The following is a 112,649-nucleotide window of genomic DNA, read 5'->3' on the forward strand; positions in this document are numbered from 1 at the left end:
GGGGGGGCGCCCGCCCCCCCCCCCGGGGTGGGGGGGGGCGGGGGCGCGGGCGGGGCGGGGGGGGGGGGGCCGCCCCCCGCCCCCCCCGCCGGGGCGCGGCCCCCCCCCCCCCCCCCCGCGCCCAACAGCCCGTCCCAGCCGCCCCATTGACGCGAGCACGCCACCCCCAGCAGACTGACAGGAAAGTTTACTGTCAATCACTGGAGGTACCGTGACAGCCCCCCACCGGCGCCCGAACCCCTCACGTCGGACCCTGCTCACCGGAGCCCTCCTGGGCGCCGCCGCCCTCGCCGTACCGGCCACCGCCCTGGCCGCCGGCACGAGCACCCCGCAGGCCGCCGCGCTCGGCCTCGACGACCCGGCGAAGAAGGAGATCGCCATGAAGCTGGTCTCCAGCGCCGAGAACTCCTCGCTCGACTGGAAGGCCCAGTACAAGTACATCGAGGACATCGACGACGGCCGCGGCTACACGGCGGGCATCATCGGCTTCTGTTCCGGCACCGGGGACATGCTGGACCTGGTCGAGCTGTACGACCGCCGCAAGCCCGGCAACGTCCTGTCCCGCTACCTCCCCGCTCTGCGCGAGGTCGACGGCTCCGACTCCCACGACGGCCTGGACCCGAACTTCACGCGCGACTGGCGCACCGCGGCCCAGGACTCCGTCTTCCGCAAGGCCCAGGACGACGAGCGCGACCGCGTCTACTTCAACCCGGCCGTACGGCAGGGCAAATCCGACGGCGTCGGCGTGCTGGGCCAGTTCACGTACTACGACGCCATCGTGATGCACGGCGACGGTACGGACTCCACCAGCTTCCGCAACATCCGCAAGCGGGCGCTGCGTTCGGCCAAGCCGCCGGCCCAGGGCGGCGACGAGGTGACCTGGATCGGCGCGTTCCTCGACGCCCGCGTCTGGGCCATGCGGCAGGAGGAGGCCCACAGCGACACCAGCCGCGTGGACACCGCCCAGCGCGTCTTCCTCCGCAAGCGCAACCTCGAACTGCGCACCCCGCTGGACTGGAAGGTCTACGGGGACAGCTACCACCTCGACTGACCCCGCCCCACCCGCGCCGGCCGCGGGAGCTCCGGCGTCAGCCGGCCGCCTCGGCCTCCGTCAGGAAGGCGTCGAGCACGGCGCGGTAGCGCTCGGGCTCCTCGGCCGTCGCGAGGTGGGCGCTGTGCTCGAACACCTCCCAACGGGCGCCGGGGATCCCCTCGGCCAGCGGCCGCACGGCTTCCGGGGTGACCTCGTCGTACCGTCCCGTGGTGATCAGGACGGGCAGGTGCAGCTCCGGGAGCCGGGCGGTGACGTCCCAGTCCTTCAGGCTGCCGGTGAGGTTCCACTCGGCGCCGACCAGATCCCACAGGTGGCCGTGCGGTACGCCGGGGCCGCCGTGCAGCACCAGCAGCGGCGGCCGGTCCGGGGCCGGCCAGGGCCCGGCGATCCGGTACCGGGTGCGGTGGCTCCGGAGGGGCACGGTTCCCTCGGTGATCTGCACGGCGCCTCCCGGCTGTTCGCGGCATTCCATCCTGGGGACCCGCCGCGCCCGGGCCGGGCCGACGCGCCGCCGCGCCGCCACGGTGCGCCCGGCCGGACGTGTCAGCCGCGGTAGGTCTCCAGGAGGCGGAGCCAGACCTCGCTGACGGTGGGGAAGGCCGGGACCGCGTGCCAGAGGCGGGACAGCGGGACCTCGCCCGCGACCGCGATCGTCGCGGCGTGCAGCAGCTCGCCGGCGCCGGGCCCCACGAAGGTCGCGCCGAGCACCGTCTCGCGGTCCAGGTCCACGACCATCCGGGCCTGCCCGCGGTAGCCGTCGGCGTACAGCCCGGCGCCGGAGACCTTGCCGAGGTCGTAGTCGACCGCCCGCACCCGGCGCCCGGCCTGCTCGGCCGCCGCGAGCGTCAGGCCCACCGAGGCCACCTCGGGGTCGGTGAACACCACCTGCGGCAGCGCCGCGGTGTCCGCGGTGGCCGTGTGCGCGCCCCAGCGGCCGGTCTCCAGGACCGGAGCCCCGGCCGCCCTGGCCGCGATGGCCCCGCCAGCGATCCGGGCCTGGTACTTGCCCTGATGGGTCATCAGGGCCCGGTGGTTCACGTCCCCGACCGCGTAGAGCCAGTCGTGGCCCGGCACCCGGCAGCCGTCGTCCACGGGCAGCCAGTCGCCGGGCGTCAGGCCCACCGTCTCCAGCCCGATGTCCTCGGTGCGCGGGGTGCGCCCGGTCGCGAAGAGGAGTTCGTCCGACTCGACCGTCTCGCCGCCCGCCAGGACCACGGTGACCGGGCCGCTGCTGCCGTCGCGCACCACCGCCTCGACCGTGGTGCCGGTCCGGACCACCACGCCCGCCTCGCGCAGGCCTTCCGCCACCAGGTCGCCCGCGAAGGACTCCATCCGGGGCAGCAGCCCGGCACCGCGGGCGAGCACCGTGACCGCCGAACCCAGCGCCTGCCAGGCGGTGGCCATCTCGACGGCCACCACCGAGCCGCCGACGACCGTCAGGCGCCCCGGCACGTGCGGGGAGGAGGTCGCCTCGCGCCCGGTCCACGGGCGCGCCCCGGTCAGGCCCGGCAGGTCGGGGAGGCGGGCGCGGCTGCCGGTGGCGACGACCACCGCGTGCCGGGCGGAGAGCACGTGGTGCTCGCCCTCCGGGCTGGTGACGGCGACCTTCCTGGTGCCGTGGAGGCGGCCGTGGCCGCGGTAGACGTGGGCGCCGATGGAGTCGAGCCAGTCGACCTGGCCGTCGTCCTTCCAGTGGCCGGTCCAGTAGTCGCGGTGGGCCAGCGCGGCCGCCGCGTCGAGGGGTCCCGCGACCGCGTCCCGCAGCGCCGGCACCCGGCGCGCGTCCGCCCGCGCCAGGGCGGGGCGCAGCAGCGCCTTGCTGGGGACGCACGCCCAGTACGAGCACTCGCCCCCGAGCAGTTCCGCTTCCACCAGTGCGGTGCTGAGCCCGGCGGCGCGGGTCCGGTCCACCACGTTCTCGCCGGCCGGTCCCCCGCCGAGCACCACGACGTCGTACTCCACAGCTTCGGTCATACGGTCAGTCTGGCGGCCGGCGCCGGCGGGGGAGGGCACAACGCGCCGCCGGGGCCGCGGGGCGGGATCCGGCCGGGGCTCGCGCGGGCCCGGGCCCCGGTGGTGCGGCGGGTCAGGCCCGGCGTGCCGGGAACAGGCTGCCGGGGGTCAGGCCTCGGTGGTGCTGCCGGGGGTCAGGCCTCGGTGGTGCTGCCGCCCGCGCCCGCCTGCTCCGCCTCGATCTTCTTGCGGACCTCGTCCATGTCCAGGGCGCGGGCCTGGCCGATCACGTCCTCCAGGGCCGCCTCGGGGAGCGCGCCGGGCTGGGCGAAGATCGCCACGCGGTCCCGGACGATCATGAGGGTGGGGATGGAGGAGATCCCGAAGGCCGCGGCCAGCTCCTGCTGGGCCTCGGTGTCGACCTTGCCGAAGAGCAGGTCGGAGTGGGTGTCGGAGGCCCGCTCGTAAACGGGGGCGAACTGTCGGCACGGGCCGCACCAGGACGCCCAGAAATCGATCAGGACGAAGTCGTTCTCACTCACGACCTGGTCGAAGTTGTCCTTGGTCAGCTCTACGGTGGCCATCGCGTCGTCCCTGCTTTCGTCAACCGCGGGCCCCGTTCCGAGGCCCTGCTCAGGCGTCCCCGTCAACCGCTGCCGGGTGCCGGGTATTCCGCTTCGGGCCGGGGGTCGCCCGGCACGCCCCGTACGGAGGTCCCCTTAGAACGGGTACCCGGCCGGCTCGCGCCTCACCGTGGTCCAGCGCAGTTCCGTGAAGGCGTCCAGGTTGGCCTCGCCGCCGAAGCGTGCCCCGGTGCCGGAGGCGCCGACGCCGCCGAAGGGCGCGACGGCCTCGTCGTTCACCGTCTGGTCGTTGACGTGGGCGATGCCGGTGGGGATGCGGTCGGCCAGCTCCAGGCCGAGGGCAATGTCACGTGTGACGATGCCCAGGGACAGCCCGTACGGGCCCGCCGCGGCCAGCTCCGCCGCCTCGTCCAGGGTCGCGAAGGAGCGTACGGGTGCGACCGGCCCGAACACCTCCTCCCGGTAGGCGGGGGTGTCGTCGGTGACGCCCGCCAGCACGGTCGGCCGGTAGAACAGCCCCCGGTACGTGCCGCCCGCGACCAGCTTGGCGCCCTGGGCGGCGCTCGCCTCGACCAGCGCGTGCACCCGGTCGAGCTGACCGCGGTCGATCAGCGGCCCGAGGTGGACCTGCTCGCGGTACGGGTCGCCGACGGCCAGCGACTCGGCGCGCTCGGCGAGCCGCTCGACGTACTCCGCGTACAGCGACTCGTGGACCAGGTGGCGGCCCGCGGTCATGCAGATCTGGCCCTGGTGGAAGAAGGAGCCCCAGGCCGCCTGGCCCACGGCGGCCTCGACGTCCGCGTCCGCCAGCACGACGAGGGCGGAGTTGCCGCCCAACTCCAGGTGGGCCCGCTTGAGTTCACGTCCGGCGGCCGCGCCGACCGCGCGCCCGGACTCGGTGGAGCCGGTGAACGACACCACCCGCACCCGGGGTTCGGCCACCAGCGCCGCCCCGGTGTCCCGCCCGCCGGGCAGCACGTGCAGCAGCCCCTCGGGCAGCCCGGCGGCGGCGAGCACGGCCGCCAGGGCCAGGCCGCCGGAGACGGCGGTCCGCGCGTCCGGCTTGAGCAGCACCGCGTTGCCCAGCGCCAGCGCCGGCGCCACCGAGCGCACGGCCAGCACGAGCGGCACGTTGAACGGCGCGATCACCCCGACCACCCCGGTCGGCACGCGCCGCGTGTACGAGAGCCGGGGCTCGGCGGACGGCAGCACCTGGCCGCCGGGGCGGGAGGCCAGGGCGGCCGCCTCGTAGCACTCCTGGGCTGCGGTGCCCAGCTCGAAGTCGGCCTTGCCCGGTATGGAGCCGGTCTCCCGCACGATCCAGGTGCGCAGCTCCGCCGCGTGCTCGGTGAGCAGGTCACCGGCCCGGCGCAGCACGGCCGCCCGCTCGGTGTACGGGGCACGGCCCCACGCGCGCTGCGCGGCGGCGGCCCGGGCCGCCGCGGCGGACACGTCGGCGGGGCCGGCGAGTTCAACGGTGGCGAGGGTGTCGCCGGTGGCGGGCTCGACGACCGGGGCGGTGCCGCCCGTGAGCGGAGCGGCGGACTGCCAGGTGGCGGGGTCGAGCAGCGGCATGACGGCGCCTTTCGGGGGTGGGCGCCCGGGCGGCGGGGGCCCGGCCGGGCAGCGGGCACGCGTCATGCTAGCCACGGCCGGTCCCCATATCAGGCCGGTTATCAGGCAGTTGGTGACCGGAAACGTTCGCCGGCCGACCGCCCGCCGGTCAGCGTTCCAGGACCAGCGCGATGCCCTGGCCGACGCCGATGCACAGGGCCGCGAGGCCGGTGCCGGAGCCGGCCGCCGCGAGCTGGTGGGCGACGGATCCCGCGAGCCGGGCGCCGGAGGCGCCGAGGGGGTGGCCGATGGCGATGGCGCCGCCGCGCGGGTTGACCAGGGCGGGGTCGAGTTCGGGCCACTCGGCCAGGCAGCCCAGGGCCTGGGCGGCGAAGGCCTCGTTCAGTTCGAAGGTGGTCAGGTCGCCGAAGCCGCGGCCGGCCTTGGCGAGGGCGCGCTGGACGGCGTCCACCGGGCCGAGCCCGAACAGGTGCGGCTCGATGCCGGTGACGGCGGAGGTGCGGATGCGGGCGAGCGGCTCGCGTCCGGTGGCCCGCAGCCCCTCCTCGTCGGTCAGGAGCAGGGCGGCGGCGCCGTCGTTGAGCGGGGAGGCGTTGCCGGCCGTCACGGTGCCGTCCGGGCGGAACGCGGGCTTGAGCCGGGCCAGGGCCTCGGGGGTCGAACCCTCCCGGATGCACTCGTCGCGCACCAGCTCGACGCCCGGGTACGGGACGACCTCGCCGTCGTACAGGCCCGCGGACCAGGCGGCGGCCGCCTTGCGGTGGCTCCCGAGCGCGAAGGCGTCCTGGGCCTCGCGGGTGATGCCGTGCTTGTCGGCGACGAGTTCGGCGCCCTCGCCGAGGGAGACGGTCCACTCCTCGGGCATCCGGGGGTTGGTCATCCGCCAGCCGAGGGTGGTGGACCACATCTGCTGGTGGCCGGCGGGGAAGGACCGCTCGGGCTTCTGCACCACCCAGGGGGCGCGGGTCATCGACTCCACGCCGCCCGCGACGGCCACGGAGGCGTCGCCGAGGGCGATGGCGCGGGCGGCCTGGACGACGGCCTCCATGCCGGAGCCGCAGAGGCGGTTCACGGTGACGCCGGGGACGGACACGGGCAGGCCGGCGAGGAGCACGGCCATGCGGGCCACGTCGCGGTTGTCCTCGCCGGCGCCGTTGGCGTCGCCGAAGACGACGTCGTCGATCCGGGCGGGGTCGAGGTCGGGCGTACGGTCCACCAGAGCGCGTACGACGTGGGCGGCCAGGTCGTCCGGGCGGACCCCGGCCAGCGCACCGCCGAACTTGCCGATCGGGGTGCGGACGGCGTCGACGATGTACACGTCGCGGATGCTCATCGGGGTCTCTCCTGGGCCGGTCCGTGCGGGGACTGCGGGGCGCGTGCGGGGGTGCCGCTGCGCGGGGGCGCGTCTGATCAACGCGCCCGCAGTCTCCGCCCGACACCGCCGCGTGTCAACGGTGACCACCGCTGACCTGCATGAACAGCGCCCGCGGCGGGACGGGCGGCTCGCCGGCTGCGGGCAGCGGGATGCGGGGCGGGTGGCTGCGGGGCGGGTGGCTGCGGGGCGGGTGGCTGCGGGGCGGGGCGGACGGCCGCGGCGCCGCCGGGTGGCGGCCGGGCGCCGGCCGGGTCAGCTGGATTCGCGGTGGACCAGCCGGGCGGCCATCAGGTCGTGGTGCTCCTGGGGCTCGGCGGGTTCGCGGACCACCCGGTCGACCAGTTCGGCGAGGCTGTCGCCGGTGGGCATCTCCAGCTGGACGGTGCTCAGCCGGGGGCGCAGCAGCCGGCCGATGAGGAGGTCGTCCGCGCCGACGACGGCCACGTCCTCGGGGACGCGGAGGCCGGCGTCCTGGAGGGCGCGCATGAGGAGCATGGCGTACTCGTCGTTGTAGGCGAAGACGGCGTCGAGGCCGAGCGCGGGCCAGCGGGCGGCCAAGCGTTCGGCGGAGACCTCGGTGTAGTTCATGGGAAGCGGTTCGACGTGCACGCCGGTGGCGGCGGCGACGGTGCGGGCACCTTCGAGGCGGGGGGCGGAGAAGAGTTCCAGGCCCTCCTCCTCGGGGACGACGACGCCCATCCGGCGGCGGCCGCGCTCGGCGAGGTGGGCGGCGGCCCGGGCGCCGACCTCGGTCTGGTCCATGAGGAGGGCGTGAGCTCCGGCGACGGTGCGGGGGCCGAGGGTGATGACGGCGCGGGCGCCCGCGCGCTTGAGGGTGGCGACGTTGCGCGGGGAGAGGGTGATCTCGCCGAGGGAGATCACGGCGACGGGGCGCAGCTCCGCCCAGGCGCGGGCGGCCTGGTCGCCGCTGAGGCCGAGGCTGCCGTACTGCACGACGGTGTAGTCGAGGCGGCGCAGTGCCCACTGGAGTTCGTTGAGGAAGCGGCTGTAGAGCGGGCCGATGGGGATGTGCGAGGTGGGCAGCAGGACGATCCGGGTGTGTCCGGCGCGCAGGCTGCGGGCGGCGGCGTGCGGGACGTAACCGAGTTCCTCGGCGGCCTCGCGGACCTTGCGGCGGGTCGGTTCGCTGATCCGGACCGCTTCGGCGTTGTTGAGCACGTACGAGACGGTGGCGCGGGAGACACCGGCCAGGCGGGCGACGTCGGCGCTGGTCGGTACGGAGGGGGCGGCGGCGCCGGCCGGCTGCGGCTTCGATGACTGTGACATTGCGCTGGCATCTTTCCAGACCGGTGGGGTCCGGGGTCTAGCGGATGGCCGGAAACGAATGCTACACAGTGGTTACACGAGTCAGTGACACGTGTAACCATCCCGTGGACCGTGGCCCATCCCCGCCCTCGCACCACGCGTCACCCGTGCCATTGCAATGTCACCCATGACCCGGCAGCGGCACGCCCCTCATCCGCACACTCCCCCTGCCCTGGAGGGCACCGTGGCCCTTTCCTCCCCCGGCACCGGCACGTCCGAGGCCACCGCCGCCCCGTCCCGCCCCGCACGCGGGCTGCTCCCCCTGCTCCTGGTCGGCAACACCGCGATGTACGCCCTGTACATCGGCGTCGCGGGCGTCCTGCTCGCGCTCCAGGTCGCAGAGATCGACCCGGCGCACAAGGTGGCCAACTTCGGCCTGATCGGAGGGGTCTCCGCCATCTTCGCGACCGTCTTCAACCCGGTCGCGGGCGCGCTGTCCGACCGCTCGGGACGGCGCAACCCCTGGATCCTCGGCGGCGGTCTGCTCGCCCTCCCCGCGATGTTCCTGCTCGGCCTGGTCGACACCATCCTGCTGATCACGATCGCCTGGTGTCTCGGGCAGGCGGTGATGAACGTCTACCAGGCCGCCATCACCTCCGTCGTGCCCGACCGGGTGCCGGTGTCGGCCCGCGGCAAGGCCTCCGCCGCCGTGGGGCTCGGCCTGCCGTTCGGCTCGACGATCGGCGCCCTGCTGGGCGCCGCGTTCTCGGACGACTACCGCACCGGCTACCTGGTGTTCGGCGCGATCGTGGCCGGTGCCGCCGTCCTGTTCACGGCCTGCACCCGGGAGGAGCGCCTGCCGGCCCGGGCGCCGATGCCGGTACGGGCCCAGCTCGCCGCGTTCACCGCGGCGCTGCGGGACCACGACTTCCGGTGGGCGTTCATCGGCCGCGCGCTGCTGGTGCTCGGGTACTTCGCGGTGAGCGCGTACCAGCTGTACATCCTCCAGGACCACACCGTGCTGCCCGAGGGCATGGAGCCCGAGGAGGCGGTGGCGCTGCTGATGCCCCTCAACAGCCTGGCCATGGTGGTCTCCACGGTCCTCGGCGGCTACCTCTCCGACCGCTTCGACCGGCGCAAGCTGTTCGTCGGCGCCTCGGCCCTGCTGTCCGCGCTGGCGCTGCTGATCCCCGCGTTCTCCGCCGGCTGGACCGCGATGCTGGCCTTCTCGGTCGTCAACGGCCTCGGCTTCGGCTGCTACATGGCCGTCGACACCGCACTGGTGACCATGGTGCTGCCGGCCGCGGAAGACGCCGCGCGGGACATGGGCGTGCTCAACATCGCCAATGCCGGCCCGCAGATCGTCGCCCCGTTCATCGCCTCGGTGGTGGTGTCCGTGAGCGGCGGCTACACCGCCCTGTTCCTGGTGGCGGCGGTGCTGTCGGTGGCGGGCGCGCTGGCCGTGAAGCCGATCCGCTCGGTGCGCTGACCCTCCCCGCTCCCCTCCCCCCGGCCCACCCCACCCCAGCCCAGCCCACAGCAACCGAAAGAGGCACCACCGTGCAACTGCACACCCACACCTGGGGCGAAGGCGACCGCGTCGCCCTGCTCGTCCACGGCATCATGGCCGACCACCGCACCTGGCGGCGGGTCGGGCCCGCGCTGGCGGAGCGCGGCTACCGGGTCATCGCGGTGGACCTGCGCGGGCACGGCAGGAGCGGGCGCGGCGAGTACAGCCCGGCGCTGTTCGCCGACGACGTGGTCGAGACCCTGCCCGCGGGCGCGGAGCTGGCCATCGGCCACTCGCTGGGCGGCCTGACCCTGCAGCTGGCCGTCGAGCGGCTGGCGCCGGCCCGGGCCGTGTACTCGGACCCGGCCTGGCACCTGGCGCTCCCGCAGGAGGGGTTCGGTCCGGAGATGTTCGCGCGGTTCAAGACGGAGGCCACCCGGGAGTCCGTCCGGCTGATGAACCCGCGCTGGGAGGAGGCCGACGTCGAGGTCGAACTGGCCACCCTCGCCCTCTGGGACGAGGCCACCGCGCACTGCCTGGGCCCGCTCGCCGGCACGGACCTGCTGCCGGCCGCGCCGGTCGTGCCGTCGCTGGTCCAGCTCGCGGACCCGAGCTTCCTGATCGACGCCGGGCGGTCGGCGCTGCTGAGGGAGCGGGGCTTCGAGGTACGCACGGTCGCGGGCGCCGGACACACCGTCCACCGGGACGACTTCGACGGCTTCATGGCCTCACTGGACGGCTGGCTCTGACGGCCCCCGCCTGACAGGCCCCGAGCCCGGACCGGCCGGTCCCGTACCCACCCCGCCAGGGACCGGCCGGTCCGTACCCGATACACCGTTCGACCGTTCGACGGCGGCGGAACCCGCTGGAGGAGCGGGCCGCCCTCCGGGGCGAATCCGGGCCCGCACGCGGCCCCGCGGTTCCCCCGGGCGAAGGTGTGGGATGGTGGAGGGGAGGGACCGTTCCGGTTCCGTCGCTTGAGGCTTCGCCGTCGTGTGCGGACGGGCAGCGGCAGGTGTGCTGCGGTGGCTTTGATCGCCGGACATGAACACGTTCCGCCCGGCAGGATGTGTTCCGCGCAGCCGTGGCTGCCTCTTCGTCTTTTCAGGGCCGGTACCCCGTGTGAGGGGGAGCCCGGTGACGTCCTACACGGTTCAGGTGCACCTCTACGGACCCGTGGCGGTGGTGACGCTGTGCGCGAGCGCGGACCGCTCCGGCAGTGCCGGGTCTGTGGAGGATCTCCCTGGGGCGCTGGCAGGACTGGGCGCGGGCACCGCCTCGGTCGTCCTGGACCTCGACCGCGCTCCCGATCCGGCTCCCGCGCGCGTTCTGGCCGCGGTCGAGGCGTGGGTGACCGGGCGCGACGTCACCGTCGTCGTCCTGGCCCCCGGCCCCGTGCCCGGCTCCGGTCGGGGGCGCCACCACGTCGGCGTTCCGGTGCTGCGTATGGGGTGGGCGGGCGGCCTGCCCGGATCCGGCGATGAGGCGGCATCGGCGGTGCGGCTTCGCCGGGGCGTGGCCGGGCGGGCCCTGGCGCAGCAGGCGGCCGGTATCCGGCAGGCCCGCCACCGGGCACACCCCTGTTCCTGACCGCGGCGATGTCGCGGCATGTCCGGCGGGTACCGGCCGGGTGAGAATGGAAGACCGGGGCGGCCAGGTGGGAGGTGAGGTGCGCGTGGATTCTGCGTTCCCGGAGGACGCGGGTATGCCGTTCGGTGCCGAAGACCTCAAACGGCTGTCGCAGGCGCTGGCGGAGTCGTTGGCCGGCACGGCGGGCATCGACACCCCGGCCGCGCTGTGCCGAGCGTGCGTGGACCTCCTCGACGTGACCGGCGCATCGGTGTCCCTGAGCGGGGAGGCCGACACCCAGATGGTGTGGTGGTCCAGCGATCCGGTGGCGGCACGGCTGGCCGAGACCCAGTACACGCTCGGCGACGGCCCCTGCCAGAGCGCCCTGGCACTGACCGCGCCGGTCCTGGCCGCGGATCTGACCGGTGGCGCGGACGCGCGGCGCTGGCCGGTGTTCGCACAGCAGGCCGTCGCGCTGGGGGTGCGGGCGGTGTTCTCGCTGCCCCTGCAGTCGGCCGGCATGGCCGTGGGGACGCTCGACCTCTACCGCGACCGCCCGGGCCCGCTCTCGGAGCGGGACCTCTCCTTCGCCTTCCCGGCGGCCGACGCGGTGACCACCGCGCTGCTCGCCCTCCAGGCCCAGGAGCCGCCCGGCGAGGAGGCGTCCTGGCTCCAGGCGGCCGAGAGCGACCACGAGGAAGTCCACCAGGCCATCGGCATGATCATGGTGCTCCTCGATCTCAACCCGCAGCAGGCGCTGGCCCGGCTGCGGGCCCACGCCTTCACCCAGGGGCAGAGCGTCACCGAGGCGGCGCGCGAGGTGCTGGCCGGAAGGGTCAGGTTCGATGACTAGGTACACCCCGGACAGGCGGGCCGGAGCAGAGAAGACGGTGACGACGCACATGAACCGCGAACAGGCGATCACCGAGGCATTCGTGAGCCTCACCGATACCGTCGCCGACGACGTGGACCCCCTCACGCTCCTGCGCCGCCTGGTCGACCACTGCGTGAGCCTGACCGCCATGGACGCGGCCGGTGTGATGCTCGTCAGCGCCCGCGGCCGTCTGCAGTCGGCGGTCGTCACCGAGGAGCGGGTCGAGATCACCGAGATGTTCCAGGCCCAGGCCGACGAGGGCCCTTGCGTCGACGCCTACAACGCCGGTGAGCCGGTCCATGCCGACGACCTGGCCCAGACCGACCGGTGGCCCGTCTTCACGCCCCTGGCCCGGGCTGCGGGCTTCCAGGCGGCCCACAGCTACCCGCTGCGGCTGCGCGAGCAGACCATCGGCGCCCTCAACCTCCTGGCCCGTACCCCCACCCCCATCCCGCCGCAGGACGGCCGCCTCCTTCAGGCGCTGGCCGGCACCGCCACGACCTCGGTGGTGACGTGGAGCCGCGAACCGCTGCGGCCGTACGACATCGTCACCCGCACCCAGGCGGCCCTCTCCTCCAAGGGCGTCCTGGACATCGCCACCGGCATGCTCGCCGCCACCGCCCAGATCACGCCCGTCGAAGCCGGGCAGCGGCTGCGCGCCTACGCCCGCGTCCACCGGCAGCGGCCCGCCGACATCGCCGACGCCCTCGTACGCCGAGCCCTGACCCCGCAGGCCGTCCTCACGCCCCGGCCCTGACCCGCGCTCGGCACGCGTCTCGGCCCTCGCCGGCCGCACCCCAGGCCGGCGGGCCAGGCCGTCGCGGCGGGATTCAGACGTACAGCGGCGCGCGCCCGGGCCCGGGGCGGCCGGGTCCCGGCCCGGCTGGGGGCGCCTCGGCGGCCTTGGCCTCTCCTGCCGTGCGGGCGGCGGCGGCGAGGTCCCGGAGCCATTGCCGCAGCTGGACGGGCCGCTCCGCCGGCGGGTACTGCTGATCGGCCTGGTCCAGGAGCTCACGCGGCTGGGGCTGCCAGTTGTAGGCCACGAACGCGATCCCGCGGCCCTCCAACCGACGCGCGAAGGCGAGCAGGGCATCCAGGCCGGCCACGTCGAGGAGGATCAGCTTCTGCATGTCGCAGGCCACCACGTCCACCCCCGCGAGACCGGCCGCCGCCTCCTCGAGAACCCCTGCGGTGCTCCGGCCGAGCCGGCCCACGGGGGTGAGGTGGGCGGTCGGCCCGTAGCGGCGGTGCTCGACCCACAGAACGGGGGCGCGGACGGTGAGTACCTGCTCCGCCCCTGACAGGTGCAGCAGGCGGGCCACCGGCGGGCTGAAGGCGGTCAGAACGAGCGTCTTGCCGGCCTGCACGGCCAGCTGATCCACGTCCAACAGGACATGCAGTCCCGAGCTGTCGCAGAAGGTGACGGCCGCCAGGTCGATGTCGAGTCCGGTGCTGCTGCCTTCCAGGGCCGCGATGAGGTCCTGGCGCAGGCCGGCTGCTTCGTCCATGTCGATCTTGCCGCTGAGGCGGGCCAGGACGCGCTGGGCGCCCGGTTCGAAGACCACGGCGACGTGTTCGGGCTCAGAGGTCATGGCCTCGCTCCCTTCGCGATCCCAGTGGGCTGATGCCCTTCGGGGGGGGGAGGTACACCCGGCGCTCTGCCGGTCCGTACGAGCACCTGGGCCGAACGCTCCACACTCATATCGTGCCTCCATTCCGGGACACAGGGCGTCCCGCGACGGCGGCTCCGCATTTCGACAGGCCGGTCCGATCGCCCTGAGGCCCGTCACTTCACGTCGACCGTGACCTTCCACGGCGTGATCACCAGGGGGCAGGCCCGGTCCGTGTCGGCGCGGCAGTGTCCTTGTGCGGTGATGGTCGCGGTGCCGTCGCCTTCTGCTTGGAATGTGGCCGATGCGTCACCGTTCGGCGCCGTGCGTCCCGCCGTCATGCGGAGCACCGTGGAGTCGCTGGACGCCGGAGTGCTCCAAGTCCAGGTGAGTCCGTCTGCTGTGTAGCCGGTGAGCCTGATCTCGACGTCGTCGCCCGGGCTCGCGGACACAGACAGACCGTTGTCCGAGTTCGTGAGCACCAGGCGCTGGGCGGACTGGGCGGCCGTCGTTGCGTGGGTGGCGGCGGGAAGGGAGAGGGGAACGAGGGCCAGGGCGAAGGCGGCAGCCCCGCGGGCGAGGGTGATCGTCACGATCATGGTTGTATCGGGCCCGCGCGTCCTCAGGAAGGTCTGTCATCCGATCAGGTGGCCGCCTTCACCCGCGGGGATGCCCCGGCTGTTCCTCGGCAAGGGCGGCGCTCCCTCTCCCAGCTCTCGGGACCGGGCCCTTCTCACGTGAACAGGCCGGGGTCCGCGAGGTCCACGTCCTCCCGGCCGGCTGCGGCAAGGGGCAGGCGGGCGGGTGGTGGCCCCACGCTCTGGGTGCGGGTGTCGGACACCGCGAAGTTGTTGTTGCCGGTGACGACGTAGCGGTGGAAGCCGTCCGGGTCGGACAGGACCTTGGTGTCGCTGTGCTCGCCGGGATGGTGCCGGTGACCGTGAGGGGCGCGGTGTCGACCACGTCGATCCCCGAGCCGCTGCCATGGTCCCGCCGGCCTCGGCGACGCAGGCGTGCGCCCCGTCCTTGGACATCGCGACGAACACCGGGGTCCTCTGGCCGGTGGGGAGAGTGGCGGCGACCGTGTCGGTGGCGCCAGCGCGGGGCCATGGTGGAGACTGCGCCGGGCCGGCCTCGTGGTGCCGGTTTGCCGTGCAGCCGGCGGGGCGTCTGCCGGTGCCCTGGTCGGGCCGTATGCCGGATTCGTCCTGTGGCCGTCCTGCGGGGTTCCTGAAGGGACCCTTAAGTACGCCTCCCGGACCGCTTTTCGGCTGGTCGGGGTCCTAGGGTCGGAGGAACTCCCCTCTACTCCTCCCCCTTTGAGGTGCGACCGGCATGAGCCCGAGCAGAACTCCCGAACCGCTGTCCCGAGTCGAGGCCCGGCGGAAGCGGCGGATGCGTACGCGCGTCGTCCTGTCCGTCACCGCGGCGGCCACGGTCGTGGCCGTCGGGGTGGCGGTGGCCGGGGCCGGCGGGGACGGCGGGACGGACGCGCGGGCCGACGGCGCGTCGGGCCCGGCGGCCGCGAAGGCCGCGGCCGGTGGCACGGCGGGGCCGGGTGCCGCGTCCGGCGCCGGTACGTCCGGTACGGGTGCCGGCGCCGGTGCCACACCGGGTACCGGTGCTTCGGCGACGCCCGGCGTCGCGGGAGCCACGCCGACGGCTTCCGCGACGCCCGGCACCGCCTCCCCGACGCCCTCGGCGTCGGCCCGGCCCGCCAAGCCGTCGAAGTCCGCGAAGCCCGCCCGCAAGCCGGGCGGTGGTTCGGGCGGCTCCGGCGGTTCGGGCGGCTCCGGCGGCTCCGGCGGGTCCGGTGGCTCGGGCGGCTCCGGCGGGTCAGGAGGGACCGCCGACAGCGGGACCGAGTCCGCGGTGCTGGCGCTGGTCAACAAGGAGCGGGCCGCGGCCGGTTGCGGTGCCCTGACCTCGAACGACAAGCTGACCGCCGCGGCGCGCTCGTACAGCGACACCATGGCCCGCAGCGGGGTCATGTCCCACACCGGTCCCGACGGGTCCACCATGACCAGCCGGGTGGAGGACGCGGGGTACGCGTGGTCGGGCCTGGGCGAGAACATAGCCCGCGGCCAGTCGGACGCCGCCGAGGTGATGAAGGCCTGGATGAACAGCCCCGGCCACCGCGCCAACATACTCAACTGCAGCTTCCGCGAGATCGGCATAGGCGTGCACAAGGGCGACGGCGGCCCCTGGTGGACGCAGGACTTCGGCACCCCGAGGTAGTCCCGGCGCGAAAAGCGCTCGAATCCCCCCTGACATTCCGAAACGCCCCGGAACACCCCGCGGCGCGCTCCCCCACGTCCTCCGGCCCTCCGCGGGCCGGAGGACGTCGGCGTTGCACCGGAGGACGCCGGCGTTCCACGGGCCCCGCGTTCCGGAGGGGGGCCGGTGACGGGACGGCCGGGGCCTCGGCCACTATGGGGCCGTGCCCCGTTTCCCGCGTTACCTGCTCATCTGGCTGTCGTGCACGGCCGCCAGCGTGACGGCCGTGCTCGCCACGGTCCAGTTCGTGGTCGGCACGACCCGGCACACCCCGCCCGTGGCGCGCTCCGCGCCCGACGTCATCGAGACGCCCCCGGCCTGGCAGGCCGGCCTGGACGGCGCGCCCGCCTCGGTGTCGCCGAGCGCCCCGGTGAGCGGCACGCCCACGGCGACGCGGCGGCCGTCCGCCTCGTCCGCCGCCCCCACCCCGGGCCGGCCCTCGCCCAGGCCCACCCGTTCCGCCACTCCCGGCAGCCCCGTCGACTGCACGGGCGGGGCCGGCCTGCACACGGTCCCGTCACAGGGCGGCAAGGTCACCGTGCGGTACGGCTCGAAGGGCGTCTGCCTGATCTCGGCGGTGCCCGCCCGCGGCTTCAAGGCCGCCACCTCACAGACGGCGGACGACACCCTCACGGTGACGTTCACCGGTTCCGACCACGAGTCGGTGGTCACGGCGACGGTCGACCCGCGGGCGCGGGCGAGCGTCCGCGAGTCGTCCTTCTGACCGCTCGACCGGGCGGACCGGCCCGGTCCCCTTTGCCGGTTCCGTAGCCGTACGGGCGATCCGGCCCGTACTCCGGCGAAGCGGCAGCTGAGCTGTTCCTTAGGGCAACCTCAAGATCGCTCCGAGGCGGTTGCAGGCGCTTCCCGCGGTCCTATGCTCGCCGTCAGCCGAGCGGCCTCCGTTCGCCGGGTACGACACCCGGCGCACCGTCGCACCGCCGGCTCCGCGTGCCGGAGGGCTGTCCCGCCTTCCCGCGTCCCACCGTCCCACCGTCCCCTGGGGTGCTTCGCCATGAGTTCTCGCCGTTCCCGTACGCTCCGAGCCGTCCGCGCCGCTTCCGGCGCCCGCACCCGGCGGCTGCCGCTGGTCGCCGCCGCCGTGGTCGCGGCGGCCCTGACCGCGGCGTGCGGTCCCACCTCGGAGTCCGCCGGGTCCACCGCCCCGCCCGCGGCCGTCGAGTCCTCGGACGGCTCCGGTTCCGCGGCCGACGCCGCGGGCGGGTCCGCGCCGGAGACCACCGAGGCCTCCCCGAGCGCCCCGGCCTCCCGGTCGGCGACCGCCTCGCCGTCCGCGGCCGCGTCCGTACGTCCCTCCTCGCCCACTCCGAGCCGTGCCCCGGCCCGCACGGCCGCCCCGGCGCCCAAGCCCGCCAAGCCGGCCCGTACGAGCGCGGCGCCCGAGCCGGCGCAGGTGCCCGGCTCCGGGTACCCGACGGCCGACGCGACGGCACGGATCGACGCGGCGCTGCGCGCGGCCAAGAGCGACGGGCGGATGGTGCTGCTGGACTTCGGCGCGAACTGGTGCGGCAACTGCAAGGCCGCGGACCGGGTGTTCGCCCAGTCGAAGACCTCGTCGGTCCTCGGGTCCTCGTACCACATGGTCAAGATCGACATCGGGGGCGACAGCTCGGCCAACTCCCGTCTCCTGCGCAAGTACAGCCCTTCGGGCGGTACGTACAAGATGCCCGTCCTGGTCGTCGTGTCGCCGTCCGGCACGGTGCGCACGGACACGCACGAGACGGGCAACCCGCCGCTGACGGCCGAGGGCCTGAACTCCTTCCTCCGCCAGTGGGCGTCGTGAGACGGTCGCTCCGTTCCTCCGTGGCCGTCCCGGTCGTGGCCGGGCTCGGCGTGACGGCCGGCCTGGTGCTGGCCGGCGGCATCACGGACCCCGGGGGCACGGACGCCGGCCCCGGGGGGCCGCGCGCCGGGGTGCGGACCGCCGCCACGGCGGCCGTCCTGGACCCGGCAGACCGGCAGGAGGCCCCGGCCGTCGCGGGTGACGACCTCGACGGGAAGTCCGCCTCCCTCGCCACGTTCAAGGGCGAGGTGGTGGTCGTCAACGTCTGGGGCTCCTGGTGCGCGCCGTGCCGGGCGGAGGCCGACGGCCTGGCCCGGCTGAGCGGCCGGGTGCGGGGTGACGGGGTACGGTTCCTCGGCATCAACACCCGGGACCGTGACCGGTCGGCCGCGCGGGAGTTCGTACGCGCCCACGGTCTGGGGTTCCCCAGCATCCACGACCCCGCGGGGGAGCTGCTGCTCCGCTTCCCGCCGTCGCTGCTGAACCCGGGGGCGATCCCCTCGACGCTGGTGGTGGACCGGCGGGGCCGGATCGCCGCGGCCATCGGCGGCCCGGTCACCGAGGCCCAGCTGGAGCCCCTGGTCCGGCGCGTGGCGGAGGAGGCGTCGTGACGGCCGTCCCCCTCGCCCGCCTGTCGGCGGCGGTCACGGACTCCCCCGCGGTACTGGCCGTCGCGGACGCCCCGGAGCTCCTGAACGGGACGCTGGCCGTCGCGGCCCCCGTGGCGTTCGTCGCGGGCCTGGTCTCCTTCCTCTCGCCGTGCGTGCTGCCGCTCGTGCCGGGCTACCTCAGCTACGTGACGAGCCTGTCGGTCGCCGACCTCGCCGACGCGCGGGGCGGCAGCCGGGGCCGCATGGCGGGCGGTGCGCTGCTGTTCGTCCTGGGCTTCACGGCCGTACTGGTCTCCGGCGGCGCCCTGTTCGGCCACGCGGGCCGCGCGCTGCTGGCCCACCAGGAGGCGGTGAACCAGGTGCTCGGGGTGTTCACCGTGCTCATGGGGCTGTCGTTCATGGGGCTGCTGCCCGGTTTCACGCAGCGGGAGTTCCGCAGCCACCGGCGGCCCGCGCTGGGGCTGGCGGGGGCGCCGCTGCTGGGTGCGGTGTTCGCCGTCGGCTGGACGCCGTGCATCGGGCCGACGCTGGCCGCCGTGCAGGCCCTGGCGTGGACCGAGGCGAGCGCGGGGCGTGGTGCCCTGCTGATGGCCGCGTACTGCCTGGGGCTCGGCCTGCCGTTCGTGCTGGCCGCGCTGGCCTTCCGCCGGGCGCTGGGGGCCTTCGGGCTGGTCAAGCGGCACTACGCGTGGGTGCTGCGGGCCGGCGGCGGGATGCTCGTGCTCGTCGGGGTGCTGCTGGCCACGGGCGCGTGGGGCGGCCTGGTGTACCGGCTCCAGGTGTGGAGCGCGAACTTCACCGCCGTGCTGTGAGGCGACGATCCGCCCCGATCCGCCCTTCACCACCTCTTTCGCTCCTTCCTGAACCCCTGAACCCCTGAACTCCCGAGGCAGAACAGACATGAGCATTCCGATGCGGGTACGGCGTTCCCGGACGGCCCGCGTGGCCGCCGGCCTGGTGTCCCTGGCCTCTCTGGCCGCGCTGGCGGGCTGCGGCTCCGGCTCGGGCTCCGGCGAGTCCGACGGCGGCACCGCCGACCGGGCCGCCCCGGCCCCCACGACGCGCTTCAGCGAGAACGGCGTCACGGTCACCCTCACCCTCACCGACTGGCGGGACTCCCAGGGCACGCTCAAGGCGGTGTTCACGCCCGAGGAGCCCGGCTTCCACCTGTACAGCACCGCCCTGCCCGCCTCCGGCGTCGACGGCGTGGGCAGGCCGACCTCGGTGGCCGTGTCCGGCGCGCTCCAGGCGCGGGGCGCGCTGACCGCGGGGTCGCCGGTGCGTTCCGTCAGGCTGCCCGGGGTCGACACACCGGTGCCGGTGTACCCGGACGGGCCGGTCACCACGACGCTGCCGGTGCGCGCCGGGGCGGAGGGAGAGGCGACGGTGCTGCTCGGCTACGCGAGCTGCAGCACGACGGAGGGGTGCACCATCCCGGTCGCCGACCGCCCCGTACGCCTGCACGTCACCGAGGACGGACCGGCATTCCACACCCCGGGGACCCCGTAGACCGGGGCTCGGCCCGGCCTCCCCGCGTCCGTGACCCGGCCCCGGCACGGCCTCCCCGTGCCCCGTGGCCGGGGTCCCGGCGCACCGGGCCGAGCCCCCAGGGGGCGCCTGCGACGCGTGGGAGGCACCCCCTAGGGTGTCCCCCATGCCCAGCGTCCTCGTCGTGGAAGACGACCCCAGCATCCGCCAGTCGCTCATCGAGGTCCTGGCGGAGCACGGGTACGCCGTGCGCAGCACGGGCGACGGGTTCGGTGCCCTCCGCGAGGTCACCCGGACACCCGTCGACGCGGTGGTCCTGGACCTGGGGCTGCCCGATCTGGACGGAGGAGACGCACTGCGCATGATCCGGGGCATTTCCTCCGTGCCGGTGCTCGTGGCGACCGCGCGCGACGACGAGGCGGAGATCATCTCGCTGCTCAACGCGGGGGCGGACGACTACCTGGTGAAACCGTTCTCCGGGGGGCAGCTCGTCGCCCGGCTCTCCGCCGTGCTGCGGCGCAGCGGCCATGTCCCTCCCGTCTCCCCGATGCCGGGGATGGCGCCGATGTCACCCCGGTCTCCGGTGCACCCGATGCCCTCGATGGGGCCGGGATCCGCGGTGCCGCCGCTGCCCCGCGGGGGGTCCGCGCCGCCGGTCCTCCCGGCCGCGGGCGGCGGGCCGCGTGCCGTCACCGTGGGCGAGCTGTCGGTGGACCCGGGGGCGCGGACCGCGTACCTGGCCGGGGCCGAGCTGCGGCTGACCCGGCGCGAGTTCGACCTGCTGGCGTTCCTGGCCCTGCACACGGGCCAGGTCGTCTCCAAGCGCCGGCTGCTGACCGAGGTGTGGCGCGAGCCGTACGTGGACGACCAGACCGTCGACGTGCACCTGTCCTCGCTGCGCCGCAAGCTGGGCGAGCGCGCCGCGGCGCCGCGCTACCTGCTGACCGTCCGCGGGGTCGGCATCAAGCTGGTGGCGCCGCGGTGAGACGTTCCCTGGCCGGTGTGGCGCTCGCCGCCACCTCGATGGTCGCCCTGTCCTTCCTGATACCGCTCGCCGCGCTGGTGATGTCGCTGGTCCGGGAGCAGGGGGTGACCGTGGCCGAGCAGCAGGCCGCCGCGCTGGCCCCCGTACTCACCCTGACCACGGACCCGGCCGCGCTGCGGGAGTCCGCCGCGAGCCTGGACGGGGCCGAGCACCTGGTCGTGCACCTGCCGGACGCCGGTGCGCTGGGCCGGTCGCGGGCCCCCGCCGACCTGCTCGAACGGGCGCGGGAGGGCCGGGAGTCGATCTCCCAGGAGATCCCGGACGGCTGGATCCGGCTGCAGCCGGTGGTGCTGCCGGGCGACCGGGTCGCCGTCATCGAGAACTTCGTTCCGGAGGGGGAACTGACCCGCGGGGTCCGGGAGTCGTGGGCGGTGATGACCTTCCTCGCGGTGGGGCTGATCGGCGGTTCTGTGCTGGTCGCAGACCGGCTCGCCGGCAAGGTCGTACGGTCCTCCAAGCGGCTGGCGCAGGCGTCGCGTGCGCTGGGCCAGGGGGACCTGGAGGCGCGGGTGGAACCGATGGGCCCGCGGGAACTGCGGGACGCGGGCGTCGCCTTCAACGCGATGGCCCAGCGGATGACCGAGCTGCTGGCCGTCGAGCGGGAGCTCGTGGCGGACCTGTCCCACCGGCTGCGCACCCCGCTGACCGCCCTCCACCTGGCGTCGGAGCGGATGGCCGGCACCCCGGAGTCGGCCAGGGTCGAGGCGGCGGTCTGCGCGCTGGAGCGGGAGCTGCAGGCGATCATCGCGGCCGCGCGCACCCCGTTGGCCGTGGGTCCCATGGGCCAGGGCATGCTCGGGTCCCCGCCGGCCGGGGGTGCGGACGGTGCCGGGGCGGGCCGTGCAGGCCGTACCGGTGGCGCGGGCGGCGACGGGCCGCGCAGCGAGGCGGCCGACGTGGTGCGGCGGCGGACCGCCTTCTGGTCGGTGCTGGCCGAGCAGCAGGGCCGGGACTGTGCGCTCGACCTCACCGGGGAGCCGACGGCGGTGGGGCTGTCCGAGGACGACATCGCGGCGGTCGTGGACGCGCTGATCGGCAACGTGTTCCGGCACACCGCGCCCGGCACCCCGTTCGGCGTCCGGGTCGTACGGACGGCCCAGGCGGTGGAGCTGGTGGTGGAGGACGGCGGCCCGGGCATCCCGGACCCGGAGCGGGCCCTGTCCCGCGGGAGCAGCACCGGCTCGACGGGGCTCGGCCTGGACATCGCGCAGCGGGCCGGCAGCGCCACGGGCGGCGCGATGCGGATCGGCCGCAGCGAGCTGGGCGGGGCACGGATCTCGGTGACGTTCGCGCTGGCCACGGCGGGTGCGGCTGCCGGCCGCCGCCCCCGCATCTCCCGCCGCCGCACGACCCGTCTCCGCAAGCACTGACGGGCCGGGCGTACTGGCGGGCCGACCGTGACGGGCCGCGCCGGCTACGCCCCCTCCGGTGCCCGGGTCGCTTCCGGGAAGGCCGTGGCGAAGGCCGTGCGGGGGGCCGGGGAGCGGTCCAGTACGGCGAAGACCACGCGGTCGAAGGTGTCGCCGAAGCGGGCGCCGGGGGCGAGGTGGGTGCGGAAGGCGGCCGCGACCCGGGCCGGTTCGTTGCGGAACACCCCGCAGCCCCAGGCGCCGAGCACCAGCTGGGGGTAGCCGTGGCGGGCGGCGACCTCCAGGACGCGTTCGGCGCGGCGGGTCAGGGCCGCCGGGATCTCCCCGGCCCGCCCGGGCTCCTGCTCGCGGATGACGCCGGCGTTCGGTGCGGCGGCGGTGAGGAAGCCGGCTTCGAACGGGTCCTCGAAGAGGGTGCCGCGGTCGTCGCGGAAGACCGGCACGCCGGGCGAGTGGATCACGCGGTCGCTGTAGAAGGCGGTGCGGGCGGCGCGGTGGACGGCGTAGTAGTCGGGGGCGCGCAGCAGCGTCTGGTACAGGGCGGAGGCCCGGCAGAGGGCTTCCTCCTGGGCCTTGGCGCCCCGTACGTAGCCGCCCCCGGGGTTCCGTGCGGACGCGAAGTTCAGCACCGCCACCCGTCCGGCCGATGCCAGCCTGCGGGCCGCGACCGTGCTGGACTCGCCCGTGACCTCGAAGACCGTGGGGCCGGGCACCGAGCGTGGCGCACCTTCACCAAGGGCGACCGGTTCGGGGCCATATATCCTGGTTTGCGCCATGGCTCCCGCCACGGCGGCCGCGAGGGACACCTCGCGCCCCGACGGCGCCCGGTACCCGCCGGACGCCACGATGTCCGCGTTCTCCTGTGCGATTGCCCGAAGCCGACCGCTCACCGAATCCCCTCCACGTGCTCGTCGTTCCGGCGCCATCGTCCGAGACCAGATCCGGAGGCCGCAAACCCTTTAACGCCCCGCGTTTGCCGCCCGCTTGGCGCAAACGGATCTTTGAGGGTTCGTTCGCACCGGCTTGGGTAGCCGTGGCCCGTCGGCACACGGCCTGCGACAGGAGGATCCGGCCATGCCACAGGAGTCCCGCCCGCGCGGCGCCCCTGCGTTGTGCGAGTCCGAGACGGAGGAGCTGGTCCGCGGCATCTGTTTCAAGACGGGTCCGCCCCGGTACCTCGGCGCCGAGCTCGAGTGGCTGGTGTACGACGCCGAGGCGCCCGACGACCCCGTGCCGCCCGGCCGGCTGGAGGCCGCCCACGCCGCGGCCCGTGCCCTCCCCCTGCGCTCCCGGCTCACCTTCGAGCCCGGCGGACAGCTGGAGCTGAGCTCGCGGCCCGCCCGGTCGCTGACGGAGTGCCTCGACGGCCTCCAGGCCGACCTGACCGCCGTACGGGCGGCCCTGCGCGACCGGGGCCTCTACCTCTGCGGGCTGGGCCAGGACCCGCGGCAGGCGCCCCGCCGGCTGCTCCGCGAGCCGCGCTACGACGCGATGGAGCGGTTCTTCGACCGCACCGGGCCCGCCGGCCGGGCCATGATGTGCTCCTCGGCCTCCGTGCAGGTCTGCGTGGACGCCGGGTACGAGGAGCCCGGCCCCCTCGGTCACGGGCGGCGCTGGCTGCTCGCCCACCTGCTGGGCGCGGTCCTCGTCGCCGCGTTCGCCAACTCCCCGGGCACCCAGGGCCCTTACGCGGGCTGGCGGTCCGCCCGCCAGGGCGTGTGGAGCGACCTGGACGGCCGCCGCACCCTCGCACCGCCCCTGGACGCGGAACCCCGGGCGGCCTGGGCCCGGCACGCCCTGGACACCGACGTGATGTGCGTGCGGCAGGACGACGGGCACGCCTGGGAGGTGCCGGAGGGCCTCACCTTCCGCGCGTGGGCCCGGGGCGGGGGCTCCCGGCCGCCCACCCGCGAGGACCTCGACTACCACCTGACCACGCTGTTCCCGCCGGTGCGGCCCCGCGGCCACCTGGAGCTGCGGATGATCGACGCGCAGCCGGGGGACGACGGCTGGCAGGTGCCGGTCGCGGTGACGGCGGCCCTGTTCGACGACCCGGAGGCGGCGGAGACCGCGTACCGGGCGGTCAAGGTGCTCGCCGACTCCGCCGGGACACCGGCCGCGCCGCGCAACCCGCTGTGGCGGGCCGCGGCCGTGCACGGGCTCTCCGACCCGGAGCTGCGGGCGGCCGCGGAGGTCTGCTTCCTGGCGGCCCTGGACGCCCTGCCCCGCATCGGGGCACGCCCCGGAGTCCGCGCCGCCGTGGCCGAGTTCCACGAGCGCCACGTCGCCAGGGGCCGCTGCCCCGCCGACGACCGGGCCGCCGCGCCGGCCGCCGCCCCCGCCCACCCGTACGGGAAGGAACCGCGAACGTGAACGAGGCCCCGCAGGACCCGCGGGAGCGGGCCCTGACCGCTCTGATCGCGGCGCGCGCCCGCACCACCGCGCTGACGGACTGCGTCGACGACCCCGATCTCACGGCCCAGCACTCGCCGTTGATGTCGCCGCTGGTCTGGGACCTGGCGCACATCGGCAACATGGAGGAGCTGTGGCTGCTCCGGCACGTCGCCGGGCGGGAGTCGATGCACCCGGAGATCGACCCGCTGTACGACGCCTTCGAGCACCCCCGCGCGGAGCGGCCGCGCCTGCCGCTGCTGCCTCCGGACCAGGCGCGCCGGTACGCGGCCGAGGTGCGGGGCCGGGTGCTGGACGTGCTGGAGCACGCGCCGCTGGAAGGCAGCGAGCTGGTGGAGGCCGGCTACGTCTTCGGCATGATCGCGCAGCACGAACAGCAGCACGACGAAACGATGCTGATCACCCATCAGCTGCGGAAGGGCACGGCGGTGCTGACCGCGCCGGAGCCGGAGCCGCCCGCGGGCCCGGCGCCCGCGGCGGCCGAAGTCCTGGTGCCAGGCGGTCCGTTCACGATGGGCACGTCGGCGGAGCCCTGGTCGCTCGACAACGAGCGGCCCGCGCACGAGCGCGACGTGGCGCCGTTCTGGATCGACACGGTCCCGGTCACCTGCGGGGACTACCTGGAGTTCATCACCGCGGGCGGCTACCGCGAGCGCCGCTGGTGGGCCCCGGAGGGCTGGGAGCAGATACGGACGCACGGGATCGGCGCGCCGCTGTTCTGGCGGCTGGAGGGCGGCGAGTGGGTGCGGCGCAGGTTCGGCGTCGTGGAGCCCGTACCCGTGGCCGAGCCCGTGCTGCACGTCGGCTGGTACGAGGCGGACGCGTACGCGCGCTGGGCCGGGCGGCGGCTGCCGACGGAGCCGGAGTGGGAGAAGGCCGCCCGGTACGACCCGGTCTCGGGCCGCTCGCGGCGCTACCCGTGGGGTGACGAGGAGCCGACGCCGGCCCACGCCAACCTGGGGCAGCGGCACCTGCGGCCGGCCCGGGCAGGCAGCTACCCGGAGGGCGCCTCGCCGCTGGGGGTGCGGCAGCTGATCGGCGACGTGTGGGAGTGGACGTCCAGCGACTTCACCGGCTATCCGGGCTTCCGGGCGTTCCCGTACCGGGAGTACTCGGAGGTGTTCTTCGGGCCGGCGCACAAGGTGCTGCGCGGCGGGTCGTTCGCGGTGGACCCGGTTGCGTGCCGGGGGACGTTCCGCAACTGGGACCTGCCGGTGCGCCGGCAGATCTTCTCGGGCTTCCGTACCGCGAGGGATGCCTGATGTGCCGTCATCTGGCGTACCTGGGACCGGTGGTCAGCCTCGGGCGGGTGCTGGCGGAGCCCGAGCACGGGCTGTTCCGGCAGTCGTGGGCGCCGCGCCGGCAGCGGTACGGCACGGTCAACGCGGACGGCTTCGGGGTGGGCTGGTACGCGGACCACGATCCGGTGCCGGCCCGCTACCGCAGGTACGGGCCGATCTGGGGCGACCAGTCGTTCCTCGACCTGGCGCGGGTGGTGCGCAGCGGGGCCGTGCTGGCGGCGGTGCGGGACGCGACGGTCGGCGGTGCGGACGGCGAGGCGGCGGCCGCGCCGTTCGCGGAGGGGCGCTGGCTGTTCAGCCACAACGGGGCGCTGCGGGACTGGCCGGACGCGCCGGCGCCGCTGGCCGCGGCCCTGCCGGCGGCGGCGCTGTTGTCGATGGAGTGCCGGACGGATTCGGCGTTCGTGTGGGCGATGGTGGCGCACCGGCTGCGGCGCGGCGACGACCCGGGGCAGGCGCTCGGGGAGCCGGTGCGGGAGCTGGCGGCCGCGTCGCCGGGCTCCCGGCTGAACCTGCTGCTGACCGACGGCGAGCGGATCCTCGCCACCGCGTGGGGCGATTCGCTCTGGTACCTGGCGGATCCGGCTGCCGCTCGCGTGGTGGTGGCCTCGGAGCCGTACGACGACGACCCGGGCTGGTGCGAGGTGCCGGACCGGACCCTGCTGACCGCCACGCGGACCCATGTCTCGCTGACCCCCCTCAAGGAGCCGACCCCGTGAGCCGTTTCCTGATGACCCGGACCCTGGACGAGTCCTCCGCGGAGGCCGCGCTCGGCGCGGACGTGCTGCGGGGCCTGACGTCGGAGCCCAAGACGCTGCCGCCGAAGTGGTTCTACGACACCCGCGGCAGTGAACTCTTCGAGGAGATAACCCGGTTGCCCGAGTACTATCCGACGCGCGCCGAGCGGGAGATCCTGCTGGCGCGGGCGTCGGAGATCGCGGCGGCGAGCGGGGCGCGGACGCTGGTGGAGCTGGGGTCGGGGTCGTCGGAGAAGACCCGGCACCTGATCGAGGCGATGCCTGCGCTGGACCTGTACGTGCCGGTGGACGTGAGTGCCAGCGCCCTGGAGGGCGCGGCGGAGACGCTGCTGGCGGAGCACCCGCGGCTGCGGGTGCACGCGCTGCTGGCCGACTTCACCCGGCCGCTGGAGCTGCCGGAGTCGCCGGGGCCGCGGCTGGTGCTGTTCCTGGGCGGCACGATCGGCAACCTGCTGCCCGGGGAGCGGGCGGGGTTCCTGACGGCGGTGCGGGCGATGCTGTCGCCGGGTGACGCGCTGCTGCTGGGGACGGACCTGGTGAAGGACGAGGCGACGCTGGTGGCCGCGTACGACGACGCGGCGGGGGTGACGGCCGAGTTCAACAGGAACGTGCTGGCGGTGATCGACCGCGAGCTGGACGCGGACTTCCACGCGGCGGACTTCGACCACGTGGCGGTGTGGGACCGGGAGCGGGAGTGGATCGAGATGCGGCTGCGGGCGCGTCACGAGCTGAGCGTGAAGATCCGGGCGCTGGACCTGATCGTGCCGTTCGCGGCGGGTGAGGAGATCCGTACGGAGGTGTCGGCGAAGTTCCGTCAGGACGGCGTGCGGGCCGAACTCGCGGCCGCGGGGCTGGAACTGACGGAGTGGTGGACGGACGCGGCGGGCAGGTTCGCGCTGTCGCTGGCGACGGCGGCCTGAGCGGCGCGGGCGAGGGAGCGCCGGTCGGCGTGGCGTCCGGCCGGGATCCGGGGCAGCAGGCGGATCTCGGCCGTGACGCCGCGGGCGCGGACGACCCGCCAGAGCGAGGTGCCGAGGGGGTCGTCGCCGACGAAGGCGGGGGCGGTGGCGGTGCTGCCGTCGGGCAGCCGGTAGTCGATGCGGACGGGCTGTACGGGCACCCGGGCGTCCAGCGCGGCCTGGAAGGCCGCGGGCCGGAAGCGGCCGCCGGCGCGGCCGCACCAGGTGCTGCCCTCGGGGAAGACGGTGATGCGGGTCCCGTCGAGCAGTGCGGTGGTGATCCGGTCGACGGTGGCGGGCAGGGCGCGCAGCCGGTCGCGTTCGATGAAGAGGGTGCCGGCACGGGCCGCGAGGGCGCCGAGGACGGGGTAGCCGCGCACCTCGCTCTTGGCGAGCATCCGGCCGGGGAGGGCGGTGGCGACGAGGGGGACGTCGAGCCACGAGATGTGGTTGGGGACGACGAGGCGCCCGCCCGGGGGGCCCGGGTGGCCGTACACGCGTACCCGGATGCCGAAGGCCCGGACCACGGCGGTGGCCCAGCGGCGGACGGCCGCCTCGCGGAGGGCGCGGGCGAGGGGCCGTATCAGCAGGCCGCCGGGTATGCCGAGGAGGACCACGGCGAGCCCGGCGGCCAGCCGGAGGGCGGCGCGGAGCGCGGGGACGGGCCGGTGGAACGGCTGGTCCGCGCACCCGGCCGGGGTGCAGGGGGCGGTGGGCAGCCAGGCGCTCATGCCGAGGGGGCCAGGGAGAGGAAGTGCCGGAGGTAGCGGGGGTTGGTGCGGCGCAGGGAGAGCAGCACGTACAGGTCGGCCACACCGAACTCGACGTCGTGGGCCGGCTCGCCGCAGACCCACGCGCCGAGGCGGAGGTAGCCGCGGAGCAGCGGGGGGAGTTCGGCGCGCCCGGGGCGGACGATGCCGTCGGCGTTCCAGGGGTGGTGGGGGGTGACGCGGTACTCCTCGGGGGCGAGGTTGCGTGACATTGCAGTGTCACGTGTGACGGCCGCCAGCGCGCCGCCGTCGGCGAGCGGCACGGAGCAGCAGCCGGCCAGCCAGTTGTGGCCGCTCCGGTCCATGTAGCGGGCGAGGCCGGCCCAGATGAGGGCGATCACGGCGCCGTTGCGGTGGTCGGGGTGGACGCAGGAGCGGCCGACCTCGACCAGGTCGGGGCGGATGGGCGCGAGGGCGGAGAGGTCGAACTCGCCCTCCGAGTAGAGGCGGCCCGCGACGGCGGCCCGCTCGGGCGGCAGCAGCCGGTAGGTGCCGACGACGGTGCCGGTGGTCTCCTCCAGGACGAGGAGGTGGTCGCAGTAGGCGTCGAAGGCGTCGGAGTCGATGCCGGGCTCGGGGCCGTCGAGACGGGCGCCCATCTCTCCGGCGAACACGTCGTGGCGCAGCCGCTGGGCGGCGCGGACCTCGTTCTCGTCGCGGGCGAGGCGGACGGTGTAGCGGGCCTCGTCGGCCCCGGGGCCGGCGGGGGCGCCCTGGGCGGGGATCGGGGACGGCGTGGGGACGGCGGTGCGGGCGGGGACGGGGGACAGCGGGGCGATGGTCATGGCGGCTCCTGGTCCGGGCACGGTGGCCTGGCCGGGGTGGGTCGGCCTGGCTCCTTACTTCTTCCGTGACCGGCTGGATTCGACATGACGGTGCAGGGGACCGTGGATGTGCGGATGCTGAATGGGTGGTTCGCGGCGGGGCGCGGGCGGGCGCCGGCGACCGGGCGCCCGGCACCGAGGGCGGGGCGGCCGGCACGCGGCAGCGGGGCGGGGCCGGGCTGGGCTTGCGCTGGGGCGGCCCCGGACTCCCATCTCTCACCCCAGGTGCTAAGCAGCAATCAGGACCCGTGCTCGGCATCGCCCGCAGGCACAACCTCACCCTCGCCAGACAGGCCGGCCAGCCGCACCTGCGGCGGACCTGTCCGAGGCGACTCAAAGAGCGTTTACGGACAACCCTTGGCAAGCCCTGGGCCTCGGCAGCGAACTGGGCCACGGACCGTCCTCGGCTGGCCTGCGCGCGGCCGGTGTCGACCTCCTTCTCGGTGACCTCCGCCCGCCCGGCCGGCGGGGCGGCCTTCAGACCGCAGACCGAGTGCAGCCGCTACTTGCACTTTCCGTTCTTACAGGTCTGACCACCTGGGCAGACGATGCCTGCGCAGGGGTTCTCAACACACCGGCCGTTCTTGCAGAGCTGACCGCCCGGACAAACGATCCCCGCACACTTGTCCGGTGCGAGCAGCGCTGATACAGCGGTGCCCTCAGGGCACGAGCCGCGCTCGACAAGGGGTTGCTGGACGACCGAAGCCGGCCTGGCAGGGGCGTCTGCCGACTGCGCAGAGGCCAAACCCAAGGGAGTGAGAAACAGGATGATCACGGAAGCCACGAGAGTTGTACGAGGCATACTGCACCTCCGTCCACTTCCCCTCCTTCAACCTTGCGCCGATCAAGCACGTCACACAAGAGCCCAGACAGCCACCAGCCCATCAACTGCTCGGCGGCCGTGACGGGCAAGTCCGGTGGGGCGCATGAAGCAGAGGTGTCAAGTCCCGACTTTCAGTGGGGTGCCCCGTGGCGAATGTCGGAGCGGTAGTGGAAGAGGGCCAAAAAAATGGCCGCTTGCTGATCGCCGTCCTCCTGGACGGCGCGGGCGCCTCGCTCTCCACCGCCCCGTCGCCGACGCTCCCGCCCCCACAGCCGCGAGCGTCGAGAAATACGGGCGTCGTACCCACACTTGGCTCTGCTTCCCAGCCGACCGCGGCAAGACCACCCTGCCCCGCTCGCCGGTCCCCCTACGCGTGCCGGACGACCTGGTACATCGTGTGCGAAGCCGGCGCCGGATGCGGGGCGCTGTTCCAGCCGATCTCCTCGGCGCGTTTCGCAATCGCGGCTCCCGCGGCCTGCGCTGCGGCTTCGTCCTCGAAGAAGGCGATGGAGAGGCCGTTGCCGGTGGCCGGATCAATGAGGTGGTACGCACCGTGGACACCGGGCACGGCCGCGGCTGCGTCCAGCACCCAGTCCCGGTCGTCCGTCGGCATCGGCTCCCACACCGCCACCCTCGCGATCATCCCCGGCCTCCTTCACACACCCCGGAACCTCCAGGCTGAAGGACGTCGAAGCACCCAGGTCCACGACACGCTGAAAACGACACGCCAGCCACTTCAAGCGCGCCGGGATTGGCGGCAAGAAGAGCGGCATCCGCCTCTTGGCCTCGTATTCCCCTGGAGAGGAAACCGATGGGTAGTGGGAAGCAGGACAGGTGGACGGCGAGCCCCGCACGTACACGCTGCGGGCCACCCAGGTGTACCGCAGAGAAGATCACTCCTGGCACGTCGTCCACCGGCACGCCCACACCGTGACTGACACGTAGGCTCCGGGATCGTCGGTGAAGCTGGTGAGAAAGTCGGCTCCTTCAGTACATCCAGGAGGTCGAGCACGCCCCATCGGCGCACGGCCTCGTCCTTGAGGGCCTGAAGGCCGGTCGGCTCCTCCAGAGGCTCCAGCCTCGGCACGGTGATCCACGGGTCGCCCTTGCGGGTGGTGACCTTTACCCCGCCCGCCGAGCCGTCCGCCAGCGCCGCCGACAGCCGGCATCGGCACCTCGTCGGCGGCGTCGTGGAAACGAGGCTTGCCGTCGACCTCGGCGTACGTCTCCAGCAGCGCGAGCGCGTCCATCACCGGCCGGTAGGCGCTGCTATTGCACCTGAAGCCCAACGTCCGCAACAGCGGCGGCAGCATCTGCCGATTGATGGCAGGCGGTCGGCGCATGCCTCGCCCAGACGCGCGACTGTCTGCGCGCCGAAGACGCGGTCGAAGAGACCCGGGCCGGGTCGAGAGGGGCTCGGCGGGGTCAGCGGTCGGAGCTGAGCACCCGGGTGATGGTGGCGTCGGCCGCGGCGGCTGCCCTGCGCGGGTCCTCGCCGGTGAGGACGGCGGTCATGTAGGGCTTGATCGGGTTCTTGGCCTCCACGTCCGCCCAGCGGGGCGAGGTGGGCGTGGCGCGCCCCTGCGCGGCCCCCCTGGCCATCGCCGAGGTGCCCTCGTTGTCGTCGATGACGTGGGCGAGGGTGGTCTTGTTCGGCACGTAGCTCATGGTGCGCGCCAGGTCGGTCTGCCACTTCTCCCCGATGAGGGCGGAGACGACCTCGACGGCGGCGCGGCGCCGCTCGGTGGACTTCGGGATGATCAGGTCGGAGCCGCCGGTGAAGACCGCGCCGGGCTTCGCGGCGGTCTTGCCGGGTATCGGGAAGTAGCCGAGCTTGCCGCGCAGCGCGGGGTTGAGCTCCTCGATCAGGGCGGCGCTGCCGGGCGGGGCGATGATCTGGGCGACCTTGCCGCGGGCGAACACCTCCGCCTGGGGCGGGGTTTCCTCGTCGGCGTCCTCGGGCCCGTCCCCGAGGGCCTGGAGCTCCTTGTAGAAGGCCATGCCGCGCTGCGCCTCGGGGGTGCCCAGGGCGCCGTTCCACTGGCCGTCGCCCTCGACGGCGAGCTCCCCGCCCTCGTCCCAGATGAAGCCGGCGAGGACGTACCAGTTCTGGCCGGCGAGGTAGATGCCCTGCCGGTCGCCCTGGTCCAGGCGTTCGGTGGCGCGGATCCAGTCGCGGCGGGTGGTGGGTTCCTTCGTGATGCCGGCGGCGGCGAAGAGGTCCTTGTTGTAGAGGACGACACGGTTGGCGGCGTACCACGGCACGCCGAACTGCGCCCCGTCGATGCTGCCGGGCTCGGCGAGGCCCTTGAGCCAGTCCTTGCTGCCCCAGTCGCGCAGGCCCTCCAGGGTGAGTTCGGTGAGGCCGTCGGTCTGGGCGTACTGGGCGACCTGGGTGTTGCCGACCTCGATGACGTCCGCGGTGTCCTCGCCGCGCAGGACCTTGTGGACCTTCTCGCCGATGCCGGTCCACTCCTGGATCTCGATCTCCAGGTCGATGTCCTCGTGCTCGGCCTCGAAGGCGGTGGTGAAGCGCTTCAGGAAGTCCTCGGAGGCGCTGCCCTTCATCAGCCAGACGGTGACCTGCTGCCGGCCGGCTCCCTCGCCGGGGAGGACGCCGCAGGCCGTCAGGGCCGTGGCGGCCAGGACGGCGGTGCACGCGGCGAGGGGGAAGCGCATCTTCACGAATGCCACCTTCGGGTCGATCGGAGATGGCTCGAAATTGGCATGGACCAATTGAACGGGTCAAGGGTCTCCGGCCAGGTTTTCTTCACCAAAGCCTCACGCATCGCCATTCGACTCGCGGACAGAGCATGCCAATTGGGAATTCTCACCGCAGCGACGGCGGCGAGCGGCGGAGGGTGAGGTAAGGTCCGGACCTGATTTACGACACTCACGCCGTCCAGCGGATGTCCGGGTACGGCCTCGGGGTACGGCCGCCGGGTACGGGCCCTCGTCACCCGGACGGCCGAGCCACGGCGCCGCCACGCCGGGCCGGCGGGGCCGACGCCTCGCGGGACGACGGCGCGTGGGGCACCGTGGAGTGAGGCACCAGCTCACCCCACCGGGAGTGTCACATGTCCAATCACACCTACCGCGTGACCGAGATCGTCGGCACCTCCCACGAGGGAGTGGACCAGGCGATCCGCAACGGCATCGCGCGGGCCGGCCAGACGCTGCGCAACCTGGACTGGTTCGAGGTCACCCAGGTCCGCGGGCACATCGAGGACGGACAGATCGCGCACTACCAGGTGGGGCTGAAGGTGGGCTTCCGCCTCGACGGCGAGGACTGACGCCGGGGCCGGGCGCGGTCCGGTCCGTACGGCAGGGCGCGGCACACCGGGCCGCGGCCCGGTCCCGTACGTCCGTCAGGCCGCCGCCACGTTCGGCAGGTCGCGGTCCGGTACGGCCGGACCGCGACCGGCGCTCAGGTGCGCCCCTCGCGCTCTTGCGCGTCCTTCAGCTCCGCCGAGGCCGCCGCCCAGTCGGCGCGCACCACCGGGAAGCCGGCCCGCCGGGCCGCGTCGCAGACCAGGTCGTCGTCGTCGACCAGCATCCGCACCTCCCGCCCCCGCCCGATCCGCTCCAGCGTCTCCAGCTTGGTGACCCGCGCCGGGCGGCGGTCCTGGTTGCCCCGCATCCACACCCGCCCCTCGGGCAGTTCCTGCGCGGCCAGCCAGGCGAGGGTGTCCCGGCGGCAGCGCTCCGGCCTGCCGGTCAGGTAGACCACCTCGCAGTCCTCGGCCGCCTCGACGGCCATCCGCACGCCCCGCTCCAGCGGCGGGTCCTGGGGTGCCGCGCCGAAGAACCCGGACCAGTCCCGGGGCTTGCGTTCCAGGAAGTGCTGGCGGTGCGCGGTGTCGGCGAGCGTTCCGTCGAGGTCGAAGACGGCCAGCGGCCGCCGGTGGGATTCTGTCATGTACGCCACCCTAGACAGGACCGCCGACAGGGCCCGGGAGCGGAGGCGGGAACGGAGGCGGGAGCGGAGCCTGAAGCGCGGCCGTGGACGGGCCCGGGAATCACCGGCCCGCCGCCGCGTTGAACACTCCGTGACTGCGAACCCGGCCCTGGCCGCGACCCGCTTCTCGGTCCTCGACCGCTCCCGCGTCCGCGAGGGCCACGACGGCCCCGAGGCGCTGCGCGACACCGTCGCGCTGGCCCGGTACGCCGAGGAACTGGGCTACCACCGCTTCTGGGTCTCCGAGCACCACAGCGTGCCCGGCGTCGCCGGTTCCGCGCCGACCGTGCTGGCCGCCGCCGTCGCGGGCGCCACCTCGGCCATCCGGGTGGGCACGGGCGGGGTGATGCTGCCCAACCACGAGCCCCTGGTGGTGGCGGAGCAGTTCGGCGTGCTGGAGTCGCTGTTCCCGGGCCGGATCGACATGGGGCTGGGCCGTTCCGTGGGGTTCACCGACGGCATCCGGCGGGCGCTGGGCCGGGACGTGAAGGACGCCGACGCCTTCGAGGCGCAGCTCGGGCAGCTGCTCGGGTGGCTGGACGGCACCCAGCGCGCTCACCCCCAGGTGCACGCGCGTCCCGCGGAGGGGCTGCGCGTGCCGCCGTTCCTGCTGGCGACCGGGGAGGGCGCGGGGATCGCCGCGCGGGCCGGGCTGCCGCTGGTGGTGGGCGACCTGCGGCGGCGGGACCGGCTGCTGGTGGCCGTGGAGGAGTACCGGCGCGGCTTCCGGCCCTCCGCCTGGGCGGAGCGCCCGTACGTCGTGGTCTCGGGTACGGTCGCGGTCGCCGGCAGCGACCGGGAGGCGCGGCGGCTGCTGGTCCCGGAGGCGTGGTCGATGGCCCACGCGCGGACGCGGGGCAGCTTCCCGCCCCTCGCCCCCGCCGAGCGGATCGAGGCCCTGGAGATGCCGGCCAGGGAACGGGAGCTGTACGAGTCCGGGCTCGCGGGGCACGTGCACGGCACCCCGGAGCGGGTGGCCCGGGAGCTGGCCGCGGTGGTGGCGGAGACCGGCGCGGACGAGGTGCTGGTGACGACCAGCACGTACGACCGGGCCGGCCTGCTGGACTCGTTCGCCCGGCTGGCGGACCTGGCGGGCCTGGTGCCGCGTACCGCCGACGGCACCCTGACAGACCTCGACCCGCCTGCGGGACCGGCGGGTTGAGGGACATCGGCCGGGATCAGACGAGGGGCTCCTGGAGTTCGGTCACCCACTGGCGCGGGTCGTCGGGGCATTCCAGGTAAAGCTCGCGCGCGTACCCCGCGGAACGGTGGTCCTGGGTGTCGATCCATGCCGCCAGCGCCTGGGCGGTGGGCAGCACCTCGTCCATGGAACCGCGGTGGACGAGGGTGGCGGCGCGTTCCACGGCCGGGAGGTCGACGAGGTCGAAGTCCCCGGCGCGTACGGAGGGGCCGACCGGCAGCGCGGCGTGGACGCGTACCGCCTCGCCGCCCTCCGGGGCGTCGTCGTAGTAGGCGACGGCGGGGCCGGCGGGCGTGACGCCCGCGCGTTCCAGGCGGCGGCACAGCTCGTCGAAGAGCGGGCCGACGACGGGCCCGATCCGGTCCGGGCCGAAGTTCTCCGCGGTGGCGCTCAGCTCCGCCACCCGTACCGCCTCGATGCGTTTGACCACCACGTCGTGGGCGTCCATGCGTCCCTCGCTCTCGATCGTCCGGAGCCTCGCCTCCACCTGGGCCAGCCGGGCCGCGGCGGCCGCCTGGGCCTCCTCGAGCTCGGCCCTGCGCAGCCGGAGCATGCCGCGCAGTTCGTCGGCTCCGACCTTCTCGTCGAGGATCTGCCGCACCTGTTCGAGGGTGAAGCCCAGGTCCTTGAGCGCGATGATGCGGTTGAGCCGGGTGAGCTGGGCCGCCTCGTAGGAGCGGTAGCCGGTGAAGGTGTCCACGCGGGCGGGCGGGAGCAGACCGATGGCGTCGTAGTGCCGCAGCATGCGGACGGACACGCGGCCGTGGCGGGCGAAGTCTCCGATGGTGAACATGATGCTCCTCCTGCACGGCCCCACACGGTGTAAGGGTCAAGTATCGCGGGTGGGGCGGCGCCTAGAATCGGACAAATGCACAGCCCGGAAGCCCAGCAGCCCGTCCCCGTCCGCTCCTCCGCCGGCGCGGGCCCCGTCCCCTCCCCCGCCGGCGCGGGCCCGGTCCCCTCCCCCGCCGGCGCCGACGGTCGCCCCGCCGTCGCGGGGGTGCCCGCCGCCGATCCCTTCGTGCGGGTGCGGGGCGCGCGGGAGCACAACCTGCGCGGGGTGGATGTGGACATCCCGCGGGACGCGCTGACGGTGTTCACGGGGGTGTCGGGGTCCGGGAAGTCCTCGCTGGCGTTCGGCACGATCTACGCGGAGGCGCAGCGCCGGTACTTCGAGTCGGTGGCGCCGTACGCGCGGCGGCTGATCCACCAGGTCGGTGCGCCGAAGGTCGGGGAGATCACGGGGCTGCCGCCGGCGGTGTCGCTGGAGCAGCGGCGGTCCACGGCCGGGGCCCGGTCCTCGGTGGGCACGGTGACGATGCTCTCCAACTCGCTGCGGATGCTGTACTCGCGGGCCGGCGACTACCCGGCGGGGGCGGAGCGGCTGGACTCGGACGCGTTCTCGCCGAACACGGCGGCCGGCGCGTGCCCGGAGTGCCAGGGGCTGGGGCGGATCCACCGGACCCACGAGGAGCTGCTGGTGCCCGATCCGGCCCTTTCGATCCGGGAGGGGGCGATCGCGGCCTGGCCCGGGGCCTGGCAGGGGAAGAACCTGCGGGACGTGCTGGACGCGCTGGGGTACGACGTGGACCGGCCGTGGCGGGAGCTGCCCGCGGCGGAGCGGGAGTGGATCCTGTTCACGGAGGAGCAGCCGGTGGTCACGGTGCACCCGGTGCGCGAGGCCGAGCGGATCCAACGCCCGTACCAGGGCACGTACATGAGCGCGCACCGGTATGTGATGCGGACGTTCTCGGACAGCAAGAGCGCGACGCTGCGGGCTCGGGCGGAGCGGTTCCTGACGAGCGTGGCGTGTCCGGGGTGCGGCGGGAGCCGGCTGCGGGCGGAGGCGCTGGCGGTGACGTTCGCGGGGCGGACCATCGCGGAGCTGGCGGGGCTGCCGCTGACGGAGCTGGCGGGGGTGCTGGCCGGGGCCGCGGACGGCGGGGGTGAGACGGCGCGCGTGCTGGCGGGCGATCTGCTGGCGCGCATCGGGACGGTCACCGAACTGGGGCTGGGCTACCTGTCGTTGGACCGTACGGCGCCGACGCTGTCGGCGGGTGAGCTGCAGCGGCTGCGGCTGGCGACCCAGCTGCGGTCGGGGCTCTTCGGGGTGGTGTACGTGCTGGACGAGCCGTCGGCGGGGCTGCACCCGGCGGACACGGAGGCGCTGCTCGGGGTGCTGGACCGGCTGAAGGCCGCGGGGAACACGGTGTTCGTGGTGGAGCACCACCTGGACGTGGTGCGGCACGCGGACTGGCTGGTGGACGTCGGGCCGCGGGCCGGTGAGCACGGGGGCGAGGTGCTGCACTGCGGGCCGCCGGAGGGGCTGGCCGGGGTGGCGGAGTCGGCCACGCGGCGGTTCCTGTTCGGGGAGCGGGGCGGGGCGCGGGCCGCGGAGGCGGGCGGGGACGCGGGCGGGGACGCGGGCGGCGCGGTGCGGGCGGTGCGCCGTGCGACCGGTCACATTGCACTGTCACAGGTGACGCGGAACAACCTGCGCGGTCTGGACGCCGAGTTCCCGCTCGGGGTGTTCACGGCCGTCACCGGCGTGTCCGGCTCCGGCAAGTCCACGCTGGTGGGCCGGGCGCTGGCGGAGGAGGTCGCGGAGCGGCTGGAGCGCGAGGGGGCGGCGGGCCCGGTGCGGCGGCTGGTCGAGGTGGACCAGAAGCCGATCGGCCGTACGCCGCGGTCCAACCTGGCGACGTACACGGGTCTGTTCGACACGGTGCGGAAGATCTTCACGGCCACTCCGGAGGCCCGGGCCCGCGGCTACTCGGCCGGGCGGTTCTCGTTCAACGTGGCGGGCGGGCGGTGCGAGACCTGCCAGGGCGAGGGGTTCGTCTCGGTGGAGCTGCTGTTCCTGCCGAGCACGTACGCGCCGTGCCCGGACTGTGCGGGGGCCCGGTACAACCCGGAGACCCTGGAAGTGCGGCACGAGGGGCTGACGATCGCCGACGTGCTGGGGCTGACGGTCGAGTCGGCGGTGGAGTTCTTCGCGGGGGTGCCCGCGGCGGCGCGCAGCCTGCGGGCGCTGGACGAGATCGGTCTGGGCTACCTGCGGCTGGGCCAGCCGGCCACCGAGCTGTCGGGCGGCGAGGCGCAGCGGATCAAGCTGGCCTCGGAGCTGCAGCGGGTCCGCCGCGGCCACACCCTCTACCTGCTGGACGAACCGACCACGGGCCTGCACCCGGCCGATGTGGAGGTGCTGCTGGGGCGGCTGCACGGGCTGGTGGACGCCGGGCATTCGGTGGTGGTGGTCGAGCACGACATGGATGTGGTGGCGGGCGCGGACTGGGTGATCGACCTCGGACCCGGGGGCGGCGACGCGGGCGGCCGGGTGGTGGCGGCCGGTCCCCCGGCGGAGGTGGCCTCGGCCCCGGGCAGCCGTACGGCGCCGTACCTGGCCCGGCGGCTCGGCACGGCCTGACCCGGCGGGCGCGGCCCGGCCCGGATGGCACGGCCGGCCCGGGAGACACGGCCCCCGGAGGGCACGGCCTGGGCCCAGGGGCCCGGCCAGGCCCCGGTCGGCCGATCGGCTGACCGGGGCCTGGTACGCCGTGCCGCGCGCCGGCGGCTCGGGGGTGATGGGCGACAGTGGGGCGCATGCCCCACGGATCCGCCGGTGTGCCGCGCCGCAGCATGCTGGCCGCCCTCGTTCTCGCGGGACCCGCCGCGGCCGCCGGATGTGCCGGGAGCGAGCCGCCGCCGCCCGCTCCGGGCCCGCCGCCCGGCCGGGACGCGCTGGTCATGGTGGTCCGGCACGCGGAGCAGCCGTACGCGGGGGCGCCGGGGCAGGACGCCGACGGTGAGGACGATCCGGGTTCGCTGGCGGGGCGGGGCCGGCGGCGGGCCGAGGCGCTGCCGCTGCTGTTCGCGCCGTCCCCGAAGGCTCCGCTCCCCCGTCCCGGGCTGGTGTTCGCGGTGGCCGACACGGGCCGGCACGCCGGTTCGCACCGGAGCCGGGAGACGGTCGGGGCGCTCGCGGAGTCGCTGGGCGTGAAGGTCCGGGCGGACCTGGGGCTGGGTGAGGAGGCGCGGGTCGCGGCGGCTGCGGTGGCCTCGGGCGTGCCCGCGCTGGTGTGCTGGGAGCGGGCCGGTGTTCCCGCGCTGGTGCGGGCGTTGGGCGCGGACCGGGTGCCGGGTGTGCCGGCGGAGTGGCCGGACCGGTACGACCTGGTGTGGGTCTTCACGCGCCGGTCCGGCCGGTGGTCGTTCCGGGAGCTGCCGCAGCACCTGCTGGCGGGGGACGCGTAACCCCCGTACCGACTGCGGCAACCCCCGTACCGGCTGCGGCAACTCCCCTACCGCTCCTAGCGCTTGACCTTGCGGGTGGCGCGCAGCCACTCCTTGTTCATGGCGGCGATGGAGGGCAGGGGGATGCCCTTGGGGCAGGCGGTGGCGCATTCGCCGGTGAGGGTGCAGCCGCCGAAGCCCTCCTCGTCCATGCGGGCCACCATGTCGAGGACGCGGGTCTCGCGTTCGGGCGAGCCCTGGGGCAGGACGTTGAGGTGGTTGACCTTGGCGGAGGCGAAGAGCATCGCGGAGCCGTTCGGGCAGGCGGCGACGCAGGCGCCGCAGCCGATGCACTCGGCGTGCTCGAAGGCGGAGTCGGCGTCGGCCTTGGGGACGGCGGTGGCGTGGGCCTCGGGGGCGGATCCGGTGGGGGCGGTGATGTAGCCGCCGGCCTGGATGATCCGGTCGAAGGCGCCGCGGTCGACGACGAGGTCCTTGACGACGGGGAAGGCGGCGGCGCGCCAGGGTTCGACGTCGATGGTGTCGCCGTCGTCGAAGGACCGCATGTGGAGCTGGCAGGTGGTGGTGCGTTCGGGTCCGTGGGCGTCGCCGTTGATGACGAGGCTGCAGGCGCCGCAGATGCCTTCGCGGCAGTCGTGGTCGAAGGCGACGGGCTCCTCGCCGCGCAGGATCAGGTCCTCGTTGAGGGTGTCGAGCATCTCCAGGAACGACATGTCCCGGGAGACGTTCTCGACCCGGTACGTGACCATGGCGCCGGGGGCGTCGGCGTTCTTCTGGCGCCAGACGCGCAGGTTGAGCCTCATGCGTAGCTCCGCTGGGTGGGGTGGACGTACTCGAAGACGAGGTCTTCCCGGTGCAGGACGGGGGCCTCGCCGGTGGCGGTGAACTCCCACGCGGCGGCGTAGGAGTAGGCGTCGTCCCGGCGTTCGGCCTCGCCGTCGGGGGTCTGGGACTCCTCACGGAAGTGGCCGCCGCAGGATTCAGCGCGGTGCAGGGCGTCGAGGCACATGAGCTCGGCGAGTTCGAGGTAGTCGACGACGCGGTTGGCCTTCTCCAGGGACTGGTTGAACTCCTGGCCTGTGCCGGGGACCTTGATGCGGCGCCAGAACTCGGCGCGGATCTCGGGGATGCGGGCGAGTGCCTTGCGCAGACCGGCATCGGTGCGGGCCATTCCGCAGTACTCCCACATGAGTTCGCCGATCTCGCGGTGGAAGGAGTCGGGGGTGCGGTCGCCGTCGACGGCCAGCAGGCGGGCGAGGCGGTCCTCGGTCTCGCGTACGGCGGCGACGGCCTCGGGGTGGTCGGCACCGACGGCGTCCGTGCGGGGGTGGCGGGCGAGGTAGTCGTTGATGGTGGCGGGGAGGACGAAGTAGCCGTCGGCGAGGCCCTGCATGAGGGCGGAGGCGCCGAGGCGGTTCGCTCCGTGGTCGGAGAAGTTGGCCTCGCCGATGGCGAAGAGGCCGGGGACGGTGGTCTGGAGGTCGTAGTCGACCCAGAGTCCGCCCATCGTGTAGTGCACGGCGGGGTAGATGCGCATCGGCACGTCGTACGGGTTCTCGGCGGTGATCCGCTCGTACATGTCGAAGAGGTTGCCGTACTTCTCGGCGACCTTGTCCCTGCCCATGCGGCGGATGGCGTCGGCGAAGTCGAGGTAGACTCCCTGGCCGCCGGGGCCGACGCCGCGGCCCTCGTCGCAGACGTTCTTCGCGGCGCGGGAGGCGATGTCACGGGGGACGAGGTTGCCGAAGGAGGGGTAGATCCGCTCCAGGTAGTAGTCGCGCTCGTCCTCGGGGATGTCGGCCGGGGGGCGGGTGTCGCCCTGGGCCTTGGGGACCCAGATGCGGCCGTCGTTGCGGAGCGACTCGCTCATCAGGGTGAGCTTGGACTGGTGGTCGCCGGTGCGCGGGATGCACGTGGGGTGGATCTGGGTGAAGCAGGGGTTGCCGAAGTGGGCTCCGCGGCGGTGCGCCCGCCAGATGGCGGTCGCGTTGGAGTTCATGGCGTTGGTGGAGAGGTAGAAGACGTTGCCGTAGCCGCCGGTGGCGAGGACGACGGCGTCGGCGAAGTGGGTGGAGATCTCGCCGGTGACGAGGTCGCGGGCGACGATGCCGCGGGCGGTGCCGTCGACGGTGACGAGGTCGAGCATCTCGGTGCGGGCGTGCATCTCGACGTTGCCGGCGGCGATCTGGCGGGAGAGGGCCTGGTAGGCGCCGAGGAGGAGCTGCTGGCCGGTCTGTCCGCGGGCGTAGAAGGTGCGGGAGACCTGGACGCCGCCGAAGGAGCGGGTGTCGAGGAGGCCGCCGTACTCGCGGGCGAAGGGGACGCCCTGGGCCACGCACTGGTCGATGATCTCGACGGAGATCTGGGCGAGGCGGTGGACGTTGGACTCGCGGGCGCGGAAGTCGCCGCCCTTGACGGTGTCGTAGAAGAGGCGGTGGATCGAGTCGCCGTCGTTGCGGTAGTTCTTGGCGGCGTTGATGCCGCCCTGGGCGGCTATGGAGTGGGCGCGGCGCGGGGAGTCCTGGAAGCAGAACTGGACGACGTGGTAGCCCTGTTCGGCGAGGGTGGCGCCGGCGGCGCCGCCGGCGAGGCCGGTGCCGACGACGATGATGCGGTGCTTGCGGCGGTTGGCGGGGTTGACGAGCTTGGCCTCGAAGCGGCGGCGGTCCCAGCGTTCGGCGATGGGGCCGGCGGGGGCCTTGGTGTCGGCGACGGGGGCGCCGGTGGTGTAGTCGGCGTAGGACATGGTCAGTTCACCACTCCGGTCATGACGGCGACGGGGACGGAGATGAAGCCCGCGGTCAGCACGAGGGCGAGGAGGTTTGCGGTGGCCTTGAGGGAGCGGTCGCGGGTGGCGTTGCCGGCGCCGAGGGTCTGGGCGGCGCTCCAGAAGCCGTGCCGGACGTGCAGGCCGAGGGCCAGCATGGCGGTGATGTAGATGACGTTGCCGTACCAGGTGGAGAAGGTGGCCAGCACGTTCTCGTAGGGGTGGCCGGCCCAGGCGCGCTCGTTGACGGTGAGCGTGGTGAGGTCGAGCAGGTGCCAGACGATGAACAGGCCGAGGATGATGCCGCCCCAGCGCATGGTGCGGGTGGCGTAGCTCGCGCGGCGGCGGGTGTGGGCGTACTTGACCGGGCGGGCCTTGATGTCGCGCCGGCTGAGCTGGTACGCGGAGACGGCGTGGGCGACGACGGCGGCGAGGAGCACGACGCGGGCGGCCCAGAGTCCCCAGTGGCTGTGCAGGAAGGGCTCGCCCATGTGGCGGAGCCAGTCCGCGTAGGCGTTGAAGTCCTCCGCACCGAAGAAGATCTTGAGGTTGCCCAGCATGTGGACGACCAGGTAGGCCAGCATGACCAGCCCGGAGACCGCCATGACGGTCTTCTTGCCGAGGGTGGAGTTCCAGAGGGTGCGCGGGAGGGACGGTCGTCGGTCCGTTCGCGTTGCCAGAGCCATGGCACACCACGCTAGGGAGGGGCCTCTGAAAGGTCCAAGACATGATGACGGTCATCTTGATAGGTGCTGGCTATCGCGGGCTAATCTGGTCTTTATGCAGTTCCAGCAGTTGGTGTATTTCGTGGCCGTGGCGGAGACCCGGCACTTCACGCGGGCCGCCGAGCGGGTGCACGTGGCGCAGCCGTCGCTCTCGCAGCAGATCAAGGCGCTCGAACACGAGCTGGGGGCGGAGCTGTTCAGCCGGGCGCGGGGGAACATCACGCTGACGGACGCGGGTGAGGCGCTGCTGCCGCTGGCGCGGCGGATCCTGGCGGACGCGGAGACGGCCCGGGTGGAGGTGCAGGAGCTGGCGCAGCTGCGGCGGGGGCGGATCCGGCTGGGGGCGACGCCGAGTCTGTGCACGGGGCTGCTGCCGGACGTGCTGCGGTCCTTTCACGACGCGCACCCGGGGATCGAGCTGCTGATCGAGGAGGGCGGTTCGCACGACCTGGTGCGGGAGCTGGCGCGCGGTGCGCTGGACTTGGCGCTGATCGCGCTGCCGCTGCCGCCGTCGGCTCCGTCGTTGCGGACGGTGGAGCTGCTGACGGAGGACCTGGTGGTGGTGTCGGCGGAGTCGGCGCCGCCGCCGGGCGGCGGGGGTGAGCTGACGGTGGCGGACCTGCGGGCGGAGCCGATGGTGATGTTCCGGCACGGCTACGACCTGCGGGAGCTGACGGTGGCGGCGTGCCGGGCGGAGGGGTTCGAGCCGTCGTTCACGGTGGAGGGCGGCGAGATGGACGCGGTGCTGGGCTTCGTGCGGGCGGGGCTCGGGCTGGCGGTGGTGCCGGCGATGGTGGCGGACCGGGCGGGTCCGGGGCTGCGGACCACGCGGCTGGCCGGCTCGCCGCTGCGCCGGACCATCGCGCTGGCGCACCGTACGGACGTCGCGCCGCCCCGGGCCGCCCGGGAGCTGCGGCGGGTGCTGCTGGCGGGCCGGCAGCGGGGGGCCTGAGGCGGGGCGGGGCAGGGCTCGGCGGGGGTGCCGGGGTCAGGCCTGGGCCGGGGCGCCGGGGTCAGGCCTCGGCGGGGGTGTCGAGGTCAGGGCTCGGCGGGGGTGTCGAGGCCGGTGGCGAGCATGGTGAACGCGCGGTCGGCGTCGGCGGCGGCCCGGGCGTGGGCCTCGTCGGCGGTGCTGCCGGCGTCGAGGCGGCGGAAGTTCTCGTGGCCGAGTTCGTGGCGGACGGTCACGAGGTGGAGGGCGGCCAGGCGGGCGGCGAGGGGGGTGTCGTACTCCGGCGCCAGGGCCTCGGCGAGGAGTTCGACCTCGCGCTCGGTGTAGTGGGTGAGGCGGGCGGCGAGTCCGGGCGAGGAGTAGAGCAGCCGCTGGAAGGCGAGGACGCCCGGGTGGTCGCAGAGGCCGGTGATGGGGTCGCGGTCGGCGAGCGCGGTGAGGAACTGCTCGTGGAGGGCGCGGACCGGGGTGGTGCCGGCGGGTCGGTCGCGCACGATGCGGGCGGCCTCGTCCTGGTGGTCCGCGAAGCGGTCGAGGAGGAGGTCCTCCTTGGTCGGGAAGTAGCGGAACAGGGTGGGCTTGGAGACCTCGGCGGCGGCGGCCACCTCGGCGACGGACACGTCGTCGAAGCCTCGCTCCAGGAAGAGCTCCAGGGCGGTGGCGGCGAGGTGGTCGCGGGTGCGCTGCTTCTTGGTCTCGCGCAGGCCGGGTTCGGGGGCGGTGCGGTGCGCGTTCTGCTGCGGGTTCTCCATGCGCGCAAGCCTAGCAGAGATTCCATTACCCGGTAATTTTCGTTACCCGGTTGCATTTTCACGGCGGAGGCGCTTTCCTGGAGACACCGAACGATGCGAGGGGGGAAGCGAGATGACCGACGTACTCGTCGTGGGCGCGGGGCCCACGGGACTGACCCTGGCCTGCGACCTGGCCAGGCGCGGGATGGACGTGCGCGTGATCGACGGCCGGGACGCGCCGCACGCCGAATCGCGCGGCAAGACCCTGCACCCGAGGAGCCTGGAGATCCTGGCCGACCTGGGCGTGGACCGGGAGGTGCTCGCCCGCGGCGCCGCGCACCAGGTGTTCCGCAAGTACTTCGACGGCGTGCCGGTGGAGGACACTGATCCCTTCGCGCCGGGGACCCGCCCCGGGCACCGGCCGGGGGCCCGCTTCGACGGCGCGGTGTTCGCGGCCCAGTGGCGGATCGAGGAGGTGCTGCGCCGCCGGCTCGAAGGGCTCGGCACCGCGGTGGAGTTCGGCGCGCGGCTGGCCGGGCTCGGTCAGGACGAGGACGGCGTGCGGGCGGTGCTGGCCGACGGGCGTGAGCTCCGGGCGGGGTACGCGGTGGGCTGCGACGGCGGGCACAGCACGGTGCGCCGCGAACTCGGGGTGCCCTTCGAGGGCCACTCGGCCGGGGCCGAGGCCATGATCTGCGGGGACGTGGAGGCGCCGGGGCTGAGCCGGGACGTCTGGCACCAGTGGTTCACCGCGGACGGGGCGGTGCTCATGTGGCCCGTCCCGGGCACCGCCTCCTTCCAGATACAGACGACCCCGGAGCCCGGGCCGGACGGGGAGGCGCTGCCGCCCTCGCTGGAGGCCTTCCAGCGGCAGTTCGACCGGCACGCCCGGGTCCCCGGGATACGGCTCCGCGGGGCGAGCTGGCTGTCGTCGTGGCGGGTCAACGTCCGGATGGCGCGCCGGTTCCGGGTGGGCCGGGTCTTCCTCGCCGGCGACGCCGCGCACGTCCATCCCATCGCCGGGGGCCTCGGGATGAACACCGGGATCCAGGACGCGTTCAACCTCGGCTGGAAGCTGGCGCTGGCCGTCGGGGGCCGGTGCGGTCAGGTGCTGCTGGACAGCTACGAACAGGAGCGGGGGCCCGTCGCCGCCTGGACCCTGAAGATCACCGACGAGCGGATGGAGCACGTCATGGCGGCCGTCCGCACGCCGGGCACCGGCACCGAGGCGGCCCTGACCGACGAGGTGCCGGCGGGCTACCGCTGGAGCCCACTCGCCCAGGGGACGGGCACGGGCACGGGACGGTCGGTGCCGGGCGATCCGGCGCCCGACATACCGCTGCCCGGCGGGACCTGGCTGTCCGAGGCCCTCGTCGGCGGCGGGTTCACCCTGCTCGGCACAGGCCCCGGCACGGGGCCCGCCCTGGCGGCCGTGGCCGCCGCACACGGCGGTGCGGTGCGGCCGCTCGCCGTCGGCGCCGCCCTCGGCGCCGCGGCGGAGGCGGCCGTCCGCGAGGCCTTCGGCGTGACGGGCGACGCCCTGGTGCTCGTACGCCCGGACCACCACGTGGCCGTGGTCGCCCAGGGTCGGGACCCGGAGCCGGTCCTGCGGTGGCTCGGCGCCCTCCGACCGTCGCCGTGACGGGGGCCGCCACAGCCGGCCGGGCGGGCTGTGGCGGCCGGGCCACCGCGGCGGTGCGGGCCCGCCGCGGCGGGCCGGCCGGGTCAGGTCGCGAACGCGTCCGAGAGGGACAGGGCGTGGATGCGGTCCGGGGCGCCGGGGCGGGCGTAGTACCAGCCCTGGGCGGTGTCGCAGCCGAGTTCGCGGAGCTGCCGGGCCTGCGCCCCGGTCTCGACGCCCTCGACGGTCACGGCGAGCTCCAGGCTGTGCGCGAGCGCGACGATCCCCTCGACGATCTTCACGTCGACCGGGTCCGCGGGCTGCTGCTGCATCCCCTGGGTGAAGGAGCGGTCCAGCTTCAGCACGCTGACGGGGAGCCGGCGCAGGTTGGCCAGGTTCGAGTAGCCGGTGCCGAAGTCGTCGAGCGCGATGTCGACGCCCAGGTCCGCGAGCCGGCGCAGGGGTTCGAGCAGTTCGTCGTCGGCGCCGATCAGGGCGGACTCGGTGACCTCCAGGCACAGGGCGCCCGGCTCCAGGCCCGAGCTCTCCAGGACCTGGAGGGTGTCGGCGACCAGGCCGGGGTGGTGCAGCTGGGTGGGCGAGAGGTTCACGTTGATGCGGAGCGGGCCGCCGGCGGCCCGGCCGCCGTGCTCACGCTGCCAGGTCCGGGCCTGGCGCACGGACTCCTCCAGCACCCAGCGGCCCAGGGGCACGATCAGGCCGGTGCGTTCGGCGAGCGGGATGAACCGGTCCGGGCCCAGGACCCCGTACTGCGGGTGGGACCAGCGCACCAGCGCCTCGGCCCCGTGCACGCTGCCGTCGTGGAGGTGGACCAGCGGCTGGTACTCGATGAAGAACTCGCCGCGCTCCAGGGCGGCGGGCAGGGCCGTGGTCAGCCCGTGCCGGGTGATGGCCCGGGCGTCGGCCTCGGCGTCGGCGAACTCGAAGCGGTTGCCGCCCGCGCCCTTGGCCCGGTACATGGTGATGTCGGCGCTGCGCAGCACCTCGGCGGGGGTGCGCTCGCCCGCCGGTCCTTCGACGATGCCGATGCTGCCCCGCACGGTCAGTTCGCGGCCGTCGAGCCGGATGGGCGCGGAGAGGGCCGTGAGGATGCGGACGGCGAGCTCGGTGACCTCCTGCTCGGTGTCGGGGCCGGTGGTCAGGGCGACGAACTCGTCGCCGCCGAGCCGGGCCACCATCTCGCTGGACGCCGTGGCACACGCCTCGAGGCGGTCGGCCACCTCGACCAGGAGGCGGTCGCCCGCGGAGTGTCCGAGGCTGTCGTTGACGGCCTTGAAGCCGTCGAGGTCGAGGTAGCACAGGCCGAAGCGGCTGCCTTCCTTGGCGGCCAGGGCCTTCTCCAGGCGTTCGAAGAACAGGGTGCGGTTGGGCAGGCCGGTCAGGGCGTCGTGGGTGGCCTCGTAGCGCAGCCGCAGGTTGAGCAGCCGCCGTTCGGTGGTGTCCTCCATCAGGGCCAGCTGGTACTGGGGGCGGCCGTCGGCGTCACGCAGGAGGGAGACGGTGAGGTTGGTCCACAGCACGGTGCCGTCGTGCCGGTAGTAGGGCTTCTCGACGCGGTAGTGCTCGCGTTCGCCCCGCACCAGCTCGCCGTACATCTTCCAGACGTTCGGCGCGTCCTCGGGGTGGCCCCACTCCATGACGTTGCGGCCGCGGACGTGGCCCTCCATGCCGCCGAACATGCGCAGCAGCGCCTCGTTGACCTCCAGGACGTTGCCGTCGAGGTCGGCGATGCCGATGCCGACGGCGGCGCCCTCGAAGACGGCGCGGAAGCGCTGCTCGCTGAGGTGCAGGGCGACCTTGGCGTCGGTGCGGGCGGTCAGCGCGGAGCGGGCGATGGCCTCCTGCTCGCGGAGGGTGCGCTCGCGCAGGGCGCGAGCGAAGCCGGCGGCCAGGGCGTGCTGGAGGCGGGAGCAGCGGGCCCGGTACTCCTCGGCCGGTTCGCTGCCGGCGGACGCGCAGTAGAGCACGAGGTAGGCGTCGACCACGCCGAGCGTGCCCGAGAGCGCCTCGGGGTCGGTGCAGTGGATGGCGACGAGTTCGGCGCCGACGCCCTGGGCGGGGGCGGCGTCGAAGGGCCGGGCGTGCAGGGCCTCGGTGAGGCCCCGGGCCAGGGGGAGGAGACGTTCCTCCAGTTCCGGCCGGGTCAGGGAGGTCGCGGTGACGGGGAAGATGGCCCGGCTCCAGATGGTCGCGAAGCGGCCTATCCGGTCCTCGGGGTCGTCCGGGAGCGCCGAGGATCCCTCCGTCTGGGCGGGAAGTCTCACGCCTTGCGTCCCACGCCGGCGAGGCCCGAGAAGGCGTACGGATCCTCCTGGACGTCGGGGCTGTCCGGGCGCCAGTTCGGCATGGCGACCAGCCCGGGGTCCTCCAGCGCGAAGCCGTCGAAGAAGCCGGCGACCTCCTCGCGGGTGCGCATCACGAGGGGGTTGCGGGCGTCGCGGTAGACCCGCACCGCGCCGTCGGCGGCGTCCGGGGAGGCGGGGATGCCCTCGTGGGAGGCGTGGGTGAGGATCAGGAGGCTGCCGGGGGCCAGGGCGTCGCGCAGGTGGGCGACGGCCGCGTAGGGCTCGTCGGCGTTCTCCAGGAAGTGCAGGACGGCCACGAGGAGCAGGGCGACGGGCCGGTCGAAGTCCAGGAGGGCGGTGGTCTGGGGGCTCGCCAGGATCTCGTGGGGCTTGCGGAGGTCGGCGGCGACGATGTCGGTGCGGGTGTCGCCGGCGAGGACGGCCTGGCTGTGGGCGACGGCGACCGGGTCGTGGTCGACGTAGACCACGCGGGCGTCGGGGCTGGCTCCCTGGGCGACCTCGTGGACGTTGCCGAAGGTGGGGATGCCGGATCCGATGTCGAGGAACTGGGTGATGCCCTCGGCGACGGCGTGGCGGACGGCGCGGCGCATGAATGCGCGGTTCGCCTGCATGATCTTGGGGAGGCCCGGCATGAATTCCATGGCCCGCCGGGCGGTCTGCCTGTCGACCTCGAAATTGTGCGATCCGCCCAGGTAGTAATCGTAGATGCGGGACACGCTCGGCACCGATATGTCGATGCCGGGCGGGGCCCAGTCCGGGCGGTCCATCGAGGTCTCCAAGGCGTAGTCGGTCTGCTGTCCGAGCCGAATCTACTGATCATCCCTCAAGGGAGCGAGTCAAAGCGGAAATTGGCGATCCGTTCTTCGTCACACACCAAAGGCACGTGCCGGACGGGCCACACGGAATGACCGAAACCGACAAATCCCTTTTGGGAAAGAGGGGCTTGCGATCGGATGTCATCGATCTTTGGCTCAAACCCATACGGTGGAAAGTCCGCCCGTTCAGGGGAATCGGAAGGGCTCCCCGCGTGCCGTGACCGCCCGCCGCCCATGCTCCCCGGGTGAGAAGACCACCCGCCAGGCGGTTATGGGCCGCCGCCGTCCTGCTGTGGCTGACCCTCGGATCCGCACCCGCGGTGGCCGATAGCTGCGCCTCCGTGAGCATCGGTCCCGGGGGTTCCCCGGAGGTGGTGGCCGTCGCCGGAGGCGACGGCTCCGGTCACGGCCGCGGGGGCGGGAAGGGGCACGGCAGGGGCCACGGCCGCGGACACGGGAAGGGCCACGGCAAGGGCCACCACTGCGGCTGCGGGCACGGGAAGGGCCACGGCAGGGGCCACGGGCACCCCGGGCGGGGCCGCGGGCACGACTGCGACCCCGAGCCCACGCCCACACCGACTCCCGAGCCCACTCCGAAGCCGACTCCACCGGCACCCAAGCCGACTCCCAGGCCGACGCCGAAGCCGACGCCGCGGCCCACCCCGAAGCCGACGCCCAAGCCCACGCCCCCGGTCCGGCCGGCGCCCCGTCCGGTCACGCCGCCGCCGGTGCACCGGGCCGCCCCGGCGCCGCCCGCACCCCCGCCGCCCGTCCGGCGTACGACCCCGGCGCCCCCTCCCCCGCGGCCGGCCCTCGCGCCGCGCCCCGTGGCCCGCCCGGCCTACCGGGCCCCGGCCCGCAAGCCCCGCGAGCACCACATCTCCGTCCTCACGTTCACCCTGCTCGCCACCGCGCCGGCGGTCCTGGCCATCGCGGCCCTGCGCCCGCGCTGACGCGCGCCCGCCCGCACCGCCGCGCCCGCCCCGCCCGCCCCCTGACCCACCGGGAGTTCCTCCGTGTCGGAATGGCTCGTCCTGAGCATCGCGATGGCCGCGACCTGCGCCGTGGTCCTGTCCATCGCCTTCTTCAACCACCGCCGCATCGGCGAGGACGACGACCCCAGCGAGACGCCGGACGTCATCGAGTACATGACGATGATGATCGGCGTGATCTACGCGATCGTGCTGGGCCTGGCCATCGCCGGGGTCTGGGAGGCCCGCGGCGCGGCCCAGGAGTACGTGCGGCAGGAGGCGCAGGCCCTGCACGAGGTGAGCGTCCGCGCCGAGGTGTACCCGCCGGCGGTCCGCGCCCGCATCCGGGCCGACGTGGACGCGTACGTCCGGTACGTCGTCACCACCGAGTGGCGGCACATGGCCGAGCAGGGCTCGGTCACCGACCGGGGGACGGAGCTGCTGGCGAAGGTGCGGCGCGACGTGACCGACTACGAGCCGAAGACCGACCACGAGGGGCAGGCCTACCAGCCGCTGGTGGACCAGGTCGGGGCGGCCGACGACGCGCGCAGCGGCCGGGCCGACAGCGCCGAGGCCACCATGCCGGGCGTGGTGTGGTTCGGCCTGATCGCCGGCGCCGTGGTGACCGTGGGCCTGATCTTCACGCTGCAGATCCGCAAGTCCTTCCGCGAGATGCTGCTGGCCGGCCTGTTCAGCGCGCTGATCGCCTTCCTGCTCTTCCTCATCTGGGACTTCGACGCGCCCTTCAGCCGGGGCATCTCGGCGACGGCCGAGCCCTTCCTCCGGCAGTTCCCGCACCTGGACGGCTGATCACGGGGGGCGGCGGCACCCGGCCGGTGCGGGTGCCACGCCGCCGGCGTCCCCCGAACGGCCGCCAGACATGCCCCATTCGCCCGATTCTGATCGCGGGTCACCGGGGCCGCACCTAGCGTGGCGGACATCGAGGCGCACATCCCCCCACATGTGGAAACGGTTCCGCAGATGCTCCTCGGGACCCGGAGGACTGACATGCGTGCGATACGCACCGCTTCCGCCGCACTGCTCGCCACGGCCGCCACCGGAGCCGCCCTCGCGCTCGGGGCCCCTGCCGCCACCGCCGCGGAAGCCCAGCCGATCACCTCGTTCGGCTTCGCCATCACCCCCTCGACCGTCGCGCCGGGCGGCCGCACCACGCTGTCGGTGAGCGGCTGCGACGCGGCCTTCGCGACCGCCTCGTCCGGGGTCTTCGACGCGGTGAGCATTCCGCGCGGCCAGAGCGTGGTCGTCACCGTCGACCGCGACGCCCGCCCGGGCGCGGTGTACTCGGTGACGTTCACCTGCAACAACGAGAACGGCTCGGCCGATCTGACCATCGCCGGCGGCACCGTCCGGCCCACCACCCTGTCCACCGCGGTCTCCCGGGGCGTGCGCGGCGGCCTCGGCGGCAGCGTTTCGGGCATGTCCCCGGGCGAGATCGCCGCGGGTGCCGGGCTGTTCGTGGTGGCCGCGGCGGGTACGGCGTACGTGGTGCGCCGCCGCTCGGGCGCCCGCCGCCACTGACGCCCCCGCCGACGGCCCCCGCGCGGGAGCTCCGTACGCCCGTCGCCCCCGAGTCCAGGCCTGGACTCGGGGGCGACGGGCGGTTCCGCGATCCGACCGGGGAGGTTCGGCCGGTCAGACGCGACCGCGGGTCGCGCGGCGACGGCGCATCAGGTGGATGCCCGCGCCCAGGGCCGCCGTGCCCACGAGGCCGGCGCCGATGGCCGTCTCGGTGGCGGTCGGGCCGAAGGAGCCGCCGAGGCCGCCCTGGGCGCCGCGGCCGTCGAGGACCTGGAACTGGTGGGTGCCGACGAGGCTGCTGCCGTTGCAGCGGACGGAGAGCGTGTGCCGGCCGGGCACGGCGTGGTTGAAGATCCGTACCGTGGCGAAGCCGATCGCCCCCGGCGAGAGGGCGGTCTCGGGAAAGTTGCCGGGCGAGAAGACCGTGCCGCCCTGGTGGCAGCCCGAGGCGCTGACCTGCATGGTCGAGCCCTGGTGCACGGAGAAGGGGTTGACCGTGATGTTCGTGGGCCCGCCGCCGGGAGCACCGCCCGCGGCTGCGATGGGTGTCGCGAGTCCGAGGACGGCGAAGGCCGCGGCGGCCGCCGTCACAGCGCGTGAAGCACGCATGGTGGAACCTCCAGCGGGAAGCGCCCCGGACCGGTGGCCCGGGCTGATCGACGAGAACGCCTCCCATGACGAACCATCACCGGACGCACCATCCGCCGCATTTCGCCCTGGTCCGCCCGACGGAGGCGACACGCCGGGCCGCGGGCGCCCGGATCTGACGGATCCCCAGGTCACGACCCATCAGATGCTTGTCTGACAATTACTCGGATGGACGCACCCCTTCCGGACGGGGGCCACCCGTTCGCACCTTCCTCCTCGCCTTCCCGTCCGACCCGACTTAGCGTGCGGGAAGGAGGGGGAAGAGAACGCGGGAATCCGGATCCCGCGTCGGGAAGGGAGAGCCATGACCGAGGACGAGACCGGGCAGCCGAGGAAGCGGTCCCCCTGGGGCGTCCTGGCGCTGGTCATGCTCACCGGCCTCGCCATGATCAGGAACGGGGCGAACGTGGAGCCGGGCCCGCCGCAGCCCGCCGCGGCCGCCGCCGTGAGCGCCTCCTCCGACAGCGCGGCCACCGCCGCGCCCGTGCCGCCGGCCGACCTGGAGGCGCTGGAGCACTCGACGGTGGAACGGATCCGCATCCCGTCGATCAACGTCGACGCGCCCGTCATGTCGGTCGGCCTCGACGCCGAGGGCTGGATCGACGCCCCGCCCCCGCAGGACCCGAACCTGGCCGGCTGGTACCTCAACGGCATCGCGCCCGGGCAGCGCGGGTCGGCGGTGATCGTGGGCCACGTCGACAACGCCCAGGGCCCCGCGGTCTTCTACGGCCTCGGCTCGGTCCGCAAGGGCAGCCAGATCGAGGTCAGCCGGTACGACGGGCGGACCGCCGTCTTCGAGGTGTACGGCGTGGAGGTGTTCTCGAAGCACGACTTCCCCGGCGCCCGCGTCTACGGGGACACCGGCCACCCCGAGCTCCGGGTGATCACCTGCGGCGGCGGCTACTCGAAGGCCCGGGGCTACGACGGCAACGTGGTCGTCTTCGCGCGCATGGTGGACACCCGCTGAGCCGCGGCGGGCCACCCCCGGACAGGGCCCCCTACGCGTCCTCGTCGGCGTCCTCCGGCGGGCCCTCCTCCAGGCGCCTCAGGTCGTCCTCCGTCGGGACGGGAGGGGTCCAGCCGTGCTCCCGGGCGCGCCGGACGAACTCCTCGTCCAGCGCGACGTGGTAACGCTCCACGTAGTGCGCGAGATCGGAGTACCAGCACCAGGCGCCGTCCGTGAGGACCCGCAGCCCGTCGATGCGCTCGTGCCCGGGGGCGAGGACGTCGTACACGTCCGAGGTGGCGGCGGCCAGTACGGCGCCCGCGCGCAGGTACCGGACGAGCCCGGCCTCGTCGGGCCCCGGCCGGTCGCGCACGGCGTCCCGCAGCGAGGGGCCGCCGGGGTTCCCGTGGTCGAGCTCCCGGTACCCGCCGAGGTACCGGGGGGCCGGGGCGGGCCCGTCGCTCACGCGCGGGGGCCCGACGGGGTGCCGGCGGCCTCCCGTACGCCGAACCACTGCTCGGCCCCGTACTCCTCGAACCGCTCCACCTCGGTGAAGCCCAGCCTCGACGCGAGGCGCATCGCGCGGTCGTTGGCGGTCTGGGTGGTCAGCACCACGGGCTCGCCGGGAAAGGCGCCGGCGAACCAGTCGAGCGCCGCCTCGCACGCCTCCGCGGCGTAGCCGCGTCCCCACGCCCGCGGCAGGAACAGGTAGCCGAGTTCGGCCTCGCCGCCCTCCGGACGCACGCGGCCGGGGCGCTCCGGGTCCCGCCGGTCGAGGGTGACCAGGCCGGCCATCGCCCCGTCGAGTTCGGCGACGAAGAGTCCGAGGCGCTGCCCGGGCACCTCCGGCACCGCGCGTTCCAGTTCTTCGCGGGGCCGGGCGCCGCCGGTGTGGGCGCCGACCTCGGGCGAGGCGAACAGTTCGATGAACGCCGCGCGGTCCCGGGCCGCGGACTCGCGGAGCACGAGCCGCTCGGTCTTCAGCGGGGCGGGCGGCCAGACGCCGGTGCCGTGTTCGGTCATGCCGGGCAACCTACCCCATGCCGACGGCCTCCGGCCGGGACGGAGTTGAAGGGCCGGCCGGGGGTACCGGGCGTGCGGCACCCCCGGCCGGGTTCAGCGGCGCGGCGGGAGCTGCGGCAGCGTCATCTCGAAGCCGCGGTCGAGCAGGCGGGGCAGGTAGGTGCGCAGCGCCGCCACGCTCTGGGCGCGGTTGCCGCCCGCGTCGTGCGAGAGGACGACGACGCCGGGGGCCGCGCCGCGCAGCACCCGGCCGATGATCGTGGCGGTGCCGGGTTCCTTCCAGTCGAGGGTGTCCACGGTCCAGGCGAGCGGCTCCATGCCGAGGTCGGCGCCGATCTCGAAGGCCGCCCGGTTCCAGGCCCCGTACGGCGCGCGGAACCACACGGGGGCCTCCCCGACGGTCTTCTCGACGATCTCGCTGGTGTGGCCGATCTCCCAGGTCAGCCGGGGCCGGCTGAGCTTCGGGATCAGCGGGTGGGTCCAGGTGTGGTTGCCGATGACGTGTCCCTCGTCGGTCATCCGGCGCAGCAGGTCCGGGTGTTCGACGGCCATCTCCCCGCAGACGAAGAACACCGCGCGCGTGTCGTGGCGGCGCAGGGTGTCGAGGATGCCGGGCGTGTACCGGGGGTCGGGCCCGTCGTCGAAGGTGAGGACCATGTTCCGGCCGAGTGCGGGCACGTCGAGCAGCGGGCGGACGCGTACCGGCGGTTTCGCGGGCCGGTGGCGCGGCGGCAGCTCGGCCGTCATCGGGCTGAGCCGGTACGTGGACGGCACCTGGGGCCGTACGGCCTGCGGGGGCCCGGGATTCGGCGGGGCGGCGCCCGGGATCCGCACGGGGGCGGCCGGGGCACCGGCTGCGCCGGCGGGGCCCTGGGTGCCGCCCGGGGAGCCGGCCCGGCCGCCCGTCAGCAGTCCGGCGGCGACGGCGGTTCCGAGGAACACGGCGGTGCGCAGCAGGCCCCGCCGCCCCGGAAGCACTTCATCCGATTTCATTATCAATTGCTCGCACGCCAGACAGCGTGGGGCGTTCATCAACACTGGTCAAGGGGGTGAAAGCACCCTCTTGGCGCACTGGCCGATTGCCGTGCGCCCGGCTGGCCGGTTCCGTACGTCCAGGCGTACGAGCAGCAGGTCCGGGCGTACGAGCGGCGCCTCTCCGGGCGCCGGTCAGCCCCGGCGCACCAGGGGGAAGGGCAGCGTCTCCCGGATCGTGCGTCCCGTGAGGAACATGACGAGGCGGTCCACGCCGATGCCCAGGCCGCCGGTGGGCGGCATGGCGTACTCCAGGGCGTCCAGGAAGTCCTCGTCCAGCTCCATGGCCTCCGGGTCGCCGCCCGCGGCCAGCAGCGACTGCGCGGTCAGCCGCCGCCGCTGCTCCACCGGGTCGGTCAGCTCGGAGTAGGCGGTGCCCAGTTCCGTGCCGAAGGCGACGAGGTCCCAGCGCTCGGCGAGGCGCGGGTCCTTGCGGTGCTGGCGGGTCAGCGGCGAGACGTCGGTCGGGAAGTCCTTGTAGAAGGTGGGGAGTTTCGTCTTCTCCTCCACCAGCCGCTCGTACATCTCCAGCACCACGTCGCCCCGGGTGTCCTCGGGCGTGTGCGGGACGCCGGCGGTGTCGCACAGCCGGCGCAGCGCCGGTTCCGCGGTGTCCGCGTCGACCTCCTCGCCGAGGGCCTCGCTGATCGCCCCGTACACGGTCTTCACCGGCCACAGCCCGGAGATGTCGTGTTCGACGAGCCTGCCGTCGGGCCCCGCCTTGCGGGCGGTCGGCGTGCCGTGGGCGGCCAGGGCCGCGCCCTGGATCAGCTCGCGGGTGAGGTCCAGCATCACGTCGTAGTCCGCGAAGGCCTGGTAGGCCTCCAGCATCGTGAACTCGGGGTTGTGCTTGTAGGAGACGCCCTCGTTGCGGAAGGTGCGGCCCATCTCGAAGACCTTCTCCATGCCGCCCACGCAGAGCCGCTTGAGGTACAGCTCGGGGGCGATGCGCAGGTAGAGGTCGAGGTCGTAGGCGTTGATGTGGGTGGTGAAGGGGCGGGCGTTGGCGCCGCCGTGGATCTGCTGGAGCATCGGGGTCTCGACCTCCAGGTAGCCGCGGTCGAGCAGGCCCTGGCGCAGGGCCTGGACGGCGGCGGACCGGGCCCTGACCACGTCGCGGGCCTCGGGGCTGGCGACCAGGTCGAGGTAGCGGCGGCGCACCCGGGCCTCGGGGTCGGCCAGGCCCTTGCGCTTGTCGGGCAGCGGGCGCAGGCACTTGCCGGTGAGCTGCCAGGAGCGGACCACGACGGACAGCTCGCCGCTGTGGCTGGCGCCCACCTCGCCGGTGGCGACGACGTGGTCGCCGAAGTCGACCGTGCGGGTGAACTCCGCCAGTACGTCGGCGCCGGACCCGTCGCGCGTGAACATCAGCTGGAGGTCCCCCGACCAGTCGCGCAGGCCGGCGAAGACGACGCCGCCGAGGTCGCGTACGACCATCACGCGCCCGGCGACGGTGACCTCCTCGCCCGTCCGCGCGTCCGGCGCCGGGCCGGGGTGGGCGCGGCGGAGCTCCGCGAGGGTGTGGGTGCGCTCGGGGATGCCGACCGGGTACGGGTCGACGCCGGCGGCCTGGAGGCGGGCGAGCTTGAGGTGGCGGACCCGGACCTGCTCGGGCAGGGCGGAACCGGTGCCGGCGTCCGCCGCGCCCTCCTCCGCCAGGCCGAGTGCGTCGATGGGCGGCAGGCCCGCGGTGGTGGCGGGGGCCGCGGCGGCGCCGGCGCCGGGCCGCCCCCGGCCCCGGAGCCTGTGCAGGCTGGGTACGGAGACGAAGCCCTCGGCGATGCCGGAGGCGAGGCTGATGCGCGCGAGGGAGCCGGCGTCCCCGTAGCAGAGGAACCGCGGGTACCACTCCGGCTGGTACTTCACGTTGGACCGGTACAGCGCCTCCAGCTGCCACCAGCGGGAGAAGAACAGCAGCAGCCTGCGCCACAGGCGCAGCACCGGTCCCGCGCCGATCCGGCCGCCCTCCTCGAAGACGGAGCGGAAGACGGCGAAGTTCAGGGAGACGCGGCGCACCCCGAGCTTCGGGGCGTGCGCGCACAGCTCGGCGACCATGAACTCCATGACGCCGTTGGGGGCCTTGCGGTCCCGGCGCATCAGGTCCAGGGAGATGCCGTCCTTGCCCCAGGGGACGAAGGAGAGCAGGGCGATCAGGCCGCCCTCGCCGTCGAAGGCCTCCACGAGCAGGCAGTCGCCGTCCTGCGGGTCGCCGAGGCGGTCGAGGGCCATGGAGAAGCCGCGTTCGGTCTCGGTGTCGCGCCAGCGATCGGCCCGGTCGACGATCCGGCGCATCTCCTCCTCGGTGAGGGCGGAGTGGCGGCGGATCACGGTGGTGCACCCGGCGCGCCGGACCCGGTTGACGGCCTGCCGGGTGACGCGCATGTCCCGGCCGTCGAGGTCGAAGTGGGCGACGTGCAGGATCGCCTCGTCGCCGAGCTGCAGGGCGCCGAGGCCGGAGCGGGCGTACGCGGTGGCGCCCTCCTCGGAGGCGCCCATCACGGCCGGCTGCCAGCCGTGGCGGCGGGCGACGGCCAGCCACTCGTTGACCGCGGCGGTCCAGGCGCCGGGGTCGCCGACCGGGTCGCCGGAGGCCAGGCAGACGCCGGCCTCGACGCGGTAGGTGACGGCCGCCTTGCCGTTGGGGGCGAAGACCACGGCCTTGTCGCGCCTGGTGGCGAAGTAGCCGAGCGAGTCGTTGCGGCCGTACGCGCCCAGCAGCGCCCGGATGCGCGGCTCCTCGTCCCCGTGCAGCGCGGCCTCCAGGCGCTGGGAGCGGAAGAGCGTGGCGGCGGCGTTGAGCAGGGCCAGGGCGCCGAACAGGCCGCAGAAGAAGTACACGGGCCGGGGCGGCCGGCCGTCGAACTGGCGGGCGGAGAAGAGGCCGCCGAAGACCTGCTTGGCGGCCCAGTCCAGCCACTGCGAGCGGGGCAGCGTCCCCGGCCAGATGGCGACCAGCGCCCAGCCGAGGAAGACGGCCAGCAGGAGGCCGAGGCCCAGGACGAGCAGGGCCCGCCACACCGCGCCGTGGCGCGAGGCGGCGTAGAACTCGCTGCGGGCGGTGACCAGCAGGACGAGGGCGGCCACGGCGGCGATGATCGACGGGACCGAGTACCAGTACCAGCCCTCGGCGAGGAAGGCGGCGTCGCTGAGGACCAGCAGGGTCAGGTAGCCGACGACGACCCACCAGGCCACCTTCTTGCGGCTGCCGAGTGCGGCGGCGAGCAGGAAGAGGAAGACGGCGTAGGCCAGGTTGGCGCTGACCGGGACCAGGACGGCGTCGAGGAAGTCCACGACGGGCCGCAGGACGCGCCGGAGCACCGGGGAGAGGGCCAGCAGCACGCAGAGCAGTCCGATGGTGCCGAAGAAGGCTCCGAAGGCGTCCGGCACCCGGTTCAGGAAGCGGTTCCTGGTGCCCTGCGTCTGCTCCACCGTGACACTCATGATTCGCACTGTAGGCAGGGGCGCGGGTTGGCGCGCGGCGGAGGAACCGGGCCCCGGGGGCCCTCGGAGGCCCGGCCCGCACCGCGCGGGCGGTGCTGTCGGCGGGCCCTGGCAGCATGTCCGCATGACCCGCGATGATCCCGACACGCTGTTCGCCTCCCCCGCCGTCCTGCTCGCCGCCGGCCCCGGGGCCCTCCGGGACCTGCCCGCTGCGGGCGGCGGGGCGGGACGCGAGGCCTGCGCCCAGGCCGTCACGGTCCTCGACGGGGCCGCGGTGTCCCGGGCGGAGTTCGCCTCCTGGCTGCACTTCGGCGCGAAGGTGCTGGGCCACGACGCGTACGCCGGCCTGGTCGCCGAGGCCGAGCCGGCCATGCCGTGGCGGACCGTCTGGGCCTGGTGGCGCCCGGTCGGCGCGTACCGGGCCGCACCGAACCTGAGCGGTGACGCCGGCGTCGAGGTGCACGAGGCCTCGGACGGCCGGCTCGTGCTGAGGCTCTGGTCGCAGTGGACGCCGGAGCGCTGGCTCGATCCGGCGACGGGCGAACGCGTTCCCGCGCCCGCCGCCGGCGAGTTCTCCGAGCGGCCCTGTGACGCCGGGGTCGAGGGGGACGTCCTGTTCGGGCCGGACGGCGACGACGACGGCCTGCACCGGCCCGGCACGTGGGAGGCGCCCGTACCCCTGGGCGGCGGCCGGGTGCTGTTCCAGGAGCCGCGCGGCGTCGTGGTCCTGGAGCGCAACGCCGCGGCGGGTACGGGGGCGGCCGGCTCCGCGGCGGTGTCCTGGGGCGGGGGCGGGCCGTGGTTCGCCGGGCCCGCGCCGGGCGAGGCCGCCCTGTCCGCCGCCCGCCTGGAGGAGGCGTTCGACGCGGACGGGATGGTGCTGCTCACCCCCGGACAGCTGCCCGCCGCGCTGACCCACGGGCCCACGCGGCAGCTGGCCGTCACGGCCGGGCTGCCGACCTGGTTCGCCTCCGGCGTCGTCACCTTCACGCTGGCCTGGGCCGGCGGGAAGGCGCACGGGCTGGAGCCCGAGGGGAACGGCCTGCTGCACCTGGGCACCTTCGAGCTGGCGTACGCCGACAGCGGCCGGGTGCTGGTCCATCCCGTGACCGGCGCGGTGTCGATGGTCCGCAACGGGGAGGGGCCGTTCCCCTTCGCCCGGGACACCGAGACCTTCGTGCGGCTGCTGGAGGCGGTGTACCGCTTCATGGGCGCCTGCTGGGACGCGTACCCGGGCGAGGACGGCAGGCGGGACTTCCTGCGCGAGGCCGCCGCCCTCGAACCGCTCGCGGTGGACGGCGAGTCGCCCGCCTCCGAGGTGTGGGAGCACCTGTTCGCGGGCGTCGTCGAGCTCAGCCCGTGGGGGTTCTGACGTGGGGTTCCCTCCGGCCCGGGCCGGTCAGCGGCCCATGACCAGGCCGTCCTTCGCCGCGCCGCGGCTCAGCACCGCCTCACGGATCGCGTCCCGGGCCGTCTCGTAGTCGTCCCGGCCGGGGTCCTTCGCCAGCGCCTCGGGCAGGTTCACCACCTTGCCCGCGTCGAGGTCCATCAGCTGCGGGACGAACTCCGCCCTGGTGACCCGCCACCGCTCCCCCGCCGCCGCCGGGGGCGCGAAGGTGAAGCGGCCGAGGGAGCCGTAGTTGCCCCGGGGGTCGACCTGGTCGGAGTAGTTGATCATCGTGCCGGCGACCTGGTCGCCCATGCCGTAGACGATCCAGGTCCCGTTGACCTTCTCGTAGGCCTGCGGGACGTGGGCGTGGGTGCCGAGGATCAGGTCCACGTCCGGCCGGGTGCCGGTCTTCGACGCGGTCAGGGCCCGGCCCAGGGCCAGCTGCTTCGCGTCCGGTTCGGTCTGCCACTCGGTGCCCCAGTGCAGGCTGACCAGGACCACGTCCGCGCCCGTCTTCCGGGCCGCCCGCGCGTCGGCGACGATCTTCTTCTCCTCCGTCAGGTTCACGGCCCAGGGCTGCCCGTCGGGCATCGGGTAGCCGTTGGTGTCGAAGGTGTACGCCAGGTGCGCGACCTTCGCGCTGCCCGCCCGGTACGTCGTGACCCTGCGGGCCTCCTCGGCGGTGCGGGCCGAGCCGGCGTGCCCCAGGCCCGCCCGGTCGAAGGCCTCCAGGGTGCGGCGCACGCCGTCGGCGCCGTCGTCCAGGGTGTGGTTCGACGCGGTGGAGCAGCCGTCGTAGCCGGCGTCCTTGAGCCCCGCCGCCACCTGCGGCGGCGACTTGAAGGCGGGGTAGCCGGTGAAGGGGCCGCCGTCGGGCCCGTACACGGTCTCCATGTGGCACAGCGCCAGGTCGGCCTTCGCCACCAGCGGCTTGACCAGGGAGAACATCGGCCTGAAGTCGTAGCCCTCGCCGCCCGCGTCGGCCTGGGCGCGCCGGATGACCGAATCGTGCGGCAGGACGTCGCCGCTGGCCACCAGGGTGAAGCCGCGGGCCGCCGGGGAGCCCGCCGTGCTGCCGCCCGCGGAGGGCGACTGCCGGCCGGCGAGTCGGGCCTGCGCCCCGCCCTGTCCCGCGGAACAGCCGGCCGTGCCGGCGGTCACGAGGACGACGGCGAGGGCGGCGGCCGCCCGCCGCGCGGGCGGGCGCGTGCGTCCCGGCGTGCGTCCGCGTGTCCCCCCGGGGGTGGTGTCCTTCGAACCCGAACCTGTCGAACCCGAACCCACACCCGAACCCGAACCCGAACCCGTCGACCCCATAGGACCAGACTCCCATTTGTAGGACTATCGGATGTTCTGAATCTCGAATCCACAGAACCCGCGGCGCGAAGTCAAGGAACGGCGCCGTTCCGGTCACCGGAACGGCCGAACCGCGCGACCGTTCACCGCACCGTTCGGACCGTTCGTCGCACCGGCCGCCCGCCCGGCGGCCCTCCCGGCGCCCTTGGGCGCGCCGCCGCCGCCCGGCGGTTCCCGCGGCCCCACCCGCAGGTCAGGGTGGGTCCATCCGGCCCACTCGGCCGCCCGGGAAGGAGCCCTCCGGTGAGCCACACCGTCACCCTCCGGCGCACTGGCGCCGACGAGCTGGCCGAACTCCAGCGCGAGCACGGCCGGGCCCTGTTCGGGTTCCTGCTGGGCCTGACCCACGGCGACGCCCAGCGCGCCGAGGACCTGGTCCAGGAGACCCTGGTACGGGCCTGGCAGCACCCCGAGGCCTGGCAGAGCGAGCACGCCTCGATGCGGCCCTGGCTGTTCACCGTCGGCCGCCGGCTGGCCATCGACGCCCGCCGCGCCCGCCTGTCCCGCCCCCAGGAGGTGGAGGCCGAGGCACTGGAGCAGCGGCCCGCCCCCGAGGACCGGTACGAGACCTCCCTGACCGCCATCGACGTGCGCCGCGCGGTCCGCACGCTGGGCCCCGAACACCGCGAGGTGCTGGTCCAGGTCTACTTCCGCGACCGTTCCGTCTCGGAGGCCGCACAGGTGCTCGGCATTCCCGCGGGTACCGTCAAGTCCCGTACGTACTACGCCCTGCGGGCCCTGCGGAAGGGCCTGCCGGGGTACGGGCTCGGCGCCTGAGCACCGGGCGCCGCGCCGTCCGTCCAGAATCCGGCCGGAGTCATGAGCAGACTGTGCCCAGGGCGCATCGAATTTGCCATCAGACCGTTCAAGTTGAGTAAACGTCCCCCGCCCGTCCCGCCGCTGCGTGAAGGCTCGGGGCAGACGGCGGCAGGCTCGACACGCGGGAGAAGGTGGAACGGTGCGCCCCGAGGGTGGTAACGGCACCAGTGACGGTGGGATCGCGGTGCCCCTGGCATGGCTCTACGCCGAGTACATCGCGGACGAACTCCTGCGCACGGGACGGCTGATCCCCGTCAGCACCCTGGAGTTCCGGGCCGGCCGCGACACCCTCGCCCTCACCATCTACCTCTCCGACGCGGCCGGCGAGCTGTCCGGCATCCGCGTGGTCTCCCAGCTCGACGAGTGGCTCTCGCTCACCGCGTACGGGCACCCCTGGCGCGACTGGGTGCAGACCCGGTTCCTCCAGCTCGGCGAGGAGGCACGGGACCGCGGCGGCGACGACGCCGACCTGGAACTGGCCCGGGCCGCCTGGCGCTGGCTCGACCGCACCGAGCTGTACGCCACCAACCTGGACCCGGCCCGCCGCGAGGGCGCCGGCCTGGACGAGAGCGTCCGGGTCTGGACCCCCGCCTGGCAGCTCGGACTGCCGCTGGGCCACCTGGCGATGCACCTGTTCTGACCCGCCGCGCACCCCTGCCGGGCGGTACCGGCCGCCCCGAGCCCGGCCGGCGGTACCGGCCGCCCCCGCGCTCACCCGGGCGGTACGGCCGCCCCCGCGCCGGGGTGCACCCCCGCCCGGTACTTCGGCACCCGGACGGTCACCTTCATGCCCGCGCCCACCCCGGTCTCGATCACCAGCCCGTACGCGTCGCCGTACACCTGCCGCAGCCGCTCGTCCACGTTGCGCAGCCCGATCCCGGACGGGGCGGGCCCCTCGCCCGCGAGCAGCGCCCGCAACGCCGCCGGGTCCATACCCACCCCGTTGTCCTCGACGGTCACCACCGCCTCGTCGCCCGCGTCCCGCGCCGCGATCGTGATCCGGCACTCGGCCACCGAGGTGCCGAGGCCGTGCTTGACGGCGTTCTCGACGAGCGGCTGGAGGCACAGGAACGGCAGTGCCACCGGCAGGACTTCGGGCGCCACCTGGAGCGTGACGGTCAGCCGGTCACCGAACCGGGCACCGGCCAGCGCCAGGTACTGCTCGATGGAGCGCAGTTCGTCGGCGAGCTGGGTGAAGTCGCCGTGCCGGCGGAAGGAGTAGCGGGTGAAGTCGGCGAACTCCAGCAGCAGTTCACGGGCACGCTCCGGGTCGGTGCGGACGAACGAGGCGATGGCGGCCAGGGAGTTGAAGATGAAGTGCGGGGAGATCTGGGCGCGCAGGGCCCGTATCTCCGCCTCGATCAGCCGGGTCCTGGACAGGTCCAGCTCGGCCAGTTCCAGCTGTACGGACACCCAGCGGGCCACCTCGGTCGCGGCCCGCACCAGCACCGCCGACTCGCGCGAACCGTAGGCCACCAGCGCCCCGAGCACGCCCTCCTCGCCGGTGAGCGGGGCGATCACCGCCCAGCGCAGCGGGCAGCCGGGATCGGCGCAGCCGGTCTCGACGGCGATGCTGCGCCCGGAGTCGAGCGGCGCGGCGACCTTGCCCATCACCACGTCGACGTGGTGCCCGGCGCCCGGCCCGTCCCAGGCCAGCACCGCGTCCCGGTCGGTCAGGCAGAGCGCCTCGGTGCCGAGCAGCGGCCGCAGGCGCCGCACCGCCTTCCGCGCGGTGTCCTCGGTGAGCCCGCCGCGCAGCGGGGGCGCGGCCAGCGAGGCGGTGTGCAGGGTGTGGAAGGTGGCCCGCTCGACCGGGGTGCCCAGGTCCAGCGAGCCGCGGCGGTCGCCGCGCACCGCCCACCAGCGGCCGAGTACCGCCCCCGCGGCGAGCAGGGCGAGGCCCCCGAGGACCAGCCCGGCCAGCACCTCGCCCGTCATCGCAGCCCCTCCGGGAGGTGCAGCCGGGTCAGGGTGGCCGCCGCCCCGGCCGGCACCCGGTCCCGGGTGGCCAGGGAGACGGCCACCATCGTCAGGAAGCCCAGCGGCACCGACCAGACGGCCGGCCAGGCCAGCAGCGTGTGCGCCCAGCCCCCGCCGGGCACCCCGGCCCGGGTCGCCAGCACGGCCGTCAGCGCCGCCCCGCCGCCGACCAACAGCCCGCTGGCGGCACCGGGCGCGGTCAGCCCACGCCACCAGATGCCCAGCACCAGCAGCGGGCAGAAGGAGGAGGCCGACACGGCGAAGGCCAGCCCCACCGCGTCGGCGACCGGCACGTTCACCACGAACCGGCTGACCAGCAGCGGCACCGCCATGGCCACGACCGTCCCGAGCCGGAAGGCCCGCACCCCGGATCCGGGGGGCCGCAGGCCCGCGGCGGCCCGGCGCCGGAACCGGAGCCGGCGGGGCAGCGCGTCCTTCGTGAGCACGCCGGCCACCGCCATGGTCAGGCCGGACGCGGTGGACAGGAAGGCGGCGAAGGCACCGCCGGCGAGGAGGGCGCCCAGCAGGTCCCCGGCCACGCCGCCGACCATCCGCTCGGGCAGCACCAGCAGGGCGGCGTCGGCGCTGCCGGACAGGGCGAGTTCGGGGGCGTAGATGCGGCCGAGCGCGCCGTAGACGGGCGGCAGCAGGTAGAAGGTGCCGATCAGGCCGAGCACCACGAGGGTGGTGCGGCGGGCGGCGGTGCCGTGGGGGCTGGTGTAGAAGCGGACCGCCACGTGCGGCAGGCCCATGGTGCCGAGGAAGGTCGCGAGGATCAGCCCGTAGGTGGCGTAGAGCGGGTGCTCCTCGCGGCTGCCCGAGAGCGGCTGCGACCACTGCGTGCCGGTGGTCCCCGAGGGGGCCGCACGCTCGGGGACGCGCGCCCCCTCGGGGAATTCCAGGACGGTGCCGGCCTCGACGCGGTGGGGGCCGGCGGCCAGGTCCACGGGCCGGCCGCGGTGGTCCCGGCCGTCGACGCGGCCGGTGACGGTCACCGTGAGCGGCGCGGCGAGGTCCAGCCGTACCGTGTCGGCCACGCGTACGGCCGACTGCTCGCGGAAGTGGGGCGGTTCGGCGAACCGGGCTCGTGGGGCGCCGTCCCCCGCCCACGCGGCCAGCAGGAAGAAGGCGGGCACCAGCAGGGCGGTCAGCTTCAGCCAGTACTGGAAGGCCTGGACGAAGGTGATGCTGCGCATGCCGCCGGCCGCGACCGCTCCGGTGACCACCACGCCGACGACGAGTGCGCCGACCCAGTCGGGGGCGCCGGTCAGGATGTGCAGGGTCAGGCCGGCGCCCTGGAGCTGCGGGAGCAGGTAGAGCCAGCCGATGCCCACGACGAACAGGCCGGCCAGCCGGCGGACGGCGGCGGACTCGAGGCGCGCCTCGGCGAAGTCGGCCAGGGTGTAGGCGCCGGAGCGGCGGAGCGGGGCGGCGACCAGCACCAGCAGCACGAGGTAGCCGGCGGTGTATCCGACGGGGTACCAGAGCATCTCCGGCCCCTGGAGCAGGACCAGGCCGGCGATGCCGAGGAAGGAGGCGGCGGAGAGGTACTCGCCGCTGATGGCGGCGGCGTTGAGGCGGGGGCCGACGGTGCGCGAGGCGACGTAGAAGTCGGAGGTGGTCCGGGAGATGCGTAGCCCGAGGCCGCCGATGAGGAGGGTGCCGAGGACCACGGCGGTGACGGCGGCGACGGCGTGGGCCTGGTTCACGGGCGGCCCTCGTTCCGGTCGGCCGGGTCGGTGACCAGGGTGGTGAAGTCGCGTTCGTTTCGCTCGGCGCGGCGTACGTACCAGCGGGCGGTCAGCCACATCACCGGGTGCACGGCGACCCCGAGCACGGCCCAGACCAGCGGGGCGGGCGCGGTGCCGCTGGAGGTGTGCGGGAGGGCGAACAGCAGCGGGAGGCCGCCGACGAGGAGGACGAGGGCGGCCAGGGCCGCGAGCGCGGTGCGGAGCTGGCTGCGCATCAGGGCCCGTACGTAGGTGGCGCCGAGGGAGGTCTGTTCGGTGATCTCGGAGCGGGCCGGGGTGGGCACGGGGGCCCGGCGGCGGGCGGGCAGGGGCACGCCGGTGACGGTCTCGCGGCGCGGTACGGGGGCTTCGCCGCGCGGGGCGGGGGCTCCGGCGTCCGGTACGGGCGCCTCGCCGCGCGGGGCGGGGGCTCCGGGGTGCGGCGCGGGGGCTCCGGCGTGCGGCGCGTGCGGGGCGGGGTGGTCCCCGCACGGGACCGGGGGCCGGTCCGGGCTGTCGGCGGCCACCGGTCAGCCCCGCGCCCGGCGCAGCAGGAGGTCCCGCAGTTCGCGGGCGTGGCGGCGGCTGACGGCCAGTTCCGCGGCTCCGACGCGGACGGTGGTGGCCCCGGCGTCCACCCGCAGTTCGTCGATGCGGGCCAGGGCGACCAGGTGGCGGCGGTGGATGCGCACGAAGCCGCGGGCGGCCCAGCGCTCCTCCAGGGTGGACAGCGGGATGCGGACGAGATGGCTGCCGGCGGCGGTGTGCAGGCGGGCGTAGTCGCCCTGCGCCTCCGCGTACGCGATGTCGTCGACCGGCACGAAGCGGGTGACGCCCCCGAGTTCGACGGCTATCTGCCCGTCGGCCGGCGGCTGGGCGGGGATCCTGGCGGCCCCGGGGGCCGGCGGACCGGCCGGCTCGGCGGCGGTGCCGGGGCCCGGGGCCTGCCGGGCGTGCTGGACGTGCTGGTCGCAGACCCGCCGTACCGCTTCCGCGAGGCGTTCGCGGCGTACCGGCTTGAGCACGTAGTCCACCGCCTTGAGGTCGAAGGCCTGGACGGCGAAGCCCTCGTGGGCCGTGACGAACACCAGGTGCGGGGGGCGGGCGAAGCCGGACAGCAGGCGGGCCACGTCCAGGCCGGTGAGCCCGGCCATGTGGATGTCGAGGAAGACCACGTCGATGGCGTCGGGGCTGTCGGGCCCGGCCTCCAGGGCGCGGCCGATCCGCCGGAGGGCCCCGGTCGCGTCGTTGGCGCCCTCGGCACTGCGCACGCGCGGGTCGGCCCGCAGCAGGTACAGCAGTTCCTCAAGGGCGGGTTTCTCGTCGTCGACGGCCAGCGCGCGCAGCATGCCGCGCAGTGTAAACGGCCTATTTCAGCAGGCGGGAGAGGCGTCTGTCGGCCAGCGGCTTCCCGCCGGTCTGGCAGGTGGGGCAGTACTGGAGTGCGGAGTCGGCGAAGGAGACCTCGCGGATGGTGTCCCCGCACACCGGGCAGGCCTCCCCCGCGCGGCCGTGCACGCGCAGTCCGCTCTTCTTCTCCGCCTTGAGCCGTCCGGCGGCGACGCCCCGGGAGCGTTCGACGGCCTCGGCGAGGGTGCTCTCCACGGCCTCGTAGAGGCGGGTCACCTCGTCCTCGCCGAGCTTCGCGGCGAGTTTGAAGGGGGAGGTGCGGGCGGCGTGCAGGATCTCGTCGCTGTACGCGTTTCCGATGCCGGCGATGACGCTCTGGTCGCGCAGGACGCCCTTGATCTGGCGGCGTTCGCCCGTGAGGAGCGCGGCGAACGCGTCCCGGTCGAAGCCCTCGGCGAGCGGGTCGGGGCCGAGGCGGGCGATGCCGGGCACCTCGGCCGGGTCGTGGACCACGTACACGGCGAGGCGCTTCTGGGTGCCGGCCTCGGTGAGGTCGAAGCCGCCGCCGCCCTCCAGGGCGAGGCGCAGCGCGAGGGGTCCCTTGCCCGGTCGGGGCGGGGTGGCGGGCAGGGTGTCCTGCCAGCGCAGCCAGCCGGCCCGGGCGAGGTGGGTGACCAGGTGCAGGTCGCCGAAGGAGAGCGCGAGGAACTTGCCGTGCCGGGCGGTGGGCCCGGCGGTCCGTCCGTGCAGGGCGGTCAGCGGCGGGTCGTACGTCTTGAGCACGCTGACGGCGGCGGGCCAGACGCGCTCGACGACCCGGCCGGCGAGGTGCTCGTCGAGGAAGTCCCTCAGGGCCTCGACCTCCGGCAGTTCCGGCATGTAACCCAGCCTGCCGCACGGAGCCGCGCGCGGCGCGCCGGGGAGCCGCCCGGCCGCGGGGCGAGGGGGCGGCGGGCCGGCGGGCCGGCGGGCCAGTGGCAGCGCAGCACCGGCCGGCAGCGGCGAGGCCGGCGGGGCGGGGCCGGGGGGCGGGGCCCGTCAGTCCATGACGAACTCGCACCACACGCACTTGCCGCTGCCGCGGGACTCCACGCCCCAGACGTCCACGAGGCGGTCCACCAGCATCAGCCCGCGGCCCGAGACGCCGGATTCGCCGGCCTCGCGCCGGCGCGGCAGGGCGCTGGAGCGGTCCTCGACCTCGACGCGGAGGCGGCGTTCCGGGCCGGTGAGGACCCGGAGGGTGACGATCGCCGGCCCCTCGGTGTGCATCAGGGCGTTGACGATCAGCTCGTCGGCGACCAGCTCGATCTCGTCGGTCCGCTCCCCCGCACCCCACGCCCGCACCGCGGCGCCGATCATGTGGCGGGCGGAGATCAGGGCCTCGGGGTCGTTCTGGGCCACGTGCTGCTGGAGGCGGCCGCCCCCGCGCGGGGTCTCCTCGACGCGGCGGCGGAGCAGCAGCAGCGCCATGTCGTCGTCGCCGCCCCGCTCGTCGACGATCTCGCAGAGCCGGTCGGCGAGGCTCTGGAGTTCGGCGGGGCCCCGCTGGATCTGGGAGGTGAGCGCCTGGATGCCGTCGTCGAGGTCGGCGCCCGGCTGCTCGACCAGGCCGTCGGTACACATCAGCAGGGTCTCGCCCGGGTCGAGTTCGACGGTGGTGACGGGGTACTCCAGGCGGCCGAACTCGGCGGAGAGGCCGAGCGGCATGCCGCCCTCGACCGGCACCCGCCGCACGCCGCCGTCGCGGGAACTCAGCAGCGGGTCGATGTGCCCGGCGCGGACCAGCTGGACCACGCCGGTGGTCAGGTCGGCCTCGGCGTAGGTGCAGGTGGCGAAGCGGTCGGTGTCGAGCTCGTGGAGGAAGCCGGAGGCGCGGGCCATCACGGTGGCGGGCGCGTGGCCCTCGGAGGCGTAGGCGCGCAGCACGATCCTGAGCTGGCCCATCACGGCGGCGGCGTGGGTGTCGTGGCCCTGGACGTCGCCGATGACCGCGCCGACCCGGCCGCCGGGCAGGGGGATGACGTCGTACCAGTCGCCGCCGATGTCGCGGCCCATGCGCGCGGACCGGTAGCGGACTGCGATCTGGGCCCCCGGGACGGTGGGGATGCGGCGCGGCAGCATCGCCTGCTGGAGGCCTTCGGCCAGTTCGTGCTCCTGTTCCAGCAGCATGGCCCGCTGGAGGCTCTGGGCGATGCTGCTGCCGAGTGCGACCAGCAGGTTCCGCTCGTCCTGGGTGAAGCCGTCCTTGTCCTGGTAGAGCAGGCCGATCGCGCCTATCGGCCGGGCCTGGGCGATCAGCGGCAGGTAGGCGGCGGCCGAGATCTCCATGTACGCGATCTTGTCCCAGAGGATCGGGTAGCCCTCGGCGAACTCCTCGGCCGACTCGATGAACCGCGGCTGGAGCGAGCGGACCACCTCGCTCATCGGGTAGCCCTCGTCGATCCGGGTGTAGCGGGTGCCGGGCACGAAGCTGCCCTCGGGTCCCTCTGCGACCAGGTGGATCCGGCTGCCGGACTCGACCAGGCCCATCACCATGCCCATGGTGCCGAGGCGCTCCAGGCCCTGGCTGTCGCTGAGCGCGTCGATGACGTCCTGGACGGTGCGGGCGTGCGCGAGGGCCGCCGTGGTGCCCTCGACGACCGAGGTCTGCCGGCGGCGCTCCTCGTCGAGCCCGAGGCGCTCGGCGGAGTGGCTCAGCTCCTCGGTGGCGTCGCGGACGATGCCGATGATGCGGTACGGGCGGCCGTCGGCGTCCCGCATCACCCGGCCCTGGGTGTGGGTCCAGCGGTGCCGGCCGTCGCGGCAGCGGATGCGGAAGTAGGCGCCGTAGCTGTCGGAGCCGGACTTGAGGGCGCTGGAGACCAGCGCGTCGAGCCGGACCGCCTCGGCGGGCGGCACCCGGGGGGCGAGGGATTCGGGGTGCCCGTCGTATTCGGCCGGCAGGACGTCGAAGACCTCGTGTGCGGCCGGGTCCATGTGCATGAGCCCGGTGACCAGGTCCCAGTCGAAGCTGCCCATCCGGTTGAGCGCCAGGCTCTGGTCCGGGTGTGCGGGCCAGTCGTCCGGCAGCGATACGGTGGTCGGCACCGATCCACCATGACACTCTTCGGCCGATTCCTCGACAGGAGGCCGCCGCGCGGTGTGCTCGGCTCAGGCGTTCTCCAGGTAGGCGTCGGGATCGGGAGCCTGGGTGTCGCCGGTGCCGCCGTACGGGTCGTAGGGGGCGTACGGGTCGGGGCTGTAGGGGGCGTACGGGTCCACGCCGTAGGGGTCGTAGGGGCCGTACGGGTCTCCGGTCGAGCCGTCCGGCTGCACCGGGACCTCTCCGGTGAGCGGGTCCCCGGGCGGGGTCTCCAGCGGCAGGTCGGACGGGACGTCGCCGGGGAGTTCGCCGGGCGTGGTGCCGGTCCCGGTGTCCGGGAGGGTGGGCAGCGGCTCGGCGGGGCCGCTGCGGTCCGGGGTGGTGGTGTCGGGGGTGGTGGTGTCGGGGGTGGTGGTGTCGGGCGACACCTCCGCGGGCGGCGGGGTGAGCGGCGGACAGTCGGTGGGCCGTGCGGCGGGGGGCTCCGGGGCGGTGCCGTCGTCCGCTCTCGGGGTGGCGCTCAGGGGCGGGGTCGGGGTGCTGCTCGGGGTGGCGCAGGGGTCGCCGGAGCCGGTGTCCGTGCCGGCGGGTGCGTCGGAGGGGATCGGGCCGGTCGGGTCGTGGGCCGGCGGGACCGCGGGGCGGCGGTCCTGGGCGCCGTCGTCGCCGGTGGTGCGTTCGATCCAGGTGTTGTCGGTGATGTTGACGATCACCAGGTTGGTGACCGCCTGCGTGGTCGGCTTGATCACGACCACCTGATGGGGCTGGTAGCCGGGCCAGGGAGCGCCCCGGTGCAGCTGTTTGCCCTCGACGGCGGCGGGCGGCATCAGCGGGTTGCCGCAGGCGCAGCGCACGCGGGGCAGGCCGTGCTCGTCGACGAGGACGGCGGTGCCGGCCTGGAGCACGGACTGGAAGCTGGTCGCCCGGCCGTTGCGGAAGCCGTGGTTGGTGACCCGGGTGTCGGCCCTCAGGACGACCGGGGTGAGCCCGCGCAGGAAGTCGGGGAGTTCGGCCTGGGCGACGCCCGCGGCCCGGGAGAAGGCGCGGGCCCTGGCCTGTTCGGCGGCGAGGAAGGCGACCTGCTGTTCGACGTCGCAGCTGCCCAGTTTGTGGGTGCCGCCGTAGAGACCGGGGACGGCGCCGTTGATGGTGCGCAGGGTGGGGGCGCCGCCGCTGTCGGTCGGCTCGACGTCGGCCGTGCCCGAGGTGCCGCCGGTGCCGGAGGGGAGGGCGACGGAGGAGGTCGCCGTGGACGCGGTGAACGGGTCGGGGCCGGCCGCGGCCACGGGCTGGAGGTGGACCTCCTGGCCCCCGGTGGCGGCGCGGGCGCCGGCGCCGTCGGAGCAGGCCGCGGTGAGGAGGCCGAGGGCGGCCACGCAGGCGGCGAGGGGGTAGCTGCGGACCGTTGCTCGCACGGAATCTCCTCTTCGGCCTGGAATGCCCTCATTGTCTGCGGGGCCGCACACCGGGTTGCAAGCGGAGCGGGGCCGGGGGGTGACGCTGCGTGCACCAATGGCGGAGGGCGTCGCGCAGCGGGGCCCTTCTTGAACATGTTCAAGAAGATGCGTAGGCTGCACATGCGAGTTGAACACGTTCAAGGGGGGTGGGTCGTGTCCGCATTGAAGCTGCTGGTCGATCCGGTGGTGGCGCTCGGCATGCTGGCCGTCGTTCCGGCAGGCCTCCGGCTGGCCGGCTCCGCCGGACCGCGGGGGACGGGGGTCCTCACGGTCGCGGCGCGCTGGTGGCCGGTGGCCGCGCTGCCGGGGGCGGTCTCCCTGTGGCTGCCGAGGGGCGCCGCGGCCACGGCCCTGGCCGCCGTGTACGCGCTGGCCGCCCTGGCCCTCGCGGCCCTTGCCGGAGCCCGGCTGGTGCGGGCGGCGCGGGGGGAACCGGCAGGGCGGCCGGCCCCGGCGGGGCGCGACCGGCTCCGGCTCCGGCTCCGGCTCCGGCTCCGCCTCCCGGCGGAGGAGGTCGCCCTGCTCACCGCGCTGGTCTCGCCCTCGGTGGCCGCGACCGCACTGGTCGCCGAGCGCGCCGGCCGGCACCTCTTCGGCTTCGACCTCGACATCCTGGCGCTGACCGTGCCCCACTTCCACTTCGCCGGCTTCACCGCGGCGCTGGTGGCGGGGCTGGTCTGCCGGGCGGCCGGGGCCGGGCCGCGGGCGCGCTTCGCGGCGTACAGCGTTCCGGCCGGGACACTGCTCGTCCTCGCCGGGTACTTCGTCGACGACTGGCTGGAACTGGCCGGCGCACTCGTGCTGACCGCGGGCATGTGGACCGTCTCGCTGCTCACCTGGCAGGACATCCGCGGCCGCACCGCCGACCGCCTGACCCGCGCCCTGCTCACCACCTCCGCGGTGGTCCTGCCGGCCACCATGCTGCTCGCGCTCAGCTGGGCCCTGGGCGAGGCCACCGGACTCCCCCACCTCAGCCTGACCTGGACCGCGGCCACCCACGGCCTCGGCAACGCCCTCGGCTTCGCACTGTGCTCGGTGCTGGCCTGGCACCGACTGAAGGAGACACCGGCATGAACCCGCTGCTCGACCCCGGCGCCCTGAGCTACCCCGAGGCGGGCGCCACCCTGCGCGGCCCGCTGCCCGCCGGCTACAACCACCTGCGCCACCGCACCCGGGTCGGCACCGGCCGGGAGGCCTTCGAGGCCGTCGGCCGGGCCGTCACCACCTTCGCGATGCACCGGGCCGTCGGCCTGCGGGTGCGGGCCGACCGGGAGCGCGCGGAGCCCGGCGTACGGCTCGACAACGGGCTCGGCATCGGCCGGCTGGAGCTGTCCGTGCCCTGCGAGGTGGTCTGGGCCGCGTACGAGCGGGACCTCACCGGCTTCGCGTACGGCACCCGGCACGGCCACCCCGAGCAGGGCGAGGAGTCGTTCCTGGTGGAGCTGGCCGAGGACGGGGCGGTGTGGTTCACGGTGACGGCGTTCAGCCGGCCCGCCACCTGGTACACCCGCCTGGCCGGGCCGGTCGTGCCGTTCCTGCAGCTGCGCTTCGCCCGCCTGTGCGGCCGCCGGCTGCGGCGGCTCGCGGCGGCCTGAGGCTCCGGGGCGGCCTGAGGCTCCGGGGCGGCCCGAGGCGCCGGGGCGGCTCCCGGGCGGATACTGGAGGCGATGGACTGGTTCACCGAGCCCGGCTACTGGCTGAGCCGGCTGGTCTTCCAGCGGGGTCTCGCCGGGCTGTACGCCGTCGCCTTCCTCGCCGCCGCGCTCCAGTTCCGCGCGCTGATCGGCGAGAAGGGGATGCTGCCCGTCCCGCGCTACGTGCACCTGGTGCCCTTCTCCCGCGCCCCCAGCGTCTTCCAACTGCGCTACTCCGACCGGCTCTTCGCGTGCTGCGCGTGGACCGGCGTGCTGCTGGCCGCCGCAGTGGCGTTCGGCGCGGCCGACGCGGTGCCGCTGGGTGCGGCGATGGCCATGTGGCTCGTGCTGTGGGCCCTGTACCTGTCGATCGTCAACGTCGGGCAGACCTGGTACGCGTTCGGCTGGGAGTCCCTGCTGCTGGAGGCCGGGTTCCTGGCCGTGTTCCTCGGCAACTCCTCGGTGGGCCCGCCGGTGCTGGTGCTCTGGCTGGTGCGCTGGGTGCTGTTCCGGGTGGAGTTCGGCGCGGGGCTGATCAAGATGCGGGGCGACCCGTGCTGGCGCCGGCTGACCTGCCTCTATTACCACCACGAGACCCAGCCGATGCCGGGGCCGCTGAGCTGGTTCTTCCACCGGCTGCCCCGGCCGCTGCACCGGGTGGAGTGCGGGGCCAACCACGTGACACAACTGCTGGTGCCGGTGCTGCTGTTCACCCCGCAGCCGGTGGCGACGGTCGCGGCGGCCGTGATGGTGGTGACCCAGCTGTGGCTGGTGTTCTCGGGGAACTTCGCCTGGCTGAACTGGATCACCATCGTCCTCGCCCTGTCCGCGGTGGACTTCACCCTCTTCGGCGCTCCGGAGCGGACCGCGGCGGACTTCGGGGCGACCCCGGTCTGGTACACCGTCCTGGTGTGCGCGCTGACGGCACTGGTCCTGGTGCTCAGCTACCACCCGGCCCGCAACCTGCTCTCCCGGCGCCAGGTGATGAACCGCTCCTTCGACTCCCTGCACCTGGTGAACGCGTACGGGGCCTTCGGCACCGTCGGCCGGATCCGCGACGAGGTGGTCGTCGAGGGCACCGCCGACCCGGTGCCGACGCGCGGGAGCGAGTGGCTGCCGTACGAGTTCAAGGGGAAGCCCGGCGACGTGAAGCGGATGCCGCGCCAGTTCGCCCCGTACCACCTGCGGCTGGACTGGCTGATGTGGTTCGCCGCGCTGAACCCGGGCTACGCGCGCGACTGGTTCGGGCCGTTCGTGACCCGGCTGCTGGAGAACGACCGGGACACCCTCCGGCTGCTGCGGCACAACCCCTTCCCCGACGCGCCGCCGGTCTACGTCCGCGCCCGCCTCTACCGCTACCGCTTCACCACCTGGCCAGAACTCCGCGCCACCCGCGCCTGGTGGCACCGCCGCCTCCTCCGCGACTTCCTCCCCCCGACCCGCCTGGCCACCGCCCGGGACCGGGGTGACGAGTACGACGCGTACGAGGCGTACGACGCGTACGACGCGTACGACGCGCCGGACGAGTACGACTAGGCCGGCCCCGGATCCGGGCGGTGAGCCCGCAGCCGGAACCTGCCCGGGAGTTGAAGGGGTCAGGAGCAGAAGAGTTCGCGTGCCGCGGAGGCTCCGTCGTTCCAGCCGTTCCTGAAGGCCTCGTTCGCGGACGCCGGCGGCTTGGCCGCGCAGTCCTCGCGGACGGCGTCCCAGCCTGCCGTGACCCCGGCCTTGTAGGTGGTGCCGGGCCCGACGGTGGGTTCCGGGCCTCCGGTGCACACGGTGGTGGTGCCGCCCTGCGTCACGGCGTAGCGGCCGTCGGCCTTGTTGGCGATGCGGAAGGAGCCGCCGTCCGGCACGTTGAAGTCGGTGGTGGCGGAGCCCGGCGAGGACAGCTGTGCCTCCCCCTGCGCGAATCCCTTGCCCTCGATCGTGACCCGCTCCACCTGGTTCGGGTCCGAGACGGTGCAGGTGGCCGCCGGTGCGGCGGCGGGCGGCTGGGCGGACACCGCCGGTGCCGCCGCGAGCGCCGAGGCGCCCAGCGCGATCACGGCGGCCGCGGCGATGGTGCGCGCGGGTCGGTGCATGATGCTTCTCCTCGTTCCCTCGTCGGGTCCGGCGCGACCGGGTCGCTTCCGGGCCCTCGGGCCCGGCCGGGCGCACGCGCGGTCCGTACGGGAGGTCTCCCGGCTCCGGCCGGCGCGGGCCGTACGGAACGGCCGGCGGCCTCGGGGCGCGGAGTCCTGCCGCGCGCGGGCGGGCCGTAGTGGCTCCATCGTCCCCCGCCCGGTTCGGCGTGTCGACCGGACGGGTGACGTCTGCAAGGGCGTGCCCGCCCGGCCCCGCGGCCGGTACCACGCAAGGGCGCCGCCCCCTGCGGGAGCGGCGCCTTCGTGTGGTTTCGGGTGCGCGTCAGGCGATGGACGCCGAGACGATGGCGGCCACGGCGAGGTTGCAGGAGGCGGTGACCCACACGGCGGGGTGCGGCTCCGGGTCGACGACTATGGCGCCGAGCTTGCCGGGGGTGACCAGGTCGAGCACGAGGAACGCGACCGCCATGAGGACCAGGCCGAGCACTCCGAAGGCGGCGGTCGACGCGAGGCCCTTGCCGAAGTCGTCGTACGTGGTCCAGATCGAGGTGAAGACGATGCCGCCGATGCCGAGGAGCGCGGAGCTGAGCATGAGGGCGGCGTTGCGGTTGCGCTCCTCCCAGATCTGCTTGGGCAGCTTGCCCGGGGTCAGCACGTCCACCAGCACGATGCCGAGGACCAGCAGCACCAGGCCGAGCGCTCCGTAGGCGCTGGTCCGGCCAAGTCCGTTGACGATGTCGCTCATTGTGAGGCGTGTCTCCATGTGGGGCCTGAAGGGGGCGGGGCCGGCCGAACCTATCGCACGGCAGCCGACCGGGACCAGACGCCGGCGAGGAGGCGGTACGCCGGTCACCGCCGAAAGGAAACTGCCTAGGCGCCCGGAACGCCGAGGGAGCGGAGGAGGGCTGATTCCTTGTGGGGGGACAGGCCGACCGGGGGGCGGTCGGGGCGGTGGGGGGCCGGGCCGTTCAGGGAGGTGAGCCAGGCCCAGGTGTCGGCCACCGTCTCGGCGACCGGGCGGCAGCGCAGGCCCGCGGCCAGGGCGCGGGTGACGTCGGCGCCGTGCACGGCCTGGTGGTCGGGGCCTTCGGGGAGCCAGACGGGGAGTTCGGTCCAGGGTTCGATGCCGGCGTCGAGCAGGACCGCCGGGTCGGTCCAGTGCAGTGCGGCGGTGCCGCCGGTGGCGGTGACGCAGGCGTCGAGCAGGTCGCCCAGGGTGGCGTGGCCGGGCGGGGAGACCAGGTCGTACGGGCCTGAGAGGCCGGCCTCGGCGGCGTCCAGGGTCCAGCGGGCGAGGTCGCGCACGTCGACGTACTGGACCGCCTGGTCGTGCGGGCCGGGGGCGAGGACCGGGCCGCCGCGTGCGGTGCGGGTCAGCCACCAGGGGAGGCGGCCGATGTTCTCGTACGGGCCGATGACCAGGCCCGCGCGGACGAACAGGGTGCGGGCGGCGCCGAAGGCGGCCTCGGCGGCGAGTTCGCCCCCGCGCTTGGCCTCGGCGTACGGGGCTTCGGTGAGGTCCGGCGAGGAGTCGACGACCGGACCGTCCTCGGCCAGGTCCGGCGCCGCGGGGTGGGCGTAGACGGAACGGCTGGACACGTACACGTAGCGGCCGGCGCGCGGCGCGAGCAGGCGGGCGCTGTCGCGCACCGCGGCGGGGGCGCCGGACCAGGTGTCCACCACCACGTCCCACTCCCCCGCGGCCAGCGCGGCCAGGCCCTCCGGGGTGGTGCGGTCGCCGTGCAGCGCGGCGGCGCCGGGGGGCGGCGCGTGGTGGCCGCGGTGGAAGACCGTGACCTCCCAGCCACGGGCGAGGGCGTCCTCGGTGACGGCGCGGCCCACGAACTCGGTCCCGCCCAGCATCAGCAGTTTCATGCCGCCAGCGTGCCCGGCGGGCGGCACGGACGGAACGTCCGATCGCCCACGGCGGACGGGCGTTCACCGGGAGCGGACGGAGGCGAGGATTCCGGCGGGGCCGCCGTGGTCCGCGAAGCTCGGCTCATGGCGGGCCCCCGTGCCGAAGGGGGCACGGGGGCGCGTCGGGGCCGGCTGTCAGTCGATGCCGGGCAGGATGTGCGGCTCCGCGAGGTCGTCCTCGTAGCCGGCCAGCCGGATGGGCGCCGACCGGGCCCACACCTCCAGGCTGCCCAGCTCGTCGGAACGGCGGCGGCCGGGCCGCTCGGCGGCTCGTTCCTTCAGGCCTTGATCATGCTGCGTCAACTCTGGTGTCACCGCGCACTCCTTCGTGTCGCGCAACCCGTCGGGCTCCCGCGCTCGGTCGCCTCCGGCCGGTCCGAATCGTCCGTCGGGGCAGTGGAAAGGGCAGTTCGGTCGCGGTGGCGCCGTCTCGTGTTCACACGGTGGTGGCCTTGGTGGGGCTTTCCGTGCGCCTAAGGTTACACATATGAGCGGGGTCCCGCTCGATAGGGGGATGAATTCCGGCCTGTCTCCTTCCCGACTACGCCCGTTCAGCACCGCGTCCCCGGTCGTGTTCACCGGACCGTGGTCTGCTCGCCCCGTCGGACGGGGAAGGCTCGGCGGGAGCGGAGGCAATCGTGGTGGCGGAGGAGACCGGCGGGGCGGACGTGCCCCGTGTGAGCAGTGTCACGGAACTCATGGAGCTGCTGCACGCCTGCCGCGGGGCGTGGGACACGCCCGACCGCAGCGGGGATCCGGTGGATCTGCACGATCACGCCCTGCAGACCGCACATCTGTTGCGCCGTTCCCACCCTGCGGACAAGGAACTTCAGGTGGCGGGGCTCGTGCACGACCTCGGCCATCTGCTCCGTCCGGGTGACGACGCGGGTCACGCGGACACCGCGGCGGACGCGGTGCGGGGGCTGCTGGGCGAGCGGGTGGCGCGGCTGGTGCGGCTGCACGTACCGGCGAAGCGGTACCTGGCGGCGGTCGAGCCGGGGCGGCCGCTGTCGGCGCAGAGCGCGCTGACCCTCGCCGCGCAGGGCGGGGTGATGGGCCGCGAGGAGGCGGCGGCGTTCGCGGCCGGTCCGGACGCGGGGGCGGCGGTGCTCCTCCGCCAGGCCGACGACGCGGGGAAGACCCCCGGGCTCGACGCGGGGGTGATGGAGGACTGGCGCCCGGTCCTGGAGCTGGTCGCGGACCGGGCGTACGCCGGGAGGGCGGGGGCGCCGGGCCCCGCGTCGCGGGGGCGGGTGCGCCCGGCGGGGACGGCCGGTGGCACGGCGCCGACGACCGGGGGGCCCGTGCGGACGGCCGGGGGCCCGGCGGGGACTTCCGGCGGCCCGGTCTCCTACCAGTTGGCCGGCGAGTAGTCCTTCAGGAAGACGCCGTACAGGTCCTCGCCGGCCTCGCCGCGGACGACCGGGTCGTACACGCGGGCGGCGCCGTCGACGAGGTCGAGGGGGGCGTGGAAGCCCTCCTCCGCCAGGCGCAGCTTGTCGTAGTGCGGGCGCTCGTCGGTGATCCAGCCCGTGTCGACCGAGGTCATGAGGATCCGGTCGGCCTGGAACATCTCCTGGGCGCTGGTCCGCGTCACCATGTTCATCGCGGCCTTGGCCGCGTTGGTGTTCGGGTGGCCCGCGCCCTTGTAGCCGCGGCTGAAGACGCCTTCCATCGCCGAGACGTTGACGACGTACGCGCGGCCGCTGGCCGACTGCCGGGCGGCCGCGGCCATGACCGGCCGCAGCTTGCTGATCAGGATGAACGGCGACGTGTAGTTGCAGAGCTGGGTCTCCAGCAGCTCGACCGGGGAGATCTGGTCGATGGTCTGCACCCACGTGTTGCTCTCGACGACGTCCGGCAGCAGGCCGCCCGCGTCGATGGCGGTGCCGTCGAGGTGCCGCTCGATGCTGGCGTTGCCTGCGACGAGCGCCAGGTCGGCGACCTTCTGGGCGTCCAGCCCGCTCGTGCCGAGCGGCAGGGCCGCCAGCCCGTCGACCGCGCCGGAGCCGAAGGCGCCGATGACGTGGTGGGCGGGCAGCTCGCCGGCGGGCAGCGGGGCGCTCTCCCCCTCGACCAGCGCGGCGTACGCGCTGGGCAGGCGGCGCACGGTCTGCGTGGCGTTGTTGATCAGGATGTCGAGCCGGCCGGCCTCGGTCAGCTGGTCGGCGAGCGCCACGGCCTGGGCCGGGTCGCGCAGGTCGATGCCGACGACCTCCAGGCGGTGCATCCAGTCCGCCGAGTCCTCCATCGCCTTGAAGCGGCGGATGGCGTCCTTCGGGAAGCGGGTGGTGATCGTGGTGTGCGCGCCGTCGCGGAGCAGCCGCAGCGCGATGTACATGCCGATCTTGGCGCGGCCGCCGGTGAGCAGGGCGCGCTTGCCGTTGAGGTCGGCGCCGGCCTCGCGCTTGGCCCGGTTCAGCGCGGCGCAGTCCGCGCAGAGCTGGTGGTAGAAGTAGTCGACCTCGACGTACCGGGTCTTGCAGACGTAGCAGGAGCGCGGGCGCTGGAGTATGCCGGCGATCCGCCCGGCCTCGGTGACCGAGGAGGGCAGGATGCCCTCGGTCTCGTCGTCGATGCGCTGCGCGGAGCCGGTGGCGGTGGCCTCGGTGACGGCCTTGTCGTTAGCGGTCTTGGCGGCGCGGCGCTCGGAGCGGCGGCGCTGCTTGACCGTGCGGTAGATGCCCGCGGTGGCGCGGCGCACGGTGATCGCGTCGGGGTGGTCGACCTCCAGCTTGTCGAGCTCCTCGAGCACGCTCAGGCAGACGGCCAGGCGCTCGGGGTCGATGCCCGGGCCGTACTCCTGGATGTCTTCAGTCACCGTCATGGCCGCTGCCGTTCCTCGTTGCTCGTGGTCCGCTGGTCGGGTCGTCGCCCGTGGCCGGCCGTCGCCCGTGCGCTGCCGCGCGTGCGTCGTCCGTGATGCCGTCCGTGGCCCGCGCACGCGTCGCGCGCGCGTCCCGTACCGAAAGGAGAACTTTACGGAGCCCCCCGCCCGGCCTCCAAACCCGCTCACGGTGCGCGACCTCCCGGTCACAACGCGTCCGCCGGAGCGCGTGGTTCCGGGGGGCGTGCGCCGCCCGCAGTACGCCGTACTCCAGCCGCGGTAGGGCGATGACCTGCTCAGGTTCGAGGAATAGTCGAGTGGACGGGGGCATTCTGGAAGACATGGACCTGACGTTGCCGGGGTCCCGATGAGCGCGCTGGCGCTGTCGGTGCTCCTCTGTCTGATATCGGCCCTCGCGTACGCGGGGGGCGCGATAGTCCAGGAGCGGGTGGCCGTGAGCACCCCGGACCGCCCCTATGCGCCGCTGCGGCGGCCCGCGTGGTGGACGGCGGTGGGCCTGAACGGACTCGGCGCCCTGCTGCACGTCGCGGCCCTCGCGTACGGCCCGCTCTCCCTGGTCCAGCCGCTGGGCGCGCTGACGATCGTCTTCGCCCTGCCGCTGGCCGCGCTCTTCGTCCACCGCCGCGCCGGGCGGACCGCCTGGCGCGGGGCGCTGATGGCCACGGCGGGGCTCGCGGGGCTGCTCGCGCTGACCGGGCGGGCCGTGAACTCGGATCCGCTGGACGCCGGTGAGCGGGGGCTGCTGGTGCCGGTGACGGCGGGCGCGGTGGCGGTGCTGTGGGCCGCCTCGCACCTGGTGCGGCGGCCCGCCCAGCGCAGCGTGCTGCTGGCGGCGGCCGCGGGCACGGCCTTCGGCATCGCCTCGGTGTTCACCAAGTCGGTGGCCACCGGGTGGACCGCCGCGGCACCGGTGGCCCAGTACGGGGAGATGCTGGTGATCGCGGGGCTGGCGACGTCCGGGCTGCTGCTGTCCCAGGCCTCGTACCGGGGCGCCGGGCTGACCGCGCCGCTGGCCACGGTCACGGTGGTCAATCCCGTGGTGGCGGCCGTGGTGGGGCTGACCCTGTTCGGCGAATCGTTCCGCGGCGGCCCTGCGGGGGCGGCCGGGGCGGTGGTGTTCGCGATGCTCACGGCGGCCGGTGTGGTGCTGCTGATGACGGAGCGGCACGCCGCCGAGGTGGCGGAGTCCGAGTCGATCTCATCGGGCCGGGCGGGAGACGGCATGCCGTCGGCGGCTCCCGCCGGGCGCGTGGTGGTGTCCTCGGGCGCCCGGCGGGAGTCCGCTCCGTCGTCGGTCTCGGCGGCGCCGGCAGCGTCGGTGGCCTCGGCAGCGCGCGTCGCTGCGTCGGCGTCGGCGTCGGCGTCGGCGTCGACGGCCCGCGTGGCCGCGGCGGTGGCGTCAGATGGAGACGCCGCGGTTGCGCAGGTACGCGAGCGGGTCGATGTCTGAGCCGTAGCCGGGGCCGGTGCGCACCTCGAAGTGCAGGTGCGGTCCGGTGACGTTGCCGGTGGAACCGGACCTTCCTATGCGCTGGCCGGTGTTGACACTCTGCCCCGCCCGGACGTTCAGCGCCGACAGGTGCGCGTACTGCGAGTACCTGCCGTCCGCGTGCCGGATGACGATCTCGTAGCCGTACGCGCCCGCCCAGCCCGCGGAGACCACCTGCCCGGAGCCGACGGCCCGGACCGAGGTGCCCGTGGAGACGAGGAAGTCGACGCCGGTGTGGTGGCCGCTGGACCAGTGCGAGCCGGAGGCGTTGTACGGGGTGCCGACGGCACCGCTGACCGGGGCGGTGAAGCCGCCCTGCTTCCTGGTGCCGGCCTGCCGGGCGACGGGCTTCTTCTCCGGGGCCTTCTTCGCGGGGGTCTTCGCCTCGGGCTTGGCGGGGACGGGCTTCGCCGTGCGCGGGGGCTTCTCCGGTGAGGGCGCGGGCACGGCGCGCGGGGTGCCGACGCGCAGCGAGAGGCGCTGGCCGGGGTGGATGAGGTTCGGGTCGTCGCCGACGACCTGCCGGTTGGCCTGGTAGAGGGCGTGCCAGCCGCCGCGTACCCGGTGGTCCTGGGCGATGGCGGAGAGCGAGTCGCCGGGGGCCACGGTGTACGGGGAGCCCTTGCCGGCCTGGGCGCGCGGGACGGCGGCCTTGGCCGGGGTGCCGGCGGCACCCTGCTGCTTCGGTACGGCCTTGACCGTACGGGTCTGCACGCGCGGCGCGGCGTCGGGCGCGGGGCCGCCCCGGGCGAGCTGCGCCTGGCGGCCGCAGACCGGCCAGGCGCCGGGGCCCTGGCCGTCGAGGACCTTCTCGGCGACCGCGATCTGCTGGGCCTTGGTGGCGAGGTCGGCGCGGGGGGCGTGCACGGTGCCGCCGAAGGCGCGCCAGGTGCTCTGGCTGAACTGGAGCCCGCCGTAGTAGCCGTTGCCGGTGTTGATGTGCCAGTTGCCGCTGGACTCGCAGGCGGCGACCTTGTTCCAGGTGTCGACGCTCGCCGCGTGGGCGTCGCCCGCGCCGATGAGCGGCAGGACGATGCCCGCACCGCCCGCCGTGACCGTCAGCGAGGCGCGGTTGATGCTGCTCGGCTGGTACCGGCGGTGCCGGCCGCGTACGGCCATGAGTGCCCCCTTGAAGACATCAGGAATCGCACAACCTAACGTCGGTCTCCGGAGCGTGACAAGGGGGCTCGGAGGGCGCAACGGCTCGCACTCAAGAGGAAGTTGACATTCCAGCGAGCCGGGGGGACGCCGGTCGCGAGGTCGGGCGGGTAGCGTCGGCCCTCCCGCACACCGGAGCACTCAGGAGCGCAGAACGATGGACAGTACGCCTCAGCAGGGCAACGCCCACATCGGGGTCACCGGCCTGGCCGTGATGGGCTCCAACCTGGCCCGCAACCTCGCCCGCAACGGCTTCACGGTGGCCGTGCACAACCGCACCGCCGCCAAGACCCGGGCGCTGGTCGAGGAGTTCGGCCACGAGGGCGCCTTCGTGGCCGCGGAGAGCGCGGCGGAGTTCGTCGCGGCGCTGGAGCGCCCGCGCCGGCTGGTCGTCATGGTGAAGGCGGGTGAGCCGACGGACGCGGTGATCCGCGAGTTCGCGCCGCTCCTGGAGCCGGGCGACATCGTGGTCGACGGCGGAAACGCGCACTTCGAGGACACCCGGCGCCGGGAGCGCGAACTGCGGGAGCTGGGCATCCACTTCGCGGGCGTCGGCATCTCCGGCGGCGAGGAGGGCGCCCTGCTCGGGCCGAGCATCATGCCGGGCGGGTCGAAGGAGTCGTACGAGGCGCTGGGCCCGCTGCTGGAGCGGATCTCGGCGAAGGCCGCCGACGGGACCCCGTGCACCTCGCACGTCGGGCCGGACGGCGCCGGGCACTTCGTGAAGATGGTGCACAACGGCATCGAGTACGCGGACATGCAGCTGATCGCGGAGGCGTACCACCTGCTGCGCGAGGTGGCCGGGTTCTCGCCGGAGCGGATCGCGGAGACCTTCCGCGCGTGGAACCGCGGCCGCCTGGACTCGTACCTGATCGAGATCACGGCCGAGGTGCTGGCGCACGTGGACGCGGCGACGGGCCGCCCGTTCGTGGACGTGGTGGCGGACCGCGCCGAGCAGAAGGGCACCGGCCGGTGGACCGTGCAGATCGCACTGGACCTCGGGGTGCCGGTGTCCGGCATCGCCGAGGCGGTGTTCGCGCGGGCGGTCTCGGGACACACGGCGCTGCGGTCCGCCTCGCGGGGGCTGGCCGGGCCGGTGCCGGTGCCGCTCGCGGGCGAGGCGGCGGAGGCGTTCGCGGCGCGAGTGGAGCAGGCCCTGTACGCGTCGAAGGTGGTCTCGTACACGCAGGGCTTCGACCAGATCCGGGCCGGCAGCGGGGAGTACGGCTGGGGCGTGGACCTGGGTGCCGTGGCGGCGCTGTGGCGGGGCGGCTGCATCATCCGGGCCGCCTTCCTGGACCGGATCAGGGCGGCGTACGCGACGCGGCCCGAGCTGCCGAGCCTGCTGGCGGACGAGGGGTTCGCGGCGGAGACCGCGGCGGCGCAGGACGACTGGCGGGCGGTGATCGCCACGGCGGTGGCGCAGGGGGTGCCGGTGCCGGCCTTCTCGGCCTCGCTCGCGTACTACGACGCGCTGCGCGCCGAACGCCTCCCGGCGGCCCTGACGCAGGGTCAGCGCGACTACTTCGGCGCGCACACGTACCGCCGCGTGGACCGCGAGGGGGCCTACCACACGCTGTGGAGCGGCGACCGCACGGAGGTCCGGACGGACTGAGGTCCGGGGTGGCCCGGGCCCGGACGGGCTGAGGTCCGGGGTGGCCCGGGCCCGGACGGGCTGAGCGGGCGGGTTTCGCCGTGGGCTGCCCGTAGCGGACCCGAGGGCCTGGGGACGGGCGGCTCGGGCGGCGTACGTAGCGGCTCCGCGGCCCGCTCGGGCGGCGTGCCTACCCGCTTGGGCGGCGTGCCTTACGGCCCCCGGGCCCGGCCGGCCGGGGCCGGGCTGCGGGCCGGGCTGCAGGCCGGGCTGCGGGCCCCGTGCCGGCCTTGGCGCGCCGGGAGGCAGGGTCTGCGGCTAGCGTGGAAGAGAGCGATCGGCAGGTGTTGCCATGACGCACACGACGTACGACGCGATCGTCGTCGGGGCCCGCTGCGCAGGCGCTCCGACGGCCATGCTGCTGGCCCGCCAGGGCCATCGGGTCCTGCTGACGGACCGCGCCGTCTTCCCCAGTGACACCGTCTCCACCCATCTGATCCACCCGCCGGGCGTGGCGGCGCTGGACCGCTGGGGGCTGCTGGAACGGGTGACGGCCGGCGGCCTGCCGGAGATCACCCGGTACTCCTTCGACCTCGGCCCCCTCACCTTCGCCGGCTCCCCGGCCGGCTTCGGCCACGCGGGCTCGTACGCGCCGCGCCGCACCGTGCTCGACAAGATCCTCGTGGACGCGGCGGCGGAGGCCGGCGCCGAGGTGCGCGAAGGCTTCTCCGTCGAGGAACTGGTGAGCGACGGGGACGGGACGGTGACGGGGATCCGGGGCCGCGAGCACGCCGGCGCGCAGGTCACGGAGCACGCCCGGGTGGTGGTCGGGGCCGACGGTGCGCACTCCTTCGTCGCCCGGACCGTCGGAGCGGGCACGTACGACGAGATCCCGAAGCTCCAGGCGGGCTACTACACGTACTGGGAGGGGCTCGGGCTGGAGGACTTCGAGGCCTACCTGCGTGGCGACCGCGCCTTCGCGGGCTGGCCCACCCACGACGGGCTGAGCCTGGTCGTCTGCAGCTGGCCGATGAGCGAGTTCGAGGCCAACCGGGCCGACGTGGAGGGCCAGTACCTGGCCGCCATCTCCCTGGCACCCGGCCTGGCGGAGCGGGCCGCCGGCGCCACCCGTGTGGGGCGGATCATGGGGACCGCCGTCCCCAACCACTTCCGCACGCCCCACGGTCCGGGCTGGGCCCTGGTCGGGGACGCGGGCTACCTCAAGGACTTCATCACGGCGCAGGGCATCCAGGACGCGTTCCAGGACGCCGAGCTCTGCGCCCGCGCCCTGCACGAGGCCCTGACGGGGCAGCGTCCGTTCGAGGAGGCCATGGCGGTCTACCAGGAGGCGCGCGACGGGCGGGTCCGGGAGATGTACGGGTTCACGGCCGACTTCGCGAAGCTCGAACCGCCCACACCGGAGATGCAGCAGGTGTTCGGCGCCATCGCGCAGCGCCAGGAGCTGATGGACGGCTTCGCCCGGGTCCTCGCGGGCGTGACCCGTCCCTCGGAGTTCTTCTCCGACCCGGCGCTGACGGGCGCGCCGGCCTGAGCGCGCCGGACCAGGGCGCGGCGCGGCTCCCGGCGATGCGCCGGGGATCAGCCGAGCGGCCCCGGCGGCGGGATCGGGGCGGGTCCGGGGGGCGGCGGGATCGGATCCGGCTCCGGGACCGGGCCCGGCGTCGGGGGCGGCGGCATCGGCGGCGGGTTCGGCGCGGGGGTCGGCTCCGGCACCGGAGCGGGCTCCGGGTCGGGCGGACGCGTCAGGTCAGGGGTGGTTGCCATGCCTCCAAGGGTCCCTCGCGACGCCCGGCACTGCCCACCGGAGTGGCCCGGTGGGACCACGCGGGAGGGGTCCTACGCCGTCCCCGCGCCCGCGGAACGCGCGCCGGCGGCGGCCGCCGCGGCTGCGGCCAGGCCCGGGGCCGGGCTCGACAGGACGGGCGTGCCGGGGCGTACGAGGGCGACGGCCGGCGCCATCGAGGCCTGGGCCAGCACGATCACGTCGGCGGCGCCGGACGCGGTGAGGGCGTCGGCGGCCGCGGCCACGGCGGCCAGGTAGCCGTCCGTGTCGCCCGCCTCCCAGCGTTCCCAGGCCCCCTCGACCAGCCGGCCCTCCAGGCTCACGGCGGCGGGCAGGGCGTCGGCAGGTACGGCGGCCCGGCCGTCGCGGAGTACGGCGGCCCGGCCGTCGGCCGGCGTGGCGGCCCGGCCGCCGCCCAGGGCCGCGGCCTCCTCCGCGAGCAGCGCCAGGGTCGGTTCCAGGGTGCTGGCCACGGTTCCGAGGACCACGACCCGGCCGCCGAGGCGTACGGCCTCGGCGGCCATCGGCCGGTCAAGCCGCAGCACGGGAACCGCGAGCGGCACGGCCTCGGCGACGGCGCCGAGGGACGAGCAGGTGCACAGCACCGCCGCGGCGCCGCCGTCCGCGGCCTGCCGGACCAGCCGGACCACCTCGCCGGCCATCGCCTCGGGCCCGTGCTCGCGGGCCCCGTCGAGCAGCTCCGGGGCCACCACGTGGCGCAGCTCCAGACCAGGGTGGTGCCGGTCGCGGAGTGCGTCGAAGACCGGCACGTGGGCCGGGGAGGTGTGGAGCAGGGCGAGGGCCGGCATCAGACGGGGTTCGCCGCCTGCTGCGCCTCGGCGGCGGCCACGAGTTCCGGCGCGGGCACGGGGGCCAGCTCCGGGTGCCGGGAGGCCCACTTGGCGGCGTACGGGCAGAGCGGGACCACCGGCACGCCCTCCTCGGCCGCGATCTCGTAGAGCCGCCGCACCAGGTCGCCCCCGATGCCGCGGCCCTCGTGGCCGGGCTCGACGACGGTGTGGACGGGGACGAGCGCGACCACGGGGCCGTCCAGCACGAAGTACACGATGCGGCCCACGACGTGGCCGTCCTCGACGGCACGCAGCCGCCCCGCGTCCCGGTAGTCCTTGATCTCGACGGCCATGCCGGTCCCCATCCCCCTCTGAGTACGAAGGCGCGGCGGCGGGTGCCGCCGCGCCACGCGATTCCCGTCCCGCTACACGCCGACGGCGTGCGGGCTGCGCCGCTGGTCGGTGCCCGGCACCGGCGCCGACGCGTCCTCGCCCAGCTCCACGATCCGGTTGTCGGCGTCCACGTGCACGACCTTCGGGCGCAGCGCCCGCGCCTCGGCGTCGTCGACCTGGGCGTAGCTGATCAGGATGACCAGGTCGCCGGGGTGCACCAGGTGCGCGGCGGCACCGTTGATCCCGATCACCCCGGAGCCCCGCTCGCCCTCGATGACGTACGTCTCCAGCCGGGCGCCGTTGTCGATGTCGACGATGTGCACGAGCTCGCCGGGCAGCAGGTCCGCCGCCTCCATCAGCTCGGCGTCGATGGTCACGGACCCCACGTAGTGCAGGTCGGCCTGCGTGACCGTAGCCCGGTGGATCTTGGACTTGAACATGGTCCGAAACATGGCAATACTCCCGAAATGTCTGCTCCCTGCCCACTTCTCGCAGGTCAAGGGCGATGCCCGGAGCCTACAACGGTTCGCATGTTCGGTCAGCTTTCCCCACGTCTTTCAGGACTCATGCTGACAGATTGCCGACTTTTCCAACGCGTCATCAGATTGATGCGACGACTGTCCGAAATCCCGGCCCGCCCCACATGGGACCCGGCCCCTTCCCCCTAACTGCAGCGCGCGTCCACAGCAAGCCGTGCCGAGTCGCCGAGGTCTGGAAGCCCGGCGAGGCGTTGTTGGCCATCCCGATCGCCTGCAAGGGCAACCACAGCAACGCAGCCACGTCGCACACCCAGCTGGCGTCCGCCTCCGCCCATGTCGAGGCAGTCCACATCGGCGCGTGGAACGAGACGCCGGTCCTGGTGTTCAGCACGGAGCTTCCGACCGAGGGCCCGCTCACGGTGCACGCCTTGCAGGCGCGCGGAACCGGCGGCCGGCTGAACATCGCACGGGACACCCCCGACAACCATCTCGATCAACCCGTCGAAGACGAGAACATCTACCCGGGAATCCAACGGCCCCATGAGGGCGACGCCACGCCGGCGCCCGAGCCGGGGTTCCACGTGCAGCCCGAGCACTATCCGTGGTTTCGGCGCGTCCTCGCCCGAACCGCCGCCGCCGGGCTGACGGCCTTCGCCGGAGACGGCACGCCAAGAGGCAGGGACAGCGACACTTCACGGGCCTGATCCATGCCGCCACCGACAGCGTCCAGGACGCGTACGCACAGCTCCACGGCATCGACTTCGTCGGCACCGATCATGTCTTCCGTCTCAACAGGACCCGGGTCGAGGCGTTCTCCGGAGTCGTGAAGGACCTCTTCCACCATCTTGAGAACGGTCAGTTGGAGCGGTACCGCACCGAGGTCCACGCCCAACGGACGACATGGCCGCTGCTCGGATGGGACTCGAAGTGGGACGGCCCCGTCTCCATCCATCAGGATGGCTCCGTACTCGCCATGCGCGTCATGCCCTGAGCGTGCCCGGGGAGGGGTGATGGTGGCGCACCCCCCGTGCTCGGGCGCGTCACCCATTCATGACCTCCATCCGCTCGTTGGCGGTGAGCGGCAGCTGCTTCAGGCTGTCGTCGCACCACGTGTGCGAGAGGCAGATGCCCAATTCCTCCCCGAAGCATGGTGGAGGGGGCTTCGCGTCCGGTTGAGTGGGTGCCGTGACACATGCTCTGCGATTCACCGAGAAGGATCTACGTCGGCTGGCGGGGGCACGCTCCTTCGAGCGGGGACTCGGCTATCTGTCCGCGGTCACGCGGCTGGAGGTCGGGGACGAGGCGATCACCGCCACCGTCGACGGCACCGACGCCTACGAGGTGGAGCTGACCGAGGACGAGGACAGCGGGCTCACCGGCTGGTGCGACTGCCCGTACGGACGGGAGGGGAATTTCTGCAAGCACTGTGTGGCGGTCGGCCTGACGGTCTTGGGGCAGGCCGGTTCCGTACCAGGGCAGCGGTCGGCCGCCGCCACGCGCACCCGGCTGCTGAACGGCTGGCTGGAGTCCCGTACCAGGGAGGAACTGCTCGCCTTGGTCCGCGAGCAGCTCGCCGACGACCGTGACCTGCGGCGCCGCCTGGAGCTGCGCGCGGCCGCCGCCGGTGAGGACACAGGCGTGGTCCGGGAGCGCGTCCTGCACCTCCTCGACACGCGCCCCTTCGCCCGCTACGGCTACGTCGAATACACCGACGCCCACGCCTACGGCAGGCAGGCGGCAGAGGCCGTCACCGCACTGCGAGCACTGACGGCGAGCGGCCGGGCGCCGGACGCGGTCGAGGTGGCCCGCGAGGCCCTCCGCGCTCTGGGGCGCGCGTACGGGGAGATCGACGACTCGGACGGCCTGATCGGGGACCTGACCGCCGAATTGGCCGAAGCCCATCTCGAAGCCTGCCGTGCTGCCCGACCCGACCCGGTGGAGACCGCAGAGTGGCTGGTGCGGTACCTGCTGGACGAGGTGAGCGACGCCACCGACATCGACCTCTTCGACTACCGGGACGTGCTCGGTGATCCGGGCTTGGCCCGGGCGCGCACGCTGGTCGTGGCCGCTTGGCGGGCCGACCCCAAAGGGTGGGCTGAGAAGTACCTCATGGAGCGCCTCCTGAAGACCGACGGTGACGCCGTGGACGCACTGGTCGAGATCCGCGCGGCGGACCTCGACCCGAACGGCCGCACCCACCTGGTGATCGCGAGAGAGCTGGAGGCGGCGGGCCGCGCGGACGAAGCCATGGAGTGGGCGGAACGCGGCCTGCGCGAGACCGTAGCCGAGTGGGGCCCCGACAGCGATCTGGTCGCCTTCGTCTGCGAGCGCCATCAGCGGGCCGGTCGCCCCGCCGACGTGGTCGCGGTCCGCCGGCGCCTGCTGCGCGCCCGTCCCTCGCTCGCCGCCTACCAGCACCTGCGTACCGCGGCGAGCGCGGCCGGCACGTGGGAGAGCAGCGAACGCACAGGCGCCCTGGAGGTGCTGAAGGCCACCGCCCGGCCCGAGCGGGACCGCTGGTACGGCGGCTCCGTGCTGGTCGACGCGCTCCTCGACGACAACGACCTCCAAGCCGCCTGGCAGGCAGCCACCGACGGCTACGCCGACCAGCGGCAGTGGCTCGCCCTGGCCGACCGGATCCGTGACCGGCGGCCGGCCGACGCCCTGGCCGTCTACCTCCGCTGGATCGAACCACTTCGCCGGCAAACCGGTGACGCGACGTACGAACGCCTCACCGAGCTGCTGCTCAGCGCCCGCGCCTGCCATCGGACACTGGGCACCCAAGCCGAGTTCGCCGCCTACCTGGCCGCCCTGCGCGCCGACCAGAAACGCAAGCGGAAACTGATGGCCCTCCTCGACCGGCACGGGCTCTGAACGCCCGCCCGCCACCGGCGCCGAGAGGCCCGCCGGGGACTGGAGCCCGCATGAGCTGGACGTGGTCCCCGACCCATGCTGACCATTTGCTGACCAGCCCCAGGGCAACGAGGCTCTGACCTGCGGAAACGTCCAGATGTCAGAATTGAACATGGTACGAAGCACGGAAACTCCCGATCTGTTTCAGGACTCACACCGACCGCTCGCCCACCTTCCTGTGCTCCTCAGGGGGCACGGCGGACGCGGGCGAGGACGAGAACCGTGTCGTCGGCCGGCGGCGCGGGCAGCAGGCTCGCGAGGATGCGGTCCGCCATGGCTTCCAACGTCCCCGTCGCCCTGCGCAGTTCGGCGCACAATGCCTTCAGGCCGACCTCGAGGTCCCCGCCGCGTGTCTCGACGAGGCCGTCGGTGTACAGGGCGAGAATCGCGTTCCGCGGGAGTTCGGTCTCGATCGTCCTGAAGGGACAGCCGCCGACGCCGAGAGGGACCCCCAGGACGTCGTCGATGATCTTCACCGTGCCGTCCGGCCGGAGCACCAGGGGCGGGGGATGGCCGGCACTGGCGATGCGGGCGCGTCCGCTCGCCGGGTCGTAGACGATGTACACGCACGTCGCCAGCTCGATGCCGGCCTCCTGGGCGCACGCGTCGAGCTCGGCGAGCAGGTCGGCGGGCTCGCTGTCGTGCCTGGCCAGAGCCTTGGTGGTGATACGCAGGCGGCCCATGGCGGCCGCGGCCGACACCCCGTGCCCCATGACGTCGCCCGCCACGAGCACGACCCGGCCGTCCGGCAGGTTGATCACGTCGTACCAGTCGCCACCCACCTCGGTGCCCCGGCTGCCGGGCAGGTACCGGTGGGCCACGTCCACGTACGGGCCGGTCGCCAGCGCGCTGGGCAGCAACGCCCGCTGCAGTGTGAGGGCGATGTCCTGGACGCGGCTGTACAGACGGGCGTTGTCCAGGCAGATCGCAGCCCGGGAGGCGAGCTCACCGGCCAGGCTGACATCGTCCCGGGTGAAGGCCGGCCTGCCCACGGACCGGCCGAACATGGCGATCCCCTGGACCGTACCCCTGGCGATGAGCGGGGCGACGAGGACGCAGGCCAAGCCGCTCTCGGCGAAGAGACGTGCGCGTGACTCGATGAGGACGGTCCGGGCCAGGAAGTCGTCGTCCACCACGGCGGAGACGGCGCGACCGGTTCGCAGCATGTCGTGGATGACGGAGCCGGGCGGATAGCGCACCCTGTCCACGCCGCTCACGAGCTCGGTGGCCGGAGGGGGCAGGATCGTCCCGGAGGCGATCCGGCGGGTGAACAGCGGCCGCGCCGGTTCAAAGTCCTCCGCCTCGTCCATCCACTCCACGACCTCGACCACGGCGCCGTCGCAGAAGTCCGGCATCGACGCGTCGACCAGCTCCTGGGCGGTGACGTTCACGTTCAGGGTGGTCCCGATGCGCGTGGAGGCCCCGTCCAGCAGGGCCAGCCGCCGACGGTTGGCGGTGGCTTCCAGGATGGCCTGTTCCCGGTCGGTCACGTCCAGCATCAGCCCGCCCACTCCGGGGCGCGAGCCGACCGCCTGGCTCAGGGGGAAGAAGCTCACCGACCGCACCTGGTCACGGTCCGGATGCCCCCGCGGGCGCATCCCCACCAGCGTTCCCACGACCGGCGCTCCGCCCAGGGCGACTTCGCGGAGCATGCGCTGGTACTCACCGCCATCGGACATGATCATGACTTCGTCCATGCGCCGCCCGAGGTGCGCCTCGATCGGCAGGCCGTCCATGTCGGCGAGCGCCTGGTTGAGGTGGACGTACCGGAGGTCCGGGTCGAGCATGACCAGACCGATGGGGCAGGTCTCGAAGAGGGCGTCGAGGAAGGCGAGGTTGGTCTTGACCCGGTCGAGCTCGTCGCTCCGGCTGGCCAGGACCATCACCACCGAAGGTCCGCCCGATCCGGTCACGGAGAAGGCCCGGAAGCCGCAGTCGAAGACACTGCCGTCACGGTGCCGGGCCGGCAGCCGCCCCCTCCAGTACCCCTGGGTCCGGCCTCGCTCGGTCAGGCGGGCGCACGGATCGGGGGCGCCCGGGGGCCCGTCGGCGAAGAGAACGGCGCCGGGCTTCGACAGGACGGCGGTGGCGTCATGTCCGAAGAGGTCCCGCGCGCCGGGCCCCCAGTAACAGACGAGGTCCCCGTCATCGAGGCCGAAGACGGCCACGGGCACGTGCTCGAGCAGCGTCCCCGGCTCGGACCAGAACGGGCCGTGGGTCCCCTCGCCCCCCGGCCGAGCCGATGGCACGAGATGTCCCCTTCCACTCGCCGTGCCGTCCATTATCCCGCCCGCGCCCCCACGCGCCCGCCCCGCGCCCTCGCTCTGCGGAGGGGGCCCCGGGTCGCCGACCCGGCGACCGTCGCTCCCCGCTGCCGACGGCCCGTGGAGGTTGGAAGATGGAGTATGAGCGACCTGCTTGGACACGTCCGACGTCGGCTGCTCCGCTCGACCGCGAGCTCTTCCTCTCCTCCTCGGCGTCCGCGCTCAGGGAGCCGCCAGGAGCGTCAGGAGCACGGCCGGCCCCCCGAGGAAAGGGCGCGGCGTCCGCAGCGTCTGTCCTCCCTGCTGAGCGTGCGCAGCGTGGCCGGCGAGGTGTTCCTCCTGCAGCTGGCCGTCGTGGTGCTGCTCGTCGCCGCCGCGGTGGTGGCGCTCGTGGTGCAGGCCCGGAGCGCCGGCATGGAGGACGCCCGGCACCGTACGCTCGCCGCCGCCGGAACGTTCGCGGAATCCCCGGGAATCGTCGCGGCCCTGCGCAGCCCCCATCCGACCGCCGTGCTGCAGCCCAGCGCCGAGGCGGCCCGGAAGATCGCCGGGGTCGACGGCATCCACGTGTACTCGCTCTCCGGGGTCACCCTCGCCCACAGCGACCCGCGGCAGATCGGGAAGCACGTCGTCGGCCCCTTCTCCAAGGCGGCGGCCGGCCAGTCCTTCACCGAGACCTTCGAAGGTTCCCTGGGGCAGTCCGTGGTCTCCGTGGTCCCCGTCAGGGATTCCGACGGCCGCGTCATCGCCATCGTGTCCTCCCCGGTCACGGTCCAGAACGTGCAGAGCATGGTGAACCGGCAGCTGCCCGTCGTCCTCGGCAGTGCGGGCGCGGTACTCGCCCTGTCCGCGGGCGGAACCGCTCTGGTGAGCCGTCGGCTGCTGCGCCGGACCCATGGCCTGGGACCGGCCGAGATGACGAGGATGTACGAGCACCACGACGCGGTGCTGCACGCGGTGCGGGAGGGCGTGCTGATCGTCGGCGGCGGCGGACGGCTGCTGCTGGCCAATGACGAGGCGCGGCGGCTGCTGCGGCTGCCCGCGGACGCGGAGGGCCTCCGCGTCACGGACCTCGGTCTGGAGGAGGGGATCGCCGAGCCGATCGCATCGGGCCGTGCCGCGACCGACGAGCTGCACATGGCAGCCGACCGGCTGCTGTCGGTGAACATCCGGCCCACCGCCCCCTACGGACAGGCCGGGACCGTCGTCACGCTGCGGGACACCACCGAGCTGCGGGCACTCTCCGGCAGGGCCGAGGTGGCCCGCGAGCGGCTGAAGCTGCTCTACGACGCGGGGGTGCGGGTGGGCACGACGCTGAACGTCGAGCGCACCGCGGAGGAACTGGCGGAGGTGGCGGTCCCACGGTTCGCCGACGTGGTCACGGTCGACCTGCTCGACCCGGTGCTGCGCGGCGAGGAGCCGACCGAGCCGAGCACCGAGATGCGCCGCACCGCCGCCGTCGGCCTTCAGGGCGACCACCCGCTCTACCCCGTCGGCAGGCTGATCCGGTTCGTTCCCACCAGCCCGATGGCGGCCGGTCTGGCCGCGGCCGTGCGGTCCTGGAGGCGGACCTGCGCGCCACCCACCCTTGGCGGACCCAGGACCCGGCCAACGCCCTGAAGATCCTGGACCGCGGCATCCACTCCTTGATCGCCGTGCCCCTGCGGGCCCGGGGCGTGGTGCTGGGGATGGCCGGCTACTGGCGGGGGCAGGACTCCCCGCCGTTCGACGAGGAGGACGTGTCCTTCGCCGAGGAGCTGACCGCCCGGGCGGCACTGGCCGTCGACAACGCCCGCCGCTACACCCGCGAGCACACCATGGCCGTCACCCTGCAGCGCAGCCTGCTGCCCCGGGGCGTACCGGAGCAGTCCTCCGTCGAGGTCGCGCACCGCTATCTGGCTGCCCAGGCAGGTGTGGGCGGCGACTGGTTCGATGTCATCCCGCTGCCCGGCACCCGGGTGGTCCTGGTGGTCGGCGACGTCGTCGGCCACGGTCTCCACGCCGCCGCCACCATGGGCCGCCTGCGCACCGCCGTGTACAACTTCTCCACCCTCGACCTGCCCCCGGACGAACTCCTGAGCCACCTGGACGAGTTGGTCGCCCACATCGACGCCGACGAGCAGGAGTGGCAGGGGATCACCGGAGCCACCTGCCTGTGCGCCATCTACGATCCCGTCTCGGGGCAGGTGACGGCCGCCACCGCCGGGCATCCGGGCCCCGCTCTGGTCCGCCCCGACGGGACCGTGTCCTTCCCGGAGGTGCCGGTCTCCCCGCCGCTGGGCCTGGGCGAGGGCCTGCCCATGGAGACCATGACGGTCACCCTGCCCGAAGGCTCCCTGCTGGCGCTCTTCACCGACGGGCTGATCGAGAGCCGCGACCGCGATCCGGACGCGGGCCTGGCAGCGCTGCGCGCCGCCCTGGCCGGGCCCGCCCGTACCCCGGAGGAAACCTGCACCGCGGTGATCGACGCGATGCTGCCCACCCGGCCCGGCGACGACGTCGCGCTGCTGGTGGCCCGCACCCGCCGGCTGGACCCCGCGCGGATCGCCGACTGGGACGTGCCGCCCGACCCTGCGGCGGTGTCCCGGGTGCGCAACGCCTGCGCCCGCCGGCTGGCGGACTGGGGCCTGGAGGACATCGCGTTCACCACGGAACTCATCCTCAGCGAGCTGATCACCAACGCCATCCGCTACGGCACCGAGCCCATCCGGGTGAGGCTGCTGTACGACCGCAGCCTGATCTGCGAGGTCTCGGACGGGTCCAGCACCTCCCCGCACCTGCGCCGGGCCGAGGCCACCGACGAGGGCGGTCGCGGCCTGTTCCTCGTCGCGCAGTTCGCCGAACGCTGGGGCACTCGCTACACGGCCCGCGGCAAGATCATCTGGAGCGAGCAGGCCCTCCACGACGGGGCGGCACCGCCCGCGATGGATCTCGGGGAGGCGCTCCTGGCCGGGTGGGACGACGAGGAGTTCTGAGAACGCGCCGGTACGGCAGCCGCAGGGAAGCCACGGACACCACCGTCCGGGACGGCGCTGCCGGACCACCGTCCGGGACGTCGCTGCCGGGGCCGCCGCACGTACGGTGGCCTCGATCCGTACGCGACACCGCCCGTTATGGTGCTTTTGTGCCCGCACCTCGTCTCCGGACAGCCTCCGTCGCCGCTTGCCTGGCCCTCGCGGCGCCCCTCGTCGCCTGCGGGGACGAGCCCGCCACCGCGCCCCGGGCACCCGCGGTGGCCACCTCCGCCGCGGACGCCGGGGGCATGGCGGCACTGACCGCGGCGGCGAAGAAGGAGGGCTCGCTCAACACGATCGCGCTCCCGAGCGACTGGGCCGGTTACGGCTCACTGATCGACGGCTTCGAGAAGAAGTACGGGATCGAGGTCATGGTGGAGAATCCGGAAGGCACCAGCCAGGACGAGATCAACGCCCTGAAGGAGCACCGGGTCGGAGGCCGCGCCCCCGATGTGATCGACGTGGGGGGCTCGTTCGCGCAGGCCGCGGCACGGCAGGGCCTGCTCGCTCCGTACGAGGTCGCCCCGTACGACGGGATCCCCGAGGAGCAGAAGGACGACCGGGCCCGCTGGTACAACAACTACGGCGGCTACATCTCGATCGGCTGTGACGCCAAGCGCGTCAAGACCTGCCCCGCGACCTTCGCCGACCTGCGCAAGCCCGAGTACAAGGGCAAGGTCGCGCTCAACGGCGACCCCACCAGGTCCGGCTCCGCCTTCGCCGGGGTCTACGCGGCGGCCCTGGCGAACGGCGGCTCCTTCGACGACATCCAGCCCGGCATCGACTTCTTCGCCGAGCTCAGCAGGAACGGCAACTTCATCCCGGTCGAATCCACCCCGGCCACGGTCGCGACGGGCCAGACCCCGATCAGCATCGACTGGGACTTCCTCAACCTCGGATACGCCGACGAATTCCGCGAGAAGGGCACCGACGTCGACTGGCGGACCGCCATCCCCTTCGACGGCAGCTTCGCCCAGTACTACGCGAACGGGGTGAGCAAGGACGCGCCGCACCCCGCGGCGGCACGCCTGTGGCAGGAGTACGTCTTCAGCCCGGAGGGCCAGAACCTCCGCCTCGGCGCCTATGCGCGCCCCGTCCTCATGGACGCGATGCAGGAGGACGGCACCCTCGACAAGGCCGCCGCGGAGAAACTGCCGACGGTCGAGGGCACGCCGGCGTTTCCGACGGAGGCGCAGCGGGAGAAGGCACGAGAGACCGTCAACCGCGGCTGGTCCGAGGCCGTTTCGAGCTGAGGGCCAAGGGCACTGGGACGGTCACGGAGCGCGGGACGGCGCGGACCGCGGGACGACGGGGACCGCGGGACGACGGGGACCTCGGGACGACGGGGACCTCGGGACGGTGTGGACTGCGGGACCGGCATCCGGTAGGCAGGCGCCCGTACGTGTTTCGCATCCGAACAGAGAGCAGGCCTCGATGCACAGGGGAACGCGCCGGGCCGCGGGGCACGTCGTCGTCATCGGGGGCAGCATCGCGGGCATGCTCGCGGCCGCCGCCGTCGTGGAGCACGCGGGATCGGTCGAGGTCGTCGAGGCGCATGCGCTGCCCGCCGGCGCCGAGCCGCGGACCGGCGTCCCCCAGGCCGCCCACATCCACTGGCTGCAGAGCGGTGGGGCGGAGGCGGTCGAGTCCCTGCTGCCGGGGACCATCGACCGGCTGACGGCCGCCGGCGCCCACCGCATACCGGTGACCACCGACATGGTCATCCACTCCCCCGAGGGCTGGTACCGCCGCTGGGAGCCCGCCACCCATTTCGTGATCACCGCGAGCCGCGACCTGACCGATTCCGTCATCCGGGGACAGGTCCTGTCGGACTCCCGCGTCCGTGTCCGTACGCGGACCCGGGTCGTCGGCCTGACCGGCGGGAACGGCACGGTGACGGGGGTCCGGGTGCGCGGTGCGGACGGCGCGGAGACGGAGGTGCGCGCCGATCTGGTCGTCGACGCCTCCGGACGGGGCTCACAGTTGCCCGAGTGGCTCCGCGAGGTGGGGGTCCACGGCCTCGTGCAGGACCGGATCGACTCGGGCCTGACCTACGCCAGCCGGTTCTACCGCGCGCCGGTTCCCACCCGCGGCTGGCCGGTCGTCGGGGTGCAGGCCGACCCGCGCCTGCCGGGGCCCGCCAACGCCGGGGCCATCCTCCCGGTCGAGGGCGGGCGTTGGCACGTCAGCCTGATGGGCGCCCCCGGCGGACGGCCCACGCGGGACACGGAGGACTTCGCACGCTTCGCCCGGACGCTGCGCCACCCCGTCCTGGCCGAGCTGCTCGCGTACGCCGAACCCCTGACCGGGGTCAGCGTCGCCCGTGGCACCGCGAACCGGCGCAACCACTACGAACGGCTGCGCACGTGGCCCGAGGGCCTGGTGGCGCTCGGGGACTCGGTCGCCACCTTCAACCCCGTGTACGCACAGGGGATGTCGGTGGCCGCGCTGGGCGCCCTCGCCCTGCGCGACGCGTTCTCCACGGGCCCGGCCCGGGGCTGGGCGCGCCGTGCGCAGCGCGCCGTCGGCCGGCCCGTCGACGCCGCCTGGGCCCTCGCCGTCGGGCAGGACATGCACTTCCCCACCACGGTGGGCCGGCGCCCGAACCCGGCCGACCGCCTGCTGCACCGGTACGTCGGCCGCCTGTCCCGTACGGCGACGGGATCCTTCCGCGCGGCCACGGCCCTCACCGGCGTACTGGCCCTCCAGGCCCCGCCCGCGTCCCTCGTCAGGCCCGGCGTCCTGCTGACCGCCCTGCGGGGTCCGTCGCGACCGCCGCTCGACCGCCCTCCGTTCACGCCGGCCGAACTCGGGCTCCTGGCGGGCTCCTCCGGGAACCGGGGGCCGGGGGCCCGACGGCCGGCGTGACGGCGGTCGTCACCGCGGTCGTCACGGCGGTGTGCGGGCCGCGGTCGTCACGGCGGTGTGCGGGCCGCGGCCCCGTGGAGCGGGACGGGCGTCCCGGGTCAGGTGCGGGCGAGGGCTGCGGCGCCGAAGGAGACGTCGAAGCGGTCGCACCAGATGCTGACGCTGGGGTACGCCGCCCAGTCGACGTTCGCGGGCAGCGGGTAGTTCTGGTCGCCCTTGTTGCCCTTCAGCGGGGCGAGGTTGACGTACTGCCCGTCGTCGAAGACGCGCCAGCCGGCCTTGCCCGGCTTGACGGGCGCGTCGCTCAGCCAGACGCGCACGTCGGGGCCGCTGCTCGTGTCCAGGCCTTCGAGGCGGAGCGTGTGGGTGCCGTCCGCGAGCCGGATGATCTTCACCGTGCCGGTGGTGGCGTGCTCGTGGCTGATGAAGGCGCCCTGCGCGACGGTGACCGGTCCTGAGGGGGGAGGAGCCGCCCCGGTGCCCTGCGTGCCGGGCGGTGCCGCCTTCGCGGAGGGCAGGGCCTCGTGCACCGACTCGTCGACCCACAGGGCCCAGGGCTTGAACCACACCAGCCCGGCCGCCAGGACCGCCAGCCCCGCCACGACGGCCGCGGCCCACCACTGCTTCCTCTTGTTCCCGGCGCGCCCCACGACGGCCCTCCTCATGTGTCTCTGCTTCGGCTTGCTCCGCCATTCAAGGGGGTCGGAGCCCGGTCCGGGAGGCCGGTCCCGGTGACGAAACCCTTACGGCGCCCCGCGGGGGCGTACGTCATCCGGCGCGGGGCGTACGGAGGGGGGCCGGAGGCGCTCTGGCACGGCGGCCGGGCCGGGGACGACAATCCCCCGGTCGGGGGACACGTCCCTGTTCGAGCGAGTTTCAACGGCGCCGGCGCAGGCCCGCCAGGACCAACGGGGCCGACGGGAACATCCGTTCACCGTTTCGCCCCCGATCCGGCCGTGACGCACCCGAACGGGAGCCGTTCCTAGAGCACCAGTACCAACCGCGCACCCATCCGGAGGACCCGTGGATCCCCAGCCGTTCAGCCCTGCGGAACCCGCCGCAATCGAACAGGCCACACCCGACGACGACCCGCGCGGTGCCGCCGCGCTGCTGGTGGACTCCCGGGGCCGCTACCTGCTGCACCTCCGGGACGCCAACAAGCGGATCTGCGATCCGGGGACCTGGAGCATCCCCGGCGGCGACCGAGAGGGAGCGGAAACCTCGCGGGAGGCGGTGGAGCGGGAACTGCTGGAGGAGACCGGTCTGGCGGTCCCGCTGGAGGAGTTCACGGTGGTGGACACCGTGGGCCCCGACGGGGTCGGGGGCCGGGCCCGGGTCTACCTCGGGGCCTGGGACGGGGATGCCGACGACCTGCCGTGCCCGGAGGGCATCATGTTCCGCCACTTCGACGTCGGCACCGTCCCGTACCTGACGATGTGCCCGTGGACGAAGGAGGTCATCGACCTCCACCAGGCCCGGGGAGCCCCCGTGCCGGCACCGGCGCGGGCCTCCTCCGGGGGCCGGGCCCGGCTGAACCTGGTGGGCGCGCACCTGTACCTGGAGCGGGAGGGGCGGGTGCTACTCGGGCTCCGGCATCCCGGCTCGGCGTACGCGGGGAACACCCACCACTTCCTCGCCGGGCACTGCGAGCAGGAGTCCGCCGTCGCCTGCGTGGTCCGCGAGGCGGAGGAGGAGGCCGGCATCGCCGTCGACCCGGCGGACGTGGAACTGGTGCACGTCGTGCACGTCGTGGACGCTCCCGGCGGCCGGCCTCGCATGCAACTGGTCTTCCGCGCCCGGAAGTGGGCCGGCACGCCCGAGGTCCGCGAGCCGGACCGCTGTCTGTCCTGGGACTGGTGGCCGGCCGAGTCCCTCCCCGAGAGGGTCGCCCCGTACGCCCGCGCCGCGATCGAGGGCATCCGGGCGGGCCGCCTGTACACGGAGCTGGGGTGGTGACGGTGGCCAAACGGCTCGGTGGCCCGGCCGGCGGTTCCCTCACCTCCGCGGCACACCCCGTCCTGGCCCTGCTCGAACTGGACGCCACCACGGGGCAGATCGCCCGGCCGGCGTTCCCGGGACGGCTCCCGCCCGCGCTGCCGGCCCTGCACGCCGGCGCCCTCGCGGACCGGCACTCCCAACGCCGCCAGATGATCACCGGCAACCCGCTCACCCGGCTGCCGCTGCCGCCGGCCGCCCCGGGGGCCGGCAGGGAGTTCACGATCGGCGCGGCACTCCTCCCCCAGCTGGGGTACTCGGCGGCGGCGGGCACCACACCGCGGTCGATCAGACAGATCGTCACCGGGTCCCGGACGCACACCCGGATGCAGGCCCCGAGCAACTGCCCGACCTCCGGCGCCCGCCCGCCGGGCGCCCTGCCGGCCGGTGGCCCGGGCACGTGGGCCGGGGTACGGCCCGCGCTCGCGGTCGGCGCCTGCCTGCTCGTCGTACCTCTCGCGGTCCTGTCGCCGTCGCCGCTGCGGGGCCTGCGGCACGTGCCGGACCCTCCGCCGGAAGCGGCCGCGCCCGACCGGCCCGACCGGCCCGGACGGTCGGGGGCTCGGCGGTGAGCGGCGCGGTGGGGGCCGGTACGGGCGGGCCGGCGCGCTACACGGTGCCGGTCGACGTGCACCTCGTACTGCGGCGGGACGGCGAGGACGGCGGGGCGGAGGTGCTGCTGTCGCGGCGGGCGGGGCCCGTCTACGCGTCCGGGATGTGGCACCTGCCGTCCGGGCACCTCGACCCGGGTGAGGACATGGTGGAGGCGGTGGTCCGGGAGGCCCGCGAGGAGACCGGTGTGCTGGTCGCGCCGGAGGACGTCACCCTGGCCGTGACCGTCCACCACCGTCCCCCGACGGGCTCCCGGTCCCGGACCGGCGTCTTCTTCGAGGTGCGGCGGTGGTCGGGGCGGCCCGGGATCAGGGAGCCGGACCGGTGTGACGGCATGGGCTGGTACGCGCTGGACGCCCTACCGGCGCCGATGGTGGCGTACTGCCGGGCCGGGCTGGACGCCTACCGCGCCGGTGTGCCGGGCGCCGTGCACTTCCAGCGGCCCGGCGACCCCGTCGAGCACACGACGGAGGGGCCGGGCCGTACGCGGCTGCTGGCCGGACCGCCGGACCGCGGGGCGGAACTTCCGCACCGTCTCCGGGAGTTCGCCGAGCAGGCCGTCGGCAGGATCGGGCGGGCGACGGAGGTGTCCTGGGTCCGCACCGGCAGCCGGGTGTGGCGGCTCACCGGAGCCGGGGGCGGCACGTGGTTCCTGAAGCGGCACCGCGGGGCGCGGTTCCACGACCGGGAGGTGGCCGCGTACCGGTCGTGGGTGCCGGCGCTCGGGCCGGGCGCGCCCCGCCTGGTCGCGGCCGACGCCGCGGCGCGGGCCGTCGTCGTCACCGCGCTGGCCCGGGCGCCCGCTGCACGGCGTGGTCCTCGGCCCCGCCGCCGAGGCGCGCGTCCAGCACGGCCTGGGCCGGCTCGCCCGCACCCTCCACCGCAGCGCCCCCGAACGGCCCGCCGGGGCGGTTACGGCCGCCGACAGGGTCGGGCGCCACCTGGAGGCGGCCCGTCCGTACCTGGCCGACGGGGACGAGGAGCTGGTCCTCGCCCTGGCGCGGGCGCACGCGGACCTGCCGCGGCCCGTCCTCGTACCCACCCACGGGGACCTGCAGTACCGCAACGTCCTGCTCGACGGCGACGGCGAGCCGCGGCTGTTCGACTTCGAGCGGTCGGAGTACGGCACCGCCACCCGGGACATGGCGCGGCTGTGCGACACCTGGACCGGGCGGCCGGACCTGCGGGACGCGTTCCTCGACGGCTACGGCAGGCCGCTCACCCCCGCGGAGGAACTGCGCCTGGACTGCGAGGCGGCCTTCGACGCCGTCTCCGGCATCGCGTACGGCAGCGCACACGCCGACCCGGAGGTCACCGAACGCGGCCACCGCACGCTGCGCCGCCTCCACACCGCCCACCACCTCCCGTAGTGCGCCGCCTGGCCAGCCGCCCGACCGTCCCTTGAAGGAGCCCGCCGTGCCCGAACGCACCCCCACCAGCCCCGCCGGCCCCACCGGCCCCACGACCCCCATCACCCCAACCACCCCAACCACCCCAACCGACCCAACCGACCCGACCGACCCCACCGACCCCACCGACCCCACCGACCCCACCGACCCGGCGCCGGTCTGGCCGCCGCGGCCGCACCTCCCTCCCCCGCCCGGCGGGCTCTGGCTGCCGCCCGAGGAGTACGCCGCGACCCTGCCGAAGGCCGCGGTCTTCGGGGCGGTGTTCTTCACGGACGAGGACGACCGCCCCGTCCAGCTCCGCGCCACGTACTCCCGGAACCACCCGTGGCAGTGGCCGGGCGGCGTGGCCGAGCCCGGCGAGCGCCCCTGGGAGACCGCCGTGCGCGAGTGCCGGGAGGAGACCGGGATCCACGTCCCGGGCCCACCGAGGCTCCTGGCCACGGTGTTCGGCCTGCCGGGCGGGGACTGGCCGCTCGCCACGATCGGCGTCGTCTTCGACGGCGGCCGCCTGAGCGGGGAGCGGCTCGCCGCGATCGTGCTGGACCCGGACGAACACGACGAGGTCCGCGCCCTGACCGTGCCCGAGTGGCGCCCCCTGATGCCGCCCCGCGACCACGCCCGCCTCGAAGCCGTCCTCTCCGCCCGCCACACCGGCCTCCCGGCGTACTTCGACACGTGGGACTGGGAGGCCTGAGCGGGCTCGTCCTGGCAGGGGGGTCGGGGGCGGTCTACCGTGGGTGGGCCGGGTGTGTCCGCCCCCGGCTTCGCTCTTCGGGTGGCGATCGGAGCGGCCATGGGACCGGTTCTGTTCACTGCGGCCGTCGTCGTCGCGGTGTTCGTCGTGCGGGCTGCCGTCGTCGAGATGCGGCACCCGGGCAGTGCGGTGGTGCGGTGGTCGTTGCTGCGGGACGCTCGGACGCTGCGTACCAGTGCGTTCGTCGCGGGTCCGCTGGCGGTCGTGGGGTGGCTGCGGGCCGGTGCAGAGGGGCTGGTGTGGGCGCTGCTCGTCGCCGGCCTCGTCGCCTACGCCGTGTCGAAGTTCCGGGAGGAGTAGGCCCGGCGGGTGCGGTGGCGGCGGGTGCGGAGCGTGTGCCCGGCCAGGACGAGGAGCAGGGCGGTGCCGTAGGCCACGGTGCCGGCGGCGAGGTACCGCGGGATGACGAGGTAGGCGGCCGCGCCCGCGAGGGCCACGCCGAGCCACTCCCACCGGCCGTCGAGGGCCACCAGGGCGATCAGGAGCAGCGCGTACCAGGAGTAGCCGGGGGTGGTCAGGAGGAAGACCGTGCCGGTGACGAGGAGTGCGCCGGACCAGGGGCGGGCCGGGTCGCCGCGGCGGATGACGTACAGGCTGACCGCGGCCGTGCCGGCGAGGACGGCGGGTACGGCCCAGGAGTCGGGCAGCAGGAGGCGCAGGAGTGCGTAGCGGCCGCCGGAGGAGGCGTCCTGGTAGCCCTCCTCCTGGGCGTAGCCGCCGAGGTAGCCCAGGACGGACGAGTCGGAGAGCAGGACGTACGGGAGGTAGAGCGCGGCCGGCACGATGACCGCGGGGAGCAGTGTGGCGGCCGCTTCGCGGGGGCGCCTGATGCCCGAGAGTGCGCCGGGGAGCAAAACGGCGGGCAGCAGTTTCACGGCGGTGGCCAGGCCCAGCACCGCGCCTCCGGCGCTGCGGTGACGGACCGTCAGCGCCAGTGCGGTGACGGACAGGAGGACGCCGAGCACGTCGGCGTGCGCGTTGTTGACCGCCTCGACGGCTACGGCCGGGCACCAGGCCCACCAGGCGGCGTCGCGCGGGTCGCCGCGGCGCCGCAGGACGCGGAGGAGCACGAGGGTGGTGGCGAGGGTGAGGAACGCGCCGGCGGTCTGGAGCGGCTTGTGGCGTGCGCCGGCCGGGGAGACGGCGTGGACGAGGAGGAAGTACGCCTCGCCGGCCGGCGGATAGATCGTGTGGACGGTGGGGCGGTTGATGCGGGTGCAGCCACCGTCCGGGAGGGGCGCGAGGCCGGGGGCGGGGGCGGGAGCGGGAGCGGGAGCGGGTGAAGGACCCGACGCGGGAGCGGGTGCGGGTGGAGGACCGGACGCGGGAGCGGGTGCGGGTGGAGGACCCGACGCGGGAGCGGGTGCGGGTGGAGGGCCGGATGCCGGGGTGGGCGCGGGCCCGGTCGCGCCGCGGCAGGCTTCGTGGGGCGGGAAGAGCCAGGTGTCGCGGAGCGCCGCGAGGGCGGGGTCTGCCGGGGCGTGGTCGTACGGGGAGATGCCGGCCGCCTGTACCCGGCCGTCCCAGGCGTAGCGGAACGAATCGGTGCTGGTCCGCGGTGGGGCGACCAGGCCGGCCACGGCGACGGCGATGCCGCCGGCGAGGACGAGGGCGGTGACGTGCCGGGGCGGCACGCGGCGCAGGGTCCACACGGCCGCGCCGAACAGCGCCCAGCAGGCGGCGTAGCGCCAGGAGAGGCCGGTGGCGTCGGGGAAGGACGGGTCGGGCGAGGGCGCGCCCACGAGGACGGTGAGGACGAGTCCGGCGGTCAGGGCGGCGAGGAGGAGGGCGGTGGCGGCCGTGGCGGCCATGGGTCGCGTGGTCCTCGTGGTGGCCGGGGACGGGCCGATGGTGGGCGTGGTGGGGGCCTCGTCGGCTGGGAGGGATCTCGCCGCGTCCACGCGCCGTACAGGGGTGGCCGGGGCAGGGCGGACCGCGGTGGCCGGGAGAGGGTCTTGGGGAGCGGCTGCGGACCCGGCGGGCCTGCCGGCTGCGGGGGCGGGATCGGGCGCGGGATCGGCCGGGCCGGAGGCTTCGGCCCCGGGTGCCGGTTCAGGGCCGCGGCCGGCTCCGGCAGGGGGCGCGGTAGCTGTGGGGGCGTCGGGTTCTGGGGTGCGGTCTGAGGTGGTCGGGGGCAGGGGTGGTTGCGGATGGTGGGAGTCGGGGTGGGACGGACGGGGGCGGGTCACCCGGCCACCCTGGCAGCGGCGGTGCCGCCGAGGGCGTGGGCGCGGCGGGCCGTTCGCGTTCCGTAAGGTGTCGGAGCCCGCTGACGGGCGGCACCCCGCGGTTGCATGGGGGCATGGACACTCCGATCGGCCGATGGCGCCCCGGCCGTCCGGCCTTCCGCCGGCCCGACGGGCGCCGACCCGAGCAACAGCGCCGACCCGAGCTGCACGGTCCCGATGGGGGCGAGCAGTACGAGTCCGGGGCGGCTGCGCACGAGCCCGACGCGCGCGGCCGCGATGGCCGCGGCCGCGATGCCCGCGACCCGTACCAGCGCGGTGCCGACGGGGCCGAGCCGCACGAGCGCGGAGCGGAGGCCCACGAGCCCTGCCAGCACGGCCCCGACGCCCGCGACCCGTACCAGCGCGGTCCGGATGGGGTCGAGCCGCCGATGCACGAGGCCGGTGCGCGCGAGCCGGCGAAGCGCGGGGGCCGTGCGCACGAGTCGTGGCGGCGCGGGGCGGATGGGCGCCGGCCCGACAACCGCGGGGACGGCGCTCGCCGGGCCGGCGGTGGCGGCTCGGCCGGGGGACGTGCGGCATTCCGGGTGCCGGCCTCGCGTGGTCTGCCCGTCCTCCGGCCGCCGGCCTTCGCCGGCCGGTTGCACGACGCGCGGACGGCGACCGCGCTCGGGCGGTGGCTGGGCGTCGCGCTGGCGGTGTGCTTCCTGACCGGGCTGGTCAGCCACTTCCTCCAGCAGCCGCCGCCCTGGCTCCTCCCGCACCTCCCGTCGCGCCCCTCCTGGGGCTACCGGCTGACGCAGGGGCTGCACGTCGCCGTCGGGCTGGCCGCGATCGTGCTGCTGTTCGCCAAGCTGTGGGCGGTCTACCCGCGGCTCTTCGTCTGGCCGCCGTTGCGCTCGGTGCGGCACGCGCTGGAGCGGCTGTCCGTGGCGGTGCTGGTGGCGGCCGGCGTGTTCGAGGTGCTGACCGGGCTGCTGAACATCGCCGAGTGGTACCCGTGGCCGTTCTCGTTCGTGCCGGTGCACTACGCGGTGGCGTGGGTGGTGGCCGGCTCCGTGCTGCTGCACATCGCGGTCAAGGCACCCGAGATCCGGGCCCATTGGAGCAGGCGGTCCCCCGGCACGCTCGCCCTGCCGGACGAGGAGCGGGACGGGCCGGACCGTCGGGCCCTGCTGCTCGGCGTGGGGGCGGCGGTGGGGGCCGTGACGGTCACGACGGTCGGGCAGTCCTTCACCCCGCTGGGGGCGCTGGACCTGCTGGCTCCGCGGCATCCCGGGTACGGGCCGCAGGGGCTGCCGGTGAACCGTACGGCCAGGGCCGCGGGCGTGACGGCGGCCGCGGTACGGGGGTGGCGGCTGGAGGTGCGGGGCCCTGAGCCGTACGGGCTGACGCTCGCGGAGCTCGCGGAGCTGCCGCAGCACCGGGTCCGGCTGCCGATCGCCTGCGTGGAGGGCTGGAGCATGGACGCGGACTGGACGGGCGTACGGATCCGGGACCTGCTGGCCCGCGCCGGGGCGCCGCCCGGGTCGGGGCTGCGGGTGGTGTCGCTGGAGGTGGCGGGCGCGTACCGGGTCATGGACATGGGCCGGGAGTACGCGGACGACCCTCTGACGCTGCTCGCGCTGCGGCTCAACGGGGAGGTGCTGTCGGCCGACCACGGACACCCGGCCCGCATCATCGCGCCGAACCGTCCCGGCGTGCTGCAGACGAAGTGGGTCACGCGGCTGGAGGTTGTGTGATGGCGGAGCCGGAGGAGGGTGGGGAGGCCGGGGGCCGCCGGGAGGCCGAGAACGTGCCGGGGCGGGGTGCCGGTCCTGTTCCGGGTGGTGGGAATCTGCCGGGGCCGACGGGTGCGGCGGGAGGCGGGGATGTGCCGGGGCCGACGGGCGGGGCGGATGCCGGAGACGGGCCCGGGCCGACGGGTGCGGCGGGAGGCGGGGATGTGCCGGGGCCGACGGGCGGGGCGGATGCCGGAGACGGGCCCGGGCCGACGGGTGGGCCGGGCGCCGGAGAGGGGCCGGAGGAGGCCGGGCCCGCGCCGGGCGCCTCGGGCACGCCGGCTCCGGAACCCGCAGACCTGCCCGAGGCCGGGCACGAGCCGGTGCCAGAAGCCGGGGAAGTGCCTAAGGCCGCGGAAGTGCCCCCGGCCGAGGAAACGCCCCCGGCTGGGAAAGTGCCCCCAGCCGGGGAAGTGCCCGCGGGCGGAGGCAGATCGTTGCCGGGAACGGGCGACGGGCCCGGGGATGCCGACCAGCCGCCGGTGCCGGGCGGCGGGGACGGCCCCGTGTCCGGAGACGGGCACGGGGCCGAGGTGGCGGCCGCCGGGGATGGGGACGCCTCTGGGGCGCTGGCCCCCGAGGCCGAGGAGGCGTCCGCGATGACGATGGCCGAGGCCGGTGCCGGGAACGAGGCCGCGATGCCGGCCGCCGGGGACGGGAACGCGTCTGGGGCGCCGATCGGCGGGGACCGGGACAGGTCCGGGATGCCGGCCGGCGGGGCCGAGGTAGCGGCCGCCGGGGACGGGAACGCGTCTGAGGTGCCGGCCGCCGGGGCCGGAGACGCGTCCGCGATGGCGGCCGCCGAGGCCGGGAACAGGGACGGGGCCGAGGGGCCGGTCGGCGAGGCCGGGGAGGCGGCCGAGACGCCGGTCGCCGGGCCCGGCAACACCGCCGAGGCGCCAGCCGCCGAGGGTGAAGACGGGTCCGGGGACGCCCGACCCTCCTCCCCCGTGTCCCTCGCGCGCTGGGTGGTCGGCCTGCTCGGGGTGCTGCTGATCGGGATCGGGGGGTGGCACCTCTCCTCCCAGCCCGATCCGTACGCCGTACTGGTGTGGCTGGGCGGCGCGTTGGTGCTGCACGACGGGGTGGTGGCGCCCCTGGTGCTGGGGGTCGGGCTGCTGGTGGCCGCCCTGCCGGCGCGTCCCGTGGTGCGCGCGGCGCTGGTCACGGCCGGGGCGCTGGTGCTGGTCACCCTCCCGCTGCTGCTGCGGCCGGGGGCGCCGCCGAACCCGTCGGCGCTGCCACTGCCGTACGGGCGCAACCTGCTGCTGGTGCTGGCGGCCGTGGCCGTGTGTGCGACCGCCGCGGCGCTGCTCGCCCGGCTGCGGAGGCGACGGCACCCACGCGGTCCCGGCGGCGACGGGAAGGCTGATGCGCCAGCCTGAAGGCGCCGGCGGGACGTCGTGCCGGCACCGGGGGCGATGCGTGGCGGGGGACCGCCGGCTCCGAGGCGAGACCGAGCCGGGTGGGGCGCGAGAGCGACGCAGCGCGGAAGACCCCCGGCTCCGAAATCGAGGCCCAGCCGGGTGAGGCGCCGGGGGACGCGGCCAGCGAGACCCCCGCCTCCGAAACGACGCCCAGCCGGGTGAGACGCCGGACGACGCGGCCCGGAAGACCCCCGCCTCCGAGGACGAGGCACAGCCGGGTGGGCGCGGGCGGAGCGGACGAGGCGCCAGGTGCGGGCGGGCGCTCGACGATCCGCTGGGAGCAGCCGGGCCCGAGCCCCGGCCGCGTGCCGCATGGGGTGGCCGGCATGGGTGCGCCGGAGCGCGGTGGCCGGTACGGGTTGCCGATACGTCCGGCCGGTCGAGCAGGTCGGGCCGGTCGAGTCGAAGGCTGCGGTGCGGCCGCGTGACGGCGGTCGTCGGAGCTGCTCGGCGGGTGATGCCCGTGGCTGGGTCGGGGGCGATCGGTGGAGCCGACCGAACCGCTCGCCTTCGTGGCCGGTGTGGGCGGTGTGCTGCGGTCGGCGCCCCGGCGGAGCGAGCGTGTGGCCTGTGCCGGCGCAGGCGCGGTCCCGAGTGCCGGCGAGATCGCCTTCGCGCACGAGGGAGGGCGGCTGTTGGGCCGTGGGCGAGGCCGGCAACGAGTCCCGCGGGTACTGCCCGGACGCCAATTGCCGCCCCGGCAGGCCGCCGCCCCGGGCAGGCCGCCGCCCCGGGCAGGCCGCCGCCCCGGGCAGGCCGCCGCCCCGGCGGGCCCGGCGCCGGTGCGGGCCCGGTGCCGGTGCCGGGCTCGATGCCGGTGCCGGCCCCGGCGCCGTTCCCGGCCCCCGGCGCCGTTCCCGGGCCCGGAGCGGCCGGCGGTCGCCCGCGCGCTGGACGCCGGGGGCTTCGGGCGGCCCTCCGGCTTCGCCCACGAGGCCGTGCTCCGGCGGTGCCCCGGCTGCCGGGAACGCCACCCCTCCGCCGTCACCCGCGGCACTGTGCTCCCGGCCGTCCCCCGACCGCCGGGAGCACGACGTCGTGCCCGAGGACGGCGTCGGCTGCGTCTTCTGCGGGAGCGAGCTGCCCGCGGCCCGGAGCGCGGGTCCCGTGCTCTGCGGGCCGCGGGTCCCGCAGGGCGGGGCCGGGCGGTGCGGCCTGCTCGCTCCCGCCGCCTACAGGCGCAGTTCCGTGAAGGTCCGGCCCGCGGCCGGCCAGGTGCCGGTGGGCGTCCAGCCCGCGGCGGCGGCGTGGCGGCGGAGGGCGTCCGGGCCCACGCGGGCCCAGGGGAACGGGACGCCCGGGGTGCCCCGGAAGTCGTCCAGGCGGACCTCGCACCGTTCGTCCACCTCCACCGGCGCGGCTTCGGCGATCAGCCGTCCGCCGGGGGCGAGCAGCGCGGCCACCCGGGTCAGCAGCGCATGGGGGTCTCCCCCGATGCCGACGTTGCCGTCGATCAGCAGGACGGTCGTCCAGCGGCCCTCGCCGGGCAGCGGGCCGAACACCGAGCGGCACAGGGCGGTTCCGCCGCGCCGGACGGTCCGGGTCACGGCGGCCGGGCTCACGTCCACGCCGAGGACCTGGTGGCCGCGGCCGGCGAGGGCCGCGACCAGGCGGCCGGGGCCGCAGCCGATGTCGAGCACCGCGCCGCGGCACCGGGCGAGCACGCCCTCGTCGGCGGGGTCCGCGTCGGCGAGCCACCGCTCCACCTCCAGCGGCAGCAGCCAGCCGTCCGCGCGGCGCAGGAAGAGCGGCCCGTGCCCGGCCCGCAGGGCACGGGTGTACGGGTCGTCGCGCCAGGGCGCCGGGCCGGCCCCGGACCGCGCGGGGCGGGCGGTCGCGCCGGGGGCGGTCACCGGGGCCGGTCCGCGGGGTTGGTGAGGCTGGTGTGCAGGGTGGCGAACCTGGTTCCGGGGGCCGTCGCCGACACCTCGTGGGCGTCCGGTGCCGTGTCCACGTCCCGCAGGACCGGGAGGCGGCCGATCCGCAGGCCCGCCGCGCGCAGGCGTCCGTACTGCACGGCGCCGGTCCCGGGGACCGACATGGGTACGCCGAGCAGCAGGGCCGGGTCGGGGGCGGCGAGCCCGAGGGCCCAGAAGCCGCCGTCCGCCGCGGGGCCGTACCAGGCGTCGTGCGAGCCGAAGTCCAGGGCGGGCCGCAGGAGTTCCGGAGTGACCTGGGGGGTGTCCATGCCGATCAGCAGGGCCGGGCCGGCGCAGTCGGCGAAGGCGGCGGCGAGCCGTTCGTCGAGGCCGCGGCCGCGCTGCGGCACGACCTCGAAGCCGGCCGGCAGCCAGTCGCCGGGGCTGCCGTCGAGGACCAGGATCCGGCGGTCGGCGGGCGCCGCGGCCACGGCGTCCAGGGTGTCCGCGAGGGCCGCCCGGGCCAGGCCGGCCGCCTCGGCGGGGGTGAACGGCGGCGTCAGCCGGGTCTTCACCCGGCCGGCCACCGGCTCCTTGGCGATCACGAGCAGGGCGGTCACCGGACACCCCCGGCGGGGCGGGCCGCGGGGGCGGGCCGGGGCGGCTCGGCGAGGACCGCGCGCATGTCGCGCACCGCCTGCCAGGTGCCCCGCCAGGTGCCGGTGACCTTGGAGCGGCCGGTCCGCGGCAGGTACGGGACGTCCTCCTCCCGCACCCGCCAGCCGGCGTCGGCGGCCCGCACCACCATCTGGAGCGGGTAGCCGCTGCGCCGGTCGGTGAGGTCCAGGGCGAGCAGCGCCTCCCGCCGGGCGGCCCGCAGCGGCCCGAGGTCGTGCAGCCGCAGGCCGGTACGGCGCTTCAGCATCCGGGACAGAACCAGGTTGCCCGCCCGGGCGTGCGCGGGCCAGGCACCGCGGCCCCTCGGGCGGCGGCGGCCCAGCAGCAGGTCGGCCTCCCCCGCGGCGACGGCCCGTACGAAGCCGGTCAGCAGCCCGGGATCCAGGGAGGCGTCGCAGTCGCAGAAGCAGACGAACTCGGCCTCGGCGGCGAGGAGTCCGGCGTGGCACGCGGCGCCGAAGCCGCGCCGGGCCTCGGGCACGACGGTGGCGCCCAGGGACCGGGCGATCTCCGCCGACCCGTCGGTGGAGCCGTTGTCCACCACGAGGGCGCGCCAGCCGGCGGGGATGCGGGCGAGGACCCAGGGCAGCGCCCCGGCCTCGTTCAGACAGGGCAGGACGACGTCCACGGGAGGGTTCAGGGGGTCATCGGTCACGCCTGTCACCGTAGGAAGCCGGGCCCGGGAACGGGGTGATCGACTCCTTACGAAACACGGACGGCGGGACCGGGCGGGCCGGCCAGGGGGGACGGCCGGGGGCCCGCCGTACG

General features: G+C 74.7%; 97 protein-coding genes and 3 pseudogenes. 51 read left to right on the plus strand and 49 right to left on the minus strand.

Translation table 11 applies throughout. The features are described 5' to 3' along the window. Positions 1-211: 211 nt before the first annotated feature. Positions 212-1,051, plus strand: coding sequence for a chitosanase (locus ACIQUQ_RS19000; RefSeq protein WP_403977083.1), 840 nt, complete (start codon positions 212-214; stop codon positions 1,049-1,051). Positions 1,052-1,088: 37 nt separating this feature from the next. On the opposite strand, the gene ACIQUQ_RS19005 is transcribed toward ACIQUQ_RS19000, so the two are convergent. The 6 genes from ACIQUQ_RS19005 to ACIQUQ_RS19030 all read right to left on the minus strand — a co-directional run bounded on the left by ACIQUQ_RS19005 (position 1,089) and on the right by ACIQUQ_RS19030 (position 7,828). Then, a complete protein-coding gene (locus ACIQUQ_RS19005; RefSeq protein ID WP_403977085.1) occupies positions 1,089-1,496 on the minus strand; it encodes an alpha/beta fold hydrolase in 408 nt (135 codons plus the stop codon). A gap of 101 nt (positions 1,497-1,597) precedes the next feature. Further along, positions 1,598-3,028: a dihydrolipoyl dehydrogenase family protein gene (locus tag ACIQUQ_RS19010; RefSeq protein ID WP_403977087.1), complete on the minus strand. Its 1,431-nt coding sequence runs from the start codon at positions 3,026-3,028 to the stop codon at positions 1,598-1,600. Between the two features lie 173 nt (positions 3,029-3,201). Beyond that, complete coding sequence (gene trxA / locus ACIQUQ_RS19015) at positions 3,202-3,591, minus strand: thioredoxin (protein ID WP_403977089.1); 390 nt, start codon at positions 3,589-3,591, stop codon at positions 3,202-3,204. Positions 3,592-3,726: 135 nt separating this feature from the next. Further along, positions 3,727-5,166: an aldehyde dehydrogenase family protein gene (locus tag ACIQUQ_RS19020; RefSeq protein WP_403977091.1), complete on the minus strand. Its 1,440-nt coding sequence runs from the start codon at positions 5,164-5,166 to the stop codon at positions 3,727-3,729. Between the two features lie 148 nt (positions 5,167-5,314). Beyond that, entirely contained in the window at positions 5,315-6,499 is a 1,185-nt protein-coding gene (locus ACIQUQ_RS19025) for a thiolase family protein (protein WP_403977093.1), read from the minus strand. 294 nt (positions 6,500-6,793) lie between these two features. Continuing rightward, entirely contained in the window at positions 6,794-7,828 is a 1,035-nt protein-coding gene (locus ACIQUQ_RS19030) for a LacI family DNA-binding transcriptional regulator (protein WP_403977095.1), read from the minus strand. A 223-nt stretch (positions 7,829-8,051) separates the two neighbouring features. Between ACIQUQ_RS19030 and ACIQUQ_RS19035 the strand changes: the two genes are divergently transcribed. From ACIQUQ_RS19035 to ACIQUQ_RS19055, 5 genes are all read left to right on the plus strand, one after another. After that, positions 8,052-9,296, plus strand: a complete 1,245-nt coding sequence (locus ACIQUQ_RS19035; protein WP_403977097.1) for an MFS transporter — start codon at positions 8,052-8,054, stop codon at positions 9,294-9,296. Between the two features lie 71 nt (positions 9,297-9,367). Further along, complete coding sequence (locus ACIQUQ_RS19040; RefSeq protein ID WP_403977099.1) at positions 9,368-10,066, plus strand: alpha/beta fold hydrolase; 699 nt, start codon at positions 9,368-9,370, stop codon at positions 10,064-10,066. 388 nt (positions 10,067-10,454) lie between these two features. Continuing rightward, positions 10,455-10,907 (plus strand): hypothetical protein, encoded by a 453-nt coding sequence (locus tag ACIQUQ_RS19045; RefSeq protein ID WP_403977101.1) that lies wholly within the window; start codon positions 10,455-10,457, stop codon positions 10,905-10,907. Between the two features lie 85 nt (positions 10,908-10,992). Then, positions 10,993-11,739, plus strand: a complete 747-nt coding sequence (locus tag ACIQUQ_RS19050; RefSeq protein ID WP_403977103.1) for a GAF and ANTAR domain-containing protein — start codon at positions 10,993-10,995, stop codon at positions 11,737-11,739. Then, on the plus strand, positions 11,732-12,517 hold the full coding sequence (locus tag ACIQUQ_RS19055) for a GAF and ANTAR domain-containing protein (protein WP_403977105.1): 786 nt from the start codon (positions 11,732-11,734) through the stop codon (positions 12,515-12,517). Before ACIQUQ_RS19050 ends, ACIQUQ_RS19055 begins: the two co-directional genes overlap by 8 nt. A gap of 73 nt (positions 12,518-12,590) precedes the next feature. Here ACIQUQ_RS19055 and ACIQUQ_RS19060 read toward each other — a convergent pair whose 3' ends face one another. Both ACIQUQ_RS19060 and ACIQUQ_RS19065 read right to left on the minus strand, forming a co-directional pair. Continuing rightward, a complete protein-coding gene (locus ACIQUQ_RS19060) occupies positions 12,591-13,352 on the minus strand; it encodes an STAS domain-containing protein (protein WP_403977107.1) in 762 nt (253 codons plus the stop codon). 194 nt (positions 13,353-13,546) lie between these two features. Next, positions 13,547-13,963, minus strand: a complete 417-nt coding sequence (locus tag ACIQUQ_RS19065) for a hypothetical protein (protein WP_403977109.1) — start codon at positions 13,961-13,963, stop codon at positions 13,547-13,549. Positions 13,964-14,705: 742 nt separating this feature from the next. Between ACIQUQ_RS19065 and ACIQUQ_RS19070 the strand changes: the two genes are divergently transcribed. The 8 genes from ACIQUQ_RS19070 to ACIQUQ_RS19105 all read left to right on the plus strand — a co-directional run bounded on the left by ACIQUQ_RS19070 (position 14,706) and on the right by ACIQUQ_RS19105 (position 21,965). Further along, on the plus strand, positions 14,706-15,608 hold the full coding sequence (locus tag ACIQUQ_RS19070) for a CAP domain-containing protein (protein ID WP_403977111.1): 903 nt from the start codon (positions 14,706-14,708) through the stop codon (positions 15,606-15,608). A 202-nt stretch (positions 15,609-15,810) separates the two neighbouring features. Continuing rightward, complete coding sequence (locus ACIQUQ_RS19075; RefSeq protein WP_403977113.1) at positions 15,811-16,371, plus strand: hypothetical protein; 561 nt, start codon at positions 15,811-15,813, stop codon at positions 16,369-16,371. A gap of 291 nt (positions 16,372-16,662) precedes the next feature. Next, complete coding sequence (locus ACIQUQ_RS19080; RefSeq protein WP_403977115.1) at positions 16,663-17,451, plus strand: thioredoxin family protein; 789 nt, start codon at positions 16,663-16,665, stop codon at positions 17,449-17,451. After that, a complete protein-coding gene (locus tag ACIQUQ_RS19085; protein ID WP_403977117.1) occupies positions 17,448-18,062 on the plus strand; it encodes a TlpA family protein disulfide reductase in 615 nt (204 codons plus the stop codon). The genes ACIQUQ_RS19080 and ACIQUQ_RS19085 overlap by 4 nt, the downstream gene beginning before the upstream one ends. 53 nt (positions 18,063-18,115) lie before the next feature. Next, a complete protein-coding gene (locus ACIQUQ_RS19090) occupies positions 18,116-18,874 on the plus strand; it encodes a cytochrome c biogenesis CcdA family protein (RefSeq protein WP_403977412.1) in 759 nt (252 codons plus the stop codon). A gap of 88 nt (positions 18,875-18,962) precedes the next feature. Continuing rightward, complete coding sequence (locus ACIQUQ_RS19095) at positions 18,963-19,571, plus strand: hypothetical protein (protein WP_403977118.1); 609 nt, start codon at positions 18,963-18,965, stop codon at positions 19,569-19,571. Between the two features lie 145 nt (positions 19,572-19,716). After that, a complete protein-coding gene (locus ACIQUQ_RS19100; protein ID WP_403977119.1) occupies positions 19,717-20,535 on the plus strand; it encodes a response regulator in 819 nt (272 codons plus the stop codon). Then, on the plus strand, positions 20,532-21,965 hold the full coding sequence (locus ACIQUQ_RS19105) for an ATP-binding protein (RefSeq protein ID WP_403977121.1): 1,434 nt from the start codon (positions 20,532-20,534) through the stop codon (positions 21,963-21,965). Before ACIQUQ_RS19100 ends, ACIQUQ_RS19105 begins: the two co-directional genes overlap by 4 nt. A gap of 44 nt (positions 21,966-22,009) precedes the next feature. On the opposite strand, the gene ACIQUQ_RS19110 is transcribed toward ACIQUQ_RS19105, so the two are convergent. Continuing rightward, the gene (locus ACIQUQ_RS19110) at positions 22,010-22,855 is read right to left on the minus strand and encodes a TIGR02452 family protein (RefSeq protein ID WP_403977123.1); all 846 of its coding nucleotides are present in this window, start codon (positions 22,853-22,855) and stop codon (positions 22,010-22,012) included. A gap of 184 nt (positions 22,856-23,039) precedes the next feature. On the opposite strand from ACIQUQ_RS19110, the gene egtA reads away from it, so the two are divergent. The 4 genes from egtA to egtD are packed head-to-tail and all read left to right on the plus strand — an operon-like array spanning position 23,040 to position 27,356. After that, entirely contained in the window at positions 23,040-24,338 is a 1,299-nt protein-coding gene (gene egtA / locus ACIQUQ_RS19115) for an ergothioneine biosynthesis glutamate--cysteine ligase EgtA (protein WP_403977125.1), read from the plus strand. Beyond that, positions 24,335-25,639, plus strand: a complete 1,305-nt coding sequence (gene egtB, locus ACIQUQ_RS19120; RefSeq protein WP_403977127.1) for an ergothioneine biosynthesis protein EgtB — start codon at positions 24,335-24,337, stop codon at positions 25,637-25,639. Before egtA ends, egtB begins: the two co-directional genes overlap by 4 nt. Beyond that, entirely contained in the window at positions 25,639-26,397 is a 759-nt protein-coding gene (gene egtC, locus ACIQUQ_RS19125) for an ergothioneine biosynthesis protein EgtC (RefSeq protein WP_403977129.1), read from the plus strand. The genes egtB and egtC overlap by 1 nt, the downstream gene beginning before the upstream one ends. Continuing rightward, positions 26,394-27,356: an L-histidine N(alpha)-methyltransferase gene (egtD, locus tag ACIQUQ_RS19130; RefSeq protein WP_403977131.1), complete on the plus strand. Its 963-nt coding sequence runs from the start codon at positions 26,394-26,396 to the stop codon at positions 27,354-27,356. The genes egtC and egtD overlap by 4 nt, the downstream gene beginning before the upstream one ends. On the opposite strand, the gene ACIQUQ_RS19135 is transcribed toward egtD, so the two are convergent. From ACIQUQ_RS19135 to ACIQUQ_RS19150, 4 genes are all read right to left on the minus strand, one after another. Continuing rightward, positions 27,251-28,126, minus strand: coding sequence for a lysophospholipid acyltransferase family protein (locus ACIQUQ_RS19135; RefSeq protein ID WP_403977133.1), 876 nt, complete (start codon positions 28,124-28,126; stop codon positions 27,251-27,253). The genes egtD and ACIQUQ_RS19135 overlap by 106 nt on opposite strands. Next, positions 28,123-28,950, minus strand: coding sequence for a GNAT family N-acetyltransferase (locus tag ACIQUQ_RS19140; RefSeq protein ID WP_403977135.1), 828 nt, complete (start codon positions 28,948-28,950; stop codon positions 28,123-28,125). The genes ACIQUQ_RS19135 and ACIQUQ_RS19140 overlap by 4 nt, the downstream gene beginning before the upstream one ends. A gap of 1,229 nt (positions 28,951-30,179) precedes the next feature. Next, positions 30,180-30,455: a hypothetical protein gene (locus ACIQUQ_RS19145; RefSeq protein ID WP_403977137.1), complete on the minus strand. Its 276-nt coding sequence runs from the start codon at positions 30,453-30,455 to the stop codon at positions 30,180-30,182. A 782-nt stretch (positions 30,456-31,237) separates the two neighbouring features. Beyond that, positions 31,238-32,491: an extracellular solute-binding protein gene (locus ACIQUQ_RS19150; protein WP_403977414.1), complete on the minus strand. Its 1,254-nt coding sequence runs from the start codon at positions 32,489-32,491 to the stop codon at positions 31,238-31,240. A gap of 398 nt (positions 32,492-32,889) precedes the next feature. Between ACIQUQ_RS19150 and ACIQUQ_RS19155 the strand changes: the two genes are divergently transcribed. Continuing rightward, complete coding sequence (locus tag ACIQUQ_RS19155) at positions 32,890-33,105, plus strand: dodecin (protein WP_399941902.1); 216 nt, start codon at positions 32,890-32,892, stop codon at positions 33,103-33,105. A 134-nt stretch (positions 33,106-33,239) separates the two neighbouring features. Here the strand turns inward: ACIQUQ_RS19155 and ACIQUQ_RS19160 are convergent, their stop codons facing one another. Further along, a complete protein-coding gene (locus ACIQUQ_RS19160) occupies positions 33,240-33,731 on the minus strand; it encodes a hypothetical protein (protein ID WP_403977139.1) in 492 nt (163 codons plus the stop codon). A gap of 130 nt (positions 33,732-33,861) precedes the next feature. On the opposite strand from ACIQUQ_RS19160, the gene ACIQUQ_RS19165 reads away from it, so the two are divergent. Then, complete coding sequence (locus tag ACIQUQ_RS19165; RefSeq protein WP_403977141.1) at positions 33,862-34,932, plus strand: LLM class flavin-dependent oxidoreductase; 1,071 nt, start codon at positions 33,862-33,864, stop codon at positions 34,930-34,932. A gap of 16 nt (positions 34,933-34,948) precedes the next feature. Here ACIQUQ_RS19165 and ACIQUQ_RS19170 read toward each other — a convergent pair whose 3' ends face one another. Further along, positions 34,949-35,764, minus strand: coding sequence for a MerR family transcriptional regulator (locus tag ACIQUQ_RS19170; RefSeq protein ID WP_403977143.1), 816 nt, complete (start codon positions 35,762-35,764; stop codon positions 34,949-34,951). A 75-nt stretch (positions 35,765-35,839) separates the two neighbouring features. Between ACIQUQ_RS19170 and ACIQUQ_RS19175 the strand changes: the two genes are divergently transcribed. Both ACIQUQ_RS19175 and ACIQUQ_RS19180 read left to right on the plus strand, forming a co-directional pair. After that, a complete protein-coding gene (locus ACIQUQ_RS19175; RefSeq protein ID WP_403977145.1) occupies positions 35,840-38,398 on the plus strand; it encodes an ABC transporter in 2,559 nt (852 codons plus the stop codon). Between the two features lie 176 nt (positions 38,399-38,574). Further along, positions 38,575-39,225, plus strand: a complete 651-nt coding sequence (locus ACIQUQ_RS19180; protein WP_403977147.1) for a hypothetical protein — start codon at positions 38,575-38,577, stop codon at positions 39,223-39,225. A gap of 56 nt (positions 39,226-39,281) precedes the next feature. Here the strand turns inward: ACIQUQ_RS19180 and ACIQUQ_RS19185 are convergent, their stop codons facing one another. From ACIQUQ_RS19185 to ACIQUQ_RS19195, 3 genes are read right to left on the minus strand one after another with little or no spacing between them, the layout of a single operon-like run. Next, positions 39,282-40,028 (minus strand): succinate dehydrogenase/fumarate reductase iron-sulfur subunit, encoded by a 747-nt coding sequence (locus tag ACIQUQ_RS19185; protein ID WP_403977149.1) that lies wholly within the window; start codon positions 40,026-40,028, stop codon positions 39,282-39,284. Further along, entirely contained in the window at positions 40,025-41,971 is a 1,947-nt protein-coding gene (locus tag ACIQUQ_RS19190; protein WP_403977151.1) for a fumarate reductase/succinate dehydrogenase flavoprotein subunit, read from the minus strand. The genes ACIQUQ_RS19185 and ACIQUQ_RS19190 overlap by 4 nt, the downstream gene beginning before the upstream one ends. A gap of 2 nt (positions 41,972-41,973) precedes the next feature. Then, a complete protein-coding gene (locus tag ACIQUQ_RS19195; protein ID WP_403977153.1) occupies positions 41,974-42,678 on the minus strand; it encodes a succinate dehydrogenase in 705 nt (234 codons plus the stop codon). Positions 42,679-42,772: 94 nt separating this feature from the next. Here ACIQUQ_RS19195 and ACIQUQ_RS19200 point away from each other — a divergent pair, with 94 nt between their 5' ends. Further along, entirely contained in the window at positions 42,773-43,669 is an 897-nt protein-coding gene (locus ACIQUQ_RS19200) for a LysR family transcriptional regulator (RefSeq protein ID WP_403977155.1), read from the plus strand. An 86-nt stretch (positions 43,670-43,755) separates the two neighbouring features. On the opposite strand, the gene ACIQUQ_RS19205 is transcribed toward ACIQUQ_RS19200, so the two are convergent. After that, positions 43,756-44,421 (minus strand): TetR/AcrR family transcriptional regulator, encoded by a 666-nt coding sequence (locus ACIQUQ_RS19205; protein ID WP_403977157.1) that lies wholly within the window; start codon positions 44,419-44,421, stop codon positions 43,756-43,758. A 112-nt stretch (positions 44,422-44,533) separates the two neighbouring features. Here ACIQUQ_RS19205 and ACIQUQ_RS19210 point away from each other — a divergent pair, with 112 nt between their 5' ends. After that, positions 44,534-46,042, plus strand: a complete 1,509-nt coding sequence (locus ACIQUQ_RS19210) for an FAD-dependent oxidoreductase (protein ID WP_403977159.1) — start codon at positions 44,534-44,536, stop codon at positions 46,040-46,042. Between the two features lie 83 nt (positions 46,043-46,125). Here the strand turns inward: ACIQUQ_RS19210 and ACIQUQ_RS19215 are convergent, their stop codons facing one another. Together ACIQUQ_RS19215 and ACIQUQ_RS19220 are read right to left on the minus strand one after the other, a co-directional pair. Further along, positions 46,126-48,306 carry a putative bifunctional diguanylate cyclase/phosphodiesterase gene (locus ACIQUQ_RS19215; protein WP_403977161.1) on the minus strand — a complete coding sequence of 727 codons (2,181 nt, stop codon included), beginning with the start codon at positions 48,304-48,306 and terminating at the stop codon, positions 46,126-46,128. Next, complete coding sequence (locus ACIQUQ_RS19220; protein WP_403977163.1) at positions 48,303-49,115, minus strand: SAM-dependent methyltransferase; 813 nt, start codon at positions 49,113-49,115, stop codon at positions 48,303-48,305. Before ACIQUQ_RS19220 ends, ACIQUQ_RS19215 begins: the two co-directional genes overlap by 4 nt. A gap of 875 nt (positions 49,116-49,990) precedes the next feature. On the opposite strand from ACIQUQ_RS19220, the gene ACIQUQ_RS19225 reads away from it, so the two are divergent. The 3 genes from ACIQUQ_RS19225 to ACIQUQ_RS19235 all read left to right on the plus strand — a co-directional run bounded on the left by ACIQUQ_RS19225 (position 49,991) and on the right by ACIQUQ_RS19235 (position 51,673). Further along, positions 49,991-50,116, plus strand: coding sequence for a hypothetical protein (locus ACIQUQ_RS19225; RefSeq protein ID WP_403977165.1), 126 nt, complete (start codon positions 49,991-49,993; stop codon positions 50,114-50,116). 63 nt (positions 50,117-50,179) lie between these two features. Continuing rightward, positions 50,180-50,944 carry a hypothetical protein gene (locus ACIQUQ_RS19230; protein WP_403977167.1) on the plus strand — a complete coding sequence of 255 codons (765 nt, stop codon included), beginning with the start codon at positions 50,180-50,182 and terminating at the stop codon, positions 50,942-50,944. Between the two features lie 198 nt (positions 50,945-51,142). Continuing rightward, on the plus strand, positions 51,143-51,673 hold the full coding sequence (locus tag ACIQUQ_RS19235) for a hypothetical protein (protein ID WP_403977169.1): 531 nt from the start codon (positions 51,143-51,145) through the stop codon (positions 51,671-51,673). Between the two features lie 114 nt (positions 51,674-51,787). On the opposite strand, the gene ACIQUQ_RS19240 is transcribed toward ACIQUQ_RS19235, so the two are convergent. Then, positions 51,788-52,282, minus strand: a complete 495-nt coding sequence (locus ACIQUQ_RS19240; RefSeq protein WP_399941860.1) for a hypothetical protein — start codon at positions 52,280-52,282, stop codon at positions 51,788-51,790. A 343-nt stretch (positions 52,283-52,625) separates the two neighbouring features. Between ACIQUQ_RS19240 and ACIQUQ_RS19245 the strand changes: the two genes are divergently transcribed. Beyond that, positions 52,626-53,288, plus strand: coding sequence for a class F sortase (locus tag ACIQUQ_RS19245; RefSeq protein ID WP_399941858.1), 663 nt, complete (start codon positions 52,626-52,628; stop codon positions 53,286-53,288). Between the two features lie 31 nt (positions 53,289-53,319). Here the strand turns inward: ACIQUQ_RS19245 and ACIQUQ_RS19250 are convergent, their stop codons facing one another. The 4 genes from ACIQUQ_RS19250 to lysX form a co-directional block, all read right to left on the minus strand. Beyond that, positions 53,320-53,733 carry a hypothetical protein gene (locus ACIQUQ_RS19250; protein ID WP_403977172.1) on the minus strand — a complete coding sequence of 138 codons (414 nt, stop codon included), beginning with the start codon at positions 53,731-53,733 and terminating at the stop codon, positions 53,320-53,322. Beyond that, positions 53,730-54,290, minus strand: coding sequence for a GNAT family N-acetyltransferase (locus tag ACIQUQ_RS19255; protein WP_403977174.1), 561 nt, complete (start codon positions 54,288-54,290; stop codon positions 53,730-53,732). The genes ACIQUQ_RS19250 and ACIQUQ_RS19255 overlap by 4 nt, the downstream gene beginning before the upstream one ends. 93 nt (positions 54,291-54,383) lie before the next feature. Beyond that, positions 54,384-55,283: a polysaccharide deacetylase family protein gene (locus tag ACIQUQ_RS19260; protein ID WP_403977176.1), complete on the minus strand. Its 900-nt coding sequence runs from the start codon at positions 55,281-55,283 to the stop codon at positions 54,384-54,386. Positions 55,284-55,457: 174 nt separating this feature from the next. Then, positions 55,458-58,763, minus strand: a complete 3,306-nt coding sequence (gene lysX / locus ACIQUQ_RS19265) for a bifunctional lysylphosphatidylglycerol synthetase/lysine--tRNA ligase LysX (protein WP_403977178.1) — start codon at positions 58,761-58,763, stop codon at positions 55,458-55,460. Positions 58,764-58,887: 124 nt separating this feature from the next. On the opposite strand from lysX, the gene ACIQUQ_RS19270 reads away from it, so the two are divergent. Beyond that, on the plus strand, positions 58,888-60,135 hold the full coding sequence (locus tag ACIQUQ_RS19270; RefSeq protein WP_403977180.1) for an SUKH-4 family immunity protein: 1,248 nt from the start codon (positions 58,888-58,890) through the stop codon (positions 60,133-60,135). Positions 60,136-60,162: 27 nt separating this feature from the next. Here ACIQUQ_RS19270 and ACIQUQ_RS19275 read toward each other — a convergent pair whose 3' ends face one another. Beyond that, a complete protein-coding gene (locus ACIQUQ_RS19275) occupies positions 60,163-61,314 on the minus strand; it encodes a CapA family protein (RefSeq protein ID WP_403977182.1) in 1,152 nt (383 codons plus the stop codon). A 438-nt stretch (positions 61,315-61,752) separates the two neighbouring features. Between ACIQUQ_RS19275 and ACIQUQ_RS19280 the strand changes: the two genes are divergently transcribed. Both ACIQUQ_RS19280 and ACIQUQ_RS19285 read left to right on the plus strand, forming a co-directional pair. Further along, complete coding sequence (locus ACIQUQ_RS19280) at positions 61,753-62,286, plus strand: sigma-70 family RNA polymerase sigma factor (RefSeq protein ID WP_403977184.1); 534 nt, start codon at positions 61,753-61,755, stop codon at positions 62,284-62,286. Positions 62,287-62,467: 181 nt separating this feature from the next. Then, the gene (locus ACIQUQ_RS19285) at positions 62,468-62,968 is read left to right on the plus strand and encodes a hypothetical protein (RefSeq protein WP_403977186.1); all 501 of its coding nucleotides are present in this window, start codon (positions 62,468-62,470) and stop codon (positions 62,966-62,968) included. A gap of 71 nt (positions 62,969-63,039) precedes the next feature. On the opposite strand, the gene ACIQUQ_RS19290 is transcribed toward ACIQUQ_RS19285, so the two are convergent. From ACIQUQ_RS19290 to ACIQUQ_RS19320, 7 genes are all read right to left on the minus strand, one after another. Next, complete coding sequence (locus ACIQUQ_RS19290) at positions 63,040-64,266, minus strand: histidine kinase (protein WP_403977188.1); 1,227 nt, start codon at positions 64,264-64,266, stop codon at positions 63,040-63,042. Next, on the minus strand, positions 64,263-66,017 hold the full coding sequence (locus ACIQUQ_RS19295; RefSeq protein ID WP_403977190.1) for a cation acetate symporter: 1,755 nt from the start codon (positions 66,015-66,017) through the stop codon (positions 64,263-64,265). The genes ACIQUQ_RS19290 and ACIQUQ_RS19295 overlap by 4 nt, the downstream gene beginning before the upstream one ends. Then, the gene (locus ACIQUQ_RS19300; RefSeq protein ID WP_403977416.1) at positions 66,014-66,373 is read right to left on the minus strand and encodes a hypothetical protein; all 360 of its coding nucleotides are present in this window, start codon (positions 66,371-66,373) and stop codon (positions 66,014-66,016) included. Before ACIQUQ_RS19300 ends, ACIQUQ_RS19295 begins: the two co-directional genes overlap by 4 nt. 195 nt (positions 66,374-66,568) lie before the next feature. Then, positions 66,569-67,387 (minus strand): LytR/AlgR family response regulator transcription factor, encoded by an 819-nt coding sequence (locus tag ACIQUQ_RS19305; RefSeq protein WP_403977192.1) that lies wholly within the window; start codon positions 67,385-67,387, stop codon positions 66,569-66,571. A gap of 19 nt (positions 67,388-67,406) precedes the next feature. Next, a complete protein-coding gene (locus ACIQUQ_RS19310; protein WP_403977194.1) occupies positions 67,407-68,267 on the minus strand; it encodes an Fpg/Nei family DNA glycosylase in 861 nt (286 codons plus the stop codon). A gap of 159 nt (positions 68,268-68,426) precedes the next feature. Continuing rightward, on the minus strand, positions 68,427-70,475 hold the full coding sequence (locus ACIQUQ_RS19315; protein ID WP_403977196.1) for a SpoIIE family protein phosphatase: 2,049 nt from the start codon (positions 70,473-70,475) through the stop codon (positions 68,427-68,429). Positions 70,476-70,538: 63 nt separating this feature from the next. Next, a complete protein-coding gene (locus tag ACIQUQ_RS19320; protein WP_403977198.1) occupies positions 70,539-71,885 on the minus strand; it encodes a DUF6777 domain-containing protein in 1,347 nt (448 codons plus the stop codon). A gap of 204 nt (positions 71,886-72,089) precedes the next feature. On the opposite strand from ACIQUQ_RS19320, the gene ACIQUQ_RS19325 reads away from it, so the two are divergent. The 3 genes from ACIQUQ_RS19325 to ACIQUQ_RS19335 all read left to right on the plus strand — a co-directional run bounded on the left by ACIQUQ_RS19325 (position 72,090) and on the right by ACIQUQ_RS19335 (position 75,097). After that, entirely contained in the window at positions 72,090-73,001 is a 912-nt protein-coding gene (locus ACIQUQ_RS19325) for a YndJ family protein (protein WP_403977418.1), read from the plus strand. Then, complete coding sequence (locus ACIQUQ_RS19330; RefSeq protein ID WP_403977200.1) at positions 72,998-73,522, plus strand: DUF1990 family protein; 525 nt, start codon at positions 72,998-73,000, stop codon at positions 73,520-73,522. Before ACIQUQ_RS19325 ends, ACIQUQ_RS19330 begins: the two co-directional genes overlap by 4 nt. 72 nt (positions 73,523-73,594) lie before the next feature. Then, positions 73,595-75,097, plus strand: coding sequence for a lipase maturation factor family protein (locus tag ACIQUQ_RS19335; RefSeq protein WP_403977202.1), 1,503 nt, complete (start codon positions 73,595-73,597; stop codon positions 75,095-75,097). A gap of 59 nt (positions 75,098-75,156) precedes the next feature. Here ACIQUQ_RS19335 and ACIQUQ_RS19340 read toward each other — a convergent pair whose 3' ends face one another. The 4 genes from ACIQUQ_RS19340 to ACIQUQ_RS19355 form a co-directional block, all read right to left on the minus strand. After that, on the minus strand, positions 75,157-75,645 hold the full coding sequence (locus ACIQUQ_RS19340; protein WP_403977204.1) for a hypothetical protein: 489 nt from the start codon (positions 75,643-75,645) through the stop codon (positions 75,157-75,159). A gap of 325 nt (positions 75,646-75,970) precedes the next feature. Then, positions 75,971-76,393, minus strand: a complete 423-nt coding sequence (locus ACIQUQ_RS19345) for a DUF350 domain-containing protein (RefSeq protein WP_403977206.1) — start codon at positions 76,391-76,393, stop codon at positions 75,971-75,973. 125 nt (positions 76,394-76,518) lie between these two features. Beyond that, the gene (locus tag ACIQUQ_RS19350) at positions 76,519-77,523 is read right to left on the minus strand and encodes an NAD-dependent epimerase/dehydratase family protein (RefSeq protein ID WP_403977208.1); all 1,005 of its coding nucleotides are present in this window, start codon (positions 77,521-77,523) and stop codon (positions 76,519-76,521) included. 177 nt (positions 77,524-77,700) lie between these two features. Beyond that, complete coding sequence (locus tag ACIQUQ_RS19355; RefSeq protein ID WP_403977210.1) at positions 77,701-77,880, minus strand: hypothetical protein; 180 nt, start codon at positions 77,878-77,880, stop codon at positions 77,701-77,703. 383 nt (positions 77,881-78,263) lie between these two features. Here ACIQUQ_RS19355 and ACIQUQ_RS19360 point away from each other — a divergent pair. Next, positions 78,264-78,770, plus strand: a pseudogene (locus tag ACIQUQ_RS19360) (inositol oxygenase family protein); the annotation flags it as partial. 146 nt (positions 78,771-78,916) lie between these two features. Here ACIQUQ_RS19360 and ACIQUQ_RS19365 read toward each other — a convergent pair. Next, complete coding sequence (locus ACIQUQ_RS19365; RefSeq protein ID WP_403977212.1) at positions 78,917-80,392, minus strand: SDR family NAD(P)-dependent oxidoreductase; 1,476 nt, start codon at positions 80,390-80,392, stop codon at positions 78,917-78,919. A 367-nt stretch (positions 80,393-80,759) separates the two neighbouring features. Between ACIQUQ_RS19365 and ACIQUQ_RS19370 the strand changes: the two genes are divergently transcribed. After that, on the plus strand, positions 80,760-81,863 hold the full coding sequence (locus tag ACIQUQ_RS19370) for a DMT family transporter (protein WP_403977214.1): 1,104 nt from the start codon (positions 80,760-80,762) through the stop codon (positions 81,861-81,863). Here ACIQUQ_RS19370 and ACIQUQ_RS19375 read toward each other — a convergent pair. After that, the gene (locus ACIQUQ_RS19375) at positions 81,813-83,021 is read right to left on the minus strand and encodes a transglycosylase family protein (RefSeq protein WP_403977216.1); all 1,209 of its coding nucleotides are present in this window, start codon (positions 83,019-83,021) and stop codon (positions 81,813-81,815) included. The two genes, ACIQUQ_RS19370 and ACIQUQ_RS19375, sit on opposite strands and share 51 nt — an antisense overlap. Before the next feature lie 196 nt (positions 83,022-83,217). On the opposite strand from ACIQUQ_RS19375, the gene gndA reads away from it, so the two are divergent. Beyond that, positions 83,218-84,675, plus strand: coding sequence for an NADP-dependent phosphogluconate dehydrogenase (gene gndA, locus ACIQUQ_RS19380; protein WP_403977218.1), 1,458 nt, complete (start codon positions 83,218-83,220; stop codon positions 84,673-84,675). Between the two features lie 331 nt (positions 84,676-85,006). Further along, a complete protein-coding gene (locus tag ACIQUQ_RS19385; RefSeq protein WP_403977220.1) occupies positions 85,007-86,206 on the plus strand; it encodes an NAD(P)/FAD-dependent oxidoreductase in 1,200 nt (399 codons plus the stop codon). Positions 86,207-86,511: 305 nt separating this feature from the next. Here ACIQUQ_RS19385 and ACIQUQ_RS19390 read toward each other — a convergent pair whose 3' ends face one another. Genes ACIQUQ_RS19390 through panD form a run of 3 tightly spaced genes read right to left on the minus strand, consistent with a single transcriptional unit; the run spans position 86,512 to position 88,094 of the window. Then, positions 86,512-87,267 carry an arylsulfatase gene (locus tag ACIQUQ_RS19390; RefSeq protein ID WP_403977222.1) on the minus strand — a complete coding sequence of 252 codons (756 nt, stop codon included), beginning with the start codon at positions 87,265-87,267 and terminating at the stop codon, positions 86,512-86,514. Next, positions 87,267-87,614, minus strand: a complete 348-nt coding sequence (locus tag ACIQUQ_RS19395) for a GNAT family N-acetyltransferase (RefSeq protein WP_403977224.1) — start codon at positions 87,612-87,614, stop codon at positions 87,267-87,269. The genes ACIQUQ_RS19390 and ACIQUQ_RS19395 overlap by 1 nt, the downstream gene beginning before the upstream one ends. Positions 87,615-87,674: 60 nt before the next feature. Next, positions 87,675-88,094 carry an aspartate 1-decarboxylase gene (gene panD, locus ACIQUQ_RS19400; RefSeq protein WP_403977226.1) on the minus strand — a complete coding sequence of 140 codons (420 nt, stop codon included), beginning with the start codon at positions 88,092-88,094 and terminating at the stop codon, positions 87,675-87,677. A 281-nt stretch (positions 88,095-88,375) separates the two neighbouring features. Between panD and ACIQUQ_RS19405 the strand changes: the two genes are divergently transcribed. Beyond that, on the plus strand, positions 88,376-88,825 hold the full coding sequence (locus tag ACIQUQ_RS19405; RefSeq protein ID WP_403977228.1) for a hypothetical protein: 450 nt from the start codon (positions 88,376-88,378) through the stop codon (positions 88,823-88,825). A 481-nt stretch (positions 88,826-89,306) separates the two neighbouring features. Continuing rightward, complete coding sequence (locus ACIQUQ_RS19410) at positions 89,307-90,995, plus strand: SWIM zinc finger domain-containing protein (RefSeq protein ID WP_403977230.1); 1,689 nt, start codon at positions 89,307-89,309, stop codon at positions 90,993-90,995. Positions 90,996-91,219: 224 nt separating this feature from the next. Here ACIQUQ_RS19410 and ACIQUQ_RS19415 read toward each other — a convergent pair whose 3' ends face one another. Then, positions 91,220-93,283: a SpoIIE family protein phosphatase gene (locus tag ACIQUQ_RS19415; protein ID WP_403977232.1), complete on the minus strand. Its 2,064-nt coding sequence runs from the start codon at positions 93,281-93,283 to the stop codon at positions 91,220-91,222. Between the two features lie 156 nt (positions 93,284-93,439). Here ACIQUQ_RS19415 and ACIQUQ_RS19420 point away from each other — a divergent pair. The 3 genes and pseudogenes from ACIQUQ_RS19420 (at position 93,440) to ACIQUQ_RS19430 (ending at position 99,180) form a co-directional block, all read left to right on the plus strand. After that, positions 93,440-96,273: pseudogene (locus tag ACIQUQ_RS19420) on the plus strand (SpoIIE family protein phosphatase). Positions 96,274-96,422: 149 nt separating this feature from the next. Further along, positions 96,423-97,565, plus strand: a complete 1,143-nt coding sequence (locus tag ACIQUQ_RS19425; protein ID WP_403977234.1) for an ABC transporter substrate-binding protein — start codon at positions 96,423-96,425, stop codon at positions 97,563-97,565. Positions 97,566-97,746: 181 nt separating this feature from the next. Beyond that, positions 97,747-99,180: an FAD-dependent oxidoreductase gene (locus tag ACIQUQ_RS19430; RefSeq protein ID WP_403977236.1), complete on the plus strand. Its 1,434-nt coding sequence runs from the start codon at positions 97,747-97,749 to the stop codon at positions 99,178-99,180. A gap of 98 nt (positions 99,181-99,278) precedes the next feature. Here the strand turns inward: ACIQUQ_RS19430 and ACIQUQ_RS19435 are convergent, their stop codons facing one another. Next, on the minus strand, positions 99,279-99,845 hold the full coding sequence (locus ACIQUQ_RS19435; RefSeq protein ID WP_403977238.1) for a DM13 domain-containing protein: 567 nt from the start codon (positions 99,843-99,845) through the stop codon (positions 99,279-99,281). Positions 99,846-100,203: 358 nt separating this feature from the next. On the opposite strand from ACIQUQ_RS19435, the gene ACIQUQ_RS19440 reads away from it, so the two are divergent. The 6 genes and pseudogenes from ACIQUQ_RS19440 to ACIQUQ_RS19465 all read left to right on the plus strand — a co-directional run bounded on the left by ACIQUQ_RS19440 (position 100,204) and on the right by ACIQUQ_RS19465 (position 104,250). Then, positions 100,204-101,136 (plus strand): NUDIX domain-containing protein, encoded by a 933-nt coding sequence (locus ACIQUQ_RS19440; protein WP_403977240.1) that lies wholly within the window; start codon positions 100,204-100,206, stop codon positions 101,134-101,136. Continuing rightward, the gene (locus ACIQUQ_RS19445) at positions 101,133-101,747 is read left to right on the plus strand and encodes a hypothetical protein (RefSeq protein WP_403977242.1); all 615 of its coding nucleotides are present in this window, start codon (positions 101,133-101,135) and stop codon (positions 101,745-101,747) included. The genes ACIQUQ_RS19440 and ACIQUQ_RS19445 overlap by 4 nt, the downstream gene beginning before the upstream one ends. Positions 101,748-101,848: 101 nt before the next feature. Further along, positions 101,849-102,097: pseudogene (locus ACIQUQ_RS19450) on the plus strand (NUDIX domain-containing protein); the annotation flags it as partial. Positions 102,098-102,599: 502 nt separating this feature from the next. After that, on the plus strand, positions 102,600-103,157 hold the full coding sequence (locus tag ACIQUQ_RS19455) for a phosphotransferase family protein (protein WP_403977244.1): 558 nt from the start codon (positions 102,600-102,602) through the stop codon (positions 103,155-103,157). Between the two features lie 46 nt (positions 103,158-103,203). After that, complete coding sequence (locus ACIQUQ_RS19460) at positions 103,204-103,890, plus strand: NUDIX domain-containing protein (RefSeq protein ID WP_403977246.1); 687 nt, start codon at positions 103,204-103,206, stop codon at positions 103,888-103,890. A 99-nt stretch (positions 103,891-103,989) separates the two neighbouring features. Continuing rightward, a complete protein-coding gene (locus ACIQUQ_RS19465) occupies positions 103,990-104,250 on the plus strand; it encodes a hypothetical protein (RefSeq protein ID WP_403977248.1) in 261 nt (86 codons plus the stop codon). Here ACIQUQ_RS19465 and ACIQUQ_RS19470 read toward each other — a convergent pair. Then, complete coding sequence (locus ACIQUQ_RS19470) at positions 104,220-105,761, minus strand: glycosyltransferase 87 family protein (RefSeq protein WP_403977250.1); 1,542 nt, start codon at positions 105,759-105,761, stop codon at positions 104,220-104,222. The two genes, ACIQUQ_RS19465 and ACIQUQ_RS19470, sit on opposite strands and share 31 nt — an antisense overlap. Before the next feature lie 962 nt (positions 105,762-106,723). On the opposite strand from ACIQUQ_RS19470, the gene ACIQUQ_RS19475 reads away from it, so the two are divergent. After that, positions 106,724-107,878, plus strand: coding sequence for a molybdopterin-dependent oxidoreductase (locus tag ACIQUQ_RS19475; protein ID WP_403977420.1), 1,155 nt, complete (start codon positions 106,724-106,726; stop codon positions 107,876-107,878). A 545-nt stretch (positions 107,879-108,423) separates the two neighbouring features. Then, entirely contained in the window at positions 108,424-109,302 is an 879-nt protein-coding gene (locus ACIQUQ_RS19480) for a hypothetical protein (RefSeq protein ID WP_403977252.1), read from the plus strand. A gap of 1,214 nt (positions 109,303-110,516) precedes the next feature. Here the strand turns inward: ACIQUQ_RS19480 and ACIQUQ_RS19485 are convergent. Genes ACIQUQ_RS19485 through ACIQUQ_RS19495 form a run of 3 tightly spaced genes read right to left on the minus strand, consistent with a single transcriptional unit; the run spans position 110,517 to position 112,536 of the window. Continuing rightward, positions 110,517-111,197 (minus strand): methyltransferase domain-containing protein, encoded by a 681-nt coding sequence (locus ACIQUQ_RS19485; RefSeq protein ID WP_403977254.1) that lies wholly within the window; start codon positions 111,195-111,197, stop codon positions 110,517-110,519. Then, complete coding sequence (locus ACIQUQ_RS19490; protein ID WP_403977256.1) at positions 111,194-111,823, minus strand: DUF2064 domain-containing protein; 630 nt, start codon at positions 111,821-111,823, stop codon at positions 111,194-111,196. Before ACIQUQ_RS19490 ends, ACIQUQ_RS19485 begins: the two co-directional genes overlap by 4 nt. Beyond that, entirely contained in the window at positions 111,820-112,536 is a 717-nt protein-coding gene (locus ACIQUQ_RS19495; protein WP_403977258.1) for a glycosyltransferase family 2 protein, read from the minus strand. The genes ACIQUQ_RS19490 and ACIQUQ_RS19495 overlap by 4 nt, the downstream gene beginning before the upstream one ends. Positions 112,537-112,649: the final 113 nt, after the last annotated feature.

It is taken from the genome of Streptomyces sp. NPDC101118, assembly GCF_044759445.1.
In the GTDB taxonomy this organism is placed as follows: domain Bacteria; phylum Actinomycetota; class Actinomycetes; order Streptomycetales; family Streptomycetaceae; genus Streptomyces.

What these genes read in the sequence shown, in the direction of transcription:
- ACIQUQ_RS19010 (WP_403977087.1), bottom strand. Translation starts at nt 3,028, where the DNA reads ATGACCGAAGCTGTGGAGTACGACGTCGTGGTGCTCGGCGGGGGACCG.
- trxA (WP_403977089.1), bottom strand. Translation starts at nt 3,591, where the DNA reads ATGGCCACCGTAGAGCTGACCAAGGACAACTTCGACCAGGTCGTGAGT.
- ACIQUQ_RS19020 (WP_403977091.1), bottom strand. Translation starts at nt 5,166, where the DNA reads ATGCCGCTGCTCGACCCCGCCACCTGGCAGTCCGCCGCTCCGCTCACG.
- ACIQUQ_RS19025 (WP_403977093.1), bottom strand. Translation starts at nt 6,499, where the DNA reads ATGAGCATCCGCGACGTGTACATCGTCGACGCCGTCCGCACCCCGATC.
- ACIQUQ_RS19030 (WP_403977095.1), bottom strand. Translation starts at nt 7,828, where the DNA reads ATGTCACAGTCATCGAAGCCGCAGCCGGCCGGCGCCGCCGCCCCCTCC.
- ACIQUQ_RS19055 (WP_403977105.1), top strand. Translation starts at nt 11,732, where the DNA reads ATGACTAGGTACACCCCGGACAGGCGGGCCGGAGCAGAGAAGACGGTG.
- ACIQUQ_RS19060 (WP_403977107.1), bottom strand. Translation starts at nt 13,352, where the DNA reads ATGACCTCTGAGCCCGAACACGTCGCCGTGGTCTTCGAACCGGGCGCC.
- ACIQUQ_RS19070 (WP_403977111.1), top strand. Translation starts at nt 14,706, where the DNA reads ATGAGCCCGAGCAGAACTCCCGAACCGCTGTCCCGAGTCGAGGCCCGG.
- ACIQUQ_RS19080 (WP_403977115.1), top strand. Translation starts at nt 16,663, where the DNA reads ATGAGTTCTCGCCGTTCCCGTACGCTCCGAGCCGTCCGCGCCGCTTCC.
- ACIQUQ_RS19095 (WP_403977118.1), top strand. Translation starts at nt 18,963, where the DNA reads ATGAGCATTCCGATGCGGGTACGGCGTTCCCGGACGGCCCGCGTGGCC.
- ACIQUQ_RS19100 (WP_403977119.1), top strand. Translation starts at nt 19,717, where the DNA reads ATGCCCAGCGTCCTCGTCGTGGAAGACGACCCCAGCATCCGCCAGTCG.
- egtA (WP_403977125.1), top strand. Translation starts at nt 23,040, where the DNA reads ATGCCACAGGAGTCCCGCCCGCGCGGCGCCCCTGCGTTGTGCGAGTCC.
- egtC (WP_403977129.1), top strand. Translation starts at nt 25,639, where the DNA reads ATGTGCCGTCATCTGGCGTACCTGGGACCGGTGGTCAGCCTCGGGCGG.
- ACIQUQ_RS19135 (WP_403977133.1), bottom strand. Translation starts at nt 28,126, where the DNA reads ATGAGCGCCTGGCTGCCCACCGCCCCCTGCACCCCGGCCGGGTGCGCG.
- ACIQUQ_RS19140 (WP_403977135.1), bottom strand. Translation starts at nt 28,950, where the DNA reads ATGACCATCGCCCCGCTGTCCCCCGTCCCCGCCCGCACCGCCGTCCCC.
- ACIQUQ_RS19145 (WP_403977137.1), bottom strand. Translation starts at nt 30,455, where the DNA reads ATGATCGCGAGGGTGGCGGTGTGGGAGCCGATGCCGACGGACGACCGG.
- ACIQUQ_RS19150 (WP_403977414.1), bottom strand. Translation starts at nt 32,491, where the DNA reads ATGCGCTTCCCCCTCGCCGCGTGCACCGCCGTCCTGGCCGCCACGGCC.
- ACIQUQ_RS19155 (WP_399941902.1), top strand. Translation starts at nt 32,890, where the DNA reads ATGTCCAATCACACCTACCGCGTGACCGAGATCGTCGGCACCTCCCAC.
- ACIQUQ_RS19160 (WP_403977139.1), bottom strand. Translation starts at nt 33,731, where the DNA reads ATGACAGAATCCCACCGGCGGCCGCTGGCCGTCTTCGACCTCGACGGA.
- ACIQUQ_RS19170 (WP_403977143.1), bottom strand. Translation starts at nt 35,764, where the DNA reads ATGTTCACCATCGGAGACTTCGCCCGCCACGGCCGCGTGTCCGTCCGC.
- ACIQUQ_RS19175 (WP_403977145.1), top strand. Translation starts at nt 35,840, where the DNA reads ATGCACAGCCCGGAAGCCCAGCAGCCCGTCCCCGTCCGCTCCTCCGCC.
- ACIQUQ_RS19180 (WP_403977147.1), top strand. Translation starts at nt 38,575, where the DNA reads ATGCCCCACGGATCCGCCGGTGTGCCGCGCCGCAGCATGCTGGCCGCC.
- ACIQUQ_RS19185 (WP_403977149.1), bottom strand. Translation starts at nt 40,028, where the DNA reads ATGAGGCTCAACCTGCGCGTCTGGCGCCAGAAGAACGCCGACGCCCCC.
- ACIQUQ_RS19190 (WP_403977151.1), bottom strand. Translation starts at nt 41,971, where the DNA reads ATGTCCTACGCCGACTACACCACCGGCGCCCCCGTCGCCGACACCAAG.
- ACIQUQ_RS19195 (WP_403977153.1), bottom strand. Translation starts at nt 42,678, where the DNA reads ATGGCTCTGGCAACGCGAACGGACCGACGACCGTCCCTCCCGCGCACC.
- ACIQUQ_RS19200 (WP_403977155.1), top strand. Translation starts at nt 42,773, where the DNA reads ATGCAGTTCCAGCAGTTGGTGTATTTCGTGGCCGTGGCGGAGACCCGG.
- ACIQUQ_RS19205 (WP_403977157.1), bottom strand. Translation starts at nt 44,421, where the DNA reads ATGGAGAACCCGCAGCAGAACGCGCACCGCACCGCCCCCGAACCCGGC.
- ACIQUQ_RS19210 (WP_403977159.1), top strand. Translation starts at nt 44,534, where the DNA reads ATGACCGACGTACTCGTCGTGGGCGCGGGGCCCACGGGACTGACCCTG.
- ACIQUQ_RS19220 (WP_403977163.1), bottom strand. Translation starts at nt 49,115, where the DNA reads ATGGACCGCCCGGACTGGGCCCCGCCCGGCATCGACATATCGGTGCCG.
- ACIQUQ_RS19235 (WP_403977169.1), top strand. Translation starts at nt 51,143, where the DNA reads ATGCGTGCGATACGCACCGCTTCCGCCGCACTGCTCGCCACGGCCGCC.
- ACIQUQ_RS19240 (WP_399941860.1), bottom strand. Translation starts at nt 52,282, where the DNA reads ATGCGTGCTTCACGCGCTGTGACGGCGGCCGCCGCGGCCTTCGCCGTC.
- ACIQUQ_RS19245 (WP_399941858.1), top strand. Translation starts at nt 52,626, where the DNA reads ATGACCGAGGACGAGACCGGGCAGCCGAGGAAGCGGTCCCCCTGGGGC.
- ACIQUQ_RS19255 (WP_403977174.1), bottom strand. Translation starts at nt 54,290, where the DNA reads ATGACCGAACACGGCACCGGCGTCTGGCCGCCCGCCCCGCTGAAGACC.
- ACIQUQ_RS19260 (WP_403977176.1), bottom strand. Translation starts at nt 55,283, where the DNA reads ATGAAATCGGATGAAGTGCTTCCGGGGCGGCGGGGCCTGCTGCGCACC.
- lysX (WP_403977178.1), bottom strand. Translation starts at nt 58,763, where the DNA reads ATGAGTGTCACGGTGGAGCAGACGCAGGGCACCAGGAACCGCTTCCTG.
- ACIQUQ_RS19270 (WP_403977180.1), top strand. Translation starts at nt 58,888, where the DNA reads ATGACCCGCGATGATCCCGACACGCTGTTCGCCTCCCCCGCCGTCCTG.
- ACIQUQ_RS19290 (WP_403977188.1), bottom strand. Translation starts at nt 64,266, where the DNA reads ATGACGGGCGAGGTGCTGGCCGGGCTGGTCCTCGGGGGCCTCGCCCTG.
- ACIQUQ_RS19305 (WP_403977192.1), bottom strand. Translation starts at nt 67,387, where the DNA reads ATGCTGCGCGCGCTGGCCGTCGACGACGAGAAACCCGCCCTTGAGGAA.
- ACIQUQ_RS19310 (WP_403977194.1), bottom strand. Translation starts at nt 68,267, where the DNA reads ATGCCGGAACTGCCGGAGGTCGAGGCCCTGAGGGACTTCCTCGACGAG.
- ACIQUQ_RS19330 (WP_403977200.1), top strand. Translation starts at nt 72,998, where the DNA reads ATGAACCCGCTGCTCGACCCCGGCGCCCTGAGCTACCCCGAGGCGGGC.
- ACIQUQ_RS19335 (WP_403977202.1), top strand. Translation starts at nt 73,595, where the DNA reads ATGGACTGGTTCACCGAGCCCGGCTACTGGCTGAGCCGGCTGGTCTTC.
- ACIQUQ_RS19340 (WP_403977204.1), bottom strand. Translation starts at nt 75,645, where the DNA reads ATGCACCGACCCGCGCGCACCATCGCCGCGGCCGCCGTGATCGCGCTG.
- ACIQUQ_RS19345 (WP_403977206.1), bottom strand. Translation starts at nt 76,393, where the DNA reads ATGAGCGACATCGTCAACGGACTTGGCCGGACCAGCGCCTACGGAGCG.
- ACIQUQ_RS19350 (WP_403977208.1), bottom strand. Translation starts at nt 77,523, where the DNA reads ATGAAACTGCTGATGCTGGGCGGGACCGAGTTCGTGGGCCGCGCCGTC.
- ACIQUQ_RS19365 (WP_403977212.1), bottom strand. Translation starts at nt 80,392, where the DNA reads ATGACGGTGACTGAAGACATCCAGGAGTACGGCCCGGGCATCGACCCC.
- ACIQUQ_RS19370 (WP_403977214.1), top strand. Translation starts at nt 80,760, where the DNA reads ATGAGCGCGCTGGCGCTGTCGGTGCTCCTCTGTCTGATATCGGCCCTC.
- ACIQUQ_RS19375 (WP_403977216.1), bottom strand. Translation starts at nt 83,021, where the DNA reads ATGGCCGTACGCGGCCGGCACCGCCGGTACCAGCCGAGCAGCATCAAC.
- gndA (WP_403977218.1), top strand. Translation starts at nt 83,218, where the DNA reads ATGGACAGTACGCCTCAGCAGGGCAACGCCCACATCGGGGTCACCGGC.
- ACIQUQ_RS19385 (WP_403977220.1), top strand. Translation starts at nt 85,007, where the DNA reads ATGACGCACACGACGTACGACGCGATCGTCGTCGGGGCCCGCTGCGCA.
- ACIQUQ_RS19390 (WP_403977222.1), bottom strand. Translation starts at nt 87,267, where the DNA reads ATGCCGGCCCTCGCCCTGCTCCACACCTCCCCGGCCCACGTGCCGGTC.
- ACIQUQ_RS19395 (WP_403977224.1), bottom strand. Translation starts at nt 87,614, where the DNA reads ATGGGGACCGGCATGGCCGTCGAGATCAAGGACTACCGGGACGCGGGG.
- panD (WP_403977226.1), bottom strand. Translation starts at nt 88,094, where the DNA reads ATGTTTCGGACCATGTTCAAGTCCAAGATCCACCGGGCTACGGTCACG.
- ACIQUQ_RS19430 (WP_403977236.1), top strand. Translation starts at nt 97,747, where the DNA reads ATGCACAGGGGAACGCGCCGGGCCGCGGGGCACGTCGTCGTCATCGGG.
- ACIQUQ_RS19435 (WP_403977238.1), bottom strand. Translation starts at nt 99,845, where the DNA reads ATGAGGAGGGCCGTCGTGGGGCGCGCCGGGAACAAGAGGAAGCAGTGG.
- ACIQUQ_RS19465 (WP_403977248.1), top strand. Translation starts at nt 103,990, where the DNA reads ATGGGACCGGTTCTGTTCACTGCGGCCGTCGTCGTCGCGGTGTTCGTC.
- ACIQUQ_RS19470 (WP_403977250.1), bottom strand. Translation starts at nt 105,761, where the DNA reads ATGGCCGCCACGGCCGCCACCGCCCTCCTCCTCGCCGCCCTGACCGCC.